Source organism: Streptomyces sp. NPDC048590 (genome assembly GCF_043199535.1).
Classification (GTDB): Bacteria; Actinomycetota; Actinomycetes; order Streptomycetales; family Streptomycetaceae; genus Streptomyces.
This window is the reverse complement of sequence record NZ_JBICWC010000005.1, coordinates 211,171-324,530: the sequence shown is the minus strand read 5'-3', so window position 1 is coordinate 324,530 and position 113,360 is coordinate 211,171. Positions and strand designations below refer to the sequence as shown.

The 113,360-nt window shown below is 70.6% G+C and carries 106 protein-coding genes and 2 pseudogenes (2 of these 108 only partly in view); 47 read left to right on the top strand and 61 right to left on the bottom strand.

Annotated features, from left to right (window positions below):
- Both ACGFNN_RS17370 and ACGFNN_RS17365 read right to left on the bottom strand, forming a co-directional pair.
- Positions 1-106, bottom strand: partial view of a PPOX class F420-dependent oxidoreductase gene (locus ACGFNN_RS17370; RefSeq protein WP_362544812.1) — the 5' portion only. 284 nt of this gene lie to the left of the window's left edge; 106 of the gene's 390 nt are visible here — the first part of the coding sequence; its start codon is at positions 104-106; its stop codon lies beyond the left edge, outside the window.
- A 111-nt stretch (positions 107-217) separates the two neighbouring features.
- Positions 218-505, bottom strand: coding sequence for a helix-turn-helix domain-containing protein (locus tag ACGFNN_RS17365; protein WP_393556697.1), 288 nt, complete (start codon positions 503-505; stop codon positions 218-220).
- A gap of 41 nt (positions 506-546) precedes the next feature.
- On the opposite strand from ACGFNN_RS17365, the gene map reads away from it, so the two are divergent.
- Positions 547-1,314 carry a type I methionyl aminopeptidase gene (map, locus tag ACGFNN_RS17360; protein ID WP_393556695.1) on the top strand — a complete coding sequence of 256 codons (768 nt, stop codon included), beginning with the start codon at positions 547-549 and terminating at the stop codon, positions 1,312-1,314.
- A gap of 16 nt (positions 1,315-1,330) precedes the next feature.
- On the opposite strand, the gene ACGFNN_RS17355 is transcribed toward map, so the two are convergent.
- Both ACGFNN_RS17355 and ggt read right to left on the bottom strand, forming a co-directional pair.
- Positions 1,331-2,005, bottom strand: coding sequence for a glycoside hydrolase family 75 protein (locus tag ACGFNN_RS17355; protein ID WP_393556693.1), 675 nt, complete (start codon positions 2,003-2,005; stop codon positions 1,331-1,333).
- A 157-nt stretch (positions 2,006-2,162) separates the two neighbouring features.
- Positions 2,163-3,968: a gamma-glutamyltransferase gene (gene ggt / locus ACGFNN_RS17350; RefSeq protein ID WP_393556691.1), complete on the bottom strand. Its 1,806-nt coding sequence runs from the start codon at positions 3,966-3,968 to the stop codon at positions 2,163-2,165.
- 105 nt (positions 3,969-4,073) lie between these two features.
- On the opposite strand from ggt, the gene ACGFNN_RS17345 reads away from it, so the two are divergent.
- On the top strand, positions 4,074-4,820 hold the full coding sequence (locus tag ACGFNN_RS17345; RefSeq protein ID WP_393556690.1) for a hypothetical protein: 747 nt from the start codon (positions 4,074-4,076) through the stop codon (positions 4,818-4,820).
- A gap of 189 nt (positions 4,821-5,009) precedes the next feature.
- Positions 5,010-5,462 (top strand): hypothetical protein, encoded by a 453-nt coding sequence (locus tag ACGFNN_RS17340; RefSeq protein WP_393556689.1) that lies wholly within the window; start codon positions 5,010-5,012, stop codon positions 5,460-5,462.
- Positions 5,463-5,640: 178 nt separating this feature from the next.
- On the opposite strand, the pseudogene ACGFNN_RS17335 reads toward ACGFNN_RS17340, so the two are convergent.
- Together ACGFNN_RS17335 and ACGFNN_RS17330 are read right to left on the bottom strand one after the other, a co-directional pair.
- A pseudogene (locus ACGFNN_RS17335) lies at positions 5,641-6,105 on the bottom strand (glycoside hydrolase family 3 C-terminal domain-containing protein); the annotation flags it as partial.
- Positions 6,106-6,188: 83 nt separating this feature from the next.
- Positions 6,189-7,064 carry an oxygenase MpaB family protein gene (locus ACGFNN_RS17330; RefSeq protein ID WP_393556687.1) on the bottom strand — a complete coding sequence of 292 codons (876 nt, stop codon included), beginning with the start codon at positions 7,062-7,064 and terminating at the stop codon, positions 6,189-6,191.
- A 503-nt stretch (positions 7,065-7,567) separates the two neighbouring features.
- On the opposite strand from ACGFNN_RS17330, the gene ACGFNN_RS17325 reads away from it, so the two are divergent.
- The 3 genes and pseudogenes from ACGFNN_RS17325 to ACGFNN_RS17315 all read left to right on the top strand — a co-directional run.
- A complete protein-coding gene (locus tag ACGFNN_RS17325) occupies positions 7,568-9,697 on the top strand; it encodes a cellulose binding domain-containing protein (protein WP_393556685.1) in 2,130 nt (709 codons plus the stop codon).
- 176 nt (positions 9,698-9,873) lie between these two features.
- A complete protein-coding gene (locus tag ACGFNN_RS17320) occupies positions 9,874-10,440 on the top strand; it encodes an NUDIX domain-containing protein (protein ID WP_393557084.1) in 567 nt (188 codons plus the stop codon).
- A 138-nt stretch (positions 10,441-10,578) separates the two neighbouring features.
- Positions 10,579-10,671 (top strand): annotated as a pseudogene (locus ACGFNN_RS17315) (IS5/IS1182 family transposase); the annotation flags it as partial.
- Between the two features lie 162 nt (positions 10,672-10,833).
- On the opposite strand, the gene ACGFNN_RS17310 reads toward ACGFNN_RS17315, so the two are convergent.
- Positions 10,834-11,439, bottom strand: a complete 606-nt coding sequence (locus ACGFNN_RS17310) for a hypothetical protein (RefSeq protein ID WP_393556683.1) — start codon at positions 11,437-11,439, stop codon at positions 10,834-10,836.
- 167 nt (positions 11,440-11,606) lie between these two features.
- On the opposite strand from ACGFNN_RS17310, the gene ACGFNN_RS17305 reads away from it, so the two are divergent.
- Positions 11,607-12,785, top strand: a complete 1,179-nt coding sequence (locus tag ACGFNN_RS17305; protein ID WP_393556681.1) for a helix-turn-helix domain-containing protein — start codon at positions 11,607-11,609, stop codon at positions 12,783-12,785.
- Between the two features lie 235 nt (positions 12,786-13,020).
- Here ACGFNN_RS17305 and ACGFNN_RS17300 read toward each other — a convergent pair whose 3' ends face one another.
- The 7 genes from ACGFNN_RS17300 to ACGFNN_RS17270 all read right to left on the bottom strand — a co-directional run bounded on the left by ACGFNN_RS17300 (position 13,021) and on the right by ACGFNN_RS17270 (position 19,648).
- Complete coding sequence (locus ACGFNN_RS17300; RefSeq protein WP_393556679.1) at positions 13,021-14,847, bottom strand: glycoside hydrolase family 3 protein; 1,827 nt, start codon at positions 14,845-14,847, stop codon at positions 13,021-13,023.
- 204 nt (positions 14,848-15,051) lie between these two features.
- Complete coding sequence (locus ACGFNN_RS17295) at positions 15,052-15,585, bottom strand: SRPBCC family protein (RefSeq protein ID WP_393556677.1); 534 nt, start codon at positions 15,583-15,585, stop codon at positions 15,052-15,054.
- A gap of 300 nt (positions 15,586-15,885) precedes the next feature.
- Complete coding sequence (locus tag ACGFNN_RS17290) at positions 15,886-16,758, bottom strand: amino acid ABC transporter permease (RefSeq protein ID WP_362544852.1); 873 nt, start codon at positions 16,756-16,758, stop codon at positions 15,886-15,888.
- The gene (locus ACGFNN_RS17285; RefSeq protein ID WP_393556675.1) at positions 16,755-17,399 is read right to left on the bottom strand and encodes an amino acid ABC transporter permease; all 645 of its coding nucleotides are present in this window, start codon (positions 17,397-17,399) and stop codon (positions 16,755-16,757) included. Before ACGFNN_RS17285 ends, ACGFNN_RS17290 begins: the two co-directional genes overlap by 4 nt.
- Before the next feature lie 16 nt (positions 17,400-17,415).
- Positions 17,416-18,330, bottom strand: a complete 915-nt coding sequence (locus ACGFNN_RS17280; protein WP_393556673.1) for a glutamate ABC transporter substrate-binding protein — start codon at positions 18,328-18,330, stop codon at positions 17,416-17,418.
- Between the two features lie 10 nt (positions 18,331-18,340).
- On the bottom strand, positions 18,341-19,084 hold the full coding sequence (locus ACGFNN_RS17275; RefSeq protein WP_365088985.1) for an amino acid ABC transporter ATP-binding protein: 744 nt from the start codon (positions 19,082-19,084) through the stop codon (positions 18,341-18,343).
- 102 nt (positions 19,085-19,186) lie between these two features.
- Positions 19,187-19,648 (bottom strand): DUF6278 family protein, encoded by a 462-nt coding sequence (locus ACGFNN_RS17270; protein ID WP_362544861.1) that lies wholly within the window; start codon positions 19,646-19,648, stop codon positions 19,187-19,189.
- Positions 19,649-19,755: 107 nt separating this feature from the next.
- On the opposite strand from ACGFNN_RS17270, the gene ACGFNN_RS17265 reads away from it, so the two are divergent.
- Positions 19,756-20,535 (top strand): SDR family NAD(P)-dependent oxidoreductase, encoded by a 780-nt coding sequence (locus ACGFNN_RS17265; RefSeq protein ID WP_393556670.1) that lies wholly within the window; start codon positions 19,756-19,758, stop codon positions 20,533-20,535.
- Positions 20,536-20,842: 307 nt separating this feature from the next.
- Here ACGFNN_RS17265 and ACGFNN_RS17260 read toward each other — a convergent pair whose 3' ends face one another.
- From ACGFNN_RS17260 to ACGFNN_RS17245, 4 genes are all read right to left on the bottom strand, one after another.
- A complete protein-coding gene (locus tag ACGFNN_RS17260) occupies positions 20,843-21,622 on the bottom strand; it encodes an exodeoxyribonuclease III (protein WP_393556668.1) in 780 nt (259 codons plus the stop codon).
- Positions 21,623-21,656: 34 nt separating this feature from the next.
- Positions 21,657-22,304, bottom strand: a complete 648-nt coding sequence (locus tag ACGFNN_RS17255) for an MBL fold metallo-hydrolase (protein WP_393556666.1) — start codon at positions 22,302-22,304, stop codon at positions 21,657-21,659.
- A gap of 12 nt (positions 22,305-22,316) precedes the next feature.
- On the bottom strand, positions 22,317-23,600 hold the full coding sequence (locus ACGFNN_RS17250) for an alpha/beta fold hydrolase (protein ID WP_393556665.1): 1,284 nt from the start codon (positions 23,598-23,600) through the stop codon (positions 22,317-22,319).
- 308 nt (positions 23,601-23,908) lie between these two features.
- Positions 23,909-25,150, bottom strand: a complete 1,242-nt coding sequence (locus tag ACGFNN_RS17245; RefSeq protein ID WP_393556663.1) for an FAD-dependent monooxygenase — start codon at positions 25,148-25,150, stop codon at positions 23,909-23,911.
- 79 nt (positions 25,151-25,229) lie between these two features.
- Between ACGFNN_RS17245 and ACGFNN_RS17240 the strand changes: the two genes are divergently transcribed.
- A complete protein-coding gene (locus ACGFNN_RS17240) occupies positions 25,230-25,811 on the top strand; it encodes a TetR/AcrR family transcriptional regulator C-terminal domain-containing protein (RefSeq protein ID WP_393557082.1) in 582 nt (193 codons plus the stop codon).
- Between the two features lie 176 nt (positions 25,812-25,987).
- Here the strand turns inward: ACGFNN_RS17240 and ACGFNN_RS17235 are convergent, their stop codons facing one another.
- Positions 25,988-27,007: a LacI family DNA-binding transcriptional regulator gene (locus ACGFNN_RS17235; RefSeq protein ID WP_393556661.1), complete on the bottom strand. Its 1,020-nt coding sequence runs from the start codon at positions 27,005-27,007 to the stop codon at positions 25,988-25,990.
- A gap of 114 nt (positions 27,008-27,121) precedes the next feature.
- Between ACGFNN_RS17235 and ACGFNN_RS17230 the strand changes: the two genes are divergently transcribed.
- The 9 genes from ACGFNN_RS17230 to ACGFNN_RS17190 all read left to right on the top strand — a co-directional run bounded on the left by ACGFNN_RS17230 (position 27,122) and on the right by ACGFNN_RS17190 (position 36,291).
- The gene (locus tag ACGFNN_RS17230) at positions 27,122-27,976 is read left to right on the top strand and encodes a phytanoyl-CoA dioxygenase family protein (RefSeq protein ID WP_393556660.1); all 855 of its coding nucleotides are present in this window, start codon (positions 27,122-27,124) and stop codon (positions 27,974-27,976) included.
- A 742-nt stretch (positions 27,977-28,718) separates the two neighbouring features.
- On the top strand, positions 28,719-29,033 hold the full coding sequence (locus ACGFNN_RS17225; protein ID WP_393556659.1) for a hypothetical protein: 315 nt from the start codon (positions 28,719-28,721) through the stop codon (positions 29,031-29,033).
- Between the two features lie 128 nt (positions 29,034-29,161).
- Entirely contained in the window at positions 29,162-30,481 is a 1,320-nt protein-coding gene (gene fxlM / locus ACGFNN_RS17220; protein WP_393556657.1) for a methyltransferase, FxLD system, read from the top strand.
- A gap of 267 nt (positions 30,482-30,748) precedes the next feature.
- Positions 30,749-32,203, top strand: coding sequence for an NUDIX domain-containing protein (locus ACGFNN_RS17215; protein WP_393556655.1), 1,455 nt, complete (start codon positions 30,749-30,751; stop codon positions 32,201-32,203).
- Between the two features lie 82 nt (positions 32,204-32,285).
- The gene (locus ACGFNN_RS17210) at positions 32,286-33,188 is read left to right on the top strand and encodes an NUDIX domain-containing protein (RefSeq protein ID WP_393556653.1); all 903 of its coding nucleotides are present in this window, start codon (positions 32,286-32,288) and stop codon (positions 33,186-33,188) included.
- 263 nt (positions 33,189-33,451) lie between these two features.
- On the top strand, positions 33,452-33,967 hold the full coding sequence (locus ACGFNN_RS17205) for a GNAT family N-acetyltransferase (protein WP_393556651.1): 516 nt from the start codon (positions 33,452-33,454) through the stop codon (positions 33,965-33,967).
- Between the two features lie 199 nt (positions 33,968-34,166).
- Positions 34,167-34,448 (top strand): hypothetical protein, encoded by a 282-nt coding sequence (locus ACGFNN_RS17200; protein WP_393556649.1) that lies wholly within the window; start codon positions 34,167-34,169, stop codon positions 34,446-34,448.
- Between the two features lie 41 nt (positions 34,449-34,489).
- Positions 34,490-34,762: a hypothetical protein gene (locus ACGFNN_RS17195; RefSeq protein WP_393556648.1), complete on the top strand. Its 273-nt coding sequence runs from the start codon at positions 34,490-34,492 to the stop codon at positions 34,760-34,762.
- A 311-nt stretch (positions 34,763-35,073) separates the two neighbouring features.
- Positions 35,074-36,291 (top strand): FAD-dependent monooxygenase, encoded by a 1,218-nt coding sequence (locus tag ACGFNN_RS17190; RefSeq protein WP_393556646.1) that lies wholly within the window; start codon positions 35,074-35,076, stop codon positions 36,289-36,291.
- Positions 36,292-36,468: 177 nt separating this feature from the next.
- On the opposite strand, the gene ACGFNN_RS17185 is transcribed toward ACGFNN_RS17190, so the two are convergent.
- Positions 36,469-38,652 carry an MMPL family transporter gene (locus ACGFNN_RS17185; RefSeq protein ID WP_393556644.1) on the bottom strand — a complete coding sequence of 728 codons (2,184 nt, stop codon included), beginning with the start codon at positions 38,650-38,652 and terminating at the stop codon, positions 36,469-36,471.
- A gap of 5 nt (positions 38,653-38,657) precedes the next feature.
- Complete coding sequence (locus ACGFNN_RS17180; protein ID WP_362664296.1) at positions 38,658-38,873, bottom strand: hypothetical protein; 216 nt, start codon at positions 38,871-38,873, stop codon at positions 38,658-38,660.
- Positions 38,874-39,077: 204 nt separating this feature from the next.
- On the opposite strand from ACGFNN_RS17180, the gene ACGFNN_RS17175 reads away from it, so the two are divergent.
- Positions 39,078-40,223, top strand: coding sequence for a sensor histidine kinase (locus ACGFNN_RS17175; RefSeq protein WP_393556642.1), 1,146 nt, complete (start codon positions 39,078-39,080; stop codon positions 40,221-40,223).
- Between the two features lie 3 nt (positions 40,224-40,226).
- Positions 40,227-40,898, top strand: coding sequence for a response regulator (locus ACGFNN_RS17170; RefSeq protein WP_393556640.1), 672 nt, complete (start codon positions 40,227-40,229; stop codon positions 40,896-40,898).
- A gap of 79 nt (positions 40,899-40,977) precedes the next feature.
- Here ACGFNN_RS17170 and ACGFNN_RS17165 read toward each other — a convergent pair whose 3' ends face one another.
- Positions 40,978-41,415 carry a VOC family protein gene (locus tag ACGFNN_RS17165; protein ID WP_393556638.1) on the bottom strand — a complete coding sequence of 146 codons (438 nt, stop codon included), beginning with the start codon at positions 41,413-41,415 and terminating at the stop codon, positions 40,978-40,980.
- A gap of 289 nt (positions 41,416-41,704) precedes the next feature.
- Here ACGFNN_RS17165 and ACGFNN_RS17160 point away from each other — a divergent pair, with 289 nt between their 5' ends.
- The 3 genes from ACGFNN_RS17160 to ACGFNN_RS17150 all read left to right on the top strand — a co-directional run bounded on the left by ACGFNN_RS17160 (position 41,705) and on the right by ACGFNN_RS17150 (position 44,638).
- Positions 41,705-42,400, top strand: a complete 696-nt coding sequence (locus ACGFNN_RS17160; protein WP_393556636.1) for a response regulator transcription factor — start codon at positions 41,705-41,707, stop codon at positions 42,398-42,400.
- Complete coding sequence (locus ACGFNN_RS17155; protein ID WP_393556634.1) at positions 42,393-43,520, top strand: sensor histidine kinase; 1,128 nt, start codon at positions 42,393-42,395, stop codon at positions 43,518-43,520. The genes ACGFNN_RS17160 and ACGFNN_RS17155 overlap by 8 nt, the downstream gene beginning before the upstream one ends.
- Before the next feature lie 116 nt (positions 43,521-43,636).
- A complete protein-coding gene (locus ACGFNN_RS17150; protein ID WP_393557080.1) occupies positions 43,637-44,638 on the top strand; it encodes an endonuclease/exonuclease/phosphatase family protein in 1,002 nt (333 codons plus the stop codon).
- A gap of 38 nt (positions 44,639-44,676) precedes the next feature.
- On the opposite strand, the gene ACGFNN_RS17145 is transcribed toward ACGFNN_RS17150, so the two are convergent.
- Entirely contained in the window at positions 44,677-45,960 is a 1,284-nt protein-coding gene (locus ACGFNN_RS17145; RefSeq protein ID WP_393556633.1) for an MFS transporter, read from the bottom strand.
- 266 nt (positions 45,961-46,226) lie between these two features.
- Here ACGFNN_RS17145 and ACGFNN_RS17140 point away from each other — a divergent pair, with 266 nt between their 5' ends.
- From ACGFNN_RS17140 to ACGFNN_RS17130, 3 genes are all read left to right on the top strand, one after another.
- Positions 46,227-46,961 (top strand): translation initiation factor IF-2, encoded by a 735-nt coding sequence (locus ACGFNN_RS17140; RefSeq protein WP_393556631.1) that lies wholly within the window; start codon positions 46,227-46,229, stop codon positions 46,959-46,961.
- A 12-nt stretch (positions 46,962-46,973) separates the two neighbouring features.
- A complete protein-coding gene (locus ACGFNN_RS17135) occupies positions 46,974-47,780 on the top strand; it encodes a nucleotidyltransferase (protein ID WP_393556630.1) in 807 nt (268 codons plus the stop codon).
- A 338-nt stretch (positions 47,781-48,118) separates the two neighbouring features.
- Entirely contained in the window at positions 48,119-48,538 is a 420-nt protein-coding gene (locus ACGFNN_RS17130) for a hypothetical protein (RefSeq protein ID WP_393556628.1), read from the top strand.
- A 41-nt stretch (positions 48,539-48,579) separates the two neighbouring features.
- Here the strand turns inward: ACGFNN_RS17130 and ACGFNN_RS17125 are convergent, their stop codons facing one another.
- Positions 48,580-49,983 (bottom strand): nucleobase:cation symporter-2 family protein, encoded by a 1,404-nt coding sequence (locus tag ACGFNN_RS17125; RefSeq protein ID WP_393556626.1) that lies wholly within the window; start codon positions 49,981-49,983, stop codon positions 48,580-48,582.
- A 461-nt stretch (positions 49,984-50,444) separates the two neighbouring features.
- Between ACGFNN_RS17125 and ACGFNN_RS17120 the strand changes: the two genes are divergently transcribed.
- Positions 50,445-51,413, top strand: coding sequence for an SDR family NAD(P)-dependent oxidoreductase (locus ACGFNN_RS17120; RefSeq protein ID WP_393556624.1), 969 nt, complete (start codon positions 50,445-50,447; stop codon positions 51,411-51,413).
- A gap of 95 nt (positions 51,414-51,508) precedes the next feature.
- Here ACGFNN_RS17120 and ACGFNN_RS17115 read toward each other — a convergent pair whose 3' ends face one another.
- The 7 genes from ACGFNN_RS17115 to ACGFNN_RS17085 form a co-directional block, all read right to left on the bottom strand.
- The gene (locus tag ACGFNN_RS17115) at positions 51,509-51,871 is read right to left on the bottom strand and encodes a hypothetical protein (RefSeq protein WP_393556622.1); all 363 of its coding nucleotides are present in this window, start codon (positions 51,869-51,871) and stop codon (positions 51,509-51,511) included.
- Positions 51,872-51,899: 28 nt separating this feature from the next.
- Complete coding sequence (locus tag ACGFNN_RS17110; RefSeq protein ID WP_393556620.1) at positions 51,900-52,550, bottom strand: hypothetical protein; 651 nt, start codon at positions 52,548-52,550, stop codon at positions 51,900-51,902.
- A 144-nt stretch (positions 52,551-52,694) separates the two neighbouring features.
- Entirely contained in the window at positions 52,695-53,858 is a 1,164-nt protein-coding gene (locus ACGFNN_RS17105; RefSeq protein ID WP_362544975.1) for an ROK family glucokinase, read from the bottom strand.
- Between the two features lie 132 nt (positions 53,859-53,990).
- Complete coding sequence (locus tag ACGFNN_RS17100) at positions 53,991-54,851, bottom strand: ATP-binding cassette domain-containing protein (protein WP_393556618.1); 861 nt, start codon at positions 54,849-54,851, stop codon at positions 53,991-53,993.
- Positions 54,848-55,897: an ABC transporter permease gene (locus ACGFNN_RS17095; RefSeq protein ID WP_362544983.1), complete on the bottom strand. Its 1,050-nt coding sequence runs from the start codon at positions 55,895-55,897 to the stop codon at positions 54,848-54,850. The genes ACGFNN_RS17100 and ACGFNN_RS17095 overlap by 4 nt, the downstream gene beginning before the upstream one ends.
- Positions 55,894-56,874: a substrate-binding domain-containing protein gene (locus tag ACGFNN_RS17090; protein WP_362544986.1), complete on the bottom strand. Its 981-nt coding sequence runs from the start codon at positions 56,872-56,874 to the stop codon at positions 55,894-55,896. The genes ACGFNN_RS17095 and ACGFNN_RS17090 overlap by 4 nt, the downstream gene beginning before the upstream one ends.
- Positions 56,875-57,124: 250 nt before the next feature.
- Entirely contained in the window at positions 57,125-57,886 is a 762-nt protein-coding gene (locus tag ACGFNN_RS17085; protein ID WP_393556616.1) for a GntR family transcriptional regulator, read from the bottom strand.
- Positions 57,887-57,978: 92 nt separating this feature from the next.
- On the opposite strand from ACGFNN_RS17085, the gene ACGFNN_RS17080 reads away from it, so the two are divergent.
- A complete protein-coding gene (locus ACGFNN_RS17080) occupies positions 57,979-58,983 on the top strand; it encodes a Gfo/Idh/MocA family oxidoreductase (RefSeq protein ID WP_393556614.1) in 1,005 nt (334 codons plus the stop codon).
- Positions 58,984-59,015: 32 nt separating this feature from the next.
- Here the strand turns inward: ACGFNN_RS17080 and ACGFNN_RS17075 are convergent, their stop codons facing one another.
- The 3 genes from ACGFNN_RS17075 to ACGFNN_RS17065 all read right to left on the bottom strand — a co-directional run bounded on the left by ACGFNN_RS17075 (position 59,016) and on the right by ACGFNN_RS17065 (position 61,691).
- Positions 59,016-59,444 carry a PaaI family thioesterase gene (locus ACGFNN_RS17075; protein WP_393556612.1) on the bottom strand — a complete coding sequence of 143 codons (429 nt, stop codon included), beginning with the start codon at positions 59,442-59,444 and terminating at the stop codon, positions 59,016-59,018.
- A 6-nt stretch (positions 59,445-59,450) separates the two neighbouring features.
- Positions 59,451-60,620 carry a cytochrome P450 gene (locus tag ACGFNN_RS17070; RefSeq protein ID WP_393556610.1) on the bottom strand — a complete coding sequence of 390 codons (1,170 nt, stop codon included), beginning with the start codon at positions 60,618-60,620 and terminating at the stop codon, positions 59,451-59,453.
- 150 nt (positions 60,621-60,770) lie between these two features.
- Entirely contained in the window at positions 60,771-61,691 is a 921-nt protein-coding gene (locus tag ACGFNN_RS17065; RefSeq protein ID WP_393556609.1) for a DMT family transporter, read from the bottom strand.
- 225 nt (positions 61,692-61,916) lie between these two features.
- On the opposite strand from ACGFNN_RS17065, the gene ACGFNN_RS17060 reads away from it, so the two are divergent.
- Both ACGFNN_RS17060 and ACGFNN_RS17055 read left to right on the top strand, forming a co-directional pair.
- Positions 61,917-62,561 carry a TetR/AcrR family transcriptional regulator gene (locus ACGFNN_RS17060; protein ID WP_393556607.1) on the top strand — a complete coding sequence of 215 codons (645 nt, stop codon included), beginning with the start codon at positions 61,917-61,919 and terminating at the stop codon, positions 62,559-62,561.
- Between the two features lie 167 nt (positions 62,562-62,728).
- Entirely contained in the window at positions 62,729-63,565 is an 837-nt protein-coding gene (locus ACGFNN_RS17055) for an aldo/keto reductase (RefSeq protein ID WP_393556605.1), read from the top strand.
- A gap of 69 nt (positions 63,566-63,634) precedes the next feature.
- Here ACGFNN_RS17055 and ACGFNN_RS17050 read toward each other — a convergent pair whose 3' ends face one another.
- The 3 genes from ACGFNN_RS17050 to allB all read right to left on the bottom strand — a co-directional run bounded on the left by ACGFNN_RS17050 (position 63,635) and on the right by allB (position 66,533).
- On the bottom strand, positions 63,635-63,964 hold the full coding sequence (locus ACGFNN_RS17050) for a putative quinol monooxygenase (protein WP_362545006.1): 330 nt from the start codon (positions 63,962-63,964) through the stop codon (positions 63,635-63,637).
- A 107-nt stretch (positions 63,965-64,071) separates the two neighbouring features.
- Positions 64,072-65,187 (bottom strand): allantoicase, encoded by a 1,116-nt coding sequence (gene alc, locus ACGFNN_RS17045; protein WP_393556603.1) that lies wholly within the window; start codon positions 65,185-65,187, stop codon positions 64,072-64,074.
- Between the two features lie 2 nt (positions 65,188-65,189).
- Entirely contained in the window at positions 65,190-66,533 is a 1,344-nt protein-coding gene (gene allB / locus ACGFNN_RS17040) for an allantoinase AllB (RefSeq protein ID WP_393556601.1), read from the bottom strand.
- 334 nt (positions 66,534-66,867) lie between these two features.
- On the opposite strand from allB, the gene ACGFNN_RS17035 reads away from it, so the two are divergent.
- Positions 66,868-67,668 (top strand): IclR family transcriptional regulator, encoded by an 801-nt coding sequence (locus ACGFNN_RS17035; RefSeq protein ID WP_362664343.1) that lies wholly within the window; start codon positions 66,868-66,870, stop codon positions 67,666-67,668.
- A 202-nt stretch (positions 67,669-67,870) separates the two neighbouring features.
- On the opposite strand, the gene ACGFNN_RS17030 is transcribed toward ACGFNN_RS17035, so the two are convergent.
- Positions 67,871-68,185, bottom strand: coding sequence for a DUF5955 family protein (locus ACGFNN_RS17030; protein WP_393556599.1), 315 nt, complete (start codon positions 68,183-68,185; stop codon positions 67,871-67,873).
- A 191-nt stretch (positions 68,186-68,376) separates the two neighbouring features.
- Between ACGFNN_RS17030 and ACGFNN_RS17025 the strand changes: the two genes are divergently transcribed.
- Positions 68,377-68,982 carry an NTP transferase domain-containing protein gene (locus ACGFNN_RS17025; protein WP_393556597.1) on the top strand — a complete coding sequence of 202 codons (606 nt, stop codon included), beginning with the start codon at positions 68,377-68,379 and terminating at the stop codon, positions 68,980-68,982.
- Between the two features lie 305 nt (positions 68,983-69,287).
- On the top strand, positions 69,288-70,907 hold the full coding sequence (aceB, locus tag ACGFNN_RS17020; protein ID WP_393556595.1) for a malate synthase A: 1,620 nt from the start codon (positions 69,288-69,290) through the stop codon (positions 70,905-70,907).
- A 223-nt stretch (positions 70,908-71,130) separates the two neighbouring features.
- On the opposite strand, the gene ACGFNN_RS17015 is transcribed toward aceB, so the two are convergent.
- The 4 genes from ACGFNN_RS17015 to ACGFNN_RS17000 all read right to left on the bottom strand — a co-directional run bounded on the left by ACGFNN_RS17015 (position 71,131) and on the right by ACGFNN_RS17000 (position 79,558).
- On the bottom strand, positions 71,131-76,086 hold the full coding sequence (locus ACGFNN_RS17015) for a DUF3320 domain-containing protein (protein WP_393556594.1): 4,956 nt from the start codon (positions 76,084-76,086) through the stop codon (positions 71,131-71,133).
- A gap of 360 nt (positions 76,087-76,446) precedes the next feature.
- Entirely contained in the window at positions 76,447-77,799 is a 1,353-nt protein-coding gene (locus ACGFNN_RS17010) for a hypothetical protein (RefSeq protein ID WP_393556592.1), read from the bottom strand.
- A gap of 90 nt (positions 77,800-77,889) precedes the next feature.
- Entirely contained in the window at positions 77,890-78,483 is a 594-nt protein-coding gene (locus ACGFNN_RS17005) for a QsdR family transcriptional regulator (RefSeq protein WP_393556590.1), read from the bottom strand.
- 82 nt (positions 78,484-78,565) lie between these two features.
- A complete protein-coding gene (locus ACGFNN_RS17000) occupies positions 78,566-79,558 on the bottom strand; it encodes a fibronectin type III domain-containing protein (RefSeq protein WP_393556589.1) in 993 nt (330 codons plus the stop codon).
- A 117-nt stretch (positions 79,559-79,675) separates the two neighbouring features.
- Between ACGFNN_RS17000 and ACGFNN_RS16995 the strand changes: the two genes are divergently transcribed.
- Positions 79,676-80,281, top strand: a complete 606-nt coding sequence (locus tag ACGFNN_RS16995) for a TIGR03086 family metal-binding protein (protein WP_393556587.1) — start codon at positions 79,676-79,678, stop codon at positions 80,279-80,281.
- Between the two features lie 28 nt (positions 80,282-80,309).
- Here ACGFNN_RS16995 and ACGFNN_RS16990 read toward each other — a convergent pair whose 3' ends face one another.
- The 5 genes from ACGFNN_RS16990 to ACGFNN_RS16970 are packed head-to-tail and all read right to left on the bottom strand — an operon-like array spanning position 80,310 to position 83,137.
- Positions 80,310-81,215: an alpha/beta hydrolase fold domain-containing protein gene (locus tag ACGFNN_RS16990; RefSeq protein WP_393556585.1), complete on the bottom strand. Its 906-nt coding sequence runs from the start codon at positions 81,213-81,215 to the stop codon at positions 80,310-80,312.
- 16 nt (positions 81,216-81,231) lie between these two features.
- On the bottom strand, positions 81,232-82,197 hold the full coding sequence (locus tag ACGFNN_RS16985) for an amidohydrolase family protein (protein WP_393556583.1): 966 nt from the start codon (positions 82,195-82,197) through the stop codon (positions 81,232-81,234).
- Positions 82,187-82,426 carry a DUF1427 family protein gene (locus tag ACGFNN_RS16980; RefSeq protein WP_393556581.1) on the bottom strand — a complete coding sequence of 80 codons (240 nt, stop codon included), beginning with the start codon at positions 82,424-82,426 and terminating at the stop codon, positions 82,187-82,189. The genes ACGFNN_RS16985 and ACGFNN_RS16980 overlap by 11 nt, the downstream gene beginning before the upstream one ends.
- Entirely contained in the window at positions 82,423-82,560 is a 138-nt protein-coding gene (locus tag ACGFNN_RS16975) for a DUF1427 family protein (RefSeq protein ID WP_393557078.1), read from the bottom strand. The genes ACGFNN_RS16980 and ACGFNN_RS16975 overlap by 4 nt, the downstream gene beginning before the upstream one ends.
- A gap of 16 nt (positions 82,561-82,576) precedes the next feature.
- Entirely contained in the window at positions 82,577-83,137 is a 561-nt protein-coding gene (locus ACGFNN_RS16970; protein WP_393556579.1) for a quercetin 2,3-dioxygenase, read from the bottom strand.
- Between the two features lie 202 nt (positions 83,138-83,339).
- Between ACGFNN_RS16970 and ACGFNN_RS16965 the strand changes: the two genes are divergently transcribed.
- The gene (locus ACGFNN_RS16965) at positions 83,340-84,275 is read left to right on the top strand and encodes a helix-turn-helix domain-containing protein (RefSeq protein ID WP_393556577.1); all 936 of its coding nucleotides are present in this window, start codon (positions 83,340-83,342) and stop codon (positions 84,273-84,275) included.
- Between the two features lie 59 nt (positions 84,276-84,334).
- On the opposite strand, the gene ACGFNN_RS16960 is transcribed toward ACGFNN_RS16965, so the two are convergent.
- On the bottom strand, positions 84,335-85,018 hold the full coding sequence (locus ACGFNN_RS16960; RefSeq protein WP_393556576.1) for an alpha/beta fold hydrolase: 684 nt from the start codon (positions 85,016-85,018) through the stop codon (positions 84,335-84,337).
- 65 nt (positions 85,019-85,083) lie between these two features.
- Between ACGFNN_RS16960 and ACGFNN_RS16955 the strand changes: the two genes are divergently transcribed.
- Together ACGFNN_RS16955 and ACGFNN_RS16950 are read left to right on the top strand one after the other, a co-directional pair.
- The gene (locus ACGFNN_RS16955) at positions 85,084-85,884 is read left to right on the top strand and encodes a chitosanase (protein WP_393556574.1); all 801 of its coding nucleotides are present in this window, start codon (positions 85,084-85,086) and stop codon (positions 85,882-85,884) included.
- 381 nt (positions 85,885-86,265) lie between these two features.
- A complete protein-coding gene (locus ACGFNN_RS16950; RefSeq protein WP_393556573.1) occupies positions 86,266-87,159 on the top strand; it encodes a chitosanase in 894 nt (297 codons plus the stop codon).
- 67 nt (positions 87,160-87,226) lie between these two features.
- Here the strand turns inward: ACGFNN_RS16950 and ACGFNN_RS16945 are convergent, their stop codons facing one another.
- From ACGFNN_RS16945 to ACGFNN_RS16905, 9 genes are all read right to left on the bottom strand, one after another.
- The gene (locus ACGFNN_RS16945) at positions 87,227-88,717 is read right to left on the bottom strand and encodes a nucleobase:cation symporter-2 family protein (protein ID WP_393556571.1); all 1,491 of its coding nucleotides are present in this window, start codon (positions 88,715-88,717) and stop codon (positions 87,227-87,229) included.
- A gap of 272 nt (positions 88,718-88,989) precedes the next feature.
- Positions 88,990-90,387 (bottom strand): 8-oxoguanine deaminase, encoded by a 1,398-nt coding sequence (locus tag ACGFNN_RS16940; RefSeq protein ID WP_362556013.1) that lies wholly within the window; start codon positions 90,385-90,387, stop codon positions 88,990-88,992.
- A 45-nt stretch (positions 90,388-90,432) separates the two neighbouring features.
- On the bottom strand, positions 90,433-91,833 hold the full coding sequence (locus ACGFNN_RS16935; RefSeq protein WP_393556568.1) for a nucleobase:cation symporter-2 family protein: 1,401 nt from the start codon (positions 91,831-91,833) through the stop codon (positions 90,433-90,435).
- Positions 91,834-91,900: 67 nt separating this feature from the next.
- Entirely contained in the window at positions 91,901-92,824 is a 924-nt protein-coding gene (pucL, locus tag ACGFNN_RS16930; protein ID WP_362674512.1) for a factor-independent urate hydroxylase, read from the bottom strand.
- Positions 92,825-92,830: 6 nt separating this feature from the next.
- Positions 92,831-93,223: a hydroxyisourate hydrolase gene (gene uraH / locus ACGFNN_RS16925; protein WP_362674513.1), complete on the bottom strand. Its 393-nt coding sequence runs from the start codon at positions 93,221-93,223 to the stop codon at positions 92,831-92,833.
- A 59-nt stretch (positions 93,224-93,282) separates the two neighbouring features.
- Positions 93,283-93,789: a 2-oxo-4-hydroxy-4-carboxy-5-ureidoimidazoline decarboxylase gene (uraD, locus tag ACGFNN_RS16920; protein WP_393556566.1), complete on the bottom strand. Its 507-nt coding sequence runs from the start codon at positions 93,787-93,789 to the stop codon at positions 93,283-93,285.
- Between the two features lie 197 nt (positions 93,790-93,986).
- Entirely contained in the window at positions 93,987-94,364 is a 378-nt protein-coding gene (locus tag ACGFNN_RS16915; RefSeq protein WP_385035174.1) for a helix-turn-helix domain-containing protein, read from the bottom strand.
- Positions 94,361-94,612, bottom strand: coding sequence for a thiamine-binding protein (locus tag ACGFNN_RS16910; protein ID WP_393556564.1), 252 nt, complete (start codon positions 94,610-94,612; stop codon positions 94,361-94,363). The genes ACGFNN_RS16915 and ACGFNN_RS16910 overlap by 4 nt, the downstream gene beginning before the upstream one ends.
- Positions 94,613-94,754: 142 nt before the next feature.
- A complete protein-coding gene (locus ACGFNN_RS16905; protein ID WP_393556562.1) occupies positions 94,755-95,597 on the bottom strand; it encodes a GntR family transcriptional regulator in 843 nt (280 codons plus the stop codon).
- 247 nt (positions 95,598-95,844) lie between these two features.
- Here ACGFNN_RS16905 and ACGFNN_RS16900 point away from each other — a divergent pair, with 247 nt between their 5' ends.
- The 8 genes from ACGFNN_RS16900 (at position 95,845) to ACGFNN_RS16865 (ending at position 105,858) form a co-directional block, all read left to right on the top strand.
- Positions 95,845-97,110: an extracellular solute-binding protein gene (locus ACGFNN_RS16900; protein ID WP_393556560.1), complete on the top strand. Its 1,266-nt coding sequence runs from the start codon at positions 95,845-95,847 to the stop codon at positions 97,108-97,110.
- 110 nt (positions 97,111-97,220) lie between these two features.
- Positions 97,221-98,213 (top strand): carbohydrate ABC transporter permease, encoded by a 993-nt coding sequence (locus ACGFNN_RS16895; protein ID WP_393556558.1) that lies wholly within the window; start codon positions 97,221-97,223, stop codon positions 98,211-98,213.
- Positions 98,210-99,049 carry a carbohydrate ABC transporter permease gene (locus ACGFNN_RS16890; RefSeq protein ID WP_393556556.1) on the top strand — a complete coding sequence of 280 codons (840 nt, stop codon included), beginning with the start codon at positions 98,210-98,212 and terminating at the stop codon, positions 99,047-99,049. The genes ACGFNN_RS16895 and ACGFNN_RS16890 overlap by 4 nt, the downstream gene beginning before the upstream one ends.
- An 86-nt stretch (positions 99,050-99,135) precedes the next feature.
- Positions 99,136-100,731 (top strand): beta-N-acetylhexosaminidase, encoded by a 1,596-nt coding sequence (locus tag ACGFNN_RS16885; RefSeq protein WP_393556554.1) that lies wholly within the window; start codon positions 99,136-99,138, stop codon positions 100,729-100,731.
- Between the two features lie 37 nt (positions 100,732-100,768).
- Entirely contained in the window at positions 100,769-102,238 is a 1,470-nt protein-coding gene (locus tag ACGFNN_RS16880) for a cellulose binding domain-containing protein (RefSeq protein WP_393556552.1), read from the top strand.
- 202 nt (positions 102,239-102,440) lie between these two features.
- Entirely contained in the window at positions 102,441-103,280 is an 840-nt protein-coding gene (locus tag ACGFNN_RS16875) for a TIM barrel protein (protein WP_393556550.1), read from the top strand.
- 43 nt (positions 103,281-103,323) lie between these two features.
- Positions 103,324-104,217, top strand: a complete 894-nt coding sequence (locus ACGFNN_RS16870) for a 2-hydroxy-3-oxopropionate reductase (RefSeq protein WP_362556409.1) — start codon at positions 103,324-103,326, stop codon at positions 104,215-104,217.
- 183 nt (positions 104,218-104,400) lie between these two features.
- On the top strand, positions 104,401-105,858 hold the full coding sequence (locus tag ACGFNN_RS16865) for a catalase (RefSeq protein ID WP_393556548.1): 1,458 nt from the start codon (positions 104,401-104,403) through the stop codon (positions 105,856-105,858).
- 268 nt (positions 105,859-106,126) lie between these two features.
- Here ACGFNN_RS16865 and ACGFNN_RS16860 read toward each other — a convergent pair whose 3' ends face one another.
- Together ACGFNN_RS16860 and gcl are read right to left on the bottom strand one after the other, a co-directional pair.
- Positions 106,127-106,894: a dienelactone hydrolase family protein gene (locus ACGFNN_RS16860; protein ID WP_393556546.1), complete on the bottom strand. Its 768-nt coding sequence runs from the start codon at positions 106,892-106,894 to the stop codon at positions 106,127-106,129.
- A 179-nt stretch (positions 106,895-107,073) separates the two neighbouring features.
- The gene (gene gcl / locus ACGFNN_RS16855) at positions 107,074-108,858 is read right to left on the bottom strand and encodes a glyoxylate carboligase (protein ID WP_393556544.1); all 1,785 of its coding nucleotides are present in this window, start codon (positions 108,856-108,858) and stop codon (positions 107,074-107,076) included.
- 255 nt (positions 108,859-109,113) lie between these two features.
- Between gcl and ACGFNN_RS16850 the strand changes: the two genes are divergently transcribed.
- Positions 109,114-109,839 carry a hypothetical protein gene (locus ACGFNN_RS16850; RefSeq protein WP_393556542.1) on the top strand — a complete coding sequence of 242 codons (726 nt, stop codon included), beginning with the start codon at positions 109,114-109,116 and terminating at the stop codon, positions 109,837-109,839.
- Between the two features lie 92 nt (positions 109,840-109,931).
- Positions 109,932-110,150, top strand: coding sequence for a hypothetical protein (locus tag ACGFNN_RS16845; RefSeq protein ID WP_393556540.1), 219 nt, complete (start codon positions 109,932-109,934; stop codon positions 110,148-110,150).
- 23 nt (positions 110,151-110,173) lie between these two features.
- Here ACGFNN_RS16845 and ACGFNN_RS16840 read toward each other — a convergent pair whose 3' ends face one another.
- Positions 110,174-111,781: an AMP-binding protein gene (locus ACGFNN_RS16840; RefSeq protein WP_393556538.1), complete on the bottom strand. Its 1,608-nt coding sequence runs from the start codon at positions 111,779-111,781 to the stop codon at positions 110,174-110,176.
- A protein-coding gene (locus ACGFNN_RS16835; protein WP_393556537.1) for an AMP-binding protein crosses the window boundary here: on the bottom strand, positions 111,778-113,360 show its 3' portion. Its footprint extends 94 nt past the window's final position; the window shows 1,583 of its 1,677 coding nt (coding positions 95-1,677); its start codon lies off the right edge, out of view; it ends in the stop codon at positions 111,778-111,780. The genes ACGFNN_RS16840 and ACGFNN_RS16835 overlap by 4 nt, the downstream gene beginning before the upstream one ends.

The window sequence follows — 113,360 nt, the reverse complement described above, 5'->3', positions numbered from 1 at the left end:
CACCGCCGTCCGCCGCGGCCCAGACGGGCGTGGCGACGGCGGTGCCGTCCTTCCGGTACGTGGTGAGGCTGACGTACTCACTGCGGGCGAAGTCCTGGAGGGTCACGGAGCGACCCTACTAGGGTCTGTCCGGCGGATCTTCGTGGATCAGCCCGCGGCGTCCGGTGCGCGCTCCCGGCGTGCGCCAGGATCGCCCCGTACTGGACAGGCCCCGGGCCTATGCGGTGAGTGGCAGGCTCCCTGGCGCCGGCAGCGTCCCGGCCACGGGCTCGCACCGGGTGAGCAGCTCGTCCATCGACAGCCCGAGGGCGCCGGCGAGGGCGGCGACCGTGAAGAAGGCGGGGGTGGGCGCTCGCCCCGTCTCGATCTTGCGGAGCGTCTCGGCCGAGATTCCGGCGCTCGCGGCGATCGCGACCATGCTGCGCCCGCCGCGTGCCTCGCGCAGCAGTTCGCCGAGCCGCTCGCCGCGGCGGCGCTCTTCGGGGGTCAAGGGGGTACGGACCATGCCGTCATTCTAATACCGGTCAGACCGGTATAGTAATTGGCATGGTGCAACTCAAGACGGATTCCTCCATCGAAGCGATGCGCGAGACCGGCCGGGTCGTCGCCCGGATGCTGACCGCGGCGCGGGAGGCCGCGGCAGTCGGTGTGTCACTGCGTGAACTCGACGAGATCGCGCACGAGGTGCTGCGCGAGGCGGGCGCGGGCTCCCCCTTCCTCCACTACAAGCCGCATTTCGCCCCCACACCGTTCCCGGCGGTGATCTGTGCCTCGGTTAACGACGCGATCGTGCACGGCATCCCGGACGGATACCGGCTCCGCGACGGCGATCTGGTGAGCATCGACGCCGGTGCGACCCTGAACGGCTGGGCGGGCGACTCCGCCGTCAGCTTCATCGTCGGCCGGCCGAGGCCCGAGGACGTCCGCCTCGTCGACACGGCGTTCGACGCGCTGGACGCGGGCATCGCGGCGGCGGTCGTGGGCAACCGGATCGGGGACATCGCCCACGCGATCGGCACGGTCTGCAGAAAGGCCGGGTACGGCATCCCCGAGGGGTTCGGCGGGCACGGGGTGGGCCGGCAGATGCATGAGGATCCGTCCGTGCCCAACGAGGGGCGCCCCGGGCGGGGCATGCCCCTGAAGCACGGGATGGTGCTGGCCATCGAGCCGATGCTGATCGCCGGCGGACAGGACGTCTTCCACGCCGATCCGGACGGCTGGACCCTCCGGACGGACGACGGCAGCCGGGCCGCACACGCCGAGCACACCGTGGCGATCACGGACGACGGCCCGCGCATCCTGACCGCGCTCTGACCGGGAGCGCGGCCGGTCAGCCGCCGGAGACGAACGCCCTGGCGAGCGCCTCACCCTCGGTGACCGCGGCCGTGTGGTCCTCGATGGGGGCGGCCTCGGAGTTCCGGAACACGATGTAGGTCACGCCGGAGGCGACACCCCCGGTCCTCGGGTCGGGATCGATGCCGAGGCCCTTGGCGGTCGCGTAGGACGCCTCGCCGATGATGCCGGTGGGACCGGTGTCCCCGACGACCGCGTACCGGACCTTTCCGTCGTGGATGACGGCGGCAACACTCCCGCCCTTGACACCCGACTCCGCGTACTTCCAGAGCGGGCCGGGTCCCGGGACGACGATGTACGGCAGCTCGGCGGCATCCAGGTGCTTTCCGGCGGACGTCTGGAAGGCCGTCTGGGACTGGAACGAGGGGTCCGTCCTCCTGTTGCAGACCTTGGTGGACCTGCCGTCGCAGTCGATGTCCATGTCCGCCGTCCAGAACACGGCCTCCTTCGTCCCGCACACCGGGATGTCCGCCCGTGCGCCCTGGTCCGTCCGGTACTTCCCGTGGGAGATCCGGGTGCAGTTCTTGACGCGGTCCAGCAGTTCCGCGGCGCCGACCGCCCCTTCGCTCGCGCCGTCGGCCGTGGGGCCGGCCGTCGCGGGAAGGGCGGAGGCGGCGAGAGCGGCCGCCGAGGCCGCGGCGAGGGCGAGCATGCGTGTTCGCACCGTGTGGAATGCCCTTTCACTGGACTCGGAGGCCCGGTCGGAACCTCCCTTGCGGTCGCGGCCGAGCCGCTTCACGGCCCCGGGGCCGGCAGGACGCCGGAGTGCGCCCGTACCGGCCCCGGGGCCGCTCACACGCGTGGGACCGTCACGGACGACCGCTCGGGTGCACCACCATGGCCGAGCCGCCACCGCGCCGCACCTTTTCCGCGGCCGCCAGCCAGCGCCCCCCGGACAGCCGCTGGATGCCGGTGGCCGCCCCGATCTCCGGGTTCTGCTTGAACACGTGTCCGATGGCTTCCAGCTGACCCCGCACCGGGCTGTTCCACAGTCCGGGCTCGATCTCGGTGGTGGCCGCGTTGCGCTGGCTGGCGCGTGGCGCCGCGATCGCGTCGACGAGCGGCAGCCCTCGGTCGAGGTGGCCGGTCAGCGACTGGAGGACGGTGGTGATGATGGTGGCACCACCCGGTGACCCCAGAGCCAGCACGGGCTTTCCGTGCTCCAGCACGATGGTCGGCGAGATCGAGGACCTGGGGCGCTTGGACGGGCCGGGCAGGTTCGGGTCGTGCACCGCGGGGTTCGCCGGCGCGAAGGAGAAGTCGGTCAACTCGTTGTTGAGAAGGAACCCCCGGCCGGGGACGGTGATACCGCTGCCGCCCGTCGACTCGATCGTCAGGGTGTAGGCGACGACGTTGCCCCACTTGTCGGCGGTCGTCAGGTGCGTCGTGTTCTCCCCCTCGTAGGTCGTCGGGGCGGCCGTACCTCCGCTCGCACAGGCGGCGGGACGGCGGGGGTCGCCGGGAGCGAGCGGACTGGTGAGGACGGCGTCGTCCTTGATGAGGCACTCGCGGGAGTCGGCGAAGCGCTGGCTGAGGAGCTCACGGGTGGGCACGTCCTCGAAGGCCGGATCACCCAGCCAGCGGCCCCGGTCGGCGAACGCGATCCGGCTCGCCTCGATGAGGCGGTGCAGGTACCCCGCTTCACTCGCCTTCGAAAGATCCGTCGATTCGAGGATGTTGAGCGCCTCGGCGACACTGGTGCCGCCGGAGGACGACGGTGCGATGCCGTACACGTCGAGGCCCCGGTATCCGGTCCTCGTCGGCGCCTGGCGCAGGGCCCGGTAGCCCGCGAGGTCCGCGGCCGTCAGTTCCCCCGGACGCGCAACCCGGCTCGACGCGGGGTCCACCGGCGGGTTGTTCACCGTCGACACGATGTCCCGGGCCAGTCGGCCCCGGTACAACTCGTCGACCCCCTCGCGTCCGAGCGTCCGGTACGTACGCGCCAGGTCGGGGTTCTTGAAGACCGATCCGGTCACCGGCAACTGGCCGCCGGGCAGGAAGAGTTCGGCGGAGTCGGGGAAGTCGGCGAACCTCGCCTGGTTGGCGGCCGTCTGCGAGCGGAAGGTCTCGTCCACGGTGAATCCGTCCCGGGCGAGCCGCTCGGCCGGTTCGAGCAGCCGCCCCAGCGGCTTGCTCCCCCAGGCGTCGAGCACCTTCTGCCATGTCGCGGGCGTGCCCGGGGTGCCGACGCCCAGGCCACTGGTGACGGCGTCGTTGAAGGGGATCGGCTTTCCGTCCTCCAGGAAGAGCGAGGAGTCCGCGCTGCGCGGGGCCGTCTCCCTGCCGTCGACGGTCTCGACGCGCCCGGTCCGTGCGTCGTAGTGGACGAAGTACCCGCCGCCTCCGATACCCGCGGAGTACGGCTCGGTCACCCCGAGGGCGGCGGCGGTGGCCACGGCTGCGTCAACCGCGTTGCCGCCCTTGCGGAGCACCTCGATACCCGCCGCCGAGGCGTCCGCGTCGACGCTCGACACCGCTCCCCCGTACCCGACCGCCACCGGCGACTTGGGAGGCGGGACAGGCGGCGCCGAGGCCGCGGGAGCAGCGGCACCGAGCGAGCCGATGACGGCGATCACACTTAGGAACGACACATTCCGGCCGACGGAACGACGCATCCGTACCTCCTGTGAAGGATCGTCCGCGCAGGGTAACGCCGCCTCCCTCGTAACGTCAGGACCGCATCGGCCATCTGTCCGAACGGGCCGCTAATATGCGCGCTCATGAATGACGACGTACGCAACATCGTGCTCGGTCTCATAGCCGCCGGGATCAGCGCCGCTCTCGGCTGGGTCGCCCGTACGTACCTGTGGCGGCGCAAGCTCCGCAGGAAGCAGGCGTTCTTCGGGATGCCGGGGAACTCGGAATGCCTGCTCGTCGTCAATCGCGACCCCAGCGGCGACGGCGCGGTGCACCGCAACGACGTCTTCGCCCTGCTCGAACTCTCCGCCCTCATCAAGGACTGCGAGGCGCACGCCCAGATCGTCTCGCACGACACCGCGCGGCAGGGCTTCGGCGAACGCACCGAGTTCTGCGTCGGCGGGCCGGGCTCCAACCGGCGTATGGCCGCCCATCTGCAGTCACTGCTCCCCGGCGTGAAGATCAACACCCAGTCCGAACCGGGCCCCGACCGCGCGTCCTTCCAGATCGGCTCGGAACGCTACCGGCTCGAGGCGGGCGTCGAGGAGTATGTCCTGCTCGCCAGACTGACGGGTGGTCAGGACGCCCGCCCCGTCTTCCTCTTCTGCGGTCAGCGCGCCATCACCAACCAGGCCGCCTCGCGCTACCTGATGCGCAACCACGACAAGTTGCAGCGCAAGCACCGCAACAGCTCCTTCGTCCTGCTCCTGAAGGTGGTCAACTCCCAGGCGTACGGCGCCGATGTGGTCGAGCTGATCGGAGACGTCACCCGAGCCGCGCAGGCTCCCCTGCCGTCCGCGCCCCGCACGTCCCACCGGGCCGCCGGCTGAGGCCTGCCGGCTTCACCCGCGCTTCGTCGCGCGCGGATCCGGGCGCCCTGCCACCGCGTTCGACAATCCGACCCACAACAACGCCCGGGCATACCCACCCTGCGCACACTCTCGGATCACCTGCCGGCACGCCTCGCCGGGATCGGACACGGAGGCTCGGGCAACGGCCAGTTCGCCGAGCTGTTCATCGTGCCGGAGCGCGACTTCGCGGTGGTCGCCCTGTCCAATTCCGGTCCTGACGGATACTCCTTCAACCAGTCCGTGGTGAAGTGGGCCCTGGAGCACTACCTCGGCGTGATCGAGCAGGAGCCCGAGCCGCTCCCCTACGACGGGGACCGGGCCGCAGATGTCGCCGGCCACTACGAGATCGACGCGATGAACCTCGCCATCGCCGACGAGGGAAGCCGTCTCACCCTGGCGGTGGACATCAAGCCGGAGGTCCGCGCAGCTTCGGACGAGGAGATGCCTCCGGGGTACTCCGCCGCGGCCATCGCCTTTCTTCCCGGCGACGGCGACGAGTACGTCATCACCGAAGGCGGCCTCAAGGGGCAGCGTGGTTACTTCTCCAGGGACTCCGACGGCGCTGTCATCGGCGTCGATCTCGCCGGACGGCTGTTCGGCCGAGTTCGCCCGGCACCGTGAAGCCCGCCTGGCTGGCGCGGGGTCACGCATCGAGCGCCTGACCCATTCGGCATCGAAGGCTCAGGTGGGCAGCGGTTCGCTGCGGCCGGCCGCCCCCGCAGCGAGCCGGAGTCACCCGTGCCCGTTCCCGAACCGGAAGCGTGCACGGGCACCGGAAGACGGTGCGGGGACCCCTGTGTCAGTCGTGGTACGACAGACCGTGTCCGGCGGCGAAGAGGATCTCGGCCGGATCGTCGGCCCGCTGGACGGGCACAGGCAGCTTGCCACGCGGATCGACCCGTCCCGCGATCACCCGCGCGGCGGCGCGCAGTTCGACCTCGGTCCAGCAGTAGGACGCCAGCGATGCCCGCACCGGGCCGAGTTGGGCGATGTCGTAGGGATTGCGCACCGCGAGGTGGACCACGGGTACGCCGGTCGACAACAGCCGGGAGACCAAAGTGCGCTGCGCGCTGGTGGCACCGACGTTGTCCGTGGTGACCACCACCGCGTCCCGGCCCCGCGCGGCCGCCACGGCCGCGTCGATCGTCGCCGCGTCCGGTGTCCGGCCGGTCGCAGTAGCGGCCGTGACGTCGCGATCTCCTCGCTGGTGAAGACCGGAGGCAGGTCGATGGCGACGCTGCCGCCGTGTAGGGGGTTGCCGTCCGGGTCTCTCTGCAGATCTACCGCGCCATAGGACGCGGTTTTCCATGACCGCGTCGCCGAGCAAGCGGCATCTGACACGTCTCATCAGTGCTCCGTGGGCCGGTCCGGGGCCATGGCCCAGCGGATGGCACGCGTGACCAGATGCCCGGCCGGTTGCACCCAGCCTCCTGGCACGAGTGGCGACTGTCGCAGACAGAGGGCGTCGCGGACCCAGGAAGGGAGGGAGCAGACCGCGTTTGCGGCGAGAACCGCGTATGGCGGACGAGCCGCGAGGGGCAGCGGCGGGTGGCGGAGAATGAAGTCTGCCGCTTCGCGCGCCTGAGCTGTCGGGAGCAGTTCAGGGCGGTAGGCAGCCAACACCTCGGTCAGCTGCCGATGAGTACGAGGAGGGTCGGCCACTCCGAGTGCTTCCCCGACGCGGGCCGTATCGGCCACGTAGGCGTCTCGGCCCGCTTCATCGAGCGGAGCCGCGCCGTACCGCTGGTAGGCCACGAGGAAGCTGTCCACCTCAGCCGCGTGCACCCAGCCGAGGAGATGCGGATCGGCAGCGTGATAGGACTCCCCCCGCGGGGTCCGTCCGCGCACCTGCTCGTGAACGGCCCTCACCCGGTCCACGGCGGCCTGGGCGTCCGCCGAGGTTCCGTACGTCGTGACGGCCAGGAAGGTGCTCGTGCGCTGCAGCCTCCCCCACGGGTCACCGCGATACCCGGAATGCGCCCCTACGGCTGCCATCGCCAGCGGGTGCAGGGACTGGAGCAGTAGTGCTCGCAGGCCGCCGATGAACATCGACGCGTCACCGTGAACGATTCGCACCGGCCGGTCGGCATCGAACCAACGAGGCCCAGGGGTCTCGTGGATACGCGCCCGGTTCTCGTTGCCCGCCGGTCCCGCGACCTGAGCGAAAATGGCCGTGCCCACCCGCTTGCGTAGACCCGCGGAACTCGGCAGGACGGGTTTCATACCACCAGTCTGCCGCATGAACGTCGGGCGGTGCTCCCACCTCGTCGGCCGCGGCTGTCGGGCCGCGGCCCGACTGCCCTGTGTGACGGCACACCCCTCCCGAGACTCGGCGAGCCAGACCACGGCGAAGTGGACGGCCACGGCTTTGCCCGCTCGTCGGGGCGGGTCGTGCCGGTCCGCACCGGCGGCACACGACGCTGCCTCCTGCACCCGGAAGATGTACCTTCCCGCGCCGCGGCCGGTGCCAGCGACTCGTGGCGGCCGTTCACCGGATTCGGGCTGTGCAGGGCGTTGACAGGATGTCATGCCCTCCGAATGATGGGAGCGCTCCCACAGGTTGGCGTCTTCGACCGCTGACCCGCACCCGCACGTGCACCGCTGCTCCGCCGTCACCTCACCGTCGGGTCACCGACGGGCCGCACCCGTCGCCGTAGCGGACTTCGCCCGCCCCACGGCGCCGCCGCAGTACTCCGTCCGTGCCGCCGAGATCCCTGGGAGGCCCCATGCCGGTGCGCTCGCACCCACCCCGACGTCCTGTCGGAAGAAGGATTCGTCCCCTCGTACGTGGCGTCGCCGTCATGGCCGCCTCTCTGGCCGTGCTGTCCTCGCTGGCCGGTGTGGCGCCCGCCGCTCCGCAGCCGGCGGGCGACGCCGATGTCGATGTCCGGGTGAACGCCCAGGCGGCCCTGGGCACGCTCTCCGAGGCCGCTCGTGGCGTCAACACCGCCATTTGGGACGCTCACATGAACGATCCCGAGGTGGCGGACCTGATGAAGGCCGCCGATGTCGGAGTGATGCGATACCCGGGAGGTTCGTACGCTGACATCTACCACTGGGAGACGCATACGGCCCCGGGAGGATACGTCGCACCTGGCACCGGCTTCGACGCGTTCATGGGCACCGTCCGAGCCGCCGGCGCGCAGCCGGTCCTCATCGCGAACTACGGATCCGGCACCCCTGAGGAGGCGGCCGGCTGGGTCAGGTACGCGAACGTCACCAAGGACTACGGCGCGAAGTACTGGGAGATCGGCAACGAGATCTACGGCAACGGTCATTACGGCAGCGGCTGGGAGCACGACGACCACGAGGACAAGAGCCCGAAGGAGTACGCACGTCAGGTACGCGCCTACGCCTCGGCCATGAAGGCCGTCGATCCCACCGTGAAGATCGGCGCGGTCCTCACCACTCCCGGCGAGTGGCCGGACGGCGTGGTCGGCCCAGGAGACTCCGGCGACTGGAATCACACGGTGCTCCCCGAGGTGGCCGACGTCATCGATTTCGTGAGTGTCCACTGGTACGCCGGCGGAGCGGACACCACCGCCGAGGACGCCATGGGCAAGCTTGCCAAGCTGCCCGGCGAGCTCCGGGAGGTGCGCAACCAGATCGACCGGGCCGCGGGCTCCGGCTCCTCCGACATTGAGATCGCCCTCACCGAGATCAACACCAACACCGGTGGCGCCCGGCTCACCGCCCGGCCCAACGGCCTCTTCGCCGCCGACGCGTTCATGACCGCGCTGGAGAACGGCGTGTTCACGGTCGACTGGTGGAACACGCACAACGGCGCCGGTCGGATCACCACTGTCGACGGCGAGACCGACTACGGCGACATGGGGATGCTGTCGAGTGGCGCCTGCACCGGTGACGTCTGCCAACCGGCGCCGAACACGCCCTTCCATCCCTACTACGGGATGAAGATGACCAGCGAGCTGGGCACCGCGGGCGACACGATGGTCGCCACCGAGTCCTCCGCGCAGGACGTCTCGGCACACGCCGTGCTCCGGCGTGACGGGCGGTTGAGTGTCATGTTCATCAACAAGAACCCGGACACGGCGCGGACCGTGGCCCTCGACTACGCGGGCTTCATCCCGTCCGGCAACGCGCCGGAAGTCAGCCGTTACGCCCGGGGCGACGGCGACATCACCGAGGTCCGTGACGGGGAGGCATCGGCGTCGCAGGTCACCGTGGACCCGTACGCACTGCTCACCGTGACCCTCGACCCGCAGGCCGGCACAGGGCCGGGCGCCTCGAACGCGAGCACTCCGGGCACCCCGCGCGTGGACGCGGTGACCGACACCACCGCGCGCCTGACGTGGGACGGGGCGCCGGGCGCGAGCCGCTACCTGGTCCAGGAGCGCGACGGTGCCCACACCCGCCTGATCGGGGAGAGCACCGGCACCTCGGTGACCCTGCGGAATCTGCCACCGGGCAGCGCCCACACGGTCAACGTTCTGGCGGCGGACTCCTCTGGGCGGATCTCCCGTCCGTCCTCGCCGCTCACCTTCAGGACCAGCACGCCCGCGGACGCGGCCTGCAGGGTGACTTACCACCGTGACACGAGCTGGGGCAACGGCTTCGTGACCACGGTGACCGTCCAGAACCTGTCGGACACACCGATCACCGGCTGGACGGTGGACTGGGACTGGCCGACGGCGGGCCAATCGGTTTCCTCCGGCTGGAGTGCCACGTTCCACCAGAGCGGATCTCATGTACGGGTCACCGCCCCCGAGGACGCGGGTCCTTTGGCCCCGGACGGTGGCTCGACGGCTTCCTTCGGGTTCGTCGGCGCCAATGACGGCCCCAACCCCGATCCGACGGTCTTCCGTCTCAACGGCGCCGTCTGTTCAGGCGGCTGACGCCGCGTTCGGCGGAGCGGTACCCGGCCCGAGGTGGGCCTGGTACCGCTCGCGCCCCGGAGGCGCCTCCGGCGGGGCCCGCTGATGAGCCAACGGGGAGACCACGCGTGATCAGCATTGCCGCTTCCCTGCTGGTGGGGCGAACACAAGCACCGCCGATGACGGACGATGCCGGGATGGCCAAGCCCAGAGCCCGTGTCGCCGCGTACGTGATCCGACATCGCCCCGACCCTGAACTGCTGGTGTTCGATCACATCGGTATGCCGGAGGCAGGCACTCAGGTCCCGGCCGGAGGAATCGAATCAGGCGAAGGGCCGGAGGAGGCGGTTCTTCGCGAGATCGCCGAGGAGACCGGTCTGCTCACAGCAACCGCGGTCCGGCAGATCGCCGTTGAGAACAGAGCTCACCCTGACACCGGACAGCCACGAAGAGCCCGCTTCGTCCACCTCCAGGCACCCGCGGACACCGCCGACGAGTGGGAGCACCACGTCCTCGGCGAAGGAGACGACGCCGGCCTCGCCTTTGCCTGCCGGTACCTCCCACTGCCTTCGAAGCAACCGCTGGCTGACGGACAGGACGCAGGTGGGGGAAGCGGACGGAAAGGGCAGGGAAGATGGTGCGCAGCTCCACGCGGGCGAGGTTGGCGTCCAGGCACACCCGCATGCCGTGGCCGAAGGCCGGCGCGCCTCGTATGGGCAGTTCGCGCTGATCGGGCGGCTCGGGCTCCGGCAAGATCTTCGTAGCCGTAGGTCATCTTGACGCGGGTGTCGCCCGGTCACGTTCGTTTCAGGTGGTACAGGTTGGGAGCGTCTGGATCCCCGGCAAGGCAGCAGGGCTGAAGCCCTTCCTCGGTCCGATCCATGCCGAACTCCCAGGACACCCTCGGCATCGACGTCGTTGTCACCCGTCGCGACCTTGCCCAGAAGGACTTCACGGTGATTCCGCGGCGCTGGGTCGTCGAGCGGACCTTCGGCTGACTCGTACACCACCGCCGCCTCGCCAGGAGGGTGCAGGCGATGCTGGTGAAGGCCAGGAAGTGGTCGCCGCCGGCGGAGCAGGTGGACTCGACGGCGGCGCGCCCGGGTTCCGGCCGCGCCGCTGTCGAGCTGTGGTCAGCCTTCGAGGGAACCCCCGGGTCAGTGGAGCTTGTTGACGGCGGTCTTCGTCGTGGTGCGGAAAGCGGTCAGCGGGGCGTCCTCGAGGTCGCCCATCTGGCCCCAGCGGACGAGGGTGACGGTGCGGCCGTCGCGGCCGACGGAGAACAGGTGGATGTCGGAGATGCCGATCTGCGGGTCGGCGGTGTCCAGGCTGTAGACCCAGGCGCCCTCCTCGACGGCGAGCTTGCCGTGGGCGGCGCTGACGGCCTGCAGGCCCGGGTTCTGCTGCTCCAGCAGGGGGCCGCAGCCGGCGAGGGCCCCGCGGAGGGTGTCGACCAGCTTCACGGCGTCGGCCTCGGTACGGGCGACGGTGGTGACCTGGACGCCGTTGGTGTCGAGCTCGGTGCTGAACTCGCGGTAGCGGGTGTTCTGGGTCGGGATCTTGTACGGGGCGCAGAGAACGCCGCCGTTCTCCGGGACGCCGGTGAAGACCTGGGTGGCGGTCCACGGCGTCGACGACGGCGGCATCTGGGAGGCGGCCAGGAAGGCGGGCTGGGCAGCGGCCTGCGCCGGGGCTGTGGCGAGGGCCGCGAGGCCCAGTGCCGCAGCGGCTGCGGTGGCGAGTGCGGTGCGGAGCTTGTTCATGGTGGTGGATCCCCCGTCGGGTCGTTCGTTCGGTCAGTGCTCAACCAGCGTGGGGCCGGCGCCCGCCGGCTGCAACGATCACGCGCCCACCAGCCGTCCCGGAACCATTCCACCTCCGCTGACGTGCCAGGCCGTGAAGGATGGGATGCAGGGTCGAGGGGGATGGAATGCCGAAGGACGCCGCCGTCGAGGAGTTCGCGGGGCTCGTGTGCGCGCTGAAGGCGCGGGACGGGAGGAGTTACGAGGCGCTGGGCCGGCGGCTGAGCGTCAGCGCGTCCACCCTCCACCGCTACTGCTCGGGCGCGACCGTCCCGGAGGAGTTCGCCGTGGTCGACCGCCTCGCCCTGCTGTGCGGGGCGGACGAGGAGGAACGGCGGGCCCTGGAGGCGGCCTGGACGGAGGCGGACCGCGCCCGCCGCCGAGCGGCCTCGCCCACGCCGGTGCCGGCCTTGTCGGCCACGCCGGAACCGGGCCCCGGCCCCGCCCCGGGCCCGACCGCGCCGGACCCGCCCGCCGCGGATCCGTCCGCGCCGGAGGCGCCCCGCCCCCGCCGTAGCGCCCCCGCTCCCCTCCTCGTCGCCGCCGCCGTCGCCCTCGTCCTGCTCGCCCTCGCCGCCACCCTGCTCGGCGGCCACCGCACCCGTACGGCTTCCGCCCCCGCTCCCGCTTCCACCGCTCCGGGGCGGACCGCGGCCCCCCTCCCCTTCACCTGGAGCATCGGTTCCCAGCTCTGGGAGGGCGGCTGCGGGCACACCTACCTCGTGGACCGGGCCCCCCGCGCGGTCGCCCCGCCGCCGGTCGCGGCCGACTCCGGGGCGTGGGCCGGGACGCACGGTGCCGTGCACGGCGGGGAGGCGCTGGTGCGGATCACGGTCCAGGGCCGGTCCCCGTCCGACGCCGTCGTCCTCCATGCCCTGCACGTGCGCGTGGTCGACCGCGCCGCGCCGCTGCCGTGGAACGCGTACCGGATGGACAACGGCTGCGGCGGTGCCGTCACCCCGCGCCACTTCGCCGTGGACCTCGACCGGCCGCGCCCGCTCGCGAGGCCCGTCGACGGCCTTGACGCCTCCGGCGCCGAGGTTCGGAAGATCCCGGCCGTCTCCTTCCCGTACAAAGTCACCTCCTCCGACCCCGAAGAGCTGCTGGTCTCCGCGCGGACGACGGGATGCGACTGCCGCTGGTACCTGGAGCTGGAGTGGAGCGCCGGGGGCGGTACGGGGACGGTGCGGATCACGGACGGCGGGAAGCCGTTCCGCACGAGCGGGACCAGGGGGAGGCCGGCGTACGTGCACGACTCCGCCGAAGGGCGCTGGATCACAGACTCGGACTCCGGACAGACCGGGTGACCGATGAGTAACTTCTACTGACACAGGCTCAGCAAGGGGCTCGTACCTGCGAGTTCGCCCCACTTTTAGCCCTCAGGTGGGCCGAGTCGAGCACGGCCCGGGACAGGTCGAGCAGTCCGGCGCCGTCCAAGCGGCGCAGGATCTCCTCGTGCAGCCGGGCTCAGACGCCGGCCCGTGCCCGCTCCCGAACCGGAAGCGTGCACGGGCGCCGGAACGCGGTGCGGGGACCCCTGTGTCAGTCGTGGTACGACAGACCGTGTCCGGCGGCGAAGAGGATCTCGGCCGGATCGTCGGCCCGCTGGACGGGCACAGGCAGCTTGCCACGCGGATCGACCCGCCCCGCGATCACCCGCGCGGCAGCACGCAGTTCGACCTCGGTCCAGCAGTAGGACGCCAGCGATGCCCGCACCGGGCCGAGTTGGGCGATGTCGTAAGGATTGCGCACCGCGAGGTGGACCACGGGTACGCCGGTCGACAACAGCCGGGAGACCAAAGTGCGCTGCGCGCTGGTGGCACCGACGTTGTCCGTGGTGACCACCACCGCGTCCCGGCCCCGCGCGGCCGCCACGGCCGCGTCGATCGTCGCCGCGTCCGGTGTCCGGCCGGTTGCCAGGTGGGTGGTGCTGTAGCCCAGTTCACCGAAGGCCTCGGCCAGCACGGGCACCGTGGTGCGGGTGCTGTCGGTCGGGAACGCCGGGCTTGCGCCCACGACGAGCAGCCTCCTCCGGCCGGAGCGCAGGGGGAGCGTGCGGTCCTTGTTGACCAGCAGGGTCGTGGTGCGCTCGGCGATGCGGGAGGCGGCGAGCCGGTGCAGGCGGGCACCGACGACCCGGTCGACCTCCTTCGGGGAGACGTAGGGGCTGCCTGTGAGCAGGCCTGCCTTGTCCTTGATCCGCAGGATGCGGAGAACCGACTCGTCGAGGCGGTCCTCGGTGATCTCCCCGCTGCGGACCGCGGCGAGGACGCCGTTGTACGCGACGTCGATGTCGGGCGGGAACAGCAACTGGTCGGCACCGGCCTTGAGGGCGAGGACGGGCACCCTGTCGTCGCCGTACTTGGTCCGCACACCGGCCATGTTGAGGGCGTCCGTGACGATCACGCCGTCGAAGCCGAGTTCGTCGCGCAGCACGCCCTGGAGGATCGCGGGCGACAGGGTGGCCGGGTCGTTGCTGGGATCCAGCGAGGGGACCTGGAGGTGCGCGGTCATGATCGAGTCGACCCCGGCGGCGATCGCGGCCTTGAACGGCGGGGCGTCGACGCGGTCCCACTCCTCCCGGGTGTGGGTGATGACGGGCAGCCCGGTGTGACTGTCCTGCCCTGTGTCCCCGTGACCTGGGAAGTGCTTGGCGCAGGCGATGATCCCGGCGCGCTGATAACCCGTCACCTGCGCCGCCACCATGCGGCTCACGTCGCGCGGGTCGGCACCGAACGAGCGGACGTTGATGACGGGGTTGGCCGGATTGACGTTGACGTCGGCCACCGGGGCGAAGTTCTGATGGATGCCCAGGGCGGCGAGTTCGGTGCCCGAGATGAGACCGGCGGCGTAGGCGTCGGCGAGCGAGCGTCCCGCTCCGAGCGCCATCGCGCCGGGAAGCTGGGTCGCACCGCTGCCGATGCGGACGTTGGCCCCGTGTTCCTGGTCGATGGAGACAAGCGACGGGATCGGTGTCGGCAGGGCGAGCGAGGCACGCTGCACACCGTTGGTCAGTTCCGCGACCTGGTGAGGGTCCTGGATGTTGTTCGCCCAGCCGGAGAAGTAGATGACACCGCCGATGTGGTACTTGGCGATGAGTTCGGCCACGGTTCGGACGCCGAGTTCCGCGAGGTTGCGGTCCTGGTCCGTCTGGCTGGGAGAGGTCGCCGACGTGCCGTAGAAGTAGGGGACGAACAGCTGGCCGATCTTGGCCTCGGTACTCATCCGGCCGATGATCTTCTTGAGGCGGTCGTCGCGCCGGTGTGCGACGGCCGGGGTGGCTGCCGCGCCGAGCACTCCTGTCGCACCCGCGGCGACGACGGTTGCCGAGGCGAGAACGGTCCGTCGGGACAGATTCCGGTCCTGCATGCGGACATGCTCCTTCCAGCCTTGCCCATCAAGGGGATTTAAGGAACGCGAAGGACTCCGAACAGCGCGAAACGTAGCCGCCGGATCACGTACAGGGCAATAGGTCTAGACAAAATAGGTCTAGACAAGAAGACTGCGGTCACACACGGGATGGTCTCCTCACTCGAAGGAGCCCGACGCCGACGGCCGGCAAGGGGCGCGGCCTCAGTTCGGACCGGTCTCCACCGTGTCCTTGATGCCCCTCAGCGTCGCTTCCATGCCCTTGCCCAACTCGTCGAGCCGGTAGGCGATGATCGCTTCCTCGTGCTCAGGCGTCTTCTCGATGTAGGCGTTCAGACCACTGCGGCCCGGCCCGACGGTGACCGTCTGGGTCAGCAGAACTCCGTCCGCCTCGGGCTCCAGGGTGAACGACCAGGTCGCCATGCGGCTCTCCGTGGTCGCGGCCGGCTCTCCGTAGCGCCCCTCGGCGTCGAGGACACACCAGACCAGAATCCGGCCAGGCTCGCACTCGGTGAAGTGCGCGACGGTCCTCCACTCCCCGTTCACGGGGTGCTCGTTGTGCCCGACGTAACGGGCCCCCTTCGCCGGGGCGCCGGCACCGTCCTGCCACTCCACCCGAACAAGCTCCGGGCTCCAACGGGCCATGGCCTCGACATCGGCCAGGATCTCCCAGACCCGTTCCGGCCCTGCGGCGATCCTGATCCGACGTGCCGTGCTGGGCCCTTCGGTGTATCGCATATCCGCTCCCCCGGCGGGGCGGACACCCGCCGCCCCTGTCCTCCGATGGTACGACCCGGCCCCGCCGGGCGCGGTTGGTCGGCGGTTCCTCGCGCACGGGTGCGGGGTGGTCCCACGCCTCCTCCAGGACGTGGGACCACCCCGCACCGCGGCGGACTGTCCGGTTGAGCCCCCTCACTCTCCATGGCCCTGTTCCGGCCGACACGCAGCTGACCTTCTCCCCCGCCGCCGGGCTCCGGCATCCGGCCGTGTCCGTCGCGGGGAGTGATCACCGGCTGCCGCCGTACCGGCGGGCCGGCTCTACTGCGGCCGCCCCGGCAGCACCGTTCCCGGCTCCGCGGTGGCGACTCCCGTTCCCTCCGTCTTCGGGTTACGCCGCTGCCGCCTGGCCACCCAGGTGGCGAACCACGAGAGCAGCATGCACATCCCGATGTAGATGGGCGAGATCACCATGACCACCGGGATGAACGGCAGGTCGTAGTCGAGGTTCGACGCGATCAGCTTCCCCGCGTGGAGGAACTCCTCGTAGGTGATCAGATATCCCAGGGAGGTGTCCTTCAGGGCCACCACCAACTGGCTGATGATGGTGGGCAGCATCGCGCGGACCGCCTGGGGGGCGAGCACGAAGGTGGTGACCTGGGTCTTGCGCATGCCCAGCGCGTACGCGGCCTCGCGCTGCCCCCGTTCCACGGAGTTGATCCCGGTCCGGAAGACCTCGGCGAGCACGGACCCGTTGTACAGGGTCAGACCCGCCACCAGGGCCGGCAACGGCTGGACCTTGAGCGCGACGAAGATGAAGAAGATCATCACCAGCACCGGCATCGCCCGGAAGAACTCGACCAGCACGGTCGCGACCCAGCGGACGGGCCGGTGGTCGGAGAGCCGCCCGACCGCCAGGACCGCGCCGAGGGCGAGGGAGAGGACCGCCGCGTAGGCGAAAGCCTTGAGGGTGTTGCCGAGACCGCGCAGCAGCAGTTCCTGGATACCCACGTAGGTGAAGGGCGTCCACTTGGCGCTGGTGAACTGGTCGGTGTCGAAGAGCAGATAGAGGATCCAGGCGAACAGGCCGAGGATCACGGCTGTCGAGATGACACCGTAGAGGAGGTGGCGCTTGCGGGTGGCGGGCCCCGGGATGTCGTAGAGCGCGGTGGCGGTTGCGGTGGAATGGGTCATCGGGCGACTCCCCAGCGCTTCTCCAGGAAGTTGAAGAGAGCGCTGATCGCGAGGGTGATGATCAGATAGCCGACGGCGATCCATACGAAGGACCAGATGATGCTGTAACCGAGTTCGTTGAGCGTCTTGTACGTCCCGAGGAGTTCGGTGACGCTGAAGGCTCCCGCGATCGCCGAGTTCTTGGCGAGTGCGATGAGCGTGGACCCCACGGGCGGGATGACCGACCGGAAGGCCTGCGGGAGGACCACGCTGCCCAGCGACTGGCTGAAGGACATGCCGAGACTGCGGGCCGCCTCCCCCTGCCCGGTGGGCACCGTGTTGATGCCCGACCGCAGCGCCTCGCAGATGAAGGCGGACGTGTAGCAGCCGAGCGCGATGACGGCGAAGACCTGGAAGGGAAGGATCAGACCGAAGCGCGGCAGACCCAGGAGCACGGCGAAGAAGAGCAGCGTCAGCGGTGTGTTGCGGAGCACCGTGACCCAGACCGTGCCGATCACCCGGAGCGAACCGACCGGTGCGACCCGGAAGGACGCCATGACGAAGCCGAGCACCAGCGCCAGGATCGAGGCGTAGACGGTGAGTTCGAGAGTGCCGAGGAAACCCTTGCCGTAGAGCGAGAAGTTGTCTGTCAGTACGTCCATGGTGGTGGCCGGCCCCTCAGTTCGCCGGGTAGCGGTCGATGGGCGGGGGTTTCGGCGCGGGGACTCCGGACAGCCCGAGGGTCGCCTCGAACGCCTTCTTCCAGTTGCCGTTCTTCTCGTTCGCCTCCAGGGCGTCATCGAGGGCGGCGCGCAGCGCGTTGTCGCTGCGCGGCACTCCGATCCCGTACGGCTCCTCGGAGAAGGGCTTGCCGACCACCTTCATCTCGTCCGGAGCCTTGGCCGCGAATCCGAGCAGGATCGCGTCGTCCGTGGTGACGGCGTCGACCTGGAAGGTCAGGAGGTTGTCGACGCAGATCGAGTACGTGTCGTAGGCGACCAGGTCGGCGTCGGGGAAGTCGGCGGCGATCCGCTGGTACGGGGTGGAACCCGCGGCCGAGCAGACCGTCTTGCCCGCGAGGTCCTGGGGGCCGTGGATGTCGTTCTCATCCGTGCGGACGAGCAGTCCCTGGCCCGCCATGTAGTAGGGACCGGCGAAGCCGACGAGCTTCTTGCGCATGTCGTTGATCGTGTACGTGCCGACGTAGTAGTCGATCTGCCCGTTCTGGAGTGCCGTCTCGCGGTTGGCGGAGGCGATGGTCCGGAAGCGGATCGTCTTCGGTTCGAAGCCGAGCGAGGCCGCCATCATGCGGGCGATCTCGATGTCGAACCCCGAGTAGATCCCGGTGGCCGGGTCCTTCTCCCCGAGGTAGGGCTGGTCCTCCTTGACCCCGACGACGAGGTAGCCGCGCTTCTTCGCCTTCGCCCAGGTCCGGGACTCCGGTAGCCGGAAATCCGTGTCCACGGTGTACTGGGGCAGCTCTCCGGCCTTGGGCCCCTTGACCGGCGGACTGCCCTCCCTGCCGCAGCCGGCGGCGAGCGCGACGGCCAGGAGGCAGGCCAGCAGGGCCACGATGTTCTTGGTGCGCACCACGATGCCCCCGTCAGTGCTTCAGGATCTTGGACAGGAAGTCCTTGGCACGGTCGCTCTCCGGGGAGGTGAAGAAGTCCTCCGGGGTGCGGTCCTCCACGATGCGGCCGTCGGCCATGAAGACCACCCGGTTCGCCGCGGACCGCGCGAAGCCCATCTCGTGGGTGACGACCACCATGGTCATTCCCTCGCGGGCGAGCTGCTGCATCACCTCGAGGACCTCGTTGATCATCTCCGGGTCCAGGGCGGAGGTCGGCTCGTCGAAGAGGAGAGCCTTGGGGTCCATGGCGAGGGCGCGCGCGATCGCGACACGCTGCTGCTGGCCGCCGGAGAGCTGGGCGGGGTACTTGTCCGCCTGGGAGGCGAGACCGACTCGCTCCAGCAGTTGCCTGGACCGCTGGTCGGCCTCGTCCTTCTTGCGCTTGCGGACCTTGAGCTGGGCCAGCGAGACGTTCGCCAGGACCGTCTTGTGGGCGAACAGGTTGAACGACTGGAAGACCATGCCGACTTCGGCCCGCAGTTCGGCGAGGCCCTTCCCCTCCTCGGGGAGCGGCTTCCCGTCGATGGTGATGCGGCCCGACTCGATCGTCTCGAGTCTGTTGATGGTCCGGCACAGGGTGGACTTCCCCGACCCCGAAGGTCCGATGACCACCACCACCTCCCCGCGGCCGACGGTGAGATTGATGTTCTGCAGTACGTGCAACGTCCCGAAGTGCTTGTTGACGTCCCGCAGTTCGATCAACGGATCGACGGCCATTCGCTGCCCTACCCACTTATCGCTTTGTGTCGAGGTCAGCGCAAACTATCCGTGGCGGACACACAGGCCGGGGCGACACGCACCGGTGGCCCATAAGGCTGTTTATCGCGCTTTGGCCTCCGGCCCGCTCTCCGCGGACTCGGCGTACATCTCGGAGAGCTCGGGGCTGCCGGACATCGCCCAGTCGAGGCCTGCGGCGACCACGTCGATCTCACGGCCGGACGCCAGGCGCACCACGGGCTTGCCGCCCGCCAGGATGTCCCATGCGGCACCGGGGACCGTGCGCACCAGCACCGTTCCCAGGTAGAGACCGGCGTCGTTGCCCACCCAGGGGAGTTCCTCCGGGTCGTCGCGCCAGATCGGCGGCAACTGGTCGAGCTCCGACAACGACGCTGGTGTGTCGTCGAGTTCGAGCCCGCAGTCCCCGGCCCGGGCCCGCAGCAGCTCACATTCCGCGAACAGCTCGGCCACGCCGTCCGGGTCGGTCTCGACGGCCTCGGCGAGAGCCGCCTCCCGCGTACCGCCCACGCGCTTACGCCAGTTGTCCAGGAAGGGGAAGTTCATACCATCAGGATCGCACTTCGAGGGCGCTCCGCATCGCAGGGCACGCGACTGTGCCGGCTCCGAGACCCGCCCCGTACATGATCCGGCCATCTGAATAAGGTACGGGAATGACACCGCAGAACTACCTCTCCGAACTCTTCTCGCTGGAAGGCCGGGTGGCCCTGGTGACCGGCGGCAGCTCCGGTATCGGCCGGGCCATCGCCGGTGCGCTCGCCCACGCCGGGGCGGCCGTGGTGGTCGTGGCTCGCGGGCAGGTGGAGTTGGAGCGGACCGTGGGCGAACTCACCGCGGAGGGCTGCCGGGCGGCCTGGGTGAGCGCCGACCTCGGGAGCGGTGACGGCGTCCGTACGGCAGGTGACGAGGCGGCCGCCGCGTTCGGTGAGCCGGACATCCTCGTCAACTGCGCGGGCGTCAACCTCCGTCCGCCGATGAACGAGCTCGACGAGGAGGTGTGGGACACCACCATGACGGTGAACCTCAAGGCGCCACATCTGCTGAGCAGCCGTTTCGGTCCCGGGATGGCCGAACGCGGCTTCGGCCGGATCATCCACATCACCTCGCAGCAGGCCCACCGGGCGTTCGTGCAGAGTGGCGCGTACGGGGTCTCCAAGGGGGCCCTGGAGTCCCTGGCCCGCTCGCAGGCCGAGGCGTGGTCCCCGCACGGCGTCACCTGCAACACCCTGGTGCCCGGATTCGTGATGACACCGCTCAACCAGCGGCTGTCGTCGGACCCGGAGCGGGTGGCGGCGCTGGCGGCCCGCACCATGGTGGGGCGCAACGGCCTGGCCGAGGACTTCGCGGGCGCCGCGGTGTTCCTGGCGAGCGACGCCTCGGCCTATGTGACCGGGCAGTCGTTGTTCGTGGACGGCGGTTTCTCGGTCCACTGAACGCGCGATGCCGCCCCTCGGAGGGGCGGCATCGTGAGTGCCCGAGATCGGTTCGGCGACGGGAACGGTGCTGGGCCCATGCCCAAAGACCGGTCTGCGCCGGACCACCAGGAATCGAACCTGAAGTATCCGTCACCTGCGCACCGGGCGTCGGCGGTCACCTTAGCCGCCGACGCCCGGCACCCGCTCTTCATTTCCCGTTCCACCGCCACGGGGCCTTCCGCGGGGCGGAAGGCTCCTCTCGCGGCCCCGACGGATGGCCGGGGCTGCCTCGTCGGCACGGGCTCAAGCGGAAGACCGGTGTCGGTCACACGTCCAGGTCGACGACTACGGGGGCGTGGTCGGAGGCTCCCTTGCCCTTGCGCTCCTCGCGGTCGACGTAGCTGTCCTTGACCGCGGCCGCGAAGGGGGCGTTGCCGTAGACGAGGTCGATGCGCATGCCCCTGTTCTTGGGGAAGGCCAGCTGGCGGTAGTCCCAGTAGGAGTACGGGCGGTCGTACTTGAGCGGGCGCGGCACCACGTCCGAGAGTCCCGTCCCGCGCAGCGCGGCGAGCGCGTCGCGCTCGGCGGGGGTGACGTGCGTGGCACCCTCGAAGACGGCCGGATCCCAGACGTCCTCGTCGGTGGGCGCGATGTTGTAGTCACCGAGGACGGCGAACGGCCGCTCTCCGGCGGCGTCCTCCGCCACGGCCTCCTTCAGCGCCTCGAGCCAGCGCAGCTTGTAGGCGTAGTGGTCGTGGGCGACCTCACGGCCGTTGGGCACGTAGACCGACCAGACGCGCGCTCCCCCGCATGTCGCCGAGACGGCCCTCGGCTCCTGGACGCCCTCGTACTCCGGACCGCCGGGCAGTCCCGTGACGACGTCCTCGATGCCCACGCGGGAGAGCAGCGCCACGCCGTTCCACCGGCCCGTGGCGTTGACCGCCGACTCGTATCCCGCCTCACGGAGCGCTTCGGCGGGGAACTGTTCGAGGGTGCACTTGGTCTCCTGGAGGCAGAGCACATCCGTGCCGCTGCTTTCCAGCCAGGCCAGCAGCCTCGGGAGCCTGGCCGTGATCGAGTTGACGTTCCACGTGGCGATGCGCATGCCGTAAACCTAACGTCTCCCACTGACAACCGGGTCAGAGACGTGTCGCGTCCCCCGGGGTCAGCCGCCCGTGGTCGGCGCCGCCCAGGCTGCCGATCTGCGAGTCGTAGATCGGGCGGGCGAGGTCGGTGAGCAGGGCGTCGTGGATGTCGATGGCGCGGCGCGGCTTCACCTCGCGCACGTAGTCGATCACCTCCGAGATCTTGCTCCAGGGCGCCATGACCGGCAGCATCAGGGTGTCGACCGGGCGGTCGGGCACGGTGAGGGCGTCGCCGGGGTGGAAGACCGTGCCGTCCACGAGGAAGCCGATGTTGGTGATCCTCGGGATGTCCGGGTGGATCACCGCGTGCAGTTCGCCGTGCACCTGCACGTCGAGCCCGGCGGCGGTGAACGTGTCCCCGTGGCCCACCATGTGCACCCGCCCCGGGAACGCCGCCGACATCCGCTCTGCCACACTCCGCAAGGTCCACAGTTCGGCGGCGGGATTGGACTCCAGGGCCGCGCGGAGCCGCGACTCGTCGAAGTGGTCGGGGTGCTCGTGCGTCACCAGGATCGCGTCGGCGCCGAGCGCGGCGTCGTCCTCGGCGAATACTCCCGGGTCGATGACCAGCGACCGGCCGTCGCGCTCCAGACGGACGCAGGAATGGGTCTTCTTGGTGAGGGTGAGATCCGAAGCGTTCATGCCACCATCCTGCTACGCGGGCGGGGTGGTTTCCTCCTGGATCACGGACTGCGCGATCTCGAAGGCCGCGCCGGCCGCCGGGATTCCGCAGTAGACGGCGGTCTGGAGCAGCACCTCCTTGATCTCGACGGGCGTGAGGCCGTTGCGCAGGGCCGCTCGGACGTGCTGGGCGAGTCCGCCCAGGTGCCCGGACGCGACGACCGCGGTGAGCGAGACACAGCTGCGCGACCTGCGGTCGAGGCCCTCCCGGCTCCACACCTCGCCCCAGGCGTAGCGGGTCATGAGCTGCTGGTAGTCGTCGGTGAATCCGTCGGAGGCGGCGGTGGCGGTGTCGACGTGGGCGTCGCCCAGCACCTCGCGCCGGACCTTCATCCCGCGCTCGTAGAGGTCGCCCCGCCCTGCCGGTGAGGCGTCGGGCTGCTCCGCCGCGGGCGCGATCTCCGCGACGGGTACGACGGGGGCGAAGGGTGCGGCGAAGGCCTGCGCCTGCGGTGCCGGGATGGACGCCAGGGTGTCCTGCCAGGCACTCGAGAAGTGCATGAGGAGCAGATCGGTGACGGCGGCCGGCTGCTCGACCGGGGCCAGATGGGAGGCGTCGGGGACGAGGGCGAGCCGTGCGTCCGGAATGCCCGCGACCAGGTTGCGCGCCTCGGCGGGGCCGGTGACCTTGTCCTCGGCGCCGACCAGGACCAGGGTCGGGACACCGATCCGGGGCAGTTCCGCACGGATGTCGAAGGCGGCGAGCGCCTCGCAGGAGGCGATGTAGCAGCCCGGGTCGGTGGTACGGACCATCTGGACGGCCCACTCGACGATAGCCGGCTGCGCGGCGGCGAAGCCGGGGGTGAACCACCGCTCCGGGGAGGTGCGGGCGATCGGCTCCAGGCCGTTGGTGCGGACGATCACCCCACGCTGCCGGAACTCGTCCGCGGTCCCGAAGCGGGGCGAGGCGGCCACGAGCGCGAGGGCGGCGACCCGGTGGGGATGGCGCAGCGCGAGGTCGGCTCCGACGGCGCCGCCGATCGAACATCCCACGTACCCGAACCGCTGGACACCGACGCTGTCCAGCGTGGCGAGAAGGCGGTCGGCCAGATCCTGGACGGCTGCCGCGGGCCGGGCGGGGGCTCCACCGTGCCCGGGCAGGTCGTAGCGGAAGATCCGCCAGTGCTGCGAGAGCTCGGGTATCTGGCGGTCCCACATATGCCATGTGGTACCGAGGGAGGGACCCAGGATCAGGACAGGTGCGTCCTCCGGCCCGTCGAAGCGGTATTGCAGGGTGTTCGGTGGTGTCTCGCTCACTCGCCCGAGCCTCTCACGTCCCGCAGAACCTCACGCAGCCGGGGGAATCCTGTGACCTGATGCATCCGCGGCTCAGCTTGTCGAGCACTGCCGACGGCACTCGGAGCGGAGCGCGCCCCATCCCCAACTGGCCGCCGAACCCCGAACGGCCACGACTTGCGGGACAGCCTTCAGTTGTCGGTTGCCGCCCGTTGACGATCTTCCGGTTCGGGTGGAGGGCACGCTCTGTTGCGGCCGCGGCACGGGCAGCAGCCCGCCGGACCACCCCGACTTCCGACGCGCCGTCGCCCGTCGGCCGTCGTACCGGCTCAGGCGGCTTCGGCGTAGGCGGGCAGTTGCCAGTCGCCGCCCCGGTCCTGCTTGGACATGCGGGCGACCATATCGGGGATGTGCAGGAAGCAGGCCAAAGCTGTGACGTTCTGGAAAGCGGTGATGGCGTGCTTGTTCAACGGCATGCCCACCCGCAGGATCTTCGGATTGACCTCGCCCTGGATCTCGTCCACGAACGGGCGCAGGACCCGCTCGTAGTTCGCCAGCGCCGCCGTCAGATCACCCCGGCTGCGGTTGATCTCCCCGGCCAGGACGTAGGCGCCCACCAGGCCGCCGGAGATCCCCATCCCGCTGTAGGGGGAGGCACAGTGCGCGGCGTCCCCGGCCAGCACCACCCGGCCCGAGGACCAGCTGTCGATACGCACCTGGGCGACCTCCTGGGAGTAGAAGAACGGGCTGTCCTGCATCCCCTGGACGAACCGGTCGGTCTGCCAGCCCGCGTCCTCGAACCGGCCTGCCCAGAACCGCTGCTGCTCCTCGACGGGCGCGCGATGGATCCTGGAGGCTTCCTCGGAGTCCTCGCGCAGCACGAAGTACACCTGCGTCTCGGTCGCGTTGTGGCTGCGCCGCATGACCTGCCGGCCGCCCGGGACCATGTAGGTGTCGCGGATGTCGGTGTCGGATGCGATCCGCGGCACGAACCAGTACGCCATGTGGATGCCCACCCGCCAGTACGGGTCGAAGCCCTCGGGCAGCAGGGCCCGCCGCGTGCGCGAGCCCTGCCCGTCGGCGCCGATCAGCAGGTCGTACTCGCCGGACGTCCCGTCCGAGAAGTGCGCGGTGACCTTGTCGGAGTGCTGGTCGAAGCCGTCGACGCTCCTGCCGAAGACGTACTCGGCGTCGTCCCTCGTCGCCCGGTGCAGGATCCGCACGAGGTCACCGCGCATGATCTCGTACTCCGAGGTAAGCGTCTGACGGCCCTTGCCGGACGTGTTCGCCATGATCGTGGCCTTCGGCCTGCCCCGGGAGTCCACGAACGCCACCCCGGCCTCGTCGACCAGCTGGCTGCGCACCTCCTCGAGCAGCCCCATCCGCGCCACCGCGTCGATGCCCTGCCCCCGCAGGTCCACCTGTGCTCCCGAGGCCCGCAGCGCCGGGAACCGCTCCACCACCGTCACCTCGTGGCCGCCGCGCGAAAGCCAGAAGGCCAGCGCCTGCCCGGCGACGCCGCCGCCCGCCACCAGGATCCGCAGTGACCGTGCCACGTTCGTGCCCGCCATGACCCACCTAAAATCTATCGGTGATTGATTCCTGCTTCTCAGCGTCTTCTATCAGCGATAGATTGTCAACGTGACCAAGATGAACCGTGAGACCGTCGTCGCCGAGGCGCTCGATCTGCTGGACGAGGTGGGGCTGGAAACCGTCAGCACCCGGCGGCTGGCCAAGCGCCTGGGCGTGGAGCAGCCCTCGCTCTACTACCACTTCAAGACCAAGAAGGATCTGCTGGCCGCCATGGCGCAGGCGGCCATGACCCCGCACGCCACCGCGCCGCTGCCCCAGGCCGGACAGGACTGGCGTGCCTGGTTTCTGGACAACTCCCGCAGCTTCCGTCGCACCCTGCTGATGCACCGCGACGGCGCCCGCCTGCACGCCGGCACCATCCCTGCCGGCGACCTGGACCGCATCCGCCGCAAGATGGCCTTTCTCGTCGCCTCCGGCGTGCCCGAGCAGCCCGCACAGATGGCGATGCTGGCCTCCGGCCGCTTCACCATCGGCTGCGTACTGGAAGAACAGGCCGACACCGACGCACCGGATCCAGCGGATCTGCCCGACGACGTTCCCGCGCTCGATCACGAATCGGCGTTCGAGGCCGGCCTCGCGCTCATCCTCGGCGGCCTCGACCAGCACACCACCGCCCTGGACGCCGCGACGACCGACTGACCGGCGTCCACCTCCAGTCGAACGACGACCTCGCGCGCCGCACCACTGTCCACCGCGACGCGTTCCCCCACTTCGCCGCCTCCCTCACCACCCCCGCCGTCACCCGCACCTGGGCACGCCTCGCCGACTACAGCTCCGGCCCCGCGGCAATGCGGGAGAGCACTGGCCGGTGAGCCCTACCGCGCTGCGGTGACTGTGCTGCCGCGTACGAGAAGTCGGTGCGGGATGGTGTGGTCGACCGGAGGGACCGCGTTGCCGGGGCTGTAGATGCGGTCGGCGAGGCACTGCAGGGCGACGCGTGCGATCTGAGCCTTGTCGGGGGACACGGTGGTGAGCGTGGGGCGGCCGTAGCGGCCGTCCTCGATGTCGTCGAAGCCGACGACGGCGAGGTCGTCGGGGACGCGCACGCCCCGTTCGTGCGCCGCGTGCAACGCCCCGAGGGCGAGTTCGTCACTGAAGGCGAAGACCCCGTCCGGCGGCGCACCCGAGTCGAGCAGCGCGGTCATGACGCGGGCGCCGTCCGCGCGATGCAGGGCGTCGACCGGGCATTCCCATTCCGTGCGGGGCGCGATGCCTGCTCGGCACAGGGCGCGCCGGTAGCCCGCGGCGCGCTGGTCGGCGGTGCCGTTGCGCAGGTGGGGCTGGAGCCCGACGGCCGCGATGCGGCGGCGGCCCAGGGCGAGCAGGTGAGTGGTCGCCTCGTCGGCGGCGGCGACGTTGTCGACGGCGACCCGCTCGGCGAGGCCCTGCGGGCTGCGTTCGCCCAGGAGGACGATGGGCAACGACGGTGCGTCGGCCGTCAGTTGCGCGGGGGCCAGCGCCCACGGGCTGATGATCAGCCCGTCCATGACGCGCCCGCCGTCGCCGGTGAGGAGCCGGCGTTCGGCCTCCGCGTCGCCAAGCGTCTGGTCGATGATCACCGTCCAGGACCGGTGGCGGGCCTCGTCGACCAGCAGGCCGGCGAGTTCCGCGAAGTAGGGCGAGTGCAGCTCGGGGACGGCCAGGCCGATGATGCCGGTGCGCCCGGCCCGCAGGCTGCGCGCGGCCAGGTTGGGCCGGTAGCCGAGCTCGTCGATCGCCGCCTGGACCCGCTGCCGGGTTTCCGCCGCGACCCGCGCGGATCCGCTGACCACGTTCGACACGGTGCGGGGCGAGACCCCGGCGAGGGCGGCTACGTCTTTGAGGCTGCTGGTCACGCCGCCATCCTTCCATGCCGGTGCACGGCGGCCAGGAAGATCGACTCACCCTATTGCCACGTTGCAATCAACGTTGCAACATGAGTCGGGAAGTTCCGCTGCGAGGAGGCACACATGAGCACGCGACCCGCTCGGTCCGAGGACACCACCGCCGATCCCGGTCCGGATGTGGCCGACGACGTCGAGGCGCTGTACACGGACGGCGTCACGGCCCGGAAGGGCGCCTTCGCCCCCGCATGGGTGGACCGGCTCCGCGAGGATGTCGAGACCGCCTTCGAGGCGGCGCGGTCCCGCCCCGGAGGCGCCGTCGGACGCGGCCCGCACCGGTACTACGTCGAGATCCACCCCGAGCAACTGCGTGGCTTCGTCGAACTGGTCGACCACCCCTGGGTGCGCTCCCTCTGTACGGCGGTGCTCGGCCCGGACTACCGCATCGTCGAGCTGGGCTTCGACGTCCCGCTCGAGGGCGCGGTCAACCAGCCGTGGCACCGGGACTTCCCCATGCCCGAGGAGACCCGCGCCGAGAGGCGGCTGACCTCTCTCGCCTTCAACGTCACCTGCGTCGACACCGAGCAGGACATGGGTCCGTTCGAGATCGCCCCCGGCACCCAGTGGGACGACAGCCCGGAGTTCGACCACGGCATGTTCCCGCCACGCTCGCACTACCCGCGCTACGAGGATCGCGCCGTACGCAAGTACCCGCTGCGCGGCGACATCTCCGCACGCACGGCGCTGACCATCCACCGCGGCACGAGAAACGAGTCCGCGAAGTCCCGTCCGGTGCTGGTCCTCGGCGTCGACGGCCCGGAGGCCACCAATTCCGAGCGGCACGACACCGCCGTGACCCGCGGCTTCTGGCAGACGCTGCCCGAACGGGTCCGCCGCCACCTGGCCTGCCCCGTCGTCGACGAGCTGACGCCGATCACCCAGAAGCACACCATCGAGGGTCTGGTCATGGGGGAAGCCTGAGCGGACCGTCCAGCGTGCCCGCCAGAGGGACGTCGCCGGCGGCTCCTTCCGCAAGGCACTCGGGGAGTCCTGACGGCCCGTCGCATCCGTAGCGGCGGGGCCCGGTCAGGAGGCGGACATGTCCGATGTCCGCGGGGATCCGCCTCACCGGCCTCGACCAGGCCGGCACGCAGTCACCCTCACTCCTTTCCGATCCCGAGCCCTCCTACGCCGCGTCCCGGACCCCGGGGCGGGGCTGACCGGCCCTCGACCTCGGCGCGAGCGGGCCCGCTCGCCCCCGCTCGTCTCTGCACGCCTCGACGTCTACGCCGCCCGAGAGGCTCCGCACCACCCGGTGCCGCCACGACCCCGGGCTACGAGGCGAAAGACGTGCTGACCATGGCGACTGCCGCAGCCGGGCTGGGATTTGGCACCCTGTCCGCCGACCAGCGTGAGGCTCTGACGTGCCCGGTCGACCAGACGGAGACTCAGCTGGAAAGGCTGCTCCACGCCGAGCCGGCACCCCGGCAGGGGCGAACACCCGGCTGACCCGTACGCCTGCATCCGTGATGTGGCGGTGTCGGCGTTTCGGCCATTCGCTGCCCGCAGCCGCTCCAAGTCGGACCAGGGATCTCGCACCCGCAAGTCCGGTCGATGTAGGAAACAGGGGGCTTCACAGCACGACCGAATGACGTGTGTTCGACATCGCGATCGCGTCGTTGGACCTCACGACTCAGCCGCAGTGACCGTCCTAGGGGGAACGATGACCTCGGCCATCCCACCGGACCTGCCGCCGCATTCGGATATGGAGATCGCGCCGGACGACGAGTGCAGGAATCCGGTGTTCGAGAGGAGAATTGCCTGTACCGCGACTCCTCGCCGGCTCCCTGCTGACCTCCCGCACCATGGCGCGGCGCCTTCCCTCGTTGGTGCGGCGCTCGCGCGGATGGCCTGGCGCGTCGACCACGGCGCGACCGTCGGGCTGCTGGTGTGCCAGACCGCGACCAGCTTCCTCGTAGCCCTCGGCCTCCTGGCCGTCACGGGCACGATCAACGCCGGGAGCTACAGCGTCGATTGAGCGGCGCCCTCTCCTGATCACTCCACCCCGCCGGGTCACCGGTGTGCCGGGCTCAGACACACCGCCCCCACTCCCGCACCTCCCTCTCCCCGTGCTCCAGCCACACAACAATCACCGGAAGGATTGCCGTGACGACTTGTCCATCGACCACCGAAGCCGGCGACGCTAGCGAGCTTCGCGCTCAGCTCGTCGAACAGCTCCGCGCCAACCATCACATCCGCTCCGCCGCGGTGGAGCGCGCCTTCCGCGCCGTGCCCCGGCATGCCTTCGCCCCCGACAGCACACTGGAGGCGGCGTACACCGACGACATCGTCGCCACCCGCCGCCGCGACGACGGCACCATCACCAGCTCCATCTCCGCGCCCTGGCTGCAGGCCGAGATGCTCGAAGCCGCCCGCATTCAGCCCGGCCACCGCGTCCTGGAGATCGGCTCCGGCGGCTACAACGCCGCCCTGATCGCCGAGCTCACCGGTCCGACCGGCCACGTCACCACCCTCGACATCGACCCGGCCGTCACCGAGAGGGCCGCCCGCTTCCTGCCCGAGACCGGATACGACGGCGTCCGCGTGGTCACCGCGGATGCCGAGCACATGCCCTCCACGGTGGTCCCGGAGGGCGGATTCGACGCCGTCGTGGTCACCGTCGACACCTGGGACCTGCCCTGGATCGACTCCCTGGCCGACGGCGGCCGTCTCGTCGCACCACTGCGCCTGCACGGCTACCACTGGGCCATCGGCTTCACCAAGGAGAACGGGGCGCTGCACAGCGACGAGCCGTTCATCGTCTGCGGCTTCGTCGCCATGCAGGGCGACGGCGCCTGGAACCCCAACCGCCTCACCGTCCCCGGCACCGGAGTTCACCTCTCCTGGGAGGACGGCACCCCGCTGCCGGTGGACCAACTCGCCCCCGCCCTCACCCGCGAGCCGACCGTCACCCGCACCGGCATCACCGTCGGCGGGCAGGAGCCCTTCGACCTCCTCACGCTCTACCTCGCCGGCGCCCTGCCCGGCTTCTGCCGCCTGGAAGCGGACCCCGAAGGCGAACACCGGGTCCCCAGCCCTCCGCCCCCGCACTGGCCGGCCGCCGCGATCGTCCGCGGAGCCTCCCTCGCCCGGCTGGCCCATGAGCGCGTCGGTGACGGAGACGACGGCAAGGGCAGGCACGAGTTCGTCGTCCACGGTTACGGCGACCAAGGTCACCTCGCCGCGCGGGAAATGGCCGAACAGGTCGAGACCTGGCAGGACAACCACCGCGGCGGCCACTGCCCACTGATCACCGCCCGCCCGGCAGCCGGCCGTGATCCGGCGGGCCCGGACCACGAGCCGCACGTGTTCGCCAAGAAGCACACCCACATCACCGTGGACTGGCCGATCGTGCCCTCCGACACCGCCCCGTCGCACCGCCCTCGATTCAAGGAACGACGCCGGATGAGCGGCGGCACCGCCTGATCACCGCCTGCCACCCGTGCTGCGCAGCCGCCCGTCCACCGTCCACCCTTCGCCCAGCTGCTCGTCGCCCTGCCCAGGCAGCCGCCCTGAGGGCTGAGGCCCGCCCGGAACCCGGCAAGCCCAATGCGCCGCTGACACCGCACGCGAGCGGTGGGGCCTGCCCACCACACCTCCGTCGCCATCGAGAAGATCTCAGCAGAGGGGATGCGACTGAGCTGAACCGAACCCACAGCGCCTCCTCCCACTCCACGCCCCTGAGGTAACCCCATGCCGTTGTCGCGCCAGCACATCCGCACCACCGTCGATACCTACCTCGCTCGCCACCCTCACGAGCGCGAGCAGCTAAGCGTCTTCCTGGACGCCCTCGACCGGACCGGCGAGGACATCGCCGGCCGCTCGACCTTCACCGAGCACGTCACCTGCGGCGCGATCGTCGTCGACCAGCTCGGCCGCGTTCTGCACGTGCCGCACCTGGACGGCGGGCAGACTCTCGCCCCCGGCAGCCGCATCGAGCCGACCGACGAGTCCCTGGTAGCGGCCGCGCTGCGGAAGATGCGCGAGGAGACCCGGATCTCGCCCCGGGCCGTCACGCCGTGGCCCGGCTACGAGACCGTGCCGCTCGACATCGGCATCCACGACATCGACGCCCACCCGGGCAAGGGCGAACACGGCCACCAGCACTTCCACCTCCGCTTCCTCTTCCGTCTGCACACCGCGACCGAGGTGCAGATCAGCGGCATCGAGTGGCGCCCGGTGGATCGGGTAACCTCACCGATCCTGCGTGAGAAGCTGCTCAAGCTCCCGCTCCAGATCGAACCGGAGGCGGCCAATGCCTCGGCCCTGATCTACAACGACCGCGGCGAGTACCTGCTCCACCTGCGCGACTTCTTCCCCGGCCAGATCTGGGAGCCGGGCATGTGGTCCCTGCTGGGCGGCGGCCGAGAGCCCCAGGACGCCACCCTGGAACACACCGTGCGGCGTGAACTGGCCGAGGAAGCCGGCCTCGACCTCGCCGACCTCACCCGGTTCGCCACCGAGTACGCCACCGACGACGCCGGCGCGACCGTGCCCGTCACCATCTACGCCGGCCGCTGGAACGGCGACCCCCGTGACCTCCACCTCGCAGAAGGGGTGATGCTCGCCTGGTTCACCCCCTCGAACCTTCATCGCCTGCGCATCGCGGACACCACCAGCGACCTCGTACTCCGCCATGCCGCCAGCAGCCCGACAGCGCGGAGAGGGCCCGAACCCAAGGAGGTCCGCCTGGCTGCGCCGCGCGGCACGGTGCCCAACATCATCGGCGTCCACCTCTACCTGGAGCGGCCCGACGGGATGGTACTGCTCGGGCTGCGCCACCCCAACTCCGCTTTCGCACCGTCCACCTGGCACGCCCTCGCCGGCCACTGCGAGCAGGAATCAGCCATCGCCTGCCTGATCAGGGAAGCCCAGGAGGAAGCCGGCCTGCACATCGAGAGCCAGGACGTCGAACTCGTCCACATCGTCCACCACATCGGCCGGCCCAGGAACCCGCCCCGCATGGGCCTGTTCTTCCGCACCCGTACCTGGCGCGGGGAGCCGGAACTGCGCGAGCCTGACAAGTGCACGCAATGGAGATTCTGGGACCCGGCCGCCCTTCCGGACGACCTCGTCCCTTACACCCGACTCGCCATCGAGAAGATCCAGAACGGCGAGCTGTACAGCGAGACGGGGTGGCCCGCATGACTGACAGCCACCTCGCCTCCTGGCACCCGCGAGCTGGATCTCCTGCCCGGCGCTCCGGAAGAAGCACCGAACGGAGGCACACATGACCGACGAGACACAGCAGATGATCCCAGCCGTCCCGAACCCGGCAGCAGGAGACGCAAGGCGCGAGCACCACATGCACCTGCTCGGGCGGTACTACCGTCAGGTGGAGGCCGGCCGGAAGACGATCGAGGTGAGAGTGGCCGCCCCGGACAAGCGCAACATCGATGTCGGTGACACGGTCGTCTTCCACGACCGGGACACGGGGCGGGAACTCGACGTCATCGTCCGGCGGATCACCCCGTACGCCTCCTTCGAGCACCTGCTCAGCGCGGAGGAATCCGCCCGCATCGACCCCGACGGGGCGCCCGGCGCACTGCTCGCCAACTTCCGCGGCATCTACCCGCCGGACAAGAAGATCCTCGGCGTACTCGCCCTCGCCTTCGACCACCGCCCGGCCCGGCCCGGACGCCCCATGACGATGACAGCTGAGGCGTACGCGCAGACCGTCCCCCACCACACGGTGTACGGCTGCCTCTACGTCCGCGACGAACTGGACCGGCCGGTCCAGCTCCGTTCCGTCTACGGCTCCAGACTCTGGCAGTTCCCCGGCGGCAACCTGGACGCCCTGGGAGAGGACCCCCTCCAAACCGCCCGGCGGGAAGCGGTCGAGGAGACCGGTCTCGAACTCGCCCCCGACACGCCACCCCTCCTGCTCACGCACTTCCTGCACGCCGGGCCCCACCAGCCTCTGAACAAGGTGGGGCTCGTGTTCGACGGCGGACAGCTCACCGCCGACCAGCTCTGCCGGATCCGCCTCGACCCCGCCGAACACGACATGTGGGCCGTCCACGACCTCGCGACCTGGCAGGGTTTGATGGCACCGGGCGCCTTCGCCCGCCTCGACGCCATCGAACGCGCCCGGCGCGGCGAGGGCCCGGCTTACCTGATCACGCACACCTGACCCGCCGAAACCTCACCACCAGGTGGCGAGTCCGCGTTGTGAACGGGGGGACTCGGTCGGTCATGTTCAGCGGCGTCCGGCGGGGAGGACCGTGACGGGTGGACTGTGCGCGGAGCCGGCGTCGGGAATCCCACGCTCGTGCTCTCGGCCGCGAGTGCGGAGCCGACCGCTCGGCGGGACGACCACCGACTCCCCGGGACGTCCGGCAGGCGCATCGCGAATTCGTTTTGCGGCGCCGTGTGAAGGCGGCGCAGACTGTGCTGGTGCTGATCCGACGTGAAACACCTGAGGACGTCCCCGCCGTGAGGACCGTCACCGCGGCGGCCTTCGCCGGGCCGGAAACCCCGGTCCCGGTGGAGGTGACCCTCCTCGACGAACTGCGCGTCAGCGGCGGCTGGCTGTCGGCCCTGTCGCTCGTGGCGCTCGGTGACAGTGACGAGGTGGTCGGCCACGTGGTCTGCACCCGCGGTCACGTCGGTACCACTCCCGCCCTGGGTCTCGGTCCGCTCAGCGTGCACCCCGGCCACCAGGGCCGCGGAGTGGGCATCGCCCTCGTTCACACCGTGCTCGGCGCGGCGGATGCGCTGGAAGAGCCCCTCGTCGCCCTCCTCGGCAGCCCCGCCTATTACGGCCGGTTCGGATTCCGCACCAGCACGGACCACGGCATCATCGCTCCGGACCCGGCATGGGGCGAGTACTTCCAGGTCCGCACCCTGAACGCCTACGACGCCGCGCTGCGGGGCGTCTTCACCTACGCGGAGCCCTTCGAGCGGCTCTGAGACCACCAGAGGAGGGTGCCCGGGCCCTGGAGTCCCGGCCCTTGGACGCCACGGCAGCTCGAGGCAGTGCACGATCCGATACGGGCGGCTGGTGCGGATCGTGAACGGCGGGCAGGAAGTACCCCTCTCGACCGAAGGCGGCCGTTCCGCCATTCTTGCTGTCATGCCCACTACATGGCGAGCAGTCCTCCCACTGACCGTGACCGCAGCCTTCGTCCTGATCCCCGTGGGGACCTCGCAGGCGGAGCCGACCGTCCCCGAACACGCGGTCGTCGTCTGCGACAGCGCGAGTTTCTACGCGAACTACGACAGCTCGTCCGGTCCGGCCGGGCTCAAGCGCACCCTGTCGCGCGGCGACAAGGTCGGGCACACCCGGGGCGCCCACCCGGTCTACAACGGCTGGGCCGCCACGTTCGACTTCGGCCCGAACGACTGGGGCTTCGTCAGGCAGGAATGCCTCGGCGGCTACGGATCCTGGTGACACTCCTGCGGCAGCGACGGAACGGACGACACATGACCCCGATGAGCAAGCTCACGACCCTGGCTCTGGCGACCGCCGCGGTCCTGATGACGGCAAGCCCCGCAGGCGCGGCCGACGGCACGGTGGGACAGCGCGAAACCGTCTGTGCCCAGGACCTGTTCGTGCGGGTCACCGCTCCCCACGGAGCGTGGATGGGCACCCTGTACCGCGGCCAGACCTTCCTCGTGGAGCAGGGCGGCGGTGACTGGGTCTACGGTTTCGCCTACGGAGACATCAACCGCAGAGGGTGGGTGCAGAACGGCTGGTTCTGCTGAGGCCCCGCACCAACTGCCGACCTCCATCGGCGCGACTCCGGGTACCGGGCGCCGGCTCCCTCCCTCCCGGGCCGGCCTACGGTTCCGGCCGTCCTCACCACCGTGACGACACCGCCTGCCCCGCCCCCGCGGCGTGGCGCGGCGTCGGATGCGTAAGCCGATGACAGGTGATCATCCACATCCTCTCCCGATAGGGTGCCCCTTCGAATCAACGCGCCTCCATGTCAGTGGAGTTGAAGTCGGCTGCACCGTCAGGACCGAGGCCGGAACAGCGACAACGACCGGGCAACGGAGCGGAAGGAGCGCCAGTCATGCGCGGAGGCAGCATCGCCGTGGTCGGCGGGAGTATCGCGGGGTGCGCCGCCGCCCTGGCGGCGTCGCGCGGCGGAGCCGAGCGGATCACCGTCCTGGAGCGCGCCGACGCCAGGCTCCGCGACAGGGGGGTGGGCATAGCGCTGCACAGCGACAGGTTCGACGAGCTGAGGGACGGCGGGTACGTGACCCCGGAGATGCCCTGGGCGCCCCTGAGCCGGCGGGTGTGGAGCGCGCGCGACGGCGACACGGAGCACGGGCGCGTCATCGGGGAGCAGCCGTTCCCCTTCCGCGCCTACAGCTGGGGCTCCTTGTGGAGCGAGCTGCGCCGCCGAGTGCCCGAAGACGTCTTCTACCGGTCCGGCGCGGTGGTCACCGATGTGGAGCCGGACGCCGACGGCGTGACAGTGCGGCTCGACGGCGGGGAGAAGGAGCGTTTCGACGTCGTGATCGGCGCGGACGGGTACCGATCCGTCGTCCGGGAGGCCATGTTCCCCGGCGCGGAGGCGACGTACGCCGGTTACATCGGCTGGCGCGGAACGTCGCCGGACGCCGCGGACCTCCCCTCGGACGGGCACGAAGCGCACAACATCGTCTTCCCCGGCGGCCACTGCATGATCTACCGGATCCCGGACGGTGCCGGAGGGCATCTCCTCAACTGGGTGCTCTACACGACCCCCCCGTGGGCCGAGAGTCTGGAGGCCGGCCTGCGGACCCCGACGTCGCTGCCTCCGGGCCGGCTCGATGCGGAGCTCACGGCATACCTCCGCGGCCTGGTCGCCGACAACTTCCCGCCCTACTGGGCCGCCAGAGTGCTCCGCACCCCGGCCGCGACCACTTTCATCCAGCCCATCTACGACCTGGAGGTCCCGCGCTACACCCAGGGCCGGATGGTCCTCGTCGGTGACGCCGCCAGCGTCGCGAGGCCGCACATCGGCGGCGGCAGCGTGAAGGCGCTCCAGGACGCCCACGCGCTGGAACAGGCTTGGGCCGCCGGGGACGACTGGGAGGAGGTCCTGGGGAGCTACGACGCCGGCCGCCGCGCGATCGGCGCGGCCATGGTCGCCCTGGCCCGCAGGATGGGCGCGGCACAGGTCGAGAACACCCCCGACTGGTCCGCCATGGGGCAGCCGGAGTTCGACGAATGGTGGCACGACCAGAACAACGGTTCCGACCGACGCAGCGGCTTCGGCGGCCACAGCGTCAAGGCGACTTAGGCCGGGTCGGCGACCGGGCATCCGGTCACCGACCCCTGTCGCTGTCTGTCCCGTGTCGCTGCACGTCACGCCCCGTACGACGACCTGGGGTACCTCGGCGAGGCCGGTGCCCTGCTCACCCGGCCGGCGCCGCCGGTCGCGGGTTCGACGGGCTTCCGGGGCAGGTCGGGGCCGAGGTCAGTCCCGCTCGGGGCGTTCGACGGACACCTTGGGCAGCTTTCGGGCCAGTGGGGCGGGCAGCCACCAGGCACGTGGGCCGAGCATCTGCATGACGGCGGGGACGATGAGGCACCGGATGACCACGGCGTCGAGCAGGATGGCCACGGCCAGGCCGAGTCCGAACTGCTGGAGCATCCGGTCGGCACTGAGGACGAACGCCCCGAAGACGAACATCATGATGGCCGCCGCCGCGGTGATGACCTTCCCGGTGGAGGCGAGACCCTCACGTACGGATCGCGAGGAGTCCTTGGTGCGCGTCCATTCCTCGTGGATACGGGAGATGAGGAAGACCTCGTAGTCCATCGAGAGCCCGAAGACGATCGCGAAGATCAGCGCAGGGATGAAGGCTTCGACGGGACCCGGCTGTGCTCCGAACCAGCCGTGCTGGAACACCAGGGTGATCACACCGAGTGCGGCGGAGATCGACAGCAGGTTCAGGACGGCCGCCTTGACGGGGATCCAGACCGACCGGAAAACCAGCAGGAGCAGCAGCGAGGAGAGGCCCACGACGACGGCCACGAACAGGGGCAGCCGGTCGGCGAGTGTCTCCGAGACGTCCTGGGAGGCGGCTGTCGCACCGCCGACCAGTACGTCGGCTCCGGTGCTGCGTTCGAGGGGTGGGGCCACGTCGTCGCGCAGGTGGTGCACGAGGTCCACGGTCCCCTCGGCCTGAGGTGAGGTCTCCGGGTAGACGAAGACGGTCGACAGGGCGCCGTCCCCGGAAGGCATCGCGGGGCTGGCCGCGGCCACGCCGGTGGTGGTGGCGAGCTTTTCCCGGACCGCCGTTCCGGCTTTCTCATCCCCCTTGACCAGGACGATGAGGGGTCCGTTGAAGCCGGGGCCGAAGCCCTCGGCGAGCAGGTCGTAGGCATGACGGGAGGTGGTCTCGGCGGGGTCGTTTCCGGAGTCGGCGAAGCCGAGGCGCATGCCGACGGCTGGCGCGGAGAGGGCGAGGAGCGCGACCACGCCGACCAGCAGGGTCGGGATCGGGCGTCGCTGGACGGCGCGTGCCATGGCTCGCCAGCCGTTGCCCTCGGTCGTGCCCTTCTCGATGCTCCTGGCCTGCTGCTTCAGGACATGGCGCCGGATGCGGTCACCGAACAGCGCGAGCAGGGCGGGCAGCAGCACCAGGGAGGCGGCCATGGTGATCAGGACGGTGATGGCGACCGCGAGGGCGATGCCCTGCAGGGAGCCGAGGCCGAGTGCGACCAGGCCCAGCAGTGCGACGATGACGGTGCAACCGGCGAAGAAGACCGTGCGCCCGGCGGAGTCGAGCGCCTTGCGCCCGGCCTCCTCGGGCCGGGCGCCGGACATGAGTTCGTGCCGGTAGCGGTAGAAGATCAGCAGCGCGTAGTCCACGCCGACGCCGAGCCCGACGAGCATCAGGATGGGCGGTGTGAAGTCGGCGACGGTGAAGACGTGGGAGGCCAGGGCGATCAGGCCGATGGCCCCGCCGACGGCGAAGAGCGCGGTGATCAGCGGCAGCGAGGCCGCCAGCAGCGAGCCGAACAGCAGTACCAGGATGACCAGGGCGGCCACGATCCCGGCGAGTTCCGCGGTCGGGCCCTCCTTGTCCTCCGCGTTGCGCGCGGCCTCGCCGCCCACCTCGACCTGGAGGTGTTCGGTGGCGACGCTCTGCGCGGTGTCGATGATCTTCGCGACGTCCTCCTTGGGGACGTCCTCCGTCTTTCCGTCCAGGGTGACGGACGCGTAGGCGATGGTGCCGTCCTCGGACACCGCCGAGGCGTCGGCGAACGGGCTGCGCACGTCGGCGACCCCTGCCATGCCCTTCACCTCGGCCAGCATCGGCTCGACGACGCCCTCGGCGCTCCTGACTCCCGCGCGGTCCTTGAAGACGATCTCGACGCTGTCGCCGGCCTGATCGCTGCCGTGCTTCTTGAACAGGTCGGTGGCTGCCTGGGACTCGGTGCCCGGAAGCGAGAAGTCGTTCCTGTACGCGGAACCGGCTGCGGTGGAGCCCAGCGTGATCGCTGCCACCACGGCCACCCAGAGCAGCAGAGCGGCCCAGCGATGGCGCTGCGCCCAGCCCGCCAGAGCGCCGAACCGGCCGACGGCTGCGGACCCGGCGTCCTGCGGGGTGGGCGGGGCGAGAGACGCGGCGGAGCCGCGGGGGGAAGACATGGTGCCTACCTCGAGTTCGAGCGAGTGGTGCCTGAGGTCATCGACACGCCCGAGACCGCGCCGGCGAGAGCGGGTACGCCGAGCGTCAGCCCGGTGAGCACACCCCCGGCGGTGATCGAGAAGGCTCCGGCCGCCGTGACCAGCAGGATTCCGGAGGCGGCACCCACGAGTGCGCCGACGAGGGCGGCGCTGATCCGGGTGCGGGTGAGTGACGACGACATGCCCTCGATCGTGCTGGTGAGCCCGGGGTACGGGCGTCGGCCCACGGCTGACACTGGGTCTGCACCAGCGGCAGGAGGCGGTGGCCCCGCGCGTACACCAGCGGATGTACGACGCGCCCGTCGCGTACGTCTTCAGTAGCCAATCCCGACGCGAATGCATACAAATGCCCCTGGTTGCCGTCGTACCGCAGGCAGAATGAAGCAATGCCCCACCTCGATGTCACGCGCCTCCGCCTGCTCACGGGGCCTCGTGCCGACATCGCGCTCGCCGGGCTCGTGCTGGTACTCGCCGGGGTGGCCGAGGGGCAGCGACTGGGTTCGGACCGGGACGCGACCGCGTCGGCGATCAGCTCCTGGGTCCTGGCGGTGGCCGTGTGTGCGGCACTGCCCGCGCGCGGCCGCCACCCCGTGGCGGTCGGCTGGTTCACGGTGATCGGCACGGGCTTCTACTACCTGCTGAGCACGGTCGACGGCCCGCTCGTCGTGATTCCGATCGCCGCGCTGTACACGCTGGCGGCCCAGGGGCGGACGCAGGCATCGGTCGCCATGGCCGCGGTGATGGTCATCGGCGTGGGGGCAGGGGTTCTGGCCGGCACCGGAGATGTCAACGGCACGGCGGTGTTCATGCTGACCGGCTGGCTGGTCGCCGTACTGGCCCTGGGCTCCATGCGCCACGGCCGGGTCGCCTACGCGGAGGAGGAGGCGAGGCTGCGCGCCACTCAGGAGCGGTTGCGCATCGCCCGCGAACTGCACGACGTGATAGGCCACAACATGTCGATGATCCATGTGCAGGCCTCGTCCGCCCTGCACCGGCTGCACAAGGACCCCGCACAGGCTCAGGAAGCGCTGACCGCCATCAAGCAGGGCAGCAAGGAGGGCCTGCGGGAACTGCGCGCCACCCTCGGCGTGCTGCGCCAGGTGGACGAAGTGGCTCCCACCGGCCCGTCACCGGGCCTGGCCAGGATCGGCGAGCTGGTCACCTCGGCGGCCAGGACGGGTCTGGACGTGAAGGTCGAGCGGAGCGGCTCCCACGCACTGCTCCCGGCATCGGTCGACCTCGCCGCCTACCGCATCGTCCAGGAATCGCTGACCAACGCCGTCAAGCACAGCGGAGCCCGTCACGTCGTCGTCCGGATCCACCACGGCGACCGGGAACTGACCATCGGCGTCCAGGACGACGGGCGAGGCTCGGCCCCGTCCGCGCAAGGGGAAGGCAGCGGGATCGCGGGCATGACGGAGCGGGCGCGCGCACTGGGCGGAACCCTGAGCGCCGGGCCCGGCACCGCGGGCGGTTTCGCCGTCCGGGGCCGGCTGCCGCTCTCCGACCACACGAGCCGATCGGCGGAGTGACCGATGATCAGGATCCTGCTGGCGGACGACCAGCGCCTCGTACGCGCCGGCATCCGGGGCATCCTCGACGACGAGGACGACCTGCACGTGGTCGCGGAGGCCGCCGACGGGCGGTCCGCCCTCTCCGCCTGCCGTGAGCTACGTCCCGACGTGGTGCTGATGGACATCCGCATGCCGGTCATGGACGGTCTCGAAGCCGCTCGCCGCATCACCACCGACCAGGAACTGGCAGCGGTGAAGGTGGTCATGCTGACGACCTTCGACCTCGACGAGTACGTGTACGGAGCCTTGCGAGCAGGCGCCACGGGCTTCCTCGTCAAGGACACCGAGCCGGCGGAGCTCCTGCACGCGGTGCGCGTCGCGGTGCGGGGCGACGCGCTCATCAGCCCCTCCGTCACACGCCGGCTCATCGCCGAGTTCGCCGGCCGGCCCGACAACCCTCCTGAGCCCGACCGGCGCCTCGACGCACTGACCGGCCGCGAGCGTGAGGTCATGCGGCTGATCGCCGCCGGACGCACCAACGACGAGATCGCCGCGCAACTGGTCGTCTCGCCGCTGACCGCGAAGACCCACGTCAGCCGCATCATGGCCAAGCTCGGCGCTCGTGACAGGTCGCAGGTCGTGGTCATGGCCTACGAGTACCGCATGGTCAGCCCCGGTTGGCTTGACGACTGAACCGGGATCCCCGCAGTCGAGCAGATCCCTGAACGACCCACGGTCCCCGACGACACGAGTGCCGGATCAGGCCGGGCCGTCAGCTCTTCTTCAGTTCCTCGGCCAGCATCACGAGGATGCCGCTCGGGCCCCTGAGGTAGGTGAGCTTGTAGACGTCCTCGTAGGTCGCCACGCCGCGGAGCGGATGGCATCCGTGGCGTGCCGCCGTCGCGAGGGCTTCCTCGATGTCGTCGACCGAGAAGGCGACGCGGTGCATGCCGATCTCGTTGGGCAGGGTGGGCTCCGTCTCGATCGCCTCGGGATGGATGTACTCGAAGAGTTCGAGGCGGCCCCGTCCGTCCGGGGTCTGGAGCATCGCGATGTTGGCGTGGTTGCCGTCGAGGCCGACGGCCGTGTCCGTCCACTCGCCACTCACAGTGTCACGGCCGAGGACGGTGAGCCCGAGATCGGTGAAGAAGAAGATCGCCGCTTCGAGGTCGCGAACGGCGATGCCGACGTTCTCAAGTTTGATGGCCATGCGTCGCATGCTAAGGGTGACCCACCATGCATCGCGGGACAGCACTCGGTGGCGTGGTGGGCGACGTCCGCCGTCGCGGAAACGCCACCCGGGCATGTGTTCCGGTCCCGACGCGCACGGCGCACCACTCGTACAGCCGCGCTCCGGCCCGCGTTCGGAGGCGGCCGAAGACGGCACCGGACCGGTACGCGCGGGTCCTCACGGCAGCGCGGGCGGGAGACACGGACCGGAGGCACGACGCCGGGGTTCCGATACGCCGACGATATGTCCCGGCTCGTAGCCTCGTGCCATGCGTGTACTGATCGTCGAGGACGAGCTCTATCTGGCGGAGGCCATCCGTGACGGCCTTCGGTCGGCGGCGATCGCGGCGGACATCGCCGGGGACGGCGGGACCGCGCTGGAGCTGCTGAGCGTCAACCCGTACGACATCGCCTTGCTCGACCGGGACATCCCGGGCCCCAGCGGTGACGAGGTGGCCAGGTGGATCGTCGCCTCCGGTTCCGGGATCCCGATCCTGATGCTCACCGCCGCGGGCGGGCTCGACGACAAGGCGAGCGGGTTCGGGCTCGGCGCCGACGACTACCTGACGAAGCCCTTCGAGCTGCGCGAGCTCGTACTCCGGATCCGGGCTCTCGACCGCAGGCGCGCCCACAGCAGGCCGCCCGTACGGGAGCTCGCGGGCCTGCAGCTGGACTCGTTCCGCCATGAGGTGCACCGGGACGGCCGGCCCGTCGCCCTGACCCGGAAACAGTTCGCGGTGCTGGAGATCCTGATGGCCGCGGAGGGCGGTGTGGTCAGTGCGGAGGAGTTGCTCGAACGGGCCTGGGACGAGAACGCGGACCCGTTCACCAATGCCGTACGCATCACGGTCTCGGCTCTGCGCAAGCGGCTCGGCGAGCCGGGGGTGGTCGTCACGGTGCCGGGCGCCGGGTACCGCATCGGCACCCGGGGCGAGGACGTCGGCGGAGCGGGTGGCCGTGGATAGGCGGCCAGGGCTGAGCGTCAGGTTCAGACTCACCCTCAGCTACGCCGGATTCCTCGTGGTGGCGGGCGGTCTGCTGCTGGCCGCGGTGTGGGCGTTCCTGCTCCGCTACGTCCCTGATCGCGCGATGCTCCACAATCCGGATGTACGCCCTCCTGGTGACGTCTTCCCGGTCCGGTCGGCCCTTCTGGACGTCTTCGCACCGAGGGCGGCGGGGGTGATGGTGTTCCTGCTCGTGTTCGGTCTGGTCGGTGGCTGGTTCCTGGCAGGCCGCATGCTCGCCCCGCTGACCCGCGTCACGGATGCGGCGCGCGTCGCCGCACGGGGATCACTCACCCATCGGATCCGGCTGCCGGGCCGCCAGGACGAGTTCCGCGAACTCGCCGACGCCTTCGACTCGATGCTCGTCCAGCTCGAGGCGCACGTCGACGAGCAGCGGAGGTTCGCGGCCAACGCGGCGCACGAACTCCGCACCCCGCTCGCCATCTCCAAGACCCTGCTCGACGTGGCGGTCGGCGATCCGGACCGCGCCCCCGACGAGGTCCTCACCCGCCTGCGCGCCGTCAACACCCGGGCCATCGATCTGACGGAGGCACTGCTCGTACTGAGCCGTGCCGGCCAGGGCACCTTCACACGGGAGCCCGTCGACCTGTCCCTGCTCGTGGACGAGGCAGCCGAGACGTTGCTGCCGCTGGCCGAGCGACGCGGTGTCCGTGTCGATGCCTGCGGCGAGATCACTCCGGCCGACGGGTCGCCGTCACTTCTGCTGCAACTGACGACGAACCTGCTGCACAACGCCATCGTCCACAACCTGCCAGAGGGCGGCACCGTGCGGGTCGAGACCCGGACGGACCGGGGGGCCGCGCTGCTCACGGTCGAGAACAGTGGCGAGCGGCTCGCTCCGGACCTGGTGTCGACGCTCACCGAGCCGTTCCAGCGCGGCGCCGGACGCGTCCGCGACGACCACGGCGGGGTCGGTCTCGGTCTGGCCATCGTCAGACGCATCACCGAGGTGCACGACGGGACGCTCGCCGTCACCGCCGTGCCCGCGGGCGGACTCCGTGTCGAGGTACGTCTGCCCGTCCCGGCCATCCCCTTCTCCCCCAGGACGACGGAGCAGTGAACGAAACGGCACACGTGGACACCAGCGCTCCGAGGGAAGTCGGTGAGGCCGGGAGAGCCGGAACGCCCAGGGGCGGTACACCGCCCGACCGGCGCCGGAGCACCTGGGGCGGACGGCTGCTCGGCTGCTGCCGCGCTCTGCGGAGGCCGGGTCCGTGGCGCCGCGGCCTGCTGCTCGCGGCTCTCGCACTGCTCATCGGTCTGCTCCTGACCTTCCATGGGGAGGTACCTGACCACGGCGGGCTCGGCTCCCTGGTGGAAACCTTCCTGCCGTGGTGCGGCCTGCCCGTCCCGGTGCTGTGCGCCGCCGCGCTGTGGCGCCGTTCGGCCTCGGCGGTGGCGGCGCTGGTGCTGCCGGTCGTGGCGTGGCTGAGCCTCTTCGGCGGGCTGCTCGTACCGAAGTCCGTGGAGGGCGCCGATCTCACCGTGGTCAGCCACAACGTCGGCGCGCAGAACACCGATCCGGCCGGGACCGCGCGCGCCCTGAGCACTTCGGGAGCGGATCTGCTGGCGCTGGAGGAGCTGGAGCCCCGGGTCGCGGCCACGTACGAGAAGGCCCTTGCCGCCCGCTTTCCGCACCATGTGGTCGTGGGCACGGTCGGACTGTGGAGCAGGCTGCCGCTGTCGGACACACGAGCGGTGGACGTACTGCGCGGCGATGTCGGCCCCCTGGCGCTCACCCGCGCGTCCGAGGACAGGCCTGTGGAGCCGGCCCGCGCACTGCGTGCCACGGTGGCCACGGAACAAGGGCCGCTCGCGGTGTACGTGGCGCACCTGGGTTCCGTACGTCTGATGCCCAGGGGCGGCTTCTGGACGGACTCACGCGACGCCGGTGCCGCGAAGCTCACGAAGGCCGTGGCCGCCGAGCGGGGCGAACGGGTGCTGGTCCTCGGCGACATGAACGGCACGCTCGACGACCGCGTGTTCGACGGCCTGGAGGAACGACTGCGTTCGGCCCAGGAGGAAGCCGGTGACGGGTTCGGCTTCAGCTGGCCCGCGTCCTTCCCGATGGCGCGCATCGATCAGATCCTGGTGCGGGGCGTGGAGGTACGGGGCGCCTGGACTCTTCCGAGGACCGCCAGTGACCATCTGCCGGTGGCGGCCGGGATCGCCTGGTGAGGCGTGGGGCCCTTGCGGGGAGGCCGAGCCCGCTCACGTCACCCTGCACGTGACGTGCTGTTGTCCGGAGGCGGCGCCTCGGAGTACGGGGCTGGTGGGATTCCCCCTCTTCCCCTCCCCCGGACCGGGCGGCAGAGAGGCTCCTCGGCAAGAAGCAGGATGAGCCCGGCGGCCACCAGGAGCGTCCCCAGGAGGGCGGCTCCACGCGGACCATGGTCTTCAAGGACCCACCCCCCGAGGAAGGAGCCGACGGCCAGGCCTGCCTGGAAGGCGGCGGAACTGCCCGCCGCCGCCACGTCCACGTTCCCCGGAGCGATGCGCAGAATGCGGGTGGTGAGCGCTGTGACCATGGCCGACAGAGCCGTCAGGCTCAGGGTCACCGCCGTGACGGAGGCGGCGGGGCGCGTCCCCGCCGTGACCAGGAGTCCCAGTGAGGCTGTCATCACCGCAACGGATCCGGTCATGGTGCCCCGGGTGGAGCGGGCCGACAGCATGCCCGACAGGCTTGTCCCGACGAGCCCTCCCAGTCCTCCCACCGCGAACACCGCTCCCAGGGAGCGCGATGGCATCCCGGAGACATCCGTGAGGAAGACCGTGACATAGGTGTAGAACGTGAAGAACCCTCCGACGACAAGGGCGGTCGCCGTCACGACGAGCGCGAAACGGACTCGGCTGGGCTCCAGTGCGGTCGCGGCCGGGTTCTCCTCGACCGGCGACGACGGCAGCATCCCGACCACGACGACCGCCGCGACCAGACCGAGCCCGCTCATCGCGACGAAGGGCACCCTCCAGTCGGTCGCCTGACCGAGCCAGGTCCCCGCGGGCGCACCGGCGACCTGGGCCATGGCGGAGCCGCCGAACAGCAGGGCGACCACTTTCGCCTGCTGCCGTTCGGGGAACATGCCGGCGGCGGCCGACGCGACCACCGACCACAGCACCGCGTGGGTGAGCGCGATCAGGATGCGTGCCCCCATCAGCACGCCGTACCCGGGGGCCGTTCCGCAGATCAGCGTGGCGGCCGTGAAGATCGTGAGCAGCACGGCCAGCAGGCGGCGTCGGGGTACTCGCCGGGTCGCCGTGGTCAGCGGAACGGCCGTCGCCATCACCACGAAGCCGTATCCGGTCACCAGGAGACCGACCGACGGCACCGACACCTCCAGACTGTCCGCGATTTGCGGGAGCAGTCCGACCGGCAGCGCCTCGACCGTGGCGAAACTGAACAAGGCGAAGGCCAGACCGGCCACCGCGGCGATCGCCCGCGCTCCGGGCACCTGCCCGGGGGCCGTCTCCCGTGCCTGAGACGAGTCCGCATTCCAAATCACCGCGTCCTCCTCATGTGTCGGGCGCTGGTTCCCTCGTCCGGCGTGCAGCAGAAGACCACGCGAAATTTTCCGCGTCAAGGGCGAAATCTTTCGATGCGGGAGGAGCCGTGCCCTAGAGGCCGCAACGTGGCCTTGCCGTGCCGGCTTGAGCCCTCTCGCCGGGCTCGGCAGACGCCGACGCTCACCGGCCGACTCGGTACGATCACCTGAACTAAGGTGGGCTCGACGGGGGTTGACCGTCGCGAGCGATGGGGGAAGGGGGCCGTGTGCGCCGACTGCTGCTGCCGGTCACGCTGTTGGTGTTCACCGTGGGGTGCGGCGTACTCCAGTCCTCCGACGCGGAGGCCACCGACGCCGCGCGGGAGGTGGCGCTGAGGGCGGGCAAGCTCCTGGACAGCCAGCGCCCCCGTACGGCGGAGGAGGTCGGGCGCTCCGCGTCCGGCATCGACGGTGTGGAGGTCATGCGACTCTCGGGTACGTCGACGAACGACGGGGACGGGGTCGACGTGGTGGTCCGCACGTCCGGTTCGGCCTACCACGGATGGATCGACGTCGAGGAGGTCACCGTGCTGCGCTGTTTCCGCGTACGGGTGTCGACGAAGGCGGACTGGGGCGAGGAGCCCGACGACGTGCGCTGTCCGGACGGCCCGGCGCTGACCTTCCCCCCACCGCCCGAGCCGCCCCGGCTGCCCTACGAACAGCTGCGCGCGGAGCTCCCCCGGGTACCCGAGGGCGGCCGGGCGGACGAGGCCGATGTGCGCCGTACGCTCTCCTCCCTGGACCTGGATCCCGCGATCCGTTCCGAGGTGCGGGCCGAGGACGGCGTCGTCGGCGTTCTGCTGTCGCTGGAGGGCAACGGCTTCGATCCGCAGGACTGCCTGGTCGCCGCCGTGCGCCCCGGTTCCACCGAGGTGTGGGTCCCGGCCCGCGTCCAGCGGATGCCGGGCGAGGGGGGCTGCAGCATCAGCAACGCCCTTCATCCGATACAGGCTCCGCACTGACCCGGAGAACCTGTGGACGAGAAAGGCCTGAACCACGACGGCACGATCGCCAGGGAGGGCTCGCACGCCCGTGTGCGGGAGGAGTTCAACCCCGTGGTCGCAGCCGCCCGGAGCCTGATCTCCGAGACCTTCGGCGATGCCCGGCTGCACAGCGCCTACCTCTACGGCAGCATTCCCCGCGGCACCGCCGTTCTCGGAATCTCCGATCTCGACCTTCTGCTGGCTCTCCATGAGCAACCGACCGACGCCGACCGAGCCGACGCCTCCACGATCGAGCGCCGGCTCGACCGCGCGTTCCCCCAGATCGACGGCGTCGGCATCCTGTTGTCCAGCGCCAGGACGCTGCTCGGCGAGCAGGAGCGCCACGACGGCGGCTTCTTCGTCGCCTGCCTGTGCACCCCGCTGCTGGGGGACGACCTCGCCGGGCAACTCCCCCGGTACAGCCCGACCACCCTGCTGGCCAGGGAGACGAACGGCGATCTCGCTCTCGCCCTCACAAGGTGGCGCAACCGGGCCGCCGAGTTCGCCGACGACAGCGCACTCGGCTCCTTGGTCCGCACCTCGGCCAGGCGCCTGGTCCGTACGGGGTTCACCCTGGTCATGCCCCGATGGGGCGGTTGGACCAGCGATCTCGGGCGCTCCGCCACGGTCTTCGGCCACTATTACCCCGGGCGCGCCGAGCAGATGCTCGCGGCGGCGGCCGCAGGGCGGGCGCCCTCGGCGGACACGGCACTGCTCCGGATGCTCATCGATGATCTCGGGCCCTGGCTCGCCGCCGAATACACGGCGGTGCACGGCACAAAGGCACCTCGTTCCTGAGGCGGGCTCCCGGCGACGGGGGCCGGAGGCGGCCGAACCCCCGAGGCTCACGAACCGGTCGCTGCGCGTGGTGTTCCCGGCCGTCGTCCGGTCCCGGTTCTACGCTCGGAGCGGGCGCACGCCGCCGCGGAGCGGCCACCTACAAGGCCTCCGAGGTGTGCGCCGGACCGGATGCGGAGTGAGGAGCAGCGGTTGTGCCCTGGTTGCGGTCGGTACCCACGTCGGTTCTCGTCGTACTTGTCGCTCTGCTGGCCCTCTCCGCGTGCACGGACGGGGGCCGGAGGGAGTCCGCTCCCCACCCTTCGGCCGCCCCCCGGTCGTCGACGACCGTCCTCCCTGTGCGCTCCACGCCCTCGCCCGGACCGCCGGGGGCGTCCGTGCCGACCGCGTCGGCCCCCGCCGATCCGGTAGCGGCGGAAGAGGGCGTCCGAGACGCCTGGGAGCGCTTCTTCGCCCCGGAGTCCTCCGTCGAGGACCGGACCGAACTGGTCGAGAACGGCGACCAGTACGGTCTGATGGTCGAGGCCTTCGCCGTGGACCCACGCGCGAGCCTGCTGCGATCCCACGTGGCGGCAGTGGAGTTCGCCGATGATCTGCGAGCCACTGTGAGCTACGCCCTCCTGTCGGAGGGCGGGACCGCCGCCGCGGACCTCACCGGCACCGCCGTGCTCCAGGACGGGAAGTGGAAACTCTCGTTCGCGACTCTGTGCTCGCTCGCGGGGTACGGCGACGACGTGCCCCGCGCGGCCACCTGCTGATCGGCGGCAGGGGCGGGCGCAGCGGCACGTCCCGGCGCGTCTCAGGCGGTCGTCGCGGATTCCGGGGCCGGCTTCCGGTCCGGTCCCGGTCCCTGAGCACCGGGCTTCTCCCGCCCCGGCGTGTGGTTGAACAGCAGGTTCAGCAGGAACGCGGCGACGGTGGCACTGGTGATGGCGCTGCCGCCGATGATCTGCACCCAGGTCGGGAAGGCGTGGTAGAAGGTCGGGGCGACGACGGGGAGCATGCCGACCCCGATGGAGACGGCCACGATGAGCAGGTTGCTGGTGCCCTCGAACCGTACCTTGCGCAGGGTGTTGATACCGACGGCGGTGACCGTGGCGAACATGACGAGTCCGGCACCGCCGATGACCGGGCCGGGCAGGGAGGCGACGATCTCGCCGAGCTTCGGAATGAGGGCGAGGACCACGAGGATCCCGCCGGCCACCGCGGCGACGTAGCGGCTGCGCACCTTGGTCATGCCGACCAGGCCGACGTTCTGGGCGAACACGGTGTCCAGGAAGCCGTTCATGAAGCCGCCGAGGATGCCGGAGAGCCCGTCGGCGGCGAGACCGCGCGCCAGGTCCTTGCGGGTGAGCGGGCGGCCGGTCATCTCGCCGACGGCGAGCATGTCGGCGGTGGACTCGGTGAAGATCACCAGCATCACGACGCACATGGAGATGACGGCCGCGACCGGGAACTGCGGGGCGCCGAAGTGGAGCGGGGAAGCCAGGCCGAACCAGTCGGCGCCGCCCACCGACGAGAAGTCGGTCAGGCCCATGGGTACGGCGATCGCCGTGCCGACGAGCAGGCCCAGCAGCACGCCGAGTTGGGCGAGGAAGCCGCCGGCGAACCGGTTGACGAGGACGATCAGCAGGACGATGCCGCCGGCCAGGGCGAGGTGGCTGGGGGCCGCGTAGTCCTTGGCGGTGGGGTCCTGACCGGCGATCAGTCCGGCCGCGACACCGATCAGGGAGAGCCCGATCACGGTGATGACGGACCCGCTGACCAGTGGCGGGAAGAACCGCACCGCGCGGGCGAACGGGATCGCGACCAGCAGCCCGAAGACACCGGCGGCGATCATGGAGCCGTACACCGCCTGGAGACCGTACTCGCCGGCTATGAGGATCATCGGGGTGACGGCGGCGAAGGTGGCTCCCGCGACGACCGGGAGCCGTACCCCGAGGAACTTGCCCATGCCGAGTGCCTGGAGCAGGGTGATGAGCCCGGCGACCAGCAGGTCTGCGTTGATGAGCAGGCCGATGGTGGAGGTGTCGAGCCCGGCGGCGGCACCGAAGACGAGCGGGACAGTGACACAGCCGGTGTACATCACCAGCACGTGCTGGAGGCCGAGCAGACCCAGCCGGGCCGGCGGCAGGACCTCGTCGACCGGGTGTCGGGCGGTTGGGTTGGCGGGGGACGCGGATGCGTCGGGGACCTGGGACACGGCGGAGCCTCCGGAATGGGGAGAACAGCGGCGGGATGGACGGGCGTTGGGGACGGAGATCGATGCCGGGCGCGTCGTCCGGAACAGCGGGTCAACTTTTTGTTGATGTTGTTTCGATCGCGTTTCCCCGGACGGACAGCGATGTTGCTTTTGCTGTGGCAGGCCGATCGTGACCTCACGGAGGCCCGGACACCCCCTGTTCACCCGCGTGGCACGGCTCCGACACGGCGGTACGCCGCACCGGCCGCCCCTTCCCCGCGCGACAGGTCGCAGCCTGCCGGGGCAGGTACCGGACTGTGCGGGAGCTCCGTATACGAGACGGAGCACACCGGTCCCGCCGCCCTCGCCGACGGCACTGATTCGGCTGTTCGGTCGACGCTGATCGCCCGTCAGCGGCTCTCCGGGCGGTGGGGGCGGGGCGCGCTTGACTTCGAGAGCACTCGAATTCGTAGCGTGCGGTCATGAACGACGACACCGCACAGCAGCGCAGGATCGGTTCGGGCTTCGATGCCCGGAGCACCGCCGACGACGTCCTCGAAGGCCTCGACCTCTCCGGCCGGCTCGCCCTGGTGACGGGCGGCTACTCAGGCATCGGCGCGGAGACGACACGCGCGCTGGCGAAGGCCGGGGCACAGGTCGTGGTCCCGGCCCGTCGGGTGGAGGCGGCCCGGGAGAACCTGGCCGGCGTCGAGGGCGTGGAGGTGGACGAGCTGGACCTCGGCGATCTGGACAGTGTGCGGGCCTTCGCCCGGCGCTTCGTCGCCTCCGGCCGGCCACTGGACGTAGTCATCGACAGCGCGGGCATCATGGCCTGCCCCGAGACCAGGGTGGGTCCGGGCTGGGAGGCCCAGTTCGCCACGAACCACCTCGGTCACTTCGCCCTGGTCAACCACCTCTGGCCGTCGATCGAGGCCGGCGGTGCGCGTGTCGTCTCCGTCTCGTCGACCGGCCACCACGCTTCACCGATCCGCTGGGACGACGTGCACTGGGCCCACGGCTACGACAAGTGGGAGGCGTACGGCCAGGCGAAGACGGCCAACGTGCTGTTCGCGGTCCATCTCGACAAGCTCGGGCGGGACAGGGGGGTGCGGGCCTTCGCTCTGCATCCCGGTGGCATCCTCACCCCTCTCCAGCGGCATCTGCCGAAGCAGGAGATGGTCGACAGGGGCTGGATCGACGAGAAGGGTGACATCCTGCACCCCGAGTGGTTCAAGACCCCGCAGCAGGGCGCCGCGACCCAGGTGTGGGCGGCGACCTCGCCGCGGCTGGACGGCATCGGCGGCGTCTATCTGGAGGACTGCGACATCGCCGAGCCCGCGACCGAGGGCTCCCGTACGGGCGTCAAGGAGTGGGCCGTCGATCCCGCGCAGGCCGCCCGCCTGTGGGAGCTGTCCGCCGAAATGACCGGGGTGGACGCGTTCGCCGCCTGACGGGGACACCACCGGGCCGGCGTCCGTGAGCCGGGTTCGCGGATCGCGGCGGGCCGAGCGCGTTCAGCGCCCTGCGATGCCGCCTGGCATTCCGGTCATCCGGCCGGATCCTCGCGTCGGAGCATCTCCGCGAGCGGTGCTCCCGTACGTGCCGCCGCGATCCGGCGTGCGCGCAGCTGGGCCCGGGTCCGGGGCCGGAACTCCGGCCTCCTGCCGCATCCGCACGGCTCCAGGCCCTCGTAGCGGAGGCCCGCTCCGAGCACCGCGGCGACGACGGTCCACGCCTTGGTGTTCCGACGCCGTGGCGCAGCGAAGTCGTGCCCCGCGCAGAGCACCGGCCCCGAGCACCGGGGACAGCGATGCCCTTCGGGCACGGACGCGGGATGCCTCTTGAACGAGACCCGGCACGGCACGCACGCGTAGTGCAGCTTGTAGGACTTCTCCGCGTAGTGGCACACGCGTCGAATCTACCGCCGTGCGCGGCCCTCAGGGGGTGGCGGCGGACACCACGTAGACGACGGGCGCCGCCGGGTCGGTCATGTTGACGGTGATGTTCTGGGTGGGGCGCGGGTCCTTGTTCTTGTGAACCGTGCCCGCCCAGTCGACGCCCGGCCCGAAGTACCAGCCGGTGATCTTGAGGTCCCGGGCGCCGATGGTGACCTTGCCGGTCTCCAGTGCGGCCCGGCCGGTGCCCATACCGCTCAGGAAGCGGTCCAGTCCGGCCGAGGTCGTACGGAACTTCACGTACATCCGGCTGGCTTTCCAGTTGTTCGTCTCGTAGTACTGGACCCCGGTCGCGTTGCCCGGGACGGGCAGTTCGAAGATCCTGCGCTGCATCCCGGACGGCCAGTCCTCGCGCAGTCCCTGCGCGGCGGCCTCGGCCTCCTTGTCCTTGCCCGAGCGGCGGCTCTGACCGGCCGAGATCACCAGGTAGCCGGCCGGGATGCCGATGAGCAGGACGATGATCGTCAGTGTGATCAGCCGTCGGCGGATCACCCTGCGCCGGTCCTGCGGAGGCGTGCCACCGCCGTCCGACGGGGAGCCCGGGGCGCCGGAGGACCCGGGTGTCCCCGGTGAGCCGGGGGAACCGGACGAAGGCGGCTGGCTCCGCACGATGTTCTGCTCGGCTGCGGTCATGGTCGGTGATCCCTCGGGGCTGCGGTACGGAGCGGAGTCGTGCGGATGACGGTGGGACGGCCACGGCCGCGGCCGGATGTCCGGGCGGCACCGGGGTGCCGCGGACGGGCGGCCCGCGGGCCACCGGGCGTCGCGGGAGAGCCCTCAGTCGGTACGAGTGCCACGGGTGCTCCGGATGGTGCTCGCCGCCTGGTCGTAGAACTGCGCGTAACGCTCGTAACGCTCGACCCGGCGCCGGTTGGTGCGGCGGAACCGGCGGGCGACGAGCCGGGCCAGGTCGGCGGCGCCGACCATTCCCGCCTCGGGGCCGAGCTGCGCCTTCGCGATCCGGGCCTCGGGTCGGTAGCCGCGGCCCGTGAGGTGGCGCTTGAAGGCGTCCCTTGCGGGGCCGATCAGCAGGTCGTCGGCGGCGCTGACGCCACCGCCGATGACGAAGCAGGACGGGTCCAGGGCGGCGGCGAGGTTGGCGATACCGACACCGAGCCACTGACCGATGTCCTGGAGGAGTTCGACGCACATGGCGTCGCCCTCGCGAGCCAGCTCCGTGATGAGCGGCCCCGTGATCTCGGGGACGTTGCCCTTGACCCGCTCGATGATGCCGTACGCCACCGGGGAGTCCGCCGCGGCGAGCTCCCTCGCCTCGCGTACGAGCGCGTTGCCCGAGCTGTACTGCTCCCAGCAGCCACGGTTGCCGCACGGGCAGCGGTGCCCGCCCGGCACGACCTGCATATGGCCGAACTCGCCCGCGACGCCGTACTTGCCCCGCTTGACGTGCCCGTCCTCCAGGATCGCGCCGCCGATCCCGGTTCCCAGCGTGATCATGACCAGGTGGTCCTCACCGCGGCCGGCGCCGAAGCGCCACTCGGCCCAGGCGGCGGTGTTCGCGTCGTTGTCGACCATCACGGGAACGACCAGCCGTGAGGCCAGGGCGTCCCTGAGGGGTTCGTCGCGCCAGGCGAGGTGCGGGGCGAACAGCACCTTGGAACGGTCCGCGTCGACCCATCCGGCGGCCCCGATCCCGACGGCGTGCACGTCGTGCCGGTCGGAGAGGTCGAGGACCAGCTCGACGATGGTGTCCTCGACGACCTTGGCGCTCTTGGACTTGTCCGGCGTCTCGGCCCGCAGGGTCTCGAGGATGTTGCCGTCGGCGTCGACGACTCCGGCCATCACCTTCGTGCCGCCGATGTCGATCCCGACGGTGGGGACCCGGGGGGCCGTGAGGTGCGAGCGCCGCTCCCGGGTGCCGACGGTCCGCAGGACGGTGGCTCGGGCGGAGCCGCGGTGGGTGAGGTCGCGGTACGTGCTCATCGTCCCTGCGCAGGTCGGGGGGCCGGACGGGTGCGGTTCCGGCGGCGGACGGCGCCCGCCGGGGACGATTCTGCCATTTCCCCGCCCCTGGAAGCGGCCTCCGGGTGAGGGGCGGGGTGACCGTGCGGTCCGCTACGGGGTGTCTTCACCGACCGGCCGGCCGCCGAGGTGGTCGGGGGCCGGGGCCCTCTCCAGCTCGTGGCTGAGCTCCTCGAGCTCGCTGCCTCCCGCCATCTGGCGGGTCAGCTCGTCCAGGGTGACGTCGTCCTTCGTGTGGCTCGCGGACATCGCGCCGCGCTTCAGCAGGACGAAACGGTCGCCCACGAGGTAGGCGTGGTGCGGGTTGTGCGTGATGAGGACCACGCCGAGACCGGCGTCCCTGGCGGCAGCGACGTACTTCAGCACGACGCCGGACTGCTTGACGCCGAGCGCGGCGGTCGGCTCGTCGAGGACGAGGACCTTGGCACCGAAGTACACCGCGCGGGCGATGGCCACGCACTGGCGTTCGCCACCCGACAGGGTCCCGATGGGCTGGTCGACGTCGCGCAGGTCGATGCCCATGCGCAGCAGCTCCGCGCGGGTCGTCTCCCGCATGAACTTCACGTCGAGGCGCTTGAACGGGCCGGCGCCCTTCGTCGGCTCCGAGCCGAGGAAGAAGTTGCGCCAGACCGGCATGAGCGGGACGACCGCCAGATCCTGGTACACGGTGGCGATGCCACGGTCCAGGGCGTCACGCGGGTTGGCGAGGGTGGCCTCCTCGCCCTCGATCAGGAAGCTGCCGGCGTCATGCCGGTGGAGTCCGGCGATGATCTTGATGAGGGTCGACTTGCCCGCACCGTTGTCGCCGAGCACGCAGGAGATCTCCCCCGCGTGGACCTCCAGCGAGACGTCCTGGAGCGCCTTGATGTTGCCGTAGTACTTCGACACCCCGTCGAGCTCGACGAGCGCCGGGGCGGCCGCGTCCCGGGGTTCCGGAGCCTGGGTGGCCGTCATTTCGTCGCCTCCGCGCGCTTGCGTACCCATGCGTTGAGCAGGGTGGCCAGGAGCAGCATCGCCCCCAGGAAGAACTTGAACCAGTCGGGGTTCCACTCCGCGTAGACGATGCCCTTGCTGGTCATGCCGAAGATGATCGCGCCGACGGCGGAGCCGATCGCCGAACCGTAGCCGCCGGTGATCAGGCAGCCGCCGATGACGGCCGCGATGATGTAGATCAGCTCGTTGCCGACACCCTCGCCGGACTGCACCACGTCGTACGAGAAGAGCAGGTGCTGCCCGGAGACCCAGGCCGCGAAGGCGACTCCGAGGTAGAGCCCGACGCGGGTGCGCACCACGGGTACGCCGACCGCGCGCGCGGCGTCCGACTGGCCCCCGACGGCGAAGATCCAGTTGCCGAAGCGGGTGCGGATGAGGATCCAGGTGGCGAGCGCGACCAGTGCCGCCCACCACAGGATGGTGACCTTGAGCTCGACGCCGCCGACGGTCAGGTACGACGCGAAGACCTTGCGGGCGGAGTCGAAGCCCTCCATGTTGCCGATGGCCTTGGTGGACACGGTGCCGCTGATCAGCTTGGTGAAGCCGAGGTTCAGGCCCGTCAGCATCAGGAAGGTGCCGAGCGTGATGATGAAGCTCGGCAGCTTGGTGCGGGTCAGCATGAAGCCGTTGAAGGCGCCGAATCCCAGGGTGACCAGCAACGACACGAAGACGCCCACCCAGACGTTGGCCGTCATCTGGTAGCTGAACATGGAGGAGATCAGCGCGGAGCTGGTCACCATCACACCGGCGGAGAGGTCGAACTCGCCGCCGATCATCAGGAGCGCCACGGGCGCGGCCATGATGCCGAGGGTCGAGGCCGCGTACAGGACCGTGCCGAGGCTGGATGCCTGCAGGAAGCTGTCGGCGACGATCGCGAAGAAGAGGAAGACGGCCACGGCGCCGACGACGGAGCCGAGCTCGGGGCGGCCGAGCAGCTTGCGCAGCGGTGAGGTGCGCAGCAGGCGTTCGTCGGTGCGGGGGGCCGCCGGTTGCCCGGTCGCGGTCATCGGGTCCCCCGGTCGGTGTACTCCGCCAGCTGTGCGGCGTCGTCCCGGGTGATGACCTGGGGGCCGGTCAGCACGGGCAGACCACCGCCGAGCACGTTCTTGTTGTAGCGGTAGAGCCAGAGCAGGTCGACGGCCTCGTAGCCCTGGAGGTAGGGCTGCTGGTCGACGGCGAAGCCGAGGCTCTTGTCCTGGAGGCCTGTGGCGACGCTCGCGTTGAGGTCGAAGGTGTCGATCTCCGCCTCGCTGCCCGCGGTCCGCTTCGCCTTGACGGCTGCCGCGGCGAAGGGGGCGCCGAGGGTGACGACGGCGTCGATGTCCTTGTCGGAGCTGAGCTTGGCCTCGATGGATGCCTGGACGTCGGGCATGTTGGTGCCGTCGACGTAGAGGTTCTCCATGGTGCCGTCGAAGTTCTTCTTAGCGCCGGCGCAGCGCTGCTCATGGCCGACGTTGCCCTGCTCGTGCAGGACGCAGAGCACCTTCTCGCGCTTGCGCTTGTTCAGCTCGTCGCCGACGGCCTCGCCCGCGATGGACTCGTCCTGGCCGATGTGGGTGAGCGCGCCGAAGGCCTTGGACTCGGCGACTCCGGAGTTCACGGTGATGACGGGGATGCCCGCCTTGACCGCCTTGGCCACGACGGCCTTCATCGAGTCGGGCTTGGCGAGGGAGACGATCAGGCCGTCGACCTTCTTGTCGATCGCGGTCTGGACGAGCTCGGCCTGCTGCTGGCCCTCGTCGTTGTGCGAGTACAGGAAGTTGATGTTGTCCTTGTCGGCGGCCTGCTTGGCACCCTTCTGGACGATGTCCCAGAAGGTGTCGCCATCACCCGAGTGGGTGACCATGGCGAATGTCCAGCGGGGTGTGCTCACCACGGACCGGCCCTCGGCGGCCTGCCGTGCACGGTCCTCCGCCCGCTTGCCGCCGGTGCTGCTGCATCCCGCGAGGGAGGCCGCCAGTACCGCTGCCAGCACGGCGCCCATCGCGCGTACCCCTGTCCGAACCCTTGCCACGACGCCGTGCCCTTCTGGTGCTGCTCGCTGTGCTGCCTGGTGATGCCGGAGGAGCTGACTCGCCACCCGGCGGGCCAAGTATCCCCGAGCCCGGTCCGGAACGACCCGGCAGGGGCGCGAGGCGCGCCCTTCCGCCGTTCTAGCGACCTAGCATGACCACGTCAATAACCTTGTCCGAACATTCTGACCCGAGGCGCCCGGTCCGGCCGGGCCGCCCGGATCAGGGCCGTACGAGCAGCTGGAACTCGAAGGTGTAGCGCGAGGCGCGGTAGACGTGCGAGCCGAATTCGACCACCCGGCCGCCGTCGTCGAAGGTGGTGCGTTCCATCGTCAGGAGCGGCGCCCCCTCGGACTCCGCGAGGAGCCGGCCCTCCTCGGGCGTGGCGGCCCTGGCCCCCACGGACTGCCGCGCGCTGTGCAGGGTGATGCCCGAGCCGCGCATCATCCGGTACAGCCCGGTCGACTCGAGCCGTTCGGTGGCGAGGTCGAGGAGCCCTGCCGGGATGTGGTTGCGAAGGAGCGCGACGGGCTCGCCCTGTGCGTACCGCACCCGCTCGACGAGGTGGACCTCTCCGCCCTCCGCCACACCGAGGGCGGCGGCCACCTGCGGGGCGGCCGGCTCGAGCGTGTTGCGCAGAACCCTGGTCTCCGGCGCCCGGCCCGCCGTCTCCAGGTCGTCGTAGAGGCTGCTCAGCTCGAGCGGGCGCCGGATGCGGTTGTGCACGACCTGGGTGCCGACGCCGCGTCTGCGCACCATGAGGCCCTTGTCGACCAGGGACTGGATCGCCTGGCGGACGGTGGGGCGGGAGAGTCCGAGCCGCGCCGCGAGCTCCAGTTCGTTGCCGAGCAGGCTGCCAGGGGCCAGTCGCCCCTGCTCGATCGCCGCCTCCAGTTGCTGGGCCAGCTGGTGGTAGAGCGGGACGGGACTCGTGCGGTCCACGCCCAGCCCCAGGGCGGCGGAGTCGGCGGCGGGTTTGGGCACGGCACGGAGCGTACCCGGTACCGCCTCGCGGCACCTCCTATTTGTCAGGACATATAGTTGACAGTGCGACTGGCGGGCGGCACGTTGGGTCCATGCGCATCGGACTCATCGGCACGGGCAGGATCGGTTCCTTCCACGCGGACGTCCTGGCACGCCACCCCGCGGTCGGCTCGCTGGTGGTGACGGACCCCGACTCCGTACGCGCCGGACGGACCGCCGCCAGAACCGGGGCGACCGTCGTACCCACCGCCGAGGAACTGCTCGGCGCGGGGCTGGACGCCGTGGTGATCACCTCGGCGACCGCCGCGCACGCCGACCTCATCGCCCGGGCGGCCCGCGCAGGTCTGCCCGCGTTCTGCGAGAAGCCGATCGCCCTCGACCTGACGGGAACGCTGGGCGCCCTGCGCGAGGTCGAACGTGCCGGGAGCGTGCTCCAGCTCGGATTCATGCGCCGCTTCGACGCGGGCTACGCCGCCGCCCGCGCCGCGGTGCGCGGCGGGGCACTGGGCAGGCTGCACACCGTACGGGCGACGACGGCCGATCCTGCACCCCCTCCGGCGGCGTATCTGCCGCTCTCCGGTGGGCTGTTCAGGGACTGCCTGGTGCACGACTTCGACATCCTGCGCTGGGTGACGGGCCGTGAGGTGGCGGAGGTGTACGCCACCGGGTCGGACGCCGGGCCTCCGGTCTTCCGCGAGGCGGGCGACGTCGACACGGCGGCCGCACTGCTGACCCTGGACGACGGCGCCCTCGCCACCGCGACGGCCACCCGGTGCAACGGCGCCGGCTACGACGTACGCATGGAACTGGCGGGCGAGCTGGACCAGATCGCGGTCGGCCTCGACGTCCGTACCCCGCTCACCTCGGCCGAGCCGGAGGGGCCGCCCGCGCCCGCCGAGCCGTGGACCGGATTCCTGGAACGCTTCGCCCCCGCGTACGAGGCCGAACTCGACGCCTTCCTGGCTGTCGTGCGCGGTGAACTGCCCAACCCCTGCGACGGACGCGAGGCGCTGCACGCCCTGCGCGTCGCCGAGGCGTGCGAGCTCTCCCGGGCCGAGCGCCGGCCGGTGGCGATGGCGGAGATCCCGGCGGACTGAACGGGCGGCCGGCTCCGCCCGGGAAGACCGTTTCAGGACGGGCGGACGGAGAGGACGGTCCCCTGCGCGACCGCGCACAGGGTCTCGGCGCCCTCGTCGTCCGAGGTGTACAGATCGCAGCGCACCACCGCCTGCCTGCGCCCGGTATGGACCACCTCCGCCCGTGCGCTCAGGGTGCGGCCGCTCGCCGGACGGACGTACTGGATGGAGAAGCCCCCGGTGAGAACGGCGGGCCCGAGCGTGGTCCCGGCGGCGAAGGTGATCGCGTTGTCGGCGGCATAGGACAGCACTCCCCCGTGCAGAAAGCCGTTCTGCTGGGTGAGTTCCTTGCGTACGTCGATCTCGAGGACGGCCGAGCCGTCCCCGAATCCGGTGATGCGCGCACCCACGAGCGCGCTGAACGGCTGGCTGTCGAGGACCTGCTGGGCGATTTCGGCGGAGAGTGCGGTCATGGCGGTCATTCCACCTCACCAGCGGACGGGCAGATGACGGACCCCCCTCAGCAGCAGCCCCGGCAGCCATTCGAGCTCCCCGCCCACCGGGTCGTGGGCCAGGCCGGGGCAACGGTCGAGCAGGGCGCTGATCGCGATCCTCCCCTCCATCCGGGCCAGCGGCGCACCCAGGCAGAAGTGGATGCCGTGACCGAAGGCCAGGTGCCCCTGCGCCTCGCGCCGGATGTCGAAGGTGTCAGGGTCCGGGTAGCGGCCGGAGTCCCGGTCACCGGAGCCGAGGGCGACGAGCACCGCCTCACCCTGCGGAATGACCGCCGCGCCGATGGTCACGGGTTCCCTGGTGAACCGGAAGGTCGCCGTCGCGACGGGGCCGTCGTAGCGGAGCATCTCCTCGACAGCTCCGTCGATGAGTTCCGGCTCGGCGCGCAGGAGTTCCAGTTGACCGGGGTGGTCCAGCAGAGCCCGTACGCCGTTGGAGATCAGGTTCACGGTCGTCTCGTGCCCCGCCACCAGCAACAGGAAGGCCATGCCGATCAGTTCGTCACGGGACAGGCCGTCGCCGTCCTCGCGGGCCTGGATCAGCGCGCTCAGCAGGTCGTCCCCCGGGGAGCAGCGCTTGTCCTCGACGAGTTCGTCGAGGTAGGCGCCCATGGCGTGGACCGCCTCGCTCTCCCGCTCTGCCGAGACGGGCGTGACGATGGAGTTGGACATGGACCGGAAGGCGTCGCGGTCCATGTCGGGTACGCCGAGGAGTTCGCAGATCACGGTCATCGGCAGCGGGAATGCGAACGCGTCGACCAGGTCCGCGCTCCCGGCTGGCACCATCGCGTCGAGGAGCTCTCCGGTGATCTGCTCGACGCGGGGACGCAGGGCCTCGACCCTGCGCGGGGTGAACTCCCGTGCGACGAGCTTGCGCAGGCGTGTGTGGTGCGGGGCGTCCATCTCCAGCATGTTGGCGTTGATGGGATTGCTCGACGCCGACCAGGTCTGCGTCGTACGCCAGTCCTTGCTGAACCGCTGGTCGGCGAGGGCGGCTCGTGCCTCCTCGTATCCGACGATCATCCAGATCCGCTCGAAGTCGTCGGTCCGGACGGCGTGGACCGGGCCCTCGGCGCGCATCTTCGCGTAGTACGGATACGGATTCGCCTGGAAGTCCCGTGCCCCGCGCAGATCGACCACGTGCATGATCCCGCCCCCTCTACGGTCCGACGCGATCAGCCTAGGCGCATCGGTCCGCCCCGTCCTCGTCCTCGTGGAGGAGACGCGGCCTGACGTCGCGTCAGGCTGGGTCTCGCACGCGGCTGTCGGGCTCGTGCCACGGAGAGGCTGCCGGGGTCAGCCCGTGGCGTCGGCGCACCGGCGTCCCCACGCGGTGCCCGCGAGGACGAGCACGGCGCCCGCCATGCCAGGGATGCCAAGGCGCTCGCCCCCGATCGCGATGCCCGCGGCGGCCGCCCAGAGCGGCTCCGTCCCGAGGAGCAGGCTGACGCGGGACGGCGAGGTGCGGCGCACCGACCACATCTGCACGAAGAACGCGAAGAGCGTGCAGAGGACGGACAGGAAGAGCAGCCCCGCCCACTCGCGGGCGCCGAAGTCCGCGGCCACCGGCCATGGCGCCGCGCCGGTCCCGGGGAGGGTGGCCAGCACGGCGAAGACGACCAGGGCGCTGCCCAGTTGGACCGTGGTCAGGGGAAGCGAGTCGGCGTCCTGGACGGCCTTGATGCGCGCCATGGCCAGCACGTGGACCGTGCGCGCGACGGCCGCGAGCAGCATCAGGAGGTCGCCCGCCGAGGGGCTGGTGAAGCCGCCGCCCTGGGTCAGCAGCACCACGCCGACGACCGACAGACCGGCCGCGGCGAGGAAGGACGCGGGCGGGCGGACGCGGGTCACGGCCGCCTCGGCCAGCGGGGTGAAGATCATCGTGAGGCTGATGATGAGTCCGGCGTTCGTCGCCGAGGTGTGTACGACGCCGTAGGTCTCGAGCAGGAAGATCACGCTGAGCATCAGCCCCAGCAGAGCCGCACCCCGCCACTGCGCGGCGCTCAGTGCGCGCAGCCCGCGCCATCCGGCGAGTACCAGTGCGGGCAGCACGATGGTGAAGCGGAGCACGAGGACGGCGATGACGGTGTGCGTCGTGGTGATGCCCTTGGCGGCCAGGTAGCTGGCGCCCCACACGGCGGCGACGAGCAGCAGCGGGAGGTCGGTGGCCCAGGCGCGGCGGGACGGGGCGAGCGCGGGCAGGACGGCGGTGGACACGTCGGTTCTCCTGGTTCTCCACAACGGGAACGATGTGGAGACCTCACCGGCTCGCACGGGGAACGGTCACCGTATCGAACGCGGCCCCTGCTCGGAACCTCCGTCCGCACGGTGAACCGGGCACCTGTTCGCAGGGGTCCCCCCACCGGCCGAATGGGTGCTTCGGCCGTGTCGGGTCCTCCTAGAATGTCGGTCTTGGGACGGTCCGACACACGGAGTTGGCACATGGGTGGAGCGCGGCTGGACGGACGGGTCGAACGGGGGAACCAGACCAGGCAGCTGGTGCTGGGACGCGCGGTCCACGTCGCCTCGGCCGAGGGGCTGGAGGGCCTGTCGCTCGGCCGGCTCGCCACGGAGCTGAAGCTGAGCAAGAGCGGGGTGTTCGCCCTCTTCGGGTCCAAGGAGGAGCTGCAGCTGGCCACCGTGCGCGCCGCCGTGGCCGTCTTCGTCGAGCATGTGCTGACCCCGACCCGGGCGGCGGCGCCGGGACTGGGCCGGGTGTGGCGGATGTGCGAGAGCTGGATCGCGTACTCGCAGCGCCGGGTGTTCAGCGGTGGCTGCTTCTTCTACGCGACGATCGCCGAGTTCGACTCCCGGGAGGGCAAGGTGCACGACGCCCTGGCCTCCACGCAGACGGGCTGGGTCACCTTCGTGGAGGAGACCGTAGAGGAGGCCCGGGTGCGGCGCGAGATCGCGTCCGGCACCGATGTCTCGCAACTGGCCTTCGAACTCATCGCGTTCATGGAGCTGGCCAACGCCGAGTCCGTCCTGCACAACAACAGTCCCGGCTACACCAAGGCAGCTCGGGCCATCCTGGGGCGGCTGCGCTCGGTGGCCACGGACCCGGCGCTGCTGCCCGCCGCGCCCTGAGGGCTTCGGCGGGAAGGCGCGCGCCCCCTTGCCCTGATCCGGGGGGCCGTCCGACGGCCCCCCGGGGAGGCGCCGGGACAGCGCCGACCTGGGACGTCCCGCGTCGCGCACCCCTCGCGAGCCGTCCTAGGCTGGCGGGGAAGGCACGCACGAAGGAATGGGAGACCATGAGCCAGACTCCGACGCCGGTCCGCAATCTTCACGACGGCAGCACCGTTCCCGCGGTGGGCCTCGGCACCTGGCCGCTCGACGACGAGGCCGCAGAGCAGGCCGTCGCAGGCGCCCTGGGGCTCGGCTACCGCCTCGTGGACACCGCCCTGAACTACCGCAACGAGACCGGCACCGGCCGTGGGATCTCCCGCTCCGGGGTCCCGCGTGAGGAGCTCTACGTCACGACGAAGGTGCCCGGCCGGCACCACGGGTACGAGGAGACGCTGGCCTCGTTCGAGGAGTCGCGCGGCAGGCTCGGGCTGGAGTACGTCGACCTGTACCTGATCCACTGGCCGCTGCCCCGGGTGGACAAGTACGTGGACACCTGGAAGGCCATGATCAAGCTCCGGGAGGATGGCCTGGTCCGTTCGATCGGCGTCTCCAACTTCACGGCCGCACACCTGGACCGCCTGGAGCGGGAGACGGGTGTCCTGCCCGTGGTGAACCAGATCGAGATGCACCCGCTGCTCCCCCAGGAGGAACTCCGCGCGGTGCACGAGTCGAAGGGCATCGTCACCGAGAGCTGGAGCCCGCTGGCCCGGGGGCGGCAGGTCCTGGAGGCGCCGGAGGTGATCGCCGCCGCCGAGGCACACGGGGTGACGCCCGGCCAGGTCGTACTGCGATGGCACACCCAGCTGGGGGCGGTGCCGATCCCGAAGTCGGCCGACCCGGGACGGCAGCGGGAGAATCTCGACCTGTTCGGCTTCGAACTCACTCAGCTGGAGCTGGACCGGATCGGGTCACGGCCGCCGCACCGGTTCGGCGGCGATCCCGAGGTCCACGAGGAGTTCTGACGGCACGTCGGACCGCAGGGGTTCCGGGGCGGTCGGCGGTGACGGGACGGCCGACCGCCCGGACGGCGGTCAGCGGTTGCGCGGGGTGACCTCGGACATGCGGGACCAGTCGTTCCCGGGCACCTCGACGTTGATGATCTCCGGTACCTCGCTGACGAGTTCGGACATCGTGTCGATCGCGGCCTTGAAGTGGTCGGAGTTCACGTGCGCCTCTCCGGCCTCCTGCGAGGCGAAGGCCTCCAGCAGGATGAACTGGTCGGGATTCTCGACGCTGTAGGACCAGTCGAAGAAGAGATTGCCGGGCTCCTGACGGGTGGCCAGGGTGAATTCCTCGACGGCCGGGAGCCAGTTGTCCCGCTCGACGGCGCGCACGGTGAACTTGACGGCGATGAAGATCATGGTGACTCCTGGTCGGGACGGCGACGTCCCGACCAGGGTCGCATACCGGCGTGGTCCGGTGATGAACCGGCACACCAGTGCACCGCGCGCTGAGCGCGGCGCGGAGGCTACCCGCCCAGCGCCTCGTGCCGGGCCGAGAGCCGTGCCGCGCCCTCCTCGGTCAGCGATCCGAAGAGCCGCAGCCGGGAGATCCCGCCGTCCGGGAAGATGTCGATCCGGACGTGCGTCCCACGCACCGGCTCCGGCAGGACGAACCGGTGGTTGGTGTCGGGCTGCAGCCGGGTGCGGGGCAGCAGTTCGACCGTTTCGGTGCCCTCCCCGTCGGTGACCGAGATCTCCGCCCACCCCGCGGCGTTGCCCTTCAGGTAGGCGGTGTCGATCTCCAGCGCCCTGATCTCGGACTGCTCGGCCAGCCGGTAGCGGATCCAGTCGTTGCCCTTGTCACGCCGGCGGCGGGTCTCCCAGCCGTCGTCCATCTTGCGGGAACGGCCCGGTGCGATCGTGTTGGTGGCCGGGGAGTAGAAGCGGTCCGAGGCGTCCTCGACCTCACCGCCGTTCTCCAGCGCGACCAGGTCGAACGTACCGAGGGCGGCCAGCCACGCCGGGTCCGGGGCCACCTCGCCGTACACGCGCAGCCTCGCTATGCCGCCGTCGGGGTGCTGGTTGACCCGGAGGTGGGTGAAGCGCCGGCCGGATTCGACGGCGAAGCCGTTGGCCGCGTGACCGCCGACCGCCGTACGGGGGACGAGGGTCGTCCACTCCACCCCGGGGGCGAGGAGCTCCTCGGGGGACGGGGAGCCCGGCAGCGAGGTGCCCTCGACCGAGACGGACTGCGGGTAGTTGCCGCGGAAGTGCGCGGTGTCGACGACCAGTCCGCGCACCACGCCCGGAGCACCGAGGCGTACGAGGGCCCAGTCGTGGTCCGCGTCCGTCGGGTGCGGCTCGGCGGCACTCACGCCGCGTCGGCGGCGGGTCTCCCAGCCGTCCATGATCTTGCCCTTGTGACCGAAGTGCTCGGGGTCGAACTCCGCGGGCTCCGGCTTCAGCAGGTTCTCGCGCTCCGCGAAGAACTCGTCGTTGGCGGCGACGACTCCCGCGCCCAGACGCCGGTCCGCGAGGTCCACGAGCTGCGCGAAGGGGAAGTCCGCGGTGCGGTAGTCGGCGTAGGGGTCCCCTCCGCCGTACGGCTTCGCATCACCGGTGAAGTGGGGGATCACCGTCATGGTCACTGGTTCCTTTCGAGGAGGCGGCCGGTGGGCTCGGCGAGTTCGCCGTCGGCCGCGATCCGGGTGCCGCGCAGCCAGGTCGACCTGACGACACCGTGCAGGGTCTTGCCCGCGTAGGCGGTGACCTGGTTGCGGTGGAAGAGCTCGGCGGGGTCGACGGTGAAGGTGGCCTCCGGGTCGAGGACGGCGAAGTCGGCGTCCCGTCCGGCCTCGATGGCTCCCTTGCGGTGCAGGCCCGCGAGTTCGGCGGGGGCGGCCGACATCCAGCGGACGACGTCGTCCAGGGTGTGGCCGCGGCGACGGGCCTCGGTCCAGATGGCCGGCAGACCGAGCTGGAGGGAGGAGATCCCGCCCCAGGCGGAGGCGAAGTCCGGCGTCTTGAGGTCGGTGGTGCAGGGCGAGTGGTCGGAGACGATGCAGTCGATCGTCCCGTCCGCGAGCCCGGCCCACAGGACGTCCTGGTTCTCGGCCTCCCGGATCGGGGGGCAGCACTTGAACTCGGTGGCGCCGTCGGGGACTTCCTCGGCGGTCAGGGTGAGGAAGTGCGGGCAGGACTCGACCGTGACCTTGACGCCGTCCCGCTTCGCCGCCGCGATCTGCGGCAGCGCGTCGCTGGAGGACAGGTGCAGGACGTGCACCCGGGCGTTCAGCCGCCGGGCCTGGGCGATCAGGTTCTCGATCGCGGTGTTCTCCGCGTCGCGCGGGCGGGACGCCAGGAAGTCGGCGTACTTCTCGCCGCTCTTCTGCGGCGCCGACGCGAGGTGGTGCGGGTCCTCGGCGTGCACGATCAGCAGGCCGCCGAAGCCGGCGATCTCCGCGAGGGAGTTGGCCAGCTGCTCCTGGTTCAGCTCGGGGAACTCCTCCACGCCGGAGGGCGAGAGGAAACACTTGAAGCCGAAGACACCGGCGTCGTGCAGCGGCCGCAGGTCCTTCACGTTGTCGGGCAGCGCCCCGCCCCAGAAGCCGGTGTCGATGTGCGCCTTGGGCGCGGCGACCTCCTGCTTGACCCGGAGGTTCTCCACGGTCGTGGTCGGGGGGAGCGAGTTCAGCGGCATGTCGAGCAGGGTCGTGATGCCGCCGGCGGCCGCGGCGCGGGTGGCCGTCCAGAAGCCTTCCCAGTGGGTGCGCCCGGGGTCGTTCACATGGACATGGGTGTCGACGAGCCCCGGGAGCAGGACATCGTCCCCGAAGTCCTCGACGCGGGCACCCTCCGGCACCTCGGCGTCGTACGGCAGGACCGCCTCGATCTGCCCGTCGGCGACGAGGACCGCTGCGGCGCGGGTTCCCTCGGGGGTGACGACGCGCGTCGAGCGGAGTACCAGCTTCACGTCCGTACCGGACACCTGTGCTCCTCACGCAGTTTTCAACGATTTGTTGAAGAAAGTTCTCACTCAGGAAAGCGGGCCGTCAAGACCCCGCCTCCCCCGGCCGCCACCCAGTGGATCACGGAGGGTGGAGATTGGATATTTCCACAAAGTAAAAGTTCATTTTCACCAAGCGGAACGTAGAATAGGCCAGGAGCCACTCCACCGCGCTTCCGGCCCAACTCGGCCCTGACCGTCGACACCAGGACAAAACAGGTCCTGACCGGCAAGGACGTCGCACCGGGAGCAGTGGGCCGATCAGGAGCAGCCCGGTAGGCTGCTGCCTTGCCTCCGCCTCGAAAGGACCGTTGACGTGCCGCCGTCCCACGCCAGCACTTCCGACTCCAAGCCCGCCGGCCCCAGCGGCGGCGTGCAGTCCCTCGAACGCGCCTTCGATCTGCTGGAGCGCATGGCGGACGCCGGGGGTGAGGTCGGGCTCAGCGAACTCTCCGCGAGCAGCGGCCTTCCGCTCCCGACGATCCACCGGCTGATGCGCACCCTGGTCGTGTGCGGCTACGTGCGCCAGCAGCCGAACCGGCGCTACGCGCTGGGTCCCCGCCTGATCCGGCTGGGCGAGTCCGCTTCCCGGCTGCTGGGGACCTGGGCGCGCCCGTACCTCCAGCGACTCGTGGAGGAGACCGGCGAGACGGCGAACATGGCACTGCTGGACGGGGACGAGATCGTCTACGTCGCCCAGGTGCCGTCGAAGCACTCGATGCGCATGTTCACCGAGGTCGGCCGGCGGGTCCTCCCGCACTCGACCGGCGTCGGAAAGGCGCTGCTCGCGCACACCCCGGCCGACGAGGTGCGGGCCCTGCTGGCTCGTACGGGCATGCCCGCGGCGACCGAGAAGACGATCACCACGGCGGACGGCTTCCTCGACGCGCTGGAGCAGGTGCGCAGGGCGGGCTACGCGGTGGACGACAACGAGCAGGAGATCGGCGTGCGCTGCCTCGCGGTCTCCGTGCCGGACTCCCCCACCTCGGCGGCCATCTCGATCTCCGGGCCTGCCGGCCGGGTGACCGAGACCGCGACCGAGCGGATCGTGCCGATCCTGCAGCAGATCGCCAAGGAGCTCTCCGAAGCGCTCGCCAGCACGGGGCCCGCCACCTGACGGCGCCTCCGGCCGGGGCACCGCTCCGGCCGGTCGTCGGGCCGCACCCCGTGGACATCCGCGAGGCAGCGTCCACGCGGACCGAGTGCCCCTGCGGGCGTGACGGCCGGCCGGCGCGATCGTCGGCGGGCGTGATCGTCGGCCTACGCGGTGGCCATGCGGCCGGATGGTCACCTGGCCGGTGGGTGACCTGGCCGGTGGGTCACCTGGCCGGTGGGTCACCGAAGAGTTCGACAGCCATACGGACCTCGCGCAGACCGGGCGCGAGCGCGCTGACCGAGCCGATCGCCCCTGCCACCAGGAGCAGCGAACGACGCAGGCGAGGGGTCTCCGGCCTCCCGCTGCCCGCCATGGCGTCCAGCGCCGCGAGCTCCTCCTCGGCGATGCCCCGGTCAGGGAACTCGGCAGGGTGCCCGGCCAGCTCACGGCGGAGCCGGGAGACGGCCAGGCGCAGCTCCGTCACTCTCGGGTCCTCGCCACTGCCCGTCAACCGCTCCCGCCCCACGCTTCGCAACAAAGCACTCCCCCTCGCACGTCATTGTGCCGGTGTGTCGACCAGCCCGGCGCAGTGGTCAAGTGCTCCGGGGCGCGGCCAAGTTAACGCCATCGACGGTGGCGTGCGCCACCGTGCGGACGAAGAACGAGCGTACCCCCGAGGGCTGACACCCCTTGCCCCGGCGACGGCGCCGGCGATGGTATCCAGGGCGCATGGCTCATACACAGCGGATTCCCGTGATCGCCGGAGTGCTGCTCGCCGCCGGCGGCGGCCGCCGCCTGGGCGGCAGGCCCAAAGCGCTGCTGAACCACCGGGGTCGCCCCCTCGTCGAACACGCGGTGCGGGTCCTGCGCGACGGCGGGTGCGGCCCCGTGCACGTCGTGCTGGGCGCGGCGGCCGAGGACGTGCGCGCACGGGCCGACCTCACCGACTCAAGGGTGACGGTGAACCCCGGCTGGGAGGAGGGCATGGGCTCCTCGCTCAGGGCCGGTCTGGACGCTCTAGAAGGCTCGGCGGCGGACGCCGCCCTGGTACTCCTGGTCGACCAGCCGGGCATCGGCGCCGAGGCCGTCGCCCGGGTCCGCTCGGCCTACCGCTCGCCCGCGACGATCGCGGCCGCCTCGTACGGCGGGGAGCGCGGGCATCCGGTGCTCTTCGGGGCCGGTCGATGGGCGGACATCACGGCGGGCGCGGTGGGCGACCAGGGCGCGCGTGCGTATCTGCGGGCACACCGCGATGCGATCACCCTCGTGGAGTGTTCCGATGTGGCCGAGGCCTACGACATCGACACGGCGGCCGATCTGACACGCCTGGAGTGAGCGGGGTACACGGAGATCGAACGGCCACAGGCGGATCGACGGAACGTACGCGGCCTGGCACGCCGAGCCACCGGGGGGGGCGATCTGTCGACTCGGAGAATCTCGACATCAACAAACCATTGAACTTCCACCATGAGGAAACTAATATCCACTGATCAGAAGCGCACTGCACCGAAGCAGCGCCGCTTCCGCACCCGTACGGCACCCACGGCCGTATCTCGGAGCCATGGCACCCCGTGCCATCTCAGGCGACCCGGCAGCCGTGGGACGCCGCCCGCGCCGCCCCGCTGAAGGAGTGACAGCTCATGTCCGCACCAGCGCCGTCCCCGCTGGCCATCGTCGATGCCGAGCCCCTGCCGAGGCAGGACGAGGTCCTGACCGATGCGGCCCTCGCGTTCGTGGCCGAGCTGCACCGGCAGTTCACGCCGCGCCGTGACGAGCTGCTCGCCCGTCGCGGCGAGCGCCGGGCCGAGATCGCCCGCACCTCCACGCTGGACTTCCTCCCCGAGACGGAAGCGATCCGCGTGGACGACACCTGGAAGGTCGCCCCGGCCCCGGCCGCGCTCGACGACCGCCGGGTGGAGATCACCGGCCCGACCGACCGCAAGATGACCATCAACGCCCTGAACTCGGGCGCCAAGGTCTGGCTCGCCGACTTCGAGGACGCGTCCGCCCCCACGTGGGAGAACGTCGTCACCGGCCAGCTCAACCTGATCGACGCCTACACCCGGAACATCGACTTCACCGATTCCAGGTCCGGCAAGTCCTACGCGCTGAAGCCCGCCGAGGAGCTCGCGACCGTCGTCATGCGTCCGCGTGGCTGGCACCTGAACGAGCGCCACCTCCAGCTCGACGGCACCCCGGTGCCCGGCGCACTGGTCGACTTCGGCCTCTACTTCTTCCACAACGCCAAGCGCCTCATCGAGCTCGGCAAGGGCCCGTACTTCTACCTGCCGAAGACGGAGTCGCACCTGGAAGCCCGCCTCTGGAACGACATCTTCGTCTTCGCCCAGGACTACGTCGGCATCCCGCAGGGCACCGTCCGCGCGACCGTCCTCATCGAGACGATCACCGCCGCGTACGAGATGGAGGAGATCCTCTACGAGCTCCGCGACCACGCCTCCGGCCTGAACGCGGGCCGCTGGGACTACCTCTTCTCCATCGTCAAGAACTTCCGGGACGGCGGCTCGAAGTTCGTCCTGCCCGACCGCAACCTGGTCACGATGACCGCGCCGTTCATGCGCGCCTACACCGAACTCCTGGTGCGTACCTGCCACAAGCGCGGCGCGCACGCCATCGGCGGCATGGCGGCGTTCATCCCCTCGCGGCGTGACGCCGAGGTCAACAAGGTCGCCTTCGAGAAGGTCAAGGCGGACAAGGACCGCGAGGCCGGCGACGGCTTCGACGGCTCCTGGGTCGCCCACCCGGACCTCGTCCCGATCGCGATGGCCTCCTTCGACTCGGTCCTCGGTGCCAAGCCGAACCAGAAGGACCGCCTGCGCGAGGACGTCTCGGTGGCGGCGGGCGACCTGATCGCCATCGACACCCTGGACGCGAAGCCCTCGTACGACGGTCTCCGCAACGCGGTGGCGGTCGGCATCCGCTACATCGAGGCGTGGCTGCGCGGCATGGGCGCGGTCGCCATCTTCAACCTGATGGAGGACGCGGCCACCGCCGAGATCTCGCGCTCGCAGATCTGGCAGTGGATCAACGCCGACGTCGTCTTCGAGAACGGCGAGCATGCCACGGCCGACCTCGCCCGCAAGGTCGCGGCCGAGGAACTGGCCGCGATCCGCGAGGAGATCGGCGACGAGACCTTCGAGTCCGGCAAGTGGCAGCAGGCCCACGACCTGCTGCTCACGGTCTCCCTCGACCAGGACTACGCGGACTTCCTGACGCTGCCGGCGTACGAGCAGCTGGGCTGACATTCCCGCGCACACATCAGCCCCCGGCACCTCAGGCGCCGGGGGCTGATGTGCCGCCAGGACGAACAACGTCCACGAAGCGATCCCACGCCTCAACAGGCGCTGTGACGGCACGCTTCGAGAGGGCTGCCTCCAGATCGGCCCGAGCAGGACTTCCGGCTGTCCCGGGCACCCTGACGGCTCGGTATCCGACGCGTGGTCCCCTGGCGGCATCGCAATCGGCTCACCGCACCACGCTCACCCGCTCTGGGCTGCCCTCCAGCCGGCCCAGCCGGTGCAGATCCGCGATGTCGGCTGTCAGGCGCTCCTTGATGTCCTTGCCCGTCCGCCGCCATCCGAAGAAGTCGCAGGTCTGCTTGATCAGCTCGTCCTGCGTCATGCCCGGGCACTCCGCCGTCAGCTCGCAGAGGGCCAGATGTCGCTCGTCCGGAGAGATGTGGGCGATCTTCCGTGCGGCCTCCCCGTCCTCCGGGCGCCGGGCCTTCAGGTCGGCGCGCCGCGCCACATCGAGGAATGGTCCGGCGCTGGAGAAGCGCCCTGTGCGGACCATGGCCCGCACCACCTGGCGGATGTTGTCCTGGATGCGGCTGCCCGACTTGGTCACACCCCAGGCCGTGCGCGCCCGCAGCATCAGCAGGTCCTCGTGTACGGGCCCTTCGAACTCGATGATCTGTTCCAGCACTCCCCGCAGCGCGGGCCGCGCCTCTGCCGTGTGCATCTGATGGGGCGAGCCGGTCCGGACCGAGAGGGTCCGGTAAGGGGCGCTCCACTGCCGGTCCGGCTCCGGTTCGACGGGCACGCGCTCGTACTCCACGGCATCCGACCGTACGGGCACCCGCGCGACCGGAACCGTGAGCACCTGGCCGCCCGTCCGTGCCGCAGCGCTGACCGAGGAGGCCGACGGTGCAGGGCCGACGGACGGCTCGTCCATCGGCTCCGAAGGCAGCGGCACCTGGGCCGAGGCCGTCATCGGGCCCTGAGCAATTGCCTGCTCGACCGCCTCCCGCAACCGTAGCTCGGCTGCCGCCCTCCCCCGGTACCAGTCGGTGCCCCAGATCCGGTGGAGCCGCCAGCCCAGGCCGTTGAGTACCTGCTCGCGCAACCGGTCCCGGTCCCGGGCCGTCTTCGAGGAGTGGTACATCGCCCCGTCGCACTCGATGCCGAGGGCGTACGCGCCCGGCAGCTCCGGGTGGCGCAGGCCGAGGTCGATGCGGTAGCCGGCGACTCCGACCTGCGGCTGCACCTCATAGCCCCAGTCGCGCAGCACGGTCAGTACGGACTCCTCGAAGGGGCTGTCGGGTTCCGCGTCCGACTGGACGACATCACGGGCGAGGATGGCGGGACCGTTCTCCGCGTACTCCAGATAGCGCTTGAGATGCTGGACACTTTCGTTCGTACTGTCGCCCAGGCTCGCACCGCGGAATGACGCGACGACCTCCATGCGGTAGCGGGCGCGGGTGACCGCCACATTGAGGCGTCGCCAGCCGCCTCCCTTGTTGATGGGGCCGAAGTTCAGCCCGAGCTTTCCGTGCTCGTCGGGGCCGTAGCCGACCGACATGATCATCACGTCGCGTTCGTCGCCCTGCACCGACTCGAGGTTCTTGACGAAGAAGCCGTCCAGGCGGCCCTCGGTGAAGCAGTGTTCCAGGTCGGGGCGGAGGACACGGGCCTGCTGTACGGCTTGGTCGATGGCTGAGGCCTGAGCTTGGGACAGGGCCACCACTCCGAGTGTCCTGCCGGGGCGGGTGTCGAAATGATGGATGACGCGATCGGCGACGTAGTCCGCCTCGGCCCGGTTGTCACGGCGACCGCCCCGGTCGTAGGCGCCATCGGCCTTGAGGAAGGCGACACCGACGTCGTTGCCTTCGTCGAGGGCGCCGGGGAAGGTCACCATCGAGTTCTGGTAGAACGAACGGTTGCTGAAGGTGATCAGATCCTCGTGGCGGCTTCGGTAATGCCAGCGCAGGGGCAATTCCCGCATGGCACCTGCCTTGCAGGCGTGCAGCAGCGACTCGAAGGAGTCGGGCACGCTTTCCTCGTACTCGTCCGAGTCGTCCTCGCCCGCTGAATCGAAGAATGAGGTCGGCGGCAGCTGCTTGTCGTCACCGGCGACGACGAGGGTACGTCCGCGATAGATGCAGTTGATCGCGTCACCGGGCCGGACCTGCGAGGCTTCGTCGAAGATGACAACGTCGAAGTGATAGTCGGACGGCAGGTATTGACTGACAGTCAACGGACTCATCATGAAGCACGGTTTGACCGGTTGCACCGCCTCGCGCGTCCGGCCGAGCAGTTCACGCACAGGCATGTGCCGGGTCTTCTTCTCCGCCTCACGGGTGATGACAGCAGCGCCCCCGCTACCGAAGTTGCGAGGCCGGCGCTTGTTGCATGCCTCGATCACCGCACCGCCTGCCGCAGCGATCAGGCGGCGATCGGCTTCCTGGTAGTCCGCCACGCGTGCGTCCAGGTCGTCCGCACGGGTCGTGCGGAGCCTTGTGTCCGTGGCGAGGATGTCGTCCGCCCAGGACCGGAGCATCGCCTGCTCCACGATCTGCGGCAGCCGCTGCGGGTCGACGGCCCGCTCGGCCGCGCTCGCCACGAGGGCGTCGGCTCCGTGACGGGCGAGGACGCCGAGGCCGTCACGGTATGTGTTCCACTCCTCGGGTCCGTGCGGGTCGGCGAGCAACGCGTCGACGACCTGCCGCGCCTGGTCGAAGGTGCCCAGCAGGAGCGGCGAGAGTTGCCCTTGCCGTGCGGGGTCGAATAGGTCGAGCAGCGTGGTCACGGACGCGGTCCAGCGTTCGGCCCGACCGGTGGAGATCGCACACCAGTCGCCCAGCGATCGCCGGACGTTCCCGGCCAGCAGTCGCGGAAGGCGGTCCGTGTCGACGCCGTCGGCCAGCTGTCCGGCCAGCAGATCCCGGCCGTCGGCATCACGGCTCAGCTCCGCGATTCGGTCAGCGTTCGCCAGAGCCCCGTCGAGCGCGTCAACCGCACCCTGGCTGCGTGGGGTGTACCGGCCCAGGAGGGAGGCGTACTCAGTCGCGAGGCGTGCTACCTCAGCCGCTGCCGTGTGCCAGGCCAGGGCATGGTTCAGGCGGCCGACCAACGACTTGGCCCAGACTCCGGAGTGGGTGAGTGCCGCGACGGCCTCGCGGTCAGCCTTGCACCGGGCCGAGAACCGGGCCATCATCCCGCGGTGCTGATCTGCGAAACGGGCGGCCATGTCCCGCAGATCCGCCGACTCAAGGACCTTCTCGCCGAAGACGTCCTCGGCGGTCGTACGCGCCTCGTTCTCGGCGCTCAGCGCCTGCCTCAGTTCCCGCGCGGCCTGGTGCGCTCGGCTCAGAGCATCGCCGTCGAACCAGCCTCGCGGCGGGCGGTGTTCGGCCGTCGTCAGATCGGCGAGCTCACAGAGGGCGAAGGCCTGCTCGACGTGTTCAGGCTTGGGCAGACCGAACATGTCGGCGAGCTGCGCGAGCTGGCTGGGGACATCGTCGGGCAGGGGCGCTTCGGGTGCCCCCAGTCCGTCGGGCAGGCCTGACCGCACCGACCGCACCGTCTGCTGCAGCTCGCGAACCGAACGGGGTTCGTCCACCGTCGCGGTGAAGGGACGACGGCCCATCGCGGTCTGCAGCGCGTCCAGGGAGTCGGATGCCTCGGTGGCGACCTGATGCGCGGCTGTGCCGACCAGGCCTCGCCAGGGGAAGGCATCCCCTTCGGCGGCCGGGCGCCAGGCCCTGCTGATGGCCTTGGTGGCGCCGGCAAGCTCCTGCAGGGCTCCGGCGCTCAGAGCGCGGACGGTTTTCGCGTCCCGAGCGGACAGCGTCAGCTGCGGCGTACCTGCCTGCTCCAGCTGGACCAGTCGCCCCAGGACGTCATGGAGCGTCCGCCGGAGGGGCTCCCGGACCTGGTTCATTCCGGCCGCGTACGCGGACAGTTCTTCGCGCAGTCGGCGTGCATGCTCCAGTTCGTGCTCGGCGGCTCCAGTGACCCGGGCTTCTGTGGTCAGCACTCGGGCCAACTCGGTGGCAACCGCCTTCTTGCTCGAATCACCGCTGTGGAGCGCCATGACGAAGTCGCCGAGACCGACTCCACGCAGCCTGTTGCGCACGACATCCAGTGCGGCGGCCTTCTCGCTGACGAACAGCACACTGCGGCCGGCGTGCATGAGCGCGGCGATCATGTTGGTGATGGTCTGGCTCTTGCCGGTACCGGGCGGACCACTCATGACGAAGGAGCGGTTGTCGAGTGCCGCGGCGATGCACTGTCGTTGAGAGGCGTCGGCATCCATGACCAGCGGGGTCTTCTCGGGCAGCTGGACGTCGTCGATGCGGTCCAGCTCCGGAGGGTCGAACCCGATGAGGTCGTCGGGCAGACCCGCATCGGGACCGAGGGCAACGGCTCGGACCAGCGGATGCCCGAGGATCCGGTCCTCATTCTGCTGCAGATCCTGGTACATCGCTTCGCGGTGCGAGGCGAACAGACCCAGTACGACGCGCTCGTCGACGGACCAGCCCTTCTGCCCGGCCGCGACCGCACGGGCACCGGAGAACAGAGCCGTCAGATCGGTGACGTCGGCACCGGTGACCGAGGACCAGTCAACCCCCATCCGCTCCAGCTTCACGGCGAGGGCGGGGTTGTGCGCTCGCTCCTGGCCCTCGGCCAGGTGGAGCCGGTACCGCCGATGGCTGTCCCGGCGCAACTCCACCGGGACCAACAGCAGCGGCGCGGAGCTGCTCTCGTGCGCACCGTCCTCGCGCCAGTCCAGCATGCCGATTCCCAGCCACAGAACCCAGAGGCCGTAATCGTTGAACATCTGACCGGACTTCTGGCGCAGTTGGTACAAGGCACTGTCGAGCGCTGCCTGGGTGGCCTTCTGTGTGGTCAGGCCTGGGTTGGCTCGCGGATCGACCACCCCGGGGCCCCGGTCGTCGGATTCCTCGACGGCCTCCTCCACGGGCGCGAACTCCCAGCCCCTGACGAGCTGCGACAGCAGGGACTCCGCGACGGGTGACGCGATCTCGAGAGTCGACGTCCTGGTATGCCGGAAGTTCAGCAGCCGGTTGCGCCCGCCCATGTCCAGAAGCGAGTTGCGCCATCCGTCAAGTACAGCCTTCAGCCGGTCGAGAGCCGGATCGCTGGTGGTGGCGGACACGGTCCGGGGCTTCTGGAGCATGCGGCAAGTACCTCCTGAGCGGGCGCACAGGGGTATCCACGCCAACGGCCCCCCTGGAGGTATCTACTTATCAGTCCACATGGGCTGACACGCGAGAGATGGTCAACACGATATGTATTTGTTGTGAAGGACGGAAGGAACAGAGCGAAAGGGACACTCTCGGGATGAGGCGTTCCCGTCCCCGGACCGACCTGGGCCCGGCCCCTCCGGGCCCCGACCTGTCGGTTACCGCACTCATCGGCCGATCCGCGCCCACGCGTCCTCCGCGGACCGAGACCGTCCGCGTCACGGCCCGAACCCCCCGTGCGCCGCCCCTCGTGCCGGGCCCAGGGGAGCGGCGCACCGTCGTACAGCGCGGGCTCAGCCGCCGGATGGGATGTCCACGTAGTCCTTGAAGAGCAGCGACACGGTGTGACCGGCGGATGGCCAGTTCGGAACCGCCAGAGTCTCGTCCACCCCCGCGCCCCCTCGCATGGTCTGGGTGACGGGGATCGTTCCACCGCCGTTCGCCTCTGCCGGAAGGGAGAGGTCGGTCGCCGTCAGGAAGGGGACCCGGTCGAAGGGCGGCAGCGCCGCGTCGAGGTGGCTGACGCCGTCACACCCCTTGTCGAAGGCGAACAGGCCCAGTATCTGCCTCAGTTGTGGTGAGACGGCCGGATTGAGGACGTCCGTCCCCACGATGCGGAGCCGGTCGTCGTCAGCGGTGCCGGACCGCCACTCGCGTGCGCGGACGACGGTGAGCGCCGTGTGTGCGGGGCAGGCGTCGATGGAGTCCGCCACGCCGCCCGGCGGGGAGACGAGCAGCCGTACGAAGTGGTCGCTGCGCTCGAAGGGTTCGAAGTAGAAGTGGTTGGTCCGCTCCCCGGCCCGGACGAACGCCAGCTCGTAGTGCTCGCGGCCGCTGACCCCGAGCGGGCCGAAGGCTCCGTCCGCGCCGACCCGTACGACGTGTCGCGGGAGGAGGCCGGCTCGGGTGCCGGTCGCAGGGTCGAGCCGCCACACCTCGAGGCGGCCGGCGAGCCCCCTGTTCTGTGGGAAGTGCACGGTGCGCCCGGAGATCTCCACCGATGCGGGGGGCTCGGGCAGCACACGGGTGGTGAGCGGCGGCCTGCCCCGGAGGAAGGCGTAGATGTGCGCGAAGCTCTCGGCGGACGTCGCGCTCTCGGTGTGTCCCGCCTGTGGCTCGTGGACGTTGCGCGCCCCTTCGATCGAGCCGTTCGGCTGGAGGCCGCTCCAGATGGCCAGGGTGGGTACGCCGCCGGGCGGGGAGGAGGCCGTACGGCCGTCCAGGTTCACGTACTTGGCGACCTCTGCCGCGTGTTCGGGCTCGGAGAGATATGCCTGGGCCACCCGGGTTCCCCTCGAGTGGGCCAGGAGGTCGACCCGCTGCGCGCCGGTGCGCGCGAGGACGGTGTCGACCAGGGCCTCCAGTCCGGCGATCGCGTGGTCGTCGCCCGCGAGGGAGGTGTCGTACTCGTGGACGTACAGCAGGTCGTCGCGGTAGCCGTTGCCGGAGAACCGCTTCGCCTGGGACTGCCACTGCTGGGCAGAGCCCTCCTGCCCGTGCACGAAGATCACGGGGTTGACCGTGGTGCGTGGTGCGGTCGCCGCCTGCGTGGGCGCCGTCAGGGCGGCGAGAGTGGCCACGCACGCCAGAAGCACGGCGGTGAGCAGCCTCGTCCGGTCGGTGCGGGCCGGCTGGGAACTAGCCATCGTTTCCTCCGGGTTGCCGTCGTCGGGCACGGAAACTACGGCCGGTCACGACGGCCCGCCAGGCATCGGCCCCAGCGTGAGACGGCGGTCTCAGCTTGTGTCCGCCGCTGTTCGGCGGGTTTGCTGGAGCACCGCACGGGCAGCGCGTTCGGCCAGATCGAAGTCAGGTCGACGCCGGCTCAGCAGCTCGGCGTACAGCGCTGATTCGACGACTCTGACGTAGAGGTAGGCCAGATCGTCGATACCGGAACCGGACCAGATGCGATCCCGCCCCTCCGCCTCCAGCAGGATGCTCCGCTGTGCCAGTACGGCCCGCCGGTGCACGCAGCCGCCGGTGAGCAGCCTCCGCGCCGTGTCGGGCTCGGCACGGAGGAATGCCTCGAAAGGTGCGGAGGCGCGCAGCGCCGTGACGAAGTACCGGGTGATCTCCAGGACCCCGTCCACTCCCCCTCGGGTACGACGGCGCCGCGCCCTCTCCAGGAGGTGGTCGGCAAGCTCCCACAGCACGTCCGTCAGAAGTGCGTCCCTGCTGCCGGCGACGCGGTAGAGGGTCGCCCTGCTCACCGCCAGGTCCCTCGACAGTGCCTGCATGTCCACCGTGCCCTGCCGGAGGAAGAACCGGCAGGCGCGGTGCACGACGTGACCCCGGGTGACCACCCGGCGGGTGGTCCGTGCTCCTCGCATCGAAGACCGCCTCCTCCGCGATCCCGGCGCCACCGCCGGGGCCCGCGGTACCTTAGCGCGTGCGCCGGGGGGAGACCGGCGTTCAGCCCGGCAGGACCACCGTGCGCTGCGCCGAGAAGTCGCCCCACTTCCCGTCGGGAAGCTTGGGGCGGATCTTGAGCGAGTAGCGGGTGCCCGGCGGGTCGCTCAGGGTGAGCTGGTACGTAGCGCGGCCGGCGGGCGGCGTTCCGCCCCAGACGATCGTGGTGGTCAGCTTGCCGTTCAGGAACAGCTGGTAGGCGGGGATCGTGCCGCCGGTGTCCGGCTGGTCCCACGAGAGGTCGACGAGGAATTCGCCGCCCTTCGCCGCCGTCGTCGTCCGCAGCCCGGTGGGCGCGGTGCTCTCGGGAGCTCCTGGTGCGGACGGGGTGGTGAGGTCCAGGGCGTTGCTGTCCGGCGAGGAGTGGTCGGCGGCGTCGCGGGCGCGGACGGTGAAGGTGTAGACGGTGCCGGGCCGCAGCCCGCCGATCCGGGCGGTGGTCGCGGATCCGGGGACGCTGTGGATTCTGGAGTCCTCCTGGTAGACGTCGTAGGCCGTGACGTCGATGTCGTCGGTGGAACCTCCCCAGGTCAGGGTGACCATCCGGGCGCCGTCCGCGGTGCCCCGGAGTTTCCCGGGGGTGGTCGGCGGCTTCCTGTCGTCCGGTGTGGGGGCCGGGGTGGTGAGGGAGACCCGGGCGCTCGGGGCGGAGACGTTTCCGGCGGCGTCACGGGCCCTGACGGTGAAGGTGTAGTCGGTGGACGCGGTGAGACCGTCGACGTCGATCATCAGCTTGGTGGCGGGCACGGAGACGGCCTTCTTCCCTCCCCGGTAGACGTCGTAGCCGGTGATCCCCTTGTCGTCAGTGGCCTGCTCCCACATCACGTGGGCGGAGGTGGCGCTGCTGGCCTGGACCGTCACACCGGCGGGTGCCGTCGGCTTCTTGGTGTCGGCCTGCGCGGTGCCACCGCATCCGGCGAGCGCTGCGACGAGGAGGGTGGTGGAGCAGGCCAACGCGGTGCGTGCGTGGGGGCGTTGCACGGTGATGCCTTCCATCCGACAGCAATGGTCCAGACCTGTATGCCATGCGGGTGAGCCCGCGGACAAGGGGGTGGATGGGAACGTTCCGCAATGTCCGCGATGAGTTCCGGACCCGGAATCGGTCTGAAGGGTATGGAAACGCACAAGGCAACCGCGACCGGTCTCGATCTGGGGCCGGCGGCACGAGAGATCCATGAGCTCATCGGCTCGGTCGAGGACCGGCAGCTGTCCGGCCCGACGCCCTGCCCCGACTACTCGGTGCGGGAGCTGCTCGGCCATCTGCTGGGGCTCACGATCGCCTTCCGCGACGCGGGACTCAAGGATCTCGGCCCTACCACCGACACCTCACCCGACTCGGCCCTGCCGGTCCTGCCCGACAACTGGCGCACCTCACTTCCGCCGCTTCTGGAGGAGCTGGTCGCGGCCTGGCGTGCGCCCTCGGCCCTGGAGGGCATGACCCGGGCCGGCGGCGTCGATCTGCCCGGGCAGGTCGCGGGCATGGTCGCCCGGAACGAGCTGCTCGTGCACGGCTGGGACCTGGCCAGGTCGACGGGGCAGGATTTCCGGGCGTCGGAGGAGGACCTGCGCTCGTCCGAGGCGATGCTCTCGGGGGACGACGACCGCACCGGAGCCGACGCGATCTTCGGCCCGCCGGTGACCGTCCCGGCCGGCGCTTCCCTGCTCGACCGGGTCATCGGCCTCAGCGGCCGCCGACCCGACTGGCGGCCGGGGGGCTGAGAGGCAACGGACTACGCGGAGCGCAGGTTCATGCCCCCGCCCGGCCGGTCCCGGTGCAGCGGTGTGCGAAGTCGGCCGTACGCCTGAAGCAGTCGTCCACCTCCGTCTCGGAGAGTCCCACCCACAGATGGTCGCCGCCGTCGACCAGACGTAGTTCGGGGCGGTGACCGGCCTCGTGCAGTGACTCGGCGAGGCGGACCGACTGCCGGGCCGGGACCAGCGAGTCGTCGGTGCCGTGCAGGATGAGGAAGGGTGGGGAGTCCGGTCCGGTGTGGCTGACCGGGCTGGCGTCGAGGGCCGGCCCCGGGAGAGCGGCCGGGGGTCCGCCGAGCAGCAGCGCCTCGAAGGAGGCCGGGTCGCGGGCGTCGTACGTACCTGCGGGTCGGTCCTCCCCGAGTGCGGGCAGATCGGTGGGCGCGTACCAGGTGACACAGCCGCGGACCGTGCCGGCGAGCCTGGTGAGGGCGGTCAGTGCGGCGAGGTGTCCGCCCGCCGACTCGCCCCACAGCACCGTCCGGGACGTGTCCACGCCGAGGTCGCCGGAACGGGTGCCGAGCCAGGTGAGTGCCTCGGTCAGGTCGTCCCGCTGTGCAGGGTGGGGTGCTTCGCCGCTGAGCCGGTAGTCGGGGCAGGCCACGGCGAAGCCGGCCTGCGCGAGGCGGGCGAACGGGCCCGGGCTCCACCCGGCGAACCGTGGGCCGAGGTGGTCGCGCAGGCCGCTGCGCCAGGCGCCTCCGTGGACGAAGACGATGAGCGGCACGGGCCCGTCGGCGCCGTCGGGCAGCCACATATCGAGGACGAGCGGGCGGCTGCCCTCGGGCACCGCGTACACGGCACCGCGCAGGAGTCGCACGCCCTCGGCCGGGTGAGCCGGGGGAGGCAGGGGCAGGGAGGCGGGATCCGGTGGCGCGAGGAGGTGGAGGGGGAACGGCACGGTGGGCTCTTCCTGGTCAGCGGGCGTGACGGGGCAGGAGGCGGCGGGCGTTGGCGTTGGTGAGCGCGCGCCAGCTCGCGTGGCCGTCCGGCGCGGGAGCGGTGTCCAGGCTCGCGACGTGGGCCTGGACACCGGCCGCAGGGGTCCAGCAGTGGTCGCTTCCGTACAGGAGACGGTCGGGGCCCACGAGGTTCAGGAGGGCGGGGAGCTGGCGCGGCAGCACGGGGCCGGCCAGGTCGTAGTGGAGCCTGCCGAGCTGTTCGACGGCCCCCGGCGCCTCGGTCCCTTCGGGCATGAACATCTTCATGAAGCCGTCGATGCGGTCGGCGAGGACCGGCAGCGCTCCCCCGCAGTGCGGCACGATCACCTTCACGTTCCGGTAGCGGTCCAGGGTGCCGGACATGAGCAGGTCGGTGACGGTGCGGGCGGTGTCGAAGATGAACTCCACCATGGGGCGGGGGCGCCCGAGTGCGGAGCTTTCCCAGCACACGGGAGAGGTGGGGTGCAGGAAGACGACCGCGCCGCGCCGGTCCAGCTCGGCCCAGACCGGCTCGAGACGGGGGTTGCCGAGGTAGGTGCCGTGGGTGTGGGACTCCAGGACCACTCCGTCGGCGTCCAGAGTGCCGAGGGCGTACGCGATCTCCTCCAGAGCGCCGTCGACGTCGGGCAGGGGCAGGGACGCGAACAGGCCGAAGCGGCCGGGGTGCGCGCGTACGGTGTCCGCTCCGTCCTCGTTGACCTCGCGGGCCAGCCGTCGGGCCGCGGTGTCGTCGCCGAAGTGGACGCCCGGGGAGGACACCGACAGCACCGAGGTTCCGATGCCGCAGCGGTCCATCAGCTCCAGGTGCGCCTTCGCCGACCAGGACGGCCAGGCGGGGACGCCGTCAGGCAGCTCGTGCCCCGCCTCCCGTGCCCGGCGGACGTAGGAGTCGGTGACGAAGTGGGCATGGACGTCGATATGGGCGGCGGCCTCAGGGGACACGGTTCGGTCCTTCTTCCGTGGGTGGATGGGCGGCGCGGTGGCGGTTCAGCCGCTCGCGTACGGCGGTGGCGGCGCGCTCGCCGATCACGATGCCGGCGAGCCCGGTCAGGCCGAGCAGGGGTGGGGCGGGCGAGACGATGCCGAGCGCCCAGTACGCCGCTCCCACGAGCAGACCGGCGGCGAAGGAGAGCGCGGCAGGACAGAGGAAGGCCCGTCGGGCCGCGCTCACAGGGCGCCCAGCGCCGTCTGACCCAGCAGCATGCCGAGCAGGCCGATGAGGGCGACCGGGGGCGGTGCGGGCGACTTCACCCGCACCAGCACGTACAGCACACCTGCGAGGACACCCGCGAGAAGCGCCTTCACATAGGACAAGGCAGGCTCAGCTTCCCGTGCGCCACTGGTGATCGGGCATGAAGGTCACGTCGTACCGCTGCGGCACGGTGGCGAACTTCTCGCGTTCCGGGATGAACGGGCGCCGCGGAACGGCGAGCTCGTCGGTGGGGGTGCCGAGGCTCTCGAAGAAGCGCTCGAAGGTGCCGCCGGGGCCGGCCGCCACGCCGACGATCCGGCTGTGGTGACGCTCGATGCGGTAGGCGTGCGGGCAGTTCTTCGGTACGAAGCCGAAGTCCCCCGCCGTCAGCAGCTTCTCGTGCTGCTCCCCTTCGAGGTCCTCGACGAACAGGCGCACGGCGCCGTCGGTGACGTAGAAGACCTCGTACGTGTCGGCGTGGGAGTGGGCGGGGATGGTGTCGCCCTTGGGGCCCTCGCAGGTGAAGAAGTTGAAGGTGTTCTCGGTCTGCTCGCCTCCCGCGTAGACGGTGATCATGTCCGTGAAGAGGTGGGCACGGTCCCCCATGCCCTTCTCGATGAAGTACGGCTTGCCGGGCTCAGGCGGGATGTGGGACCGCTCGCGGTAGCGGGTGGCGAACTCGATGGTCATCGTGGTCCTTCCTGACGTGTCGGCACGGACACGGGGCACGCGGACGGCCGCGGCCATGGGCGTGCGGGTGCGCACGGACGCGTGGTCACGTGCCTCGTGGGGGCGTACGGGGCCGGGGCAGGTCCGTGGGGCGGGCTCTCGCCGCGGCGGTTCCCACGCTAGGGGCGGCTCGGGAACGTCCCGGCGTACAATCGGGCACCCGATGAAGGAAAACGGACAGCCTGCGACCGGCCCCCGGCGCAGGGGCCTCGCGGCAGTACGGACACCGTCCTCCGTGCCCACCGTCGTCTACAGCCCGGCCCCCGGCAGACCACCCGGCCTGGAAGTCCTCGATCTGCCGGAATTCACCGCCGGCGCGACCGAGCGGGGACATCCCCTCACCACACCGAGCCGTCCGTCGTTCCACCTCGTCGTCGCGGTGCGGGCAGGCACTCTGACCTGCTCGGTGGACTTCGTCTCCTACCGCCTGGAGCCGGGTGACTGGCTGTGGGTGTGGCCCGGACAGGTGCTGCGGTTCGACGACGGTCTCGCGGAGTGCGACGCGACGGTGCTGGTCTTTCCCGCGGGCTTTCCCGGCGCGACGACCGACGCGCTGATCAGGGACGGTGAGCATGTCCCCCACCGCCGTGTCACTCCCGGCCCCTCGCGGCAGAGGTCGTTGCTCAGGCTTCTGGACGTACTGGCCGAGGAGTACGGCTCCCTCACCGGCCTCACGCTCGAGGCGTACGTCCAGACCCTGCGCGACTTGCTGTCCGTCATCCTCATCCGGCTCGTCCACCTCGCCGACCCGGGCCGGCAGACGCGTCCGGCGGCCGAGAACGAACCGTTCCGCCTGTTCCGTGAGGCCGTCGAGAAGGGTTTCCGGCAGACCCACCGGGTCGATGACTACGCTGCCGAACTCGGTTACAGCCCCCGCACACTGACCCGGGCGGCCAAGGCGGCCCTCGGTGTGGGCGCGAAGCGTTACATCGACGACCGGGTGCTGCTGGAGGCCAAACGCCTGCTCGTCCACACCGGGCTGCCGCCGGCCGCCATCGGCGCGGACATCGGGTTCACCCACCCGACCGCGTTCAGCGCCTTCTTCCGGCAGCACACCGGCATGACGCCGGTCGAGTTCCGCCGCGCGACCCGGACCTGAGGCGGACCGGAGGCACCGAACTCGGGTGCGGCGCGGGGAGCCGCACCCGGGGTGCCGCGTCAGCTGGTGAAGAACTCCGTGACGCGGGCGGCGACCTGACCGGGATCCGCCTCGTGCGGCCGGTGACCGCCGCCCAGGGTGACCAGCCTGCAGTCCGGGACGAGCGAGGCCATGTCGGCCAGGCGGCTCTGGTCCATGGTGCTCTCCGGACCTCCGGCGAGGATCAGGGTGGGGGCTACGATCTGGCCGAGCCCCTCCTCCCGGCGCGGGTCCGGGTCGTCGATCTGCTCCAGGACGGCGGGCACGGCCGCCTCGTCGTAGTCGACGGGGCCCTGCGGGCCGAACTCGGTGGGCTCGTCGGGCCGGAAGGGCGGCGGGGTCTCGATCAGGACAAGCCGTTCCACCCGGTCCGGGTGCTCCTCGGCCAGCAGGCCGGCCACGATGCCGCCCATCCCGTGGCCGACCACGCCGGCGCGGTCGATCTCGCAGGCGTCAAGGAACTCGAGGACGTCGTCCCGCATCTGCTCGAAGCCGTACTCGTCGGGCCAGTCGCTCTCGCCGTGTCCGCGCAGGTCGATGGCGTACACCCGCCACTCCTCGCCGAGCAGGGCGCCCGCCGCCGCCCAGTTCGCCGACGAGTCGCCGAGGCCGTGCAGCAGCACGACGGGTGAGCCGAGCGACTCGCCCCAGGTCCGGTACGCCAGCCGCACATCGCCGACATCCACAACAGACTGATCTTCCATGTCCCGAACGCTACAGCCGCCCCACCCGGGCCGGCCGCACCCCCCGGCCTGGCACGCTTGGGCAGGTGAAGCACAGAAGCCTCCTCCTCGCCGCTGCCGCGGCCCTCCTGCTCGCCGGATGTTCCCCGGCCACCTCCGGCCCGGCCGAGAAGAACCTCGACGACCCGGCGAAGAAGGACATCGCGATGCAGCTGGTCTCCAGCGCGGAGAACTCCTCCCTGGACTGGAAGGCCCAGTACGGCTACATCGAGGACATCGGCGACGGCCGCGGCTGGACCGCCGGCATCATCGGCTTCTGCTCCGGCACCGGGGACCTGCTGAGGGTCGTCGAACGCTATACGGCGAAACGCCCGGACAACGGCCTCGCCCGCTTCGTCCCGGCGCTGCGCGCGGTGAAGGGCACCGACTCGCACGAAGGCCTCGGCGACGCGTTCACGGCGGCATGGCGAGAGGCGGCGACGGACCCCGCCCTCCGGTCGGCGCAGGACGCGGAACGCGACTCGGCCTACTTCGACCCGGCGGTGGAGCGCGCCGAGGCCGACGGGCTCAGCGCACTAGGGCAGTTCATCTACTACGACGCCTACGTGATGCACGGTTACGCGGACGCCCGGGGAACGGTCGGCTTCCGGACCATCCGCGCCCACGCGCTCGCCGAGGCCGACCCGCCGGCCGAGGGCGGTGACGAGGAGGCCTATCTCAACGCCTTCCTGGACGCCCGGGTCGAGGCGCTGCGCGAGGAGCCCTCGCACAGCGACACCAGCCGGGTGGAGACAGCGCAACGCGTGTTCGTGCGTGAGGGGAAGCTCCAGCTGGAGACGCCCCTGGCCTGGCGGGTCTACGGCGAGAGCTACCGCATCGAAGGCTGAGGCAAGCCGCCGCCCGGCGGGCGCCCGAGGCACCGGCCGGACGTTTCGCGTACGCCGGTTCCCGTGTCGTCGGCCCTCGCGTCCGCCGGCGTAGGGAGCGGCCACGGCACACCTTGCACCGGAACCGGCGACTCCTGTTCCATATGTGAGGACACATCATGCGAGAGCACATCGCGTGAGGACGCATCACGTGATGACGCATCCGGATGTGAGGCCGCTCCGGCGAGCGCACCGCACCCCGCACCCGCCCGAGGCGGACCCTTCCCCCCATGCGGGGACGTTTCGATCGACCTCTGCCCGGAGTCTGTACCGACCGTCACGGGCCTGATAGGAAAGCTTCCTAACAGAATATCGGCACGACGAACTCCTTCTGGAGGACCGGTGCATCACCCCCACACCCGCACCTCACGTCGCACCACGCGAATCGCGCTCCCCACGCGGATCGCCCGGATCACCCGTACCGCCGGACTCGCGGCCGTGGCCCTCGGGCTGACCTTCACGGCCGTTCCGGTCACCGCCCACGCCGGCGCCCCCACGCCGTCGGCCGCACACCTGGAGGCAGCCGCGACCGGTCTCGACGATCCCGCGAAGAAGGAGATCGCGATGCAGCTGGTCTCCAGCGCGGAGAACTCCTCCCTGGACTGGAAGGCCCAGTACGGCTACATCGAGGACATCGGCGACGGCCGCGGCTACACCGCCGGCATCATCGGCTTCTGCTCCGGCACGGGCGACATGCTCGATCTCGTGGAGCTGTACACCCAGCGCCGCCCGGACAACGTCCTCGCCGACTACCTGCCCGCGCTGCGGCAGGTGGACGGGACCGACTCGCACGACGGGCTCGACCCCGGCTTCCCCGGCCACTGGCGCGAGGCCGCGTCGGACAGCGTGTTCCAGCAGGCGCAGAACGACGAGCGGGACCGGGTGTACTTCGACCCGGCGGTGAGCCAGGGCAAGGCGGACGGGCTGGGCACGCTCGGCCAGTTCGCCTACTACGACGCGCTCGTGATGCACGGCGGCGGCACCGACAGCGCGAGCTTCGGCTCCATCCGGCAGCGCGCCCTCGCACAGGCGAGCCCGCCCTCGCAGGGCGGTGACGAGGTGGCCTACCTCGACGCCTTCCTCGACGCGCGGGTCTGGGCGATGAAACAGGAGGAGGCCCACTCGGACACCAGCCGGGTGGACACGGCCCAACGGGTGTTCCTTCGTGCGGGCAACCTGGACCTCGACCCGCCGCTGGACTGGAAGGTCTACGGCGACAGCTTCCACATCGGCTGACGGCCCCAGCACCCGGTGCGCGTACGCGTCTCCCCCCTCAGGGTTTCCGCGTACGCGCACCTGCCGGTCAGGGGGCCACCGGCACGGCCATCGGGTCCTTGGGCTGCTCGCTCTCCGCCATCTCGGCCTCCGGCTCCTCGTCCGGGCGCCGGCCCCAGTGGTTGAAGGCCAGGTTGAGGACGATCGCCACCACACAGCCGGTCGAGATGCCCGAGTCCAGCACGACGAGCATGTCCTTGGGGAAGGCGTGGTAGAAGTCCGGCGCGGCGATCGGGATGAGTCCGACGCCGACGGCCGCGGCGACGATCAGGGCGTTCTCGCCCTTCTCCAGGGCGGCGGTCGCGAGGGTCTGGACCCCGCTGGCGGCGACCGACCCGAAGAGCACGATGCCCGCGCCGCCGAGGACCGGAAGCGGAACCAGGGCGATGACGGACGCGGCGACGGGGACGAGTCCGAGCACCACGAGGATGACACCGCCGGCGGCGACGACGAACCGGCTGCGGACCTTGGTCATGGCGACCAGCCCGATGTTCTGCGCGAAGGCGCTGCACATGAAGCCGTTGAAGACCGGGCTCAGGACGCTGCCCAGGGTGTCCGCGCGCAGGCCGCCCTCGATGGTGCGTTCGTCCGCGGGGCGTCCGACGATCTTGCCGAGGGCCAGCATGTCGGCGGTGGACTCCGTCATGCAGACCAGCATCACGATGCACATGGAGACGATGGCGGCGATCTCGAACTGCGGTGCGCCGAAGTGGAACGGCGTCGGGAAACCGACCACGTCGGCGTCGGCCAGTGCCCCGAAGTCGGTGATTCCGGCGGGAATCGCGATGAGGGTGCCGATGACGAGTCCGAGCAGAATGGCGATCTGCTGGAGGAAGCCCCTCAGCAGCTTGCGCAGGGCCAGGACGATCACGAGGGTGACGGCGGCCATCGTGATGTTCGTCATCGAGCCGTAGTCGTCGGCGGTCGCGTTGCCGCCCTGCGACCAGTTGAAGGCCACGGGGAGGAGGGACACACCGATCAGAGTGATGACCGTGCCGGTGACCACGGGCGGGAAGAACCGGACCAGCTTGCAGAAGTACGGGGCGAGGACGAAACCGAGGATTCCGGCGACGATGATCGCCCCGAAGATGACGGCGATCCCGTCGTGCCCGCGGTCCTTGCCTATCGCGATCATCGGGGTCACGCCGGCGAACGAGACCCCGTTGACGAAGGGGAGCCTCGCGCCTATGCGCCAGAACCCGAGGGTCTGGAGCAGGGTGGCTATGCCCGCGGTGAAGAGGCTCGCCCCCATGAGGAAGGCGGTCTCCTTGGCGCTGAGGCCGACCGCGGGCCCCAGGATCATGGGCGGGGCCACCACACCCGCGTACATCGCGGCGACGTGCTGGAGGCCGCTGGTGAACATCCTGAGCGGTGGGAGGGTCTCGTCGACCGGGTGCTTCCGGTCCGGCGGACCGACGCTCCCCCCGCCGTCCGGCTCTCCTGCGCTCGCCTCCGCCGTCGTTGCGTCGACTGCATCTGCGTGAACTGCGTTCTTGCGAAACCTGGGCGTTGCTGCCACGGCTTCCTCCGGTCGGTTACACATCGGGCGACGTGGGTGTCTGGGAGGTGGTGCTGAGGTGCGTTGGTTCAGGTCGTGCAGAAGCTGGTGCGGGCAGCTTGGAGTTCTCACCCGGTGCGGGAGCGTGTGACGAAGGCACACGCTCCCGCACGGGCTGCCGTGTGCCCCGGTGCGGGGTCCACGGCCGGCCGGCCGAGGGCCGTCCCCCTCGGCCGGCCTGTCAGGGGATTCGGAGCTTCATGCTCCGGCGGCGCGGTACGCGCCGGTGGCCGTCAGGCTCCGGCGGCGATCTGCGCCAGCCGCCTGGCCTCGTCGCGGGTCGCGCGGGCGATGGCGTCCTCGTCCACCGTGACGAGGTGGTTGTCCTCGACGACGGGCTTGCCGTTGACGAGGGAGAGGGTGACCGGGGCCGCGGCGCCGAAGACGAGTGCCGTCACCGGGTCGGCGATGGAGGCGTGGGCGAGGGTGTCCAGCTTCCACAGCACCAGGTCGGCGAGCTTGCCCGGCTCGATCGAGCCGATCTCGTCGGCCCGCCCGAGGACCCGGGCACCGCCGTGGGTTCCGAGGCGGAGGGCCTGACGGGCGTTCAGGGCCTTCTCGCGATGGGCGCCGAGACGGTTGATCAGGAGTGCGTTGCGCAGCTCGGTGTGGAGCTCGCCCGACTCGTTGGACGCGGTGCCGTCGACGCCGAGACCGACGGGCACCCCGGCGGCGAGCATGTCGGGGACCCGCGCGATGCCGGCGGCCAGACGGGCGTTGGAGGACGGGCAGTGGGCGACACCCGTGCCGGTGCGGGCGAAGGCCGCGATGTCGGAGTCGTTCATGTGGACGCAGTGCGCCATCCACACGTCGTCACCGAGCCAGCCGGTCGACTCGAAGTAGTCGGTCGGGCCCATGCCGAACAGTTCCTTGCAGAACTGCTCCTCCTCGACTGTCTCCGAGCCGTGGGTGTGGAGCCGTACGCCACGCCGGCGGGCCAGCTCCGCGCCCTGCTTGAGCAGTTCGGTGGAGACGGAGAAGGGCGAGCAGGGGGCGACCGCGATCTGCGTCATCGCGTCGAAGGAGGCGTCGTGGTGCTCGTCGATGGTCGCCTCGGTGGCGGCGAGCGCACCGTCGAGGGTCTCCACCGCGAAGTCCGGCGGCAGACCGCCGTCCTTCTTGCTGCGGTCCATGGAGCCGCGGGCGAGCGTGAAGCGGACACCCATGTCGCGGGCGGCGCCGATGATCGCGCCGGACAGGTCGCCGGAGCCCTCCGGGTACACGTAGTGGTGGTCCATCGCGGTGGTGACGCCGCCGCGGGCCATCATCGCGAGCGAGCCCTGCGCCGCCGCGCGGGCCATCGGCTCGTCGATCCGCGCCCAGGTCGGGTACAGGGCCACCAGCCAGTCGAAGAGGTTGTGGTCGGTGGCCAGGCCCCGGGTGATCCACTGGTAGAAGTGGTGGTGGGTGTTGACGAGGCCGGGTGTGACGAGGTGGCCGGTGCCGTCGACACGCCGTACGACACCGGTGAGGCCCTCCGGTGCCTTGCCCGCACCGACGGACTCGATGCGGTTGTCCGCCACGACGACGTAGCCCGACGCGTACTCGGTGTCGTGGGCGTCGACGGTGGCGATCGAACAGTTCTCGATGACGATGCGCTGGATGGTCCCGCGGTCCGCCGAAGCTGCCATGGTGCTTCCCTTTTCTGTGTATGGCGATGTGGGCACGGCAGGACCCTAGGAGGATTTGAGTGCCACAGCGGGGCGGCTGTGGGTGCCGAGATGATGGAAGAACAGGTTGAGCAGGACCGCGACGAGCGCTCCCGCACTGATCCCGGAACCGAGCACGGTCTGCGCCCAGGAAGGGAATCCGGCGTAGAAGGTGGGTGCCGCGAGCGGGATGATGCCCGCGCCGAGTGCCACCGCCACGAGGATGATGTTGGAGCTGTCGTCGAGGCCGGCCTCGGACAGGGTCCGGATGCCGCTCACCGCGATCGAGCCGAAGAGGACGATGCCGGCTCCGCCGAGCACGGGCATGGGGACCAGCGAGACGACCGCGCCGAGCACGGGGAAGACGCCCAGGACGATCAGGGCACCACCGGCCGCGGCGACCACGTAGCGGCTGCGGACCCTGGTCAGCGACACGACGCCGACGTTCTGCGCGAAGGCGCTGGTGGGGAAGCCTCCGAAGACCGGGCCGATGAGCGTGGCGATTCCGTCCGTGCGCAGGCCGCGGGTGATGGTGGTGCCGTCGGTGCGCCGTTCGCAGATCTCGCCGAGCGCGAGCATCCCGGCGGACGACTCCGTCATCAGCACCAGCATCACGATGCACAGGGACAGGATCGCGGCGGGCTGGAACTCGGGCGCGCCGAAGGCGAAGGGCGCGGGCAGGGCGGCCGCAGGCGCGGAGCCGAGCGCGGAGAAGTCGGCGAGCCCGAAGGGGATCGCGGCCAGTGTGCCGATGAACAGGCCGGCGAGCAGGGCGACCTGCTTGACGAAGCCGCGTCCGAAGCGCTGGATCAGCAGGATGACGACGAGGGTGAAGGCGGCCAGCGCGAGGTACTTCATGTCACCGAAGTCGTCCGCGGTGGCGTCGCCGCCCTGGGCCCAGCCGACCGGTACGGGCATGAGCGTGACGCCGATGAGGGTGATGACGACACCGGTGACCAGCGGCGGGAAGAAGCGCAGCAGACGGCCGAAGAACGGCCCGACGGCCAGGCAGAAGACACCTGCGACGAGTACCGCCCCGTAGATCGCGGGGAGTTGGTGGCCGGGTGCGCTGGTCTCGGCGATGGCGAGCATCGGCGCGATCCCGGCGGAGGAGGCCGCGTTGACGAACGGCAGGCGGTTTCCGGCGAAGCGGCCGGCCCCGAGGGTCTGGAGGAGGGTGGCGAGTCCCGCGATCAGGAGACTCGCGGCTATCAGGCGGGTTCTGCCGGCCGTGTCGAGCCCGACGGCCTGGCCGATGATGAGCGGAGGGGTGACGACACCCGCGTACATGGCGGCGATGTGCTGGAGCGCGGCGGGGACGAGCCGCGAGGGCGGGAGCTTCTCGTCCACCGGGTGAACTGCCGTGTCGGCAGCGGTCGGTGGGGTGGAACATGGGCCTTTCGCCGGCCCCGTTGCAGGCTGTGCCATGGTATTTCCCTCCGGGATGACCGGCCCCCGCCCGGCAGAGGGCGGCGGGGACCGGTTCAGCACCGCGTCAGAGGTTGGTCATGTCGACCGGGATCTTCGGCTCTACGCCGTCGCGGAGCACCGTCGCCTCGATGAGGCCGTAGGGACGGTCGGCCGCGAAGTAGACCTCGTTGTCGTTCTTGAGGCCGAACGGCTCCAGATCGACGAGGAAGTGGTGGTTGTTCGGCAGCGAGAAGCGGATCTCGTCGATCTCGCTGCGGCTGTTGATGATGCGCGAACCCATCTGGTACAGGGTCTGCTGGAGCGAGAGGGAGTACGTCTCCGCGAAGGCGTGCAGCATGTGCTTGCGCGCCTGCTCGTAGGACTTCTCCCAGTTGGGCATGCGCTCCTCGTCGCTGGTCCAGTTGTACCGCCACCGCGCGGAGACGTCGGTCGCCAGGATGCGGTCGTACGCCTCCTTCAGCGTCGTGTACCTGTCCTTGACGTAGCCCCAGAACTCGGAGTTGGTGGAGTTCATCACCGTGAGGTCCTTGAGACCGGAGATGACCTCCCAGTTCTCACCGTCGAAGGTGATCTGGGATACGCGGGTCTCCTGGCCCTTGCGGACGAAGGAGTGCTTGACGTCGTCGGCGCCGATGAACCTGGAATTGCCGTCGGAGGTCGCGATGCGCTCCCAGGCGTACTCCTCGATCCTGATCCGGGCCTGCTTGATCGGCTCCTGCGAGGTCACGAAGTGCCGCGCGAGGTGGATGCCGAACTGCTCGGCGGACTCGATGCCGTGCTCCTTGGCGAAGGCGAACACCGTGTTCTTGGTGGTGTCCGTCGGCAGGACGTTGGCGTTGGAGCCGGAGTAGTGGACGTCGTCCATGTCGCCGGAGAGGGCGACCGAGACGTTGAGGTCCTTGATGTGGTGGGTGTCGCCGTCCCGCGTGATCTTGACGACGCGGTTCTCTGCTTTGCCGTACTGGTTCTGGCCGAGAATCGTGGGCATTGTCTGCTAGCTCCCTCGGTAAACGGAGTAGCCGAACGGGTTGAGCAGCAGCGGTACGTGGTAGTGCTCGCCCGGGGTGACGGCGAATGCGATCGCCACCTCGGGGAAGAACGCGCCGCTGTCCCTTACGCGGGGGGCGTCCTGCTGCGCCTCGGCTTGCTTCTTCGCGGTGAAGTACGACTCGGTGTCGAAGACGAGCCGTACGTGGGTGGTTCCTTCCGGCAGGGCCGGCAGGTCTTTGCAGCGCCCGTCCGCGTCGGTGGCGGAACCGCCGAGCGTCACGTACTGCGTGTCGCCGCCACTGCGGGCGGACAGGGAGACGGTGACGGCTTCGGCGGGACGGCCGATGCTGGTGTCCAGGATGTGGGTGGACACCGAGGCGGTGGTGTCGGTGCTCAAGACCGTCACTCCTTGTTCTTTTCGGTCGCTTCCGGGGCGGGTCCCAGGCGTCGGGGTGCTCAGGCGTCCTGGGCGAGGCGGGTCAGGCGGATGCGGTTGATCTTGCCCAGTTCGGTGCGGACGATCTCGCGTTCCTGCTCGGGCGAGTTGCCGATCCGGGCCTTGACGGCGTCGCGCATCTGTTCACCGGTGGCTCCGGTGGCGCAGATCAGGAAGACATGGCCGAACCGCTCCTGGTAGGCCAGGTTGAGTTCGAGCATCTCCGCCTTGAGCTCCTCGGACGCGCCGGCCATCCCCCGCTGCTCGCGGGAGGAGGTCGGGTCCCCGGGCTTGGGGCGTCCGATCGGCGGGTGTCCAGCCATCGCTTCGGCCAGGTCCTCCGTGGTGAGTTCGGCCATGGCGGCGTCACTCGCGGAGAACAGGGCTTCCGGGCCGTCGTAGGGCCGGTGGGCGAGGACGGAGCTTCCCCACGCCGTGCTGGCACAGACCTCGTGCAGTACGGTCGCCGCCTCTTCGGCCGGCAGGGTGTTGAACCGGGTGAGGCCCGGTGTGGAGCTCGTAGTCACGGGAGCCTCCGTGGCTTTTTTCGCTGTGCGTTGTCGGGCTGCGGATAGCTAACGCCCTTCGCAACACCACGTCAACAGTTTGTTGAAATTCCGCGAACAGATAATGCCGCCGCCCGGGTTGCCGGACGGCGGCACGAAGGTCGCGCGGGGCCTCACGGGTGGCCGGTGCCGGCCCGCAATGCCCTGATGGAGGGCGTTCAGCCGCCCTTGGCGGCGTTGTCGCGGTTGAGGTAGTTGTACACGGTGAAGCGGCTGACGCCCAGGGCGCCCGCGACCGTCTCCACTCCGTGCCGTACGGCGAAGGCACCGCGTGCCTCCAGGGTGCGCACCACACCTTGCTTGGCCTTGCGGTCGAGTTCGGCCAGCGGCATCCCGTGCCGGCGTTCCATCGCGGCCAGGATGTGGTCGAGCGAGTCCGAGAGCTGGGGAAGCCGGACGGCTATGACGTCGGCCCCTTCCCACGCGAGGACCACGTCCTCGGTGCCGGCCTGCTCCGGATCGAGGAGCTCGGCCCCCATGGCGTCGACGAGCGGCTTCACCGCCGTGACCAGCGGGTGGTCGGCCGGTTCGGTCACGGGGTGTCCTCCCCGATCACGTTGAGCTGGAGCGAGACCCGGGTGGCGCCCGACTCCAGGGCCTTGCGCAGCAGGGAGTCCACCGCGGTGAGGACCTGGTCGGCGCCGCCTTCGGCGGTGTTCCCGAAGGGGCCGACGTCGACCGCGTCCAGGTCGGCGGCCTGGATGACCTCGCGGGCCACCACCGCGTGGGCAGGCGCCTCGTCCAGGTCGAAGGGCTCGGTGGTGAATTCCACCCTCAAGCGCACATTGCCTCCCTCACGTCCCGCCGCGTCGGTCGGCCCGCACGGCTCGCCTCGACCCTAAGGCACACGGCGCCCGGCCCGGCAGCCCCAGCAGCCCCGGCGGCGGTCCGAGCGCCGCGGGGGCCGCGGGGCGCGCCATGTCCGCTCACGGCCCGGCCTGGATGTCCCCACGGGTGGACGAGGCGATCCGGTCGCCGTGGGTGAAGTCTCCGGGCGGGATCCCGGGGTGGTGCCCGTCCTGGACCGGCGGGGCGCTCGCCGCGGCCGGACCGAGCGCCAGCCGGGAGACGATCCGGTAGCGGTCACCCCGGTAGAGCGAGTGGACGTACTCCACCGGCAGGCCCTCGACGTCCGACGTCAGGCGCTCGAAGAGCAGGGCCGGGGAGAGCTCGGGCACCTCCAGGAGCTGGGCCTCGGCCCGTGTGACGACGGTGGGCTCGATGGCCTGGACCGCCTCCCGGACGTGCACCCCGTGGGCATGCCGCAGGTGCTCGTAGAGATCGCCGTTCTCCAGCTCCTGCGCCGACAGCCCGGGGACGAGCGCCGCCCGGATGTGCAGGTGCTCGATCGCCATCGGCGCCCCGTCGACCAGGCGCAGCCGCGCGACGTAGACGATCTCCTCGGCGGGCGACATCCGCAGCTTGCGGCCCACCCGTGCCCCGGCCTGCAGGGTGGTGAACTCCAGGAGTCTGCTCGACCAGGCGCCCGCGGCCCGCGGGACGCTGAGCGAGAGGTCGGCGGACACCAGCTCCTGGGTGATCTTCTCCGGTGCCACGAACATCCCGCGTCCGTGCTCCCTGACCAGCAGGCCGGCAGCCACCAGCTCGTCCACGGCCGCCCGGAGAGTGGGCCGGGAGACGCCGAGCAGGGCGCAGAGGGACCGCTCGGACGGGATGGCGTCGCCGGGACGGCGGCTCTCGATCAGTCCGAGGACCGCGTCACGCGCCCGCTCCCGCTTGAGCACGGTCCCAGGTACGTCAGCTTTCATGCAGGCTCCTCCTGGCACTTCGCTCCCTTTACCAGTTGAGCGATTAATGACCACTGGTCAGGCTCAGTCTATCCACCTGCGGCGTGAAGAACAGAGCCCGCCACCGAAGATCCCTCGAATTCCCTTTATACACAAGGGGTTGACGGCCTCATTGGTCTATGCCACCTTCTTCCACCATCAAGAGGTGAGCTGTCCAGTGGGCTTCACTGGTCAGGTGGTCAGGTCTCTGCTCCCGTTGAGGTGAACCGTGAAGTACCGCTTGCTTGCCGGTGTGTCCGCGCTCGTCATGGCCGCCGCCCTCAGTGCCTGCGGCTCCGGCGAGGACGACGCCGAAGGGTCCGGGGGTGTCACCCCCGTCGATGTGTGGCTGATGCGGGACAGCGTCTCGGCCGCGTTCCAGGAGGAGTTCACCAAGGGGTTCGAGGCGGCCCACCCGGACATCGACGTCAGGATCCAGATCCAGGAGTGGGACGGGATCGGGCAGAAGATCACCGCTGCCCTGGCCAGCAACGACGCCCCGGACGTGATCGAGGCCGGGAACACGCAGGTGGCGCAGTTCGCCGAGAGCGGCGGGCTGACGGACCTCAGCGACCGGAAGGACGAGCTGAACGGAGCGGACTGGCTGAAGGGCCTGGCCGAGCCGGGCGCGTACGACGGGAAGCAGTACGGCATCCCGTACTACGCGGCCAACCGCGTCGTGATCTACCGGACCGACCTCTTCGAGAAGGCTGGTGTCGACGCCTCGGCCATCAAGACCCGTGACCAGTGGATCGACGCCACCACCGAGCTGAACAAGGGCGGCACGCAGGGCATCTATCTGCCCGGTCAGATGTGGTACGCCCTGGCGGGCTTCATCTGGGACGAGGGCGGCGACCTCGCGACGGAGTCCGGCGGCAAGTGGTCCGGGGCGCTCGACTCGCCCGAGGCCCTGCGCGGGATGGAGTTCTACGAGGAGCTGCAGGCGCTCGGCAAGGGTCCCAAGGACTCCGACGAGGACGACCCGCCGCAGGCCGAGGTGATGGCGCAGGGCAAGGTCGCCCAGGTCATCTCCACCCCCGGCGGCGCCAACGTGATCGCGGAGAAGAACCCCGAGCTGAAGGGGAAGCTGGCCTTCTTCCCCATCCCGGGAAAGACGGCGGACACTCCCGGCGCGGTCTTCACCGGCGGCTCCGACCTGGTCGTGCCCGCCGCCGCGGGGCACCCCGAGGCCGCTGTCACCTTCATCAAGGAGCTGACCGGCGACGCCTGGCAGAAGAAGCTCGCCGTCGCGATGAGCTACGTGCCCAACCGCACCACCCTGGCCTCCGCGGTCGCGGCGGACCCGGGCGCGGCGGCCATGGCGGTCGGCGCGGCCAACGGCCACGCCACACCCAACACGCCGGGCTGGGCGGCGGTCGAGGCGGAGAACCCGATCAAGGACTACATGACCGCCGTACTCACCGGCGGTGACCCGGCCGATGAGGCGAAGAAGGCTTCGCAGGACATCACCAGGGCCATGAACGCCGGTTCCTGAATCCCTGCGGGGGCGGGCTCCGTGGAGGGACCGCGGCGCCCGCGCCCGCCGTTGAGAGCGCTCCCGTACCGCCCCGTCCGAGACCCGCTCCCCCAGGAAGGAGGTGTGAAGTGCCGGCCGTCGTCGAAGGCACCGCACCACACACACCCCGGCAGCGACCGGCCCCCCGTCCCACGGACCCACCCGGCCCCCGGCGCCGGTCCGGCCGGGCCCCGACCGGTGGCCTGTGGCCGTACGTCCTGGTCGCCCCGGCCGTGGGCGGCATGGTCTACCTGCTCGTCTACCCGCTGGTCCGTGCCGTCCTGATCTCGCTCCAGGACTTCAGGCTCCGCCAGCTGATCACCGGTGACGCGGAGTTCGTCGGGCTGCGGAACTACCGGACGCTGCTGTCCGACCCCCGGTTCTGGGAGGTGGTCCGGCGCACCTTCGTGTTCATGGCGGTCAACGTCGCCCTGATCATGGTGATCGCCACCCTGGTCGCCCTCATGGTGGAGCGGCTCGGCCGGGCCGGACGGACCGTGGTGCTGTGCTCGCTGGTGCTGGCCTGGGCGATGCCGGTGGTCGCCGCCACCACGGTCTTCCAGTGGCTGTTCCACTCCGAGTTCGGGATCGTGAACTGGTCGCTGACCTCGCTGGGCTTCGACTCGTTCGACCGGTATCCCTGGTTCGCGAACGGGACCGCCGCCTTCGCGATCCTGGTGACGCTGATCGTCTGGCAGTCCGTCCCCTTCGCCGCGATCACCCTGTACTCGGCGCTGACCACCGTGCCGCAGGAGCTGTACGAGTCCGCCCGGCTGGACGGGGCGGGCTCCGGCCGGATCTTCCGCTCGGTCACCTTCCCGATGCTCCGGCCGATCTTCATGCTGGTGTTCTCGCTCGAGGTGATCTGGACCTTCAAGGCGTTCGTGCAGATCTGGGTGATGACCAGGGGCGGGCCGGGCGACGCCACCACCATCCTGCCGGTCTACGCGGTCCAGACGGCCCTGTCCGGCCAGCGCTACGACCTGGGGTCCGCGGCCTCGATGGTCACCGTGGTCCTGATGTCCGGGGTCCTCGTCCTCTACTTCCGCCAGATGTTCCGCCAGGAGGACGATCTCCGATGAGCCTTCGCCACCCCCGCCCGAGACGTCTCCCGCTGAACGCCGGCGCCACGCTGACGGTCGTGGTCTGCCTGTTCCCGGTGTACTGGATGATCTCGACGGCCTTCAAGCCGTCCCGGGACATCCAGTCCGCCGAGCCCCGGCTCGTCCCGTACACCTGGACGCTGGACCACTTCCGCAAGGCCGTGGACGCGGACGGCTTCGGCCTTTTCTGGCGCAACAGCGTCCTCGTCACGCTCGGCGCGGTGCTGCTGGCGCTGCTGGTCGCGCTCGGCGCGGCCTTCGCGGTGGCCAGGATGCGCTGGAAGGGCCGGCGGCAGTTCATGCTGATGGTCTTCATCGCGCAGATGGCGCCCTGGGAATCGCTGATCATCCCCGTCTACATCATCTCCCGTGACACCGGGATGCTCGACCGGCTGCCGACGCTCACCCTCGTCTACTTCATGATCACCCTGCCGTTCACGATCGTGGTGCTGCGGGGGTTCATCGGAACCATCCCTCCCGAGCTGGAGGAGGCGGCGCAGGTCGACGGCTGTTCCCGTACCGGCGCGTTCCGGCGGGTCGCGCTGCCGCTGCTGGCGCCGGGGCTGATGGCGACGTCGCTGTTCGGCTTCATCACGGCGTGGAACGAGTTCGCGTACGCCAACTTCCTGATCATCAAGGAGCAGGACAACCGGACGCTGCCGGTCTGGCTGTCGTCGTTCCAGAACACCTTCGGCACCGACTGGGGCGCCACCATGGCCGCCTCCACCCTGTTCGCGCTGCCGGCTCTGGTGGTCTTCCTGCTGCTCCAGCGCCATGTCACCTCAGGCTTCGCCGCCGGCGCCGTCAAAGGCTGAGGGAGACACCGTCCCCCGCGCCGCCACGGGCCGCGGTCGACACCGTCCCCGCTTTCCTCCCCCACGATCCGATCCTGGAGGCCCTCGTGCCCGTACCTCGCCCCGACCTGTCCCTGGTGCCCCGGCCCGGCAGGGTCTCGCCCAGGCCCGGCCGGTTCGTCCTCGACCGGGACACGGCCGTGCGGGCCCTGCCCGGGGCCGAGCCCGCCGCCGCGCTGCTGCGGACCCTGGTCGGCCGCGACACCCGGCTCCCGCTGCACGCGTCCGCGGACGGACGGATCGTCCTGGCGCTGGACCCGGAGCTGGAGGGTCTGGGCGACGAGGGGTACGGGCTCACGGTGAGCCCGCAGGCGCTGCTGCTGCGGGCGGCCGGACCGACCGGACTGCTGCGCGGCGTACAGACGATCCGTCAGCTGCTGCCGCCCGAGGCACTGTCGGGCGGAGTGCCGGGGGCCGACACGTGGGAGCTGCCCTGCGTCGAGATCAGCGATGTGCCCGCGTATCCGTGGCGCGGGGCGATGCTGGACGTGGCCCGCCACTTCCAGCCCGTGGAGTATCTGCACCGGTACGTCGATCTGATGGCCCTGCACAAGCTGAACACCCTGCACCTGCACCTCACCGACGACCAGGGCTGGCGGATGCCCGTCGACGCCTACCCCCGGCTGACCGGGGTGGGCGCCCGCCGCGCACGGTCCCAGGCCGGGCCCACCGGCCCGACCGGGGCGCGCTTCGACGCGGTGCCGCACTCGGGCTCCTACACCAAGGAGGAGTTGCGCGCCCTGGTGCGGCACGCGGCGTCCCTGGGTGTCGAGGTGGTTCCCGAGATCGAGATGCCCGGCCACGCGCGGGCCGCGCTCGCCGCCTACCCGGAGCTCGGCAACGATCCCTCGCGGGAACTGGACGTGTGGACCCACTGGGGGGTGTGCGACACGGTGTTCGGTGTCCACGAGGAGGTCTTCGACTTCTGCCGGGCGGTGCTGGACGAGGTGATGGACGTCTTCCCCTCCCGCCACATCCACATCGGCGGCGACGAGTGCCCCACCACCGAGTGGGAGCGCAGCCCGGCGGCGCAAGCGCGCGCCTCGGCCGAGGGGCTGCCGGACGCCCGCGCGCTGCACGGCTGGTTCCTGGGCCGGGTGGGCGCCCATCTGGTCGAGCGGGGGCGCGTTCCCCTCGGCTGGGCCGTGACGGGCAGTGAACTTCCGCTGGACTTCACCGTGATGACCTGGCACGAGCCCACCCATGCCAGGGCGGCGGTGGAGCGCGGCCACCGGGTCGTCGCCGCGCACCACCGGGCGACCTATCTCGACTACGCCCAGTCCGGTGACCCCGGTGAACCGGTGGCCCAGCCCGGCGCTCCGGTCCCCCTGCGCACGGTCCACGACCACGAACCGGCTCCCGCCGCCTGGCCCGAGGAGCAGCGCGCCCTGGTGCTCGGGACCCAGGCGCACGTGTGGACCGAGTACGCGCGCACCCCCGACGAGATCGAATACCTCAGCTACCCCAGGCTGTGCGCGCTCGCGGACCGCTCCTGGTCCGGCGGACGCGGTGACTGGCCGGGGTTCGTCGAGCGGCTGCGCCATCACACCGCCCGGCTGGACGCCCTGGGCGTCCCCTACCGCCCACTGGACGCGCGGCCGTCTCCGGCCGCGTCCGCAGGTACAGCGCGAATCCGTCCGTGATCAGTCCCCCACCTTCGTTCCGGAGAGGAACACGCCTGTGAACACCCACACACCGGCCTCCACCACGGCTGTCGGCAGCCCCCGAGGAAGGCGGCTGCGCGCGGCGGCCGCGGCCGCCGCGACCGTCGCCCTGGCCTGCACAGGTCTCGCCGCGCTCCCCTCGGCCGCCTCGGCCGCCGGGGAGGGGCTCGTCGTCCAGTACCGAACGAGCGCGGGCGGCGCGACCGCCGACCAGAGCGAGCCCTGGCTCAAGGTGCGCAACTCCGGCAGCGCCTCCGTGCCGCTGAGCAGCGTCAAGGTGCGCTACTACTTCAAGGCCGATTCGGCCTCCGCCGCCTACCGTTTCGCCTGTTCATGGGCGGTGAAGGGCTGCGCGAACATCACCGGGACCTTCGGCACGCTCGCCTCCCCGACAGCCACCGCCGACCGCTACCTGGAGATCGGCTTCACCCCGGGCGCGGGCTCGCTCGCCCCGGGCGCGGACACCGGTGACATGCAGCTGCGCTTCTACCAGGCGTCCTGGCAGACGCTGACGCAGTCGGACGACTACTCCTTCGGCGCGGGGCGTTCGTCGTACGGCGACTGGCCGAAGGTGACCGCGCAGGTCGGCGGCGCGACCGTGTGGGGCGAGGCTCCGGCCGGCAACGGCCCGACGGACCCGACCGACCCCACGGACCCGCCGACCGACCCGCCCGCGGACGGGCCGCGTCTCTTCGACGACTTCAACTACAGCGGCCACACCGACCCGAAGATCGCGCAGCACGGCTGGAGCGTGCGTTCCAACTCGGGCGGCCCCGGCGTCCCGGGCGCGACCTGGGCCCCCCAGAACGTCACCTTCGCCTCCCAGAGCGGCAACTCGGTGATGAACCTGGAGACCTCGACCGCCGGAACCGCGGCGAGCACGGTCCAGACCGAAGTGCTCACCCAGGCGACGAAGTTCAGGAACGGCACGTACGCGGCGCGGGTGAAGTTCAGCGACGCCCCCCGCTCGGGACCTGACGGCGACCGGCTGGTGCAGACGTTCTTCACCATCAACGACCTGAAGGCCCCGATGGCCGACGACTACGCCGAGTACGACTTCGAGTACCTGCCGAACGGCGGCTGGGGCGAGCCGGCCAACATCCTCTACACGACGTCGTGGGAGACCTACCGCCCCGACCCGTGGGAGGCCGTCAACGCGCACAGCGAGTCCCGGCAGAGCTACGCGGGCTGGCACGACCTGGTGGTGACCATCGACAACAGCACGATCACCTACTACGTCGACGGGCAGCCCTTCGGGACCCACGGCTCCGCCTATCTGCCCGAGCGGCCGATGTCGATCAACTTCAACCAGTGGCTGATCGACCTCCAGGGGCAGACGAGCACCACGCCGCGCTCGTACGACCAGCAGGTGGACTACGTGCTGCACGTGAAGGACCAGGTCCTCACCCCGGCGCAGGTCAACGCCATGGTCGGGGCGTACCGGAGTGCGGGGACGACGTTCCAGGACACGGTGCCCGCGAGCTGAGGAAGGCCTGATGGGAGCGGGGCGGCGGCCGGATTCGGCCACCGCCCCGCTTTCATGTCCGGATCGGGGCTCACCTGGGCGTACGTCCCGCCGCCGTCGGTCCGATTTTCCGGGACCCCCTTGACATCCCGGGCACCCTCCGGGCAATCTTCCGTTAAGCAGAAAACAACTTCCGCAATACGGAAGGAGCGCACACATCCTCATGGGATACCCGGACCAGCGCTTCGATGTGAACCTTTCGATCCTCTTCACGGAACTCCCGCTCGTGGAGCGTCCCGCGGCAGCCGCCGCGGCCGGCTTCACGGCGGTCGAGCTGTGGTGGCCCTGGATCGAGACCCCCACCCCGCCGCAGGCCGAGCTCGACGCCCTCAAGAAGGCGCTCGACGACGCCGGCACCCAGCTGGTGGGACTGAACTTCTACGCCGGGCAGCTGCCCGGCCCCGACCGCGGGGCGCTCGCCGTGCCCGGCGAGGAGTCGGACCGCTTCCGCGCCAACATCGACGTGGCGGCCGACTTCGCCGCGTCCGTCGGCTGCAAGGCGCTCAACGCCCTGTACGGCAACCGCGTCGACGGCGTGGACCCGGCCGTACAGGACGAACTCGCCCTGGAGAACCTGGTCCTGGCGGCCCGCGCGGCCGACCGGATCGGCGCGGTCCTGCTGATCGAGACGCTCAACGCCCCGGAGTCACCGCGCTATCCGCTGGTGAGCGCACCGGCCGGTGTCGAGGTCGTCGACAAGGTCAACGCGGCGACGGGCCTCGGCAACGCGAAGTTCCTGCTCGACCTCTACCACCTGTCGATGAACGACGAGGACCTCAGCCAGGTGATCAAGGCGTACGCCTCGAAGACCGGCCACGTCCAGATCGCCGACAAGCCGGGGCGCGGCGCGCCCGGCACCGGCACGCTCCCGCTGGAGCGACTGCTCGACGAGCTGACCGAGGCCGGTTACACCGGCCGGGTCGGCCTGGAGTACAAGCCGGGCGACCGGCCGAGCGCCGAGGCGTTCGACTGGCTCCCCGCCGAGCACCGGCCGGCCCGCTGACGCCCGCCCCCTGACGCACCCACGCTTACCGGAAGGCACCCTCATGAGCAGCAACCTCCCCAAGGTCGCCTGGATCGGCCTCGGCATCATGGGCTCCCCCATGGCCGAGAACCTCATCAAGGCCGGATACCAGGTCACCGGCTACACCCTGGAGCAGGACAAGATCGACCGGCTCGTCGCGGCGGGCGGCAAGGGTGCCGCCTCGATCGCGGAGGCGGTGCGTGACGCCGACGTCGTGATCACCATGGTCCCGGCCTCCCCCCAGGTCGAGGCCGTCGCGTACGGCGAGGACGGCATCCTGGAGAACGCCCGCAGCGGCGCCCTCCTGATCGACATGTCCTCGATCACGCCGCAGACCTCCGTCGACCTGGCGTCGAACGCCAAGGACAAGGGCATCCGCGTGCTGGACGCCCCGGTCTCCGGCGGCGAGGCCGGAGCGATCGAGGCCGTGCTGTCCATCATGGTCGGCGGCGAGCAGAGCGACTTCGACGCCGCCAAGCCGCTGTTCGACGCGCTGGGCAAGACCATCGTGCTCTGCGGGCCGCACGGCTCCGGCCAGACGGTGAAGGCCGCCAACCAGCTGATCGTCGCGGTCAACATCCAGGCCTGCGCCGAGGCCGTGGTCTTCCTGGAGAAGTCCGGGGTCGACCTGGCCGCCGCACTCGACGTCCTGAACGGCGGGCTCGCCGGATCGACGGTCCTGACCCGCAAGAAGGACAACTTCCTGAAGCGGGACTTCGCCCCCGGCTTCCGGATCGACCTGCACCACAAGGACATGGGCATCGTCACGGACGCCGCCCGCAACGTCGGCGCGGCGCTTCCCGTCGGCGGGGTCGTGGCCCAGCTGGTCGCCTCCCTGCGCGCGCAGGGCGACGGCGGTCTCGACCACTCGGCGCTGCTGCGCTCCGTCGAGCGGCTCTCCGGCTCCCAGGTCTGACACCCCGGCCCTCCGACGGGCCCCCTGAACTCCGGGTCGCGGCGGCGCTGACACCTGTCCTGTCGCGCCCAGGCGTCGCCGCGACCCGGAATCTCTTCCTCCAAATTCAACAAACTGTTGACGCATCGTTCCCGGCGAATCTACGCTCCTGAAGCCGTCAGCAGCCCCGTACGGAAGGCCTCCATGTCCCAGCGTGTGCTCACGACCGAGTCAGGCGCCCCGGTCGCCGACAACCAGAACTCCGCCACCGCAGGCGCCGGCGGGCCGATCCTGATCCAGGACCAGCACCTGCTCGAGAAGCTCGCCCGCTTCAACCGTGAGCGCATCCCGGAGCGCGTCGTCCACGCCCGCGGTTCCGGCGCGTACGGCTACTTCGAGGTGACGGACGACGTCACCGGCTTCACCAGCGCCGACTTCCTCTCCGAGGTGGGCCGCCGCACCGAGACGTTCATCCGCTTCTCGACGGTCGCCGACTCCCTCGGTGGCGCCGACGCCGTGCGCGACCCCCGCGGTTTCGCCCTCAAGTTCTACACGAACGAGGGCAACTACGACCTCGTCGGCAACAACACCCCGGTGTTCTTCATCAAGGACCCGATCAAGTTCCCCGACTTCATCCACTCCCAGAAGCGCGACCCCTTCACCGGTCGCCAGGAGCCGGACAACGTCTGGGACTTCTGGGCCCACGCCCCCGAGGCGACACACCAGGTGACGTGGCTGATGGGCGACCGCGGCATCCCCGCGTCGTACCGCCACATGAACGGCTACGGCTCGCACACCTACCAGTGGACCAACGCGGCGGGCGACGCCTTCTTCGTCAAGTACCACTTCAAGACCAACCAGGGCGTGCGCTCCCTCTCGGCCGAGCAGGCCGCCGAGCAGGTCGGCAAGGACGCGAACTCGCACCAGACGGACCTCCTCCAGGCCATCGAGCGCGGTGTGAACCCCTCCTGGACCCTGCACGTGCAGGTCATGCCGGCGGCGGACGCGGCGGACTACCGCTTCAACCCGTTCGACGTGACGAAGGTGTGGCCGCACGCCGACTACCCGCTGCAGCGGGTCGGCCGCCTCGTGCTGGACCGCAACCCGGACAACGTCTTCGGCGAGGTGGAGCAGGCGGCGTTCTCGCCGAACAACTTCGTGCCCGGCATCGGTCCCTCCCCGGACAAGATGCTCCAGGGACGGCTGTTCGCCTACGCCGACGCGCAGCGCTACCGCCTGGGCATCAACCACACCCAGCTCCCGGTCAACGCCCCGAAGGCGACGACCGCGGACAACTACGGGCGCGACGGGCTCCACGCCACGCGTTACGGCTCGCGCCAGGACAAGAACTACGAGCCCAACTCGTACGCCGGGCCCGCGCAGACCGGTGCGCCTCTCGCCGCGCCGCTGCCCGTGCAGGGCTGGACCGGCGCCCACGAGGCACCGCTCCACACCAAGGACGACGACTTCTTCCAGGCCGGCGAGCTGTACCGCCTGATGTCGGCCGACGAGAAGGACCGTCTGATCGCCAACATCGCGGGCGGGCTGTCGCAGGTCACCCGTGACGACGTGATCGAGAAGAACCTCGCCCACTTCCACGCCGCCGACGCCGACTACGGCAAGCGCGTGGAGGAGGCCGTCCGCGCCCTGCGCGAGGACTGAGCCTCACCCCCAGGCCCTGCCCGCGCCGCGCACCCGGATGAGGGGTGCGCGCGGCACCGGCAGGACGGGACCGCGGCGGCGGGCGACGCCAGTGCGGTGGCGACGGGCCCGGCGGCCGGCTCCAGACCTGAAGGAGCCCGGCCGTCAGGCCCACGGCCCGCCGTCGCGGTCGCTGTTGGACGAAGAGCACACTGTGCGGGGATGCGGTGCACGCCGGTCGGCGTGCACCGCATCCGTGTGTCGTCCCGGGCCCGCATCCCCTGGCCCCTCAGCGCCCGGCGCCGGGCTGGTCGCCCGGGTCGTTTCCCGGACGCTCCGTCACGGGCAGGCATTCGGCGAGCAGGTCGACGACGTCGCGCCAGGCCCGCCGTGCGTGCCGCGGGTGGTATCCGACTCCGGGGACCGTGGGGTGGTCGACCGGCGGGTGGTGGAAGGCGTGCAGAGCGCCGCCGTAGACCGTCAGGCGCCAGTCGACGCCCGCGGCCTGCATCTCCGCGGTGAACGCGTCCCGTTGCGCGGGCGCCATGATCGGGTCCTCCGAACCGACCCCGGCCCACACCGGGCAGCGGATGCGCTCCGCCTCACCCGGCCGGCCCGTGGTGGTCGCGTTGACCGTCCCGATCGCGCGCAGGTGGGCGCCGTCACGCCCGAGTTCCAGCCCCACGGCGCCTCCGGTGCCGTAGCCCACGGCGGCGATCCGGTCGGGGGCGGTCCGCGGTTCGGCGCGCAGCACGTCGAGCGCCGCGTGGCCGATGCCCCGCATCCGGCCGGGATCGGCGAGCAGCGGCAGGCAACGGGCCAGCATCTCCTCGGGGTCGCCCAGGTAGCGCCCCCCGTGAAGGTCGAAGGCCAGGGCCACGTAGCCGAGTTCGGCGAGAGCGTCGGCCCGGCGGCGCTCCACGTCGCTGAGCCCCATCCCCTCCGGCCCGATCAGCACCGCGGGCCTGCGGTCGTGACCGGCAGGCAGGGCGAGGTGCCCGACCATGGTCAGCCCGTCGGCCGGATAGGTGACCGTCCGTGTCGTGATCGTCGTCATGAGAGTGGACTGTACGGAGCCTCGGGGCCTGCCCGGCCGGTCTCTGCCACGGGCAGAACACGCGGGTCCTTCGGCCCCGTGATGGGGTCCTGCGAGGTACCCAAGGGCCAGGGGCCCGGGTGAGAACGGCCGTGGCCCCCGCCCCTCCGTGCGAGGGGCGGGGGCCACGGTGTGAGGGATCAGGCCTTCGTCAGCGGGCGGACGGCCGTGGGGGCGTGGCCCGGTTCCGTCGCGAGGTCCTCGAACTCGTTGACGGACGCGATGTCCGAGCCGCTCATCGAGATGTTCGTGACCCGCTCGAGGATCGCCTCGACGACGACCGGCACCCGGTGTTCGGCCGCGAGCTTCTTCGCCTCCTCGAACGCGGGCAGCAGCTGGTCCGGCTCGGTGACCCGGATCGCCTTGCAGCCCAGGCCCTCGACGACCTTGACGTGGTCCACGCCGTAGACGCCGAGCTCCGGGGAGTTCTGGTTCTCGAACTCCAGGTTGACCTGGAAGTCGATGTCGAAGTTGCGCTGCGCCTGGCGGATCAGCCCCAGGTAGGAGTTGTTCACCAGGACGTGGACGTACGGGATGCGGTGCTGGGCACCGACCGCGAGCTCCTCCAGCATGAACTGGAAGTCGTAGTCGCCGGAGAGGGCGACGACCGAGCCCTCCGGGTCCGCCGTGGCGACACCGAGCGCCGCCGGGATCGTCCAGCCGAGCGGCCCCGCCTGGCCGCAGTTGATCCAGTGCCGGGGACGGTAGACGTGGAGCATCTGGGCGCCGGCGATCTGCGAGAGGCCGATGGTGGAGACGTAACGCGTCTCGGGGCCGAAGGCCCGGTTCATCTCCTCGTAGACCCGCTGCGGCTTCAGCGGCACGTTGTCGAAGTGCGTGCGGCGCTGGAGGGTCGCCCGCCGCTCCTGGGTGGACGCGGCCCACTGCGAGCGGTCCTTCAGCTTGCCCGCGGCCTTCAGTTCGCGCGCCACCTCGACGAACAGCTCCAGGGCCGCCTTGGCGTCCGAGGCGATACCGAGGGCGGGGGCGAAGATCTTGCCGAGCTGGGTGGGCTCGATGTCCACGTGGACGAAGGTGCGGCCCTGGGTGTACACGTCGAGCTTGCCGGTGTGGCGGTTGGCCCAGCGGTTGCCGATGCCGAGGACGAAGTCGGACTCCAGGAAGTTCGCGTTGCCGTAGCGGTGCGAGGTCTGGAGGCCGACCATGCCGGCGTTGAGCTCGTGGTCGTCGGGCAGGATGCCCCAGCCCATCAGCGTGGGCACGACCGGGACACCCGTCAGCTCGGCGAACTCGACCAGCAGGTTGGGGGCGTCGGCGTTGATGATCCCGCCGCCGGCGACGATCAGTGGCCGCTCCGAGGCGTTCAGCATCTCGACGGCCCGCTCGATCTGCTTGCGGGTCGCGGCGGGCTTGTGCATGGGCAGCGGCTCGTAGAGCTCCGGGTCGAAGTCGATCTCGGTGAGCTGCACGTCGATGGGCAGGTCGATGAGGACCGGGCCGGGCCGGCCCGTGCGCATCAGGTGGAAGGCCTGCTGGAAGACGCCCGGGACCTGCGCGGCCTCCAGGACGGTGGTGGCGGCCTTGGTCACCGGGGCGGCGATCGACGCGATGTCGACGGCCTGGAAGTCCTCCTTGTGGAGGACGGCCGTGGGGGCCTGGCCCGTGATGCAGAGGATCGGGATCGAGTCGGCGATGGCCGAGTAGAGGCCGGTGATCATGTCGGTGCCCGCGGGCCCCGACGTGCCGATGCACACGCCGATGTTCCCGGCGGCGGCACGGGTGTACCCCTCCGCCATGTGGGAGGCGCCCTCGACGTGGCGGGCCAGGGTGTGGTGCACCCCGCCGGAGGCCTTGAGGGCCGCGTAGAACGGGTTGATCGCCGCACCCGGCACGCCGAACGCGTTGCTGACGCCTTCGCGCTTGAGGATCTCAACTGCCGCTCGGGCAGCGGTCATACGAGGCATGAGAGCTCCTGCTCGGACTTGGTGGAGTCGGGCTCTGTCGCGCCACCTGAGAGCACCAATTCCGCATTACGGAAACTTTGTTCTGCTATACGGAATCAATGTAAGGACGTCCGGGACCGCAGTCAAGGGACGGGACGAGAAGGGCGGGCACCGGTGGCCCGAAGTGCGCGAATCACTCCCCCGGACGTCGCTCCTGGTGGACGATGGGCGTACGGAACGCAGTCACCGCCCGGCAGGCGGGGGAAGGGGCAGCACGTGGAGTCCGTACCGGTGCGCTGCCCGGCCTGCAGCCGCGACCACGCGTACGTCACGCCGGTGTACCCCTGCCCCTGCGGCGCTCCGGCGGCCCCGCCGCTGATGCGCGGCGCTCCGCCCGTGGTGATCACGCACCGCACCTGGAACGACGACTGGGTGAGCGTGCGCTGCCACTCGTGCGGCCGGCGCGACCAGTGGCCGCACCCCGAACTCTGCTGCCCCTGCGGCGCGGTGCTGCGAATCCCGGTACGCCCGATGGCGACCAGGGACGGCGGGCGGCCGGCCCCCGCGACGGGTTCACCGGGCCCCGCCCACATACCGCTGCCGCGGACGGCCGCCCGACCGAGACCGTCCTTCCGGCCTCTGGTGATCCGCACGGCGCGCGACGCGGTCAGCACCGCCGCGCTCTACCTGAGGTGGCTGGGATTCCGCGAGGTCGTCGAGTCGCAGACGCGCCCGGGCTCCCGGATCGACCTGAGGGCGGCCGGCCTCGTCGCACAGGTCGACGCGACCACCCGCCCGACGGCCCTGCGCGACGTCGAGTGCCTCTGGCTGAACGCGCTGAACTCCTCGGTGTCGAGCGCGATGTTCTCGCTGGCCGGCTACACCGACGAGGCCCGCTCACGCGCCGACGGCCTGGCGATCCCGCTGTTCGTCCTCGACCTGACCGGGACACCCCGGCCGGTGAACGGACCTGCCGACGAACTCGTCAGCATCGGCCCCTGACCACCCGTCCCCTGCGCATGATTTCGGTCACCTGTGCTCTGCCAGCCGCATATGTTCGAGCTGCTGTCAGTATGAGGACGTACAGTGAAGGCATGGTCTTAACTCACCGGCTTTCCACCCACACCACCACATTTCCAACCCAACCCACCCACCCGTCCGCGGTCGAGGCCAACGAGGCGATCCGCGCCCTCGTCGACTCGCGGAAGGGCCTGGAATGGACCCCGGTGGAGGTCGCGGCGTACGAAGTACTGCTGATCGAGTGGGCCACGGCGACCCAGGGCATAGGCTCCGGAGTCATCGAGGCCGCCTGATCACGCGACCCCCACGGGCGCCGCTACGCCCCGTAGCCCTCCCGCAGTTCGACCTTGCGGACCTTGCCGCTGACCGTCATCGGGAAGGTGTCGAGGATCCGCAGCCCCCGGGGAACCTTGTAGTGCGCCAGCCTCTCCCGGCAGTAGGCGGTGATCTCGTCCTGCGTGGGCGGGTCGGCCGGGTCACGGGGGATCACACACGCCAGGATCTCCTCCCCGTACCGTTCGTCGGGCACCCCCACGACCTGCACGTCCGCGATCTTCGGGTGTCCGTGGAGGAACTCCTCGATCTCGCGCGGGTAGACGTTCTCTCCGCCGCGGATGATCATGTCCTTGATCCGGCCGGTGATCTGGACGTAGCCGTCCTCACGCATCACGGCGAGATCGCCCGTGTGCATCCAGCGCCCCGCGTCGAGGACTTCGGCGGTCCGCTCCGGCTGCTCCCAGTAACCGAGCATCACGCTGTAGCCCCGCGTGCAGAGTTCACCGGTCGCTCCGCGCGGGAGGGTCACCCCTGTCACCGGGTCGACGACCTTCACCTCGATGTGCGGCATCACCCGGCCGACCGTTCCGGTGCGGCGCTCCAGATCGTCGTCGCGGCGGGTCTGGGTGGAGACGGGTGAGGTCTCCGTCATCCCGTAGCAGATCGAGACCTCCTCCATGTGCATCTGTGCGACGACCCGCTTCATCACCTCGACCGGGCAGGGCGATCCGGCCATGATCCCGGTACGGAGCGAGGAGAGGTCGTAGGAGGCGAAGCCGGGCAGATCGAGCTCCGCGATGAACATCGTCGGCACCCCGTAGAGCGAGGTGCAGCGCTCCTCCTGGACGGCGAGGAGGACGGCGGCGGGCTCGAAGGCTGGCGCGGGGATCACGATGCAGGCACCGTGCGAGGTGACCGCCAGATTCCCCATGACCATGCCGAAGCAGTGGTAGAAGGGCACGGGGACACAGACCCGGTCGGCCTCGGTGTAGGCGACCATCTCCCCCACGAAGAAGCCGTTGTTGAGGATGTTGTGGTGGGAGAGGGTCGCCCCCTTGGGAAACCCGGTGGTCCCCGAGGTGTACTGGATGTTGATCGGGTCGTCACAGGACAGCGTGGCCTCCCGGGCGGCCAGCTGGTCCGGAGTCACTGACAGCGCACCCGAGGTCAGTTCGTCCCAGGTGGGATCGCCGATGTAGTGCACGGACCGCAGCCCGGGGCAGTCGGCGCGGACTTCCTCCACGAGGGCCCGGTAGTCGCTGGTGCGATGGGAGAGCGAGGCGACGAGGACGGAGACCCCCGCCTGGTCCAGCACGTACCGCAGCTCGTGGGCGCGGTAGGCGGGGTTGATGGTCACCATGACGGCGCCGATCCGGGCCGTGGCGTACTGGACGAGCACCCATTCGGGGCAGTTGACGGCCCAGATGCCGACCCGGTCGCCCTTCTCCACACCGGACGCCATGAACGCGCGGGCCAGCTCCTCGACGGCCGCGCCGAACTCGGCGTACGTCCAGCGGCGCCCCGAGACCACGTCGACCAGGGCCTCGCGCTCGCCGAACGCCTCGACCGCCCGGTCGAGGTTGCGTCCGATGGTGTCACCCAGCAGGGGAGTCTCACCGGTGCCGTGGGCGTAGGAGAGTCCGGTCATCGCAGGTCCCCCTCGTCATACTCGGTACCGCCGCCCTGCGCGGTGTGCTCACGCAGCTCGATCCTGCGGATCTTCCCCGAGACCGTTTTGGGGAGCTCGGCGAACTCGAGGCGCCGGATGCGCTTGTACGGTGCGAGGACCGCCCTGGAGTGTTCGAAGAGCGCCTTCGCGGTGCCGGGGCCCGGCTCCCAGCCCTCGGCGAGCACGACGTAGGCCTTCGGGACGGAGAGCCGCACCGGGTCGGGCGCCGGGACCACGGCGGCCTCCGCGACCGCTTCGTGTTCCAGCAGCGCGCTCTCGAGCTCGAAGGGCGAGATCTTGTAGTCGGATGCCTTGAACACGTCGTCCGCGCGGCCGACGTAGGTGATGTAGCCGTCCTCGTCCCGGGAGCCGATGTCCCCGGTGCGGTAGTAACCGCCGGCCATGGCCTCGGCGGTGCGCTCCGGGTCACCGTGGTAGCCCGTCATCAGCCCCACCGGTGCGGCGGCCAGGTCCAGGGCGATCTCCCCCTCGGCCGCGCCCGGTTCACCGGAGACCGGGTCCAGCAGCTCGACCTTGAAGCCGGGGCTGGGGCGGCCCATCGAGCCCGCCTTGAGCGGCTGTCCCGGCGAGTTGGCCACCTGGACCGCGGTCTCGGTCTGGCCGAACCCGTCGCGGATGGTGACGCCCCAGGCCCGGCGCACGCTCTCGATGACCTCGGGGTTGAGCGGCTCCCCCGCCGCGACGACCTCGCGGGGCGGGGTCTTCAGCTGGGTGAGGTCGGCCTGGATGAGCATCCGCCAGACAGTCGGAGGGGCGCAGAAGCTGGTGACGGCGGAACGGTCCATCTCCGCCATCAGACGGGCGGCGTCGAACCGGTCGTAGTTGAAGATGAAGACGGTGGCCTCCGCGCTCCACGGCGCGAAGAGGTTGGACCAGGCGTGCTTGGCCCAGCCCGGTGAGGAGATGTTGAGGTGGACGTCGCCGGGCTTGAGGCCGATCCAGTACATCGTGGCCAGGTGGCCGACCGGGTAGGAGACATGGGTGTGCTCGACCAGCTTCGGGCTGGCCGTGGTGCCGGAGGTGAAATAGAGCATCAGGGGTTCGTCGGCGTCGGTCTCCCGGTCCGTCGTGAAGCTCTCCGGCGCCTCGTCCGCACCGCTGTAGGAGAGCCACCCCTCGACGTCGTCGCCGACGGCGATACGGGTGTAGTCCCCGGGCACCTCGTCGAACTTCGCCGTGTCCTGCGACCGGACGAGGACGTGCGCGACCCTGCCCCGGTCGACCCTGTCCCGCAGGTCGACCGGTCCGAGCAGCGGGGTGGCGGGGATGACCACGGCCCGCAGCTTCATCGCGGCGAGCGCCGTCTCCCACAGCTCGGTCTGGTTGCCCAGCATGACGAGGATCCGGTCCCCCGGTCGCACGCCCTGTTCCCGCAGCCAGTTCGCCGCCTGCGCGGACCGTGCCGCCATCCGGGCGAAGGACACCTCGGTACGTCCGCCGTCCTCCTCCACGATGTGGAGGGCGGTGCGGTCGTTGCCCTCGGCGATGACGTCGAACCAGTCGAGTGCCCAGTTGAAGTGGGCCGGGCGGGGCCACC

Bases quoted from the DNA above. Each gene is read 5' to 3' on its own strand.
- ACGFNN_RS17225 (WP_393556659.1), top strand. From the start codon at position 28,719: ATGACCTCGGCCATCCCACCGGACCTGCCGCCGCATTCGGATATGGAG.
- ACGFNN_RS17260 (WP_393556668.1), bottom strand. From the start codon at position 21,622: ATGCGCATCGCCACGTGGAACGTCAACTCGATCACGGCCAGGCTCCCG.
- ACGFNN_RS17300 (WP_393556679.1), bottom strand. From the start codon at position 14,847: ATGCAGGACCGGAATCTGTCCCGACGGACCGTTCTCGCCTCGGCAACC.
- ACGFNN_RS17070 (WP_393556610.1), bottom strand. From the start codon at position 60,620: ATGCACGTGGTCGATCTGCGCGGGGCACGGGACTTCCAGGCGAATCCG.
- ACGFNN_RS16890 (WP_393556556.1), top strand. From the start codon at position 98,210: ATGAGCCTTCGCCACCCCCGCCCGAGACGTCTCCCGCTGAACGCCGGC.
- ACGFNN_RS16865 (WP_393556548.1), top strand. From the start codon at position 104,401: ATGTCCCAGCGTGTGCTCACGACCGAGTCAGGCGCCCCGGTCGCCGAC.
- ACGFNN_RS17305 (WP_393556681.1), top strand. From the start codon at position 11,607: ATGCCGAAGGACGCCGCCGTCGAGGAGTTCGCGGGGCTCGTGTGCGCG.
- ACGFNN_RS17005 (WP_393556590.1), bottom strand. From the start codon at position 78,483: ATGCGAGGAGCACGGACCACCCGCCGGGTGGTCACCCGGGGTCACGTC.
- ACGFNN_RS16960 (WP_393556576.1), bottom strand. From the start codon at position 85,018: ATGGAAGATCAGTCTGTTGTGGATGTCGGCGATGTGCGGCTGGCGTAC.
- ACGFNN_RS17295 (WP_393556677.1), bottom strand. From the start codon at position 15,585: ATGCGATACACCGAAGGGCCCAGCACGGCACGTCGGATCAGGATCGCC.
- gcl (WP_393556544.1), bottom strand. From the start codon at position 108,858: ATGCCTCGTATGACCGCTGCCCGAGCGGCAGTTGAGATCCTCAAGCGC.
- ACGFNN_RS17090 (WP_362544986.1), bottom strand. From the start codon at position 56,874: ATGGGCGCCGTGCTGGCAGCGGTACTGGCGGCCTCCCTCGCGGGATGC.
- ACGFNN_RS17230 (WP_393556660.1), top strand. From the start codon at position 27,122: ATGAGCACGCGACCCGCTCGGTCCGAGGACACCACCGCCGATCCCGGT.
- map (WP_393556695.1), top strand. From the start codon at position 547: ATGGTGCAACTCAAGACGGATTCCTCCATCGAAGCGATGCGCGAGACC.
- ACGFNN_RS17000 (WP_393556589.1), bottom strand. From the start codon at position 79,558: ATGGAAGGCATCACCGTGCAACGCCCCCACGCACGCACCGCGTTGGCC.
- ACGFNN_RS16875 (WP_393556550.1), top strand. From the start codon at position 102,441: ATGGGATACCCGGACCAGCGCTTCGATGTGAACCTTTCGATCCTCTTC.
- ACGFNN_RS16970 (WP_393556579.1), bottom strand. From the start codon at position 83,137: ATGACCATCGAGTTCGCCACCCGCTACCGCGAGCGGTCCCACATCCCG.
- ACGFNN_RS17265 (WP_393556670.1), top strand. From the start codon at position 19,756: ATGACACCGCAGAACTACCTCTCCGAACTCTTCTCGCTGGAAGGCCGG.
- ACGFNN_RS16840 (WP_393556538.1), bottom strand. From the start codon at position 111,781: ATGACCGGACTCTCCTACGCCCACGGCACCGGTGAGACTCCCCTGCTG.
- ACGFNN_RS17170 (WP_393556640.1), top strand. From the start codon at position 40,227: ATGATCAGGATCCTGCTGGCGGACGACCAGCGCCTCGTACGCGCCGGC.
- ACGFNN_RS17365 (WP_393556697.1), bottom strand. From the start codon at position 505: ATGGTCCGTACCCCCTTGACCCCCGAAGAGCGCCGCCGCGGCGAGCGG.
- ACGFNN_RS17270 (WP_362544861.1), bottom strand. From the start codon at position 19,648: ATGAACTTCCCCTTCCTGGACAACTGGCGTAAGCGCGTGGGCGGTACG.
- ACGFNN_RS17165 (WP_393556638.1), bottom strand. From the start codon at position 41,415: ATGGCCATCAAACTTGAGAACGTCGGCATCGCCGTTCGCGACCTCGAA.
- ACGFNN_RS17160 (WP_393556636.1), top strand. From the start codon at position 41,705: ATGCGTGTACTGATCGTCGAGGACGAGCTCTATCTGGCGGAGGCCATC.
- alc (WP_393556603.1), bottom strand. From the start codon at position 65,187: ATGACGGTGATCCCCCACTTCACCGGTGATGCGAAGCCGTACGGCGGA.
- ACGFNN_RS17105 (WP_362544975.1), bottom strand. From the start codon at position 53,858: ATGAGCACGTACCGCGACCTCACCCACCGCGGCTCCGCCCGAGCCACC.
- ACGFNN_RS17325 (WP_393556685.1), top strand. From the start codon at position 7,568: ATGCCGGTGCGCTCGCACCCACCCCGACGTCCTGTCGGAAGAAGGATT.
- ACGFNN_RS16905 (WP_393556562.1), bottom strand. From the start codon at position 95,597: ATGAAAGCTGACGTACCTGGGACCGTGCTCAAGCGGGAGCGGGCGCGT.
- ACGFNN_RS16935 (WP_393556568.1), bottom strand. From the start codon at position 91,833: ATGGCACAGCCTGCAACGGGGCCGGCGAAAGGCCCATGTTCCACCCCA.
- ACGFNN_RS17100 (WP_393556618.1), bottom strand. From the start codon at position 54,851: ATGACGGCCACCCAGGCTCCGGAACCCCGGGACGCGGCCGCCCCGGCG.
- ACGFNN_RS17075 (WP_393556612.1), bottom strand. From the start codon at position 59,444: ATGACCGCCATGACCGCACTCTCCGCCGAAATCGCCCAGCAGGTCCTC.
- ACGFNN_RS17240 (WP_393557082.1), top strand. From the start codon at position 25,230: ATGAACCGTGAGACCGTCGTCGCCGAGGCGCTCGATCTGCTGGACGAG.
- ACGFNN_RS17210 (WP_393556653.1), top strand. From the start codon at position 32,286: ATGACCGACGAGACACAGCAGATGATCCCAGCCGTCCCGAACCCGGCA.
- ACGFNN_RS17355 (WP_393556693.1), bottom strand. From the start codon at position 2,005: ATGCTCGCCCTCGCCGCGGCCTCGGCGGCCGCTCTCGCCGCCTCCGCC.
- ACGFNN_RS16940 (WP_362556013.1), bottom strand. From the start codon at position 90,387: ATGGCAGCTTCGGCGGACCGCGGGACCATCCAGCGCATCGTCATCGAG.
- ACGFNN_RS16995 (WP_393556587.1), top strand. From the start codon at position 79,676: ATGGAAACGCACAAGGCAACCGCGACCGGTCTCGATCTGGGGCCGGCG.
- ACGFNN_RS16860 (WP_393556546.1), bottom strand. From the start codon at position 106,894: ATGACGACGATCACGACACGGACGGTCACCTATCCGGCCGACGGGCTG.
- ACGFNN_RS17320 (WP_393557084.1), top strand. From the start codon at position 9,874: ATGGCCAAGCCCAGAGCCCGTGTCGCCGCGTACGTGATCCGACATCGC.
- ggt (WP_393556691.1), bottom strand. From the start codon at position 3,968: ATGCGTCGTTCCGTCGGCCGGAATGTGTCGTTCCTAAGTGTGATCGCC.
- ACGFNN_RS16965 (WP_393556577.1), top strand. From the start codon at position 83,340: ATGAAGGAAAACGGACAGCCTGCGACCGGCCCCCGGCGCAGGGGCCTC.
- ACGFNN_RS17330 (WP_393556687.1), bottom strand. From the start codon at position 7,064: ATGAAACCCGTCCTGCCGAGTTCCGCGGGTCTACGCAAGCGGGTGGGC.
- ACGFNN_RS16845 (WP_393556540.1), top strand. From the start codon at position 109,932: ATGGTCTTAACTCACCGGCTTTCCACCCACACCACCACATTTCCAACC.
- ACGFNN_RS17215 (WP_393556655.1), top strand. From the start codon at position 30,749: ATGCCGTTGTCGCGCCAGCACATCCGCACCACCGTCGATACCTACCTC.
- ACGFNN_RS17080 (WP_393556614.1), top strand. From the start codon at position 57,979: ATGCGCATCGGACTCATCGGCACGGGCAGGATCGGTTCCTTCCACGCG.
- ACGFNN_RS17010 (WP_393556592.1), bottom strand. From the start codon at position 77,799: ATGGCTAGTTCCCAGCCGGCCCGCACCGACCGGACGAGGCTGCTCACC.
- ACGFNN_RS17345 (WP_393556690.1), top strand. From the start codon at position 4,074: ATGAATGACGACGTACGCAACATCGTGCTCGGTCTCATAGCCGCCGGG.
- ACGFNN_RS17290 (WP_362544852.1), bottom strand. From the start codon at position 16,758: ATGACCCATTCCACCGCAACCGCCACCGCGCTCTACGACATCCCGGGG.
- ACGFNN_RS16870 (WP_362556409.1), top strand. From the start codon at position 103,324: ATGAGCAGCAACCTCCCCAAGGTCGCCTGGATCGGCCTCGGCATCATG.
- aceB (WP_393556595.1), top strand. From the start codon at position 69,288: ATGTCCGCACCAGCGCCGTCCCCGCTGGCCATCGTCGATGCCGAGCCC.
- ACGFNN_RS17060 (WP_393556607.1), top strand. From the start codon at position 61,917: ATGGGTGGAGCGCGGCTGGACGGACGGGTCGAACGGGGGAACCAGACC.
- ACGFNN_RS17050 (WP_362545006.1), bottom strand. From the start codon at position 63,964: ATGATCTTCATCGCCGTCAAGTTCACCGTGCGCGCCGTCGAGCGGGAC.
- ACGFNN_RS17095 (WP_362544983.1), bottom strand. From the start codon at position 55,897: ATGACCGCGACCGGGCAACCGGCGGCCCCCCGCACCGACGAACGCCTG.
- ACGFNN_RS17120 (WP_393556624.1), top strand. From the start codon at position 50,445: ATGAACGACGACACCGCACAGCAGCGCAGGATCGGTTCGGGCTTCGAT.
- ACGFNN_RS17055 (WP_393556605.1), top strand. From the start codon at position 62,729: ATGAGCCAGACTCCGACGCCGGTCCGCAATCTTCACGACGGCAGCACC.
- ACGFNN_RS17285 (WP_393556675.1), bottom strand. From the start codon at position 17,399: ATGGACGTACTGACAGACAACTTCTCGCTCTACGGCAAGGGTTTCCTC.
- ACGFNN_RS17190 (WP_393556646.1), top strand. From the start codon at position 35,074: ATGCGCGGAGGCAGCATCGCCGTGGTCGGCGGGAGTATCGCGGGGTGC.
- ACGFNN_RS17110 (WP_393556620.1), bottom strand. From the start codon at position 52,550: ATGACCGCAGCCGAGCAGAACATCGTGCGGAGCCAGCCGCCTTCGTCC.
- ACGFNN_RS17175 (WP_393556642.1), top strand. From the start codon at position 39,078: ATGCCCCACCTCGATGTCACGCGCCTCCGCCTGCTCACGGGGCCTCGT.
- ACGFNN_RS17255 (WP_393556666.1), bottom strand. From the start codon at position 22,304: ATGAACGCTTCGGATCTCACCCTCACCAAGAAGACCCATTCCTGCGTC.
- ACGFNN_RS17195 (WP_393556648.1), top strand. From the start codon at position 34,490: ATGAGCAAGCTCACGACCCTGGCTCTGGCGACCGCCGCGGTCCTGATG.
- ACGFNN_RS17180 (WP_362664296.1), bottom strand. From the start codon at position 38,873: ATGTCGTCGTCACTCACCCGCACCCGGATCAGCGCCGCCCTCGTCGGC.
- ACGFNN_RS17275 (WP_365088985.1), bottom strand. From the start codon at position 19,084: ATGGCCGTCGATCCGTTGATCGAACTGCGGGACGTCAACAAGCACTTC.
- pucL (WP_362674512.1), bottom strand. From the start codon at position 92,824: ATGCCCACGATTCTCGGCCAGAACCAGTACGGCAAAGCAGAGAACCGC.
- ACGFNN_RS17015 (WP_393556594.1), bottom strand. From the start codon at position 76,086: ATGCTCCAGAAGCCCCGGACCGTGTCCGCCACCACCAGCGATCCGGCT.
- ACGFNN_RS17185 (WP_393556644.1), bottom strand. From the start codon at position 38,652: ATGTCTTCCCCCCGCGGCTCCGCCGCGTCTCTCGCCCCGCCCACCCCG.
- ACGFNN_RS17245 (WP_393556663.1), bottom strand. From the start codon at position 25,150: ATGGCGGGCACGAACGTGGCACGGTCACTGCGGATCCTGGTGGCGGGC.
- ACGFNN_RS17025 (WP_393556597.1), top strand. From the start codon at position 68,377: ATGGCTCATACACAGCGGATTCCCGTGATCGCCGGAGTGCTGCTCGCC.
- ACGFNN_RS17310 (WP_393556683.1), bottom strand. From the start codon at position 11,439: ATGAACAAGCTCCGCACCGCACTCGCCACCGCAGCCGCTGCGGCACTG.